This window comes from Streptomyces sp. Ru71 (assembly GCF_002920535.1).
Taxonomy (GTDB): domain Bacteria; phylum Actinomycetota; class Actinomycetes; order Streptomycetales; family Streptomycetaceae; genus Streptomyces.
Map to the genome: position 1 here is coordinate 1 of NZ_PQSS01000018.1, position 111507 is coordinate 111507.

A 111507-nucleotide genomic window follows, 5' to 3' on the forward strand; every position below is an offset into this window, starting at 1 on the left:
CCCGCACGCGACAGCCGAAGCGCCCGCCGGACCCACGTACGGGTCCGGCGGGCGCTTCGTCGTGTGCAGGCCGCCGTCGGTCCAGCGGTTGTTCGGGGAGTCCGCCCTCCGCGGGGCTGGGTCAGCGTCGCCGCATGTCCGCCACGCGGCTGCGTTCGGGCTGCGCGGGCTGGTCCGTCAGGACTCCGTTCGGGCGGATGCCGGGGAGCTGGCCGCGGCGGGGGTTCGGGAGGGGTACGTCCCGGCGCTGCTGACGCGCCGGGACGTGGTCACCCCCCTGGCTGCCCGTCGCCCCGGCCACGGCGATCTGCACCCCCTGGTCGGCGAGGGCCTGGAGTTCGGTGTGGGCGCGGTCGTCGTGGGCCGGGGGTTCGTCGGTGACCAGGCGGGTGATCACGTCCGTCGGGACCGTCTGGAACATCGTGTCGGTGCCGAGCTTGGTGTGGTCGGCGAGGACGACGACCTCGGCGGCGGCCTGGACGAGGGCCCGGTCGACGGACGCCGAGAGCATGTTGGACGTGGACAGCCCGCGTTCGGCGGTCAGGCCGCTGCCGGAGAGGAAGGCGCGGGAGACGCGCAGCCCCTGGAGGGACTGTTCGGCGCCGCTGCCGACCAGGGCGTAGTTGGAGCCCCTGAGCGTGCCGCCGGTCATGACGACCTCCACGCGGTTGGCGTGCGCCAGCGCCTGGGCGACCAGCAGGGAGTTGGTGACCACGGTCAGCCCGGGGATGCGGGCGAGGCGGCGGGCCAGTTCCTGGGTCGTGGTGCCGGCGCCGACCACGATGGCCTCGCCCTCTTCCACGAACGTGGCGGCGAGGTCGGCGATGGCCGTCTTCTCGGCGGTCGCGACATGGGACTTCTGCGGGAACCCGGACTCGCGGGTGAACCCGCCCGGCAGGACCGCACCGCCGTGGCGGCGGTCGAGGAGTCCTTCGGCCTCCAGTGCCCGCACGTCCCGCCGTACGGTCACTTCGGAGGTCTGGACTACGCGGGCGAGCTCACGGAGCGACACGGCCCCGTTGGCCCGCACCATTTCGAGGATCAGTTGGCGACGTTCTGCAGCGAACACGAAACTGACAGTAACGCGGCTGACCGTCTGGTTTCAGCAGTATGCGCCGAATAACGGAAGTTGTTCGCACGGGACGACGGGAAGTGGTATAGGGGCCCATTCCCCCCGCCTATGCCGCACGCATGCTCGACGACTCCCCGTGACCAGCGGGGAGTCGCCGGAATCCGTCAGCCCTCGCCCGAGGTCTTGCGCGTGTGCAGCTGCCGGGCGACCTCCGCGATCGAGCCCGACAGGGACGGGTACACGGTGAAGGCGTTCGCGATCTGTTCGACCGTCAGATTGTTGTCGACCGCGATCGAGATGGGGTGGATCAGTTCCGAGGCGCGCGGCGCCACGACCACACCGCCGACGACGATCCCCGTGCCGGGGCGGCAGAAGATCTTGACGAAGCCGTCGCGGATGCCCTGCATCTTCGCGCGCGGGTTGCGCAGCAGGGGGAGCTTGACGACGCGTGCGTCGATCTTGCCCGCGTCCACGTCCGCCTGGGTGTAGCCGACGGTCGCGATCTCCGGGTCGGTGAAGACGTTCGAGGAGACGGTCTTCAGGTTCAGCGGGGCCACCGCGTCGCCCAGGAAGTGGTACATGGCGATACGTCCCTGCATCGCCGCGACGGAGGCGAGGGCGAAGACGCCGGTGACGTCACCCGCGGCGTACACGCCGGGGGCGGTGGTGCGGGAGACCTTGTCGGTCCAGATGTGGCCGGAGTCGCGCAGCCTGACGCCGGCCTCCTCCAGGCCGAGGCCCGCGGAGTTCGGGATCGCGCCGACCGCCATCAGGCAGTGGGAGCCGGTGATCACCCGGCCGTCGGCGAGCGTGACCTCGACGCGGTCGCCGACCCGCTTGGCGGCCGCGGCGCGGGAGCGGGCCATGACGTTCATGCCGCGGCGGCGGAAGACGTCCTCCAGGACGGCGGCGGCGTCCGGGTCCTCGCCGGGCAGCACGCGGTCGCGGGAGGAGACCAGGGTGACGCGGGAGCCGAGCGCCTGGTACGCGCCGGCGAACTCGGCGCCGGTGACGCCGGAGCCGACCACGATGAGCTCCTCGGGCAGCTCGGTGAGGTCGTAGACCTGGGTCCAGTTCAGGATGCGCTCGCCGTCCGGCTGGGCGTCGGGCAGCTCCCGCGGGTGACCACCGGTGGCGATCAGTACGGCGTCGGCGGTGAGCGTCTCCTCGGTGCCGTCGGCGGCGGTGACGACGACCTTGCGGGAGCCGTCGAGGGCCTGCATGCCCTCCAGCCGGCCACGGCCGCGCATGACCCGGGCGCCGGCCCGCGTGACGGAGGCGGTGATGTCGTGCGACTGGGCGAGCGCCAGGCGCTTCACACGGCGGTTGACCTTGCCGAGGTCCACGCCGACCACCCGGGCCGCCTGCTCCAGCGGCGGGGTGTCGTCGGCGACGATGATGCCCAGCTCCTCGTAGGAGGAGTCGAAGGTGGTCATCACCTCGGCCGTGGCGATCAGGGTCTTCGACGGTACGCAGTCGGTGAGCACCGAGGCCCCACCGAGACCGTCGCAGTCGACGACAGTCACCTCCGCACCGAGCTGCGCGGCCACCAGGGCCGCTTCATATCCGCCGGGTCCGCCACCGATGATCACGATCCGAGTCACGTATTCCATTGTCCCGCACGCGCCAAGGTGCTACCGCCTCGGGGGCCGCCTGTTATCGGAGTGACGCATGAGTCGCTGCCGTACCCTTCGTCCATGTCGCTCTACGCCGCGTACGCCGGCCTTCTCGACGCGCGGCTGATGTCCCGCCGCGCCCCGCACTCGCCGCTGCGCGCCACGGGGTGGCTGAACGGCTGGCGGCTGACGTTCGGGGGCGAGCAGCTGGGCTGGGAGGGCGCGCTGGCGACGATCGTCGAGGATCCGCTGTCGCAGGTCTTCGTCGCGCTGTACGACATCGCGCCGATGGACGAGGCCGCGCTGGACCGGTGGGAGGGCGTCGGGCTGGACATCTACCGCCGTGTGCGGGTCCGGGTGCACACGCTGGACGGGGAGGAGCGGGCCTGGGCGTATGCGCTGAACGGGTACGAGGGTGGGTTGCCGTCGGCGCGTTATCTGGGGGACATCGCGGATGCGGCGGAGTCTGCGGGGGCTCCGCATGACTATGTGATGGAGTTGCGGAAGCGGCCCTGTTGAGGGGTGCGGGGTGCCTGCGGCGGCCTGTGCAGGTGCGTTGTGGCTGGTCGTCTTTGCCTGCGGCAGCCCGTGCAGGTGCGTTGTGGCTGCTCGTCTTTGCCTGCGGCAGCCCGTGCAGGTGCGTTGTGGCTGGTCGTCTTTGCCTGCGGCAGCCCGTGCAGGTGCGTTGTGGCTGGTCGCGCAGTTCCCCGCGCCCCTTATATGCCTGCGGCGGCCCGTTGCGGTTGCGTCGTGGCGTACGTAGCGCCTCCGGCCGGTTTGTGGGTCGGGGCCGGGGTGGGGGGTATCCGTCCTCGGTCCGGCCCACTGTCCCCGACACGGTGAGAGTCGGCGGTGCCGGCCGCTGCGGGCGGACACCCCCCACCCCGGCCCCTTCCCGCCGTCGGCGGCTGCGGGACGTCGCTGGTTGCCGCTCCCGAGGGCTGTGTCACACCCCCTCGTCGGAAACGACAACGCAACGATCCCCACGCCGTCGGCTCTGACATCTACGCGCGTAGGCGAAGCTCGGCTACCCTCGACCACGTGAACGCATCTCTTCTTCCGGACGACATCCAGGGCGACCCCTACGCCGCCGCCGACGCCGCCGCCGCGCGCCTGCGCGAACTGACCGGCGCCGAGACCCACGACGTCGCCCTCGTGATGGGCTCCGGCTGGGCTCCGGCGGTCGACGCTCTGGGCACCCCCGAGGCCGAGTTCCAGGTCACCGAGCTCCCCGGCTTCCCGCCCCCGGCGGTCGAGGGCCACGGCGGCAAGATCCGCTCGTACCGCATCGGCGCCAAGCGCGCCCTGGTCTTCCTCGGCCGGACGCACTACTACGAGGGCCGCGGCGTCGCCGCCGTCGCCCACGGGGTGCGCACCGCGGTGGCCGCCGGCGCCAAGACCGTCGTGCTCACCAACGGCTGCGGCGGTCTGCGCGAGGGCATGCGTCCCGGCCAGCCGGTGCTGATCAGCGACCACATCAACCTCACCGCCACCTCCCCCATCGTCGGCGCCAACTTCGTCGACCTGACCGACCTGTACTCGCCGCGTCTGCGCGCGCTGTGCAAGGAGGTCGACGCCACGCTGGAGGAGGGCGTCTACGCCCAGTTCCCCGGCCCGCACTACGAGACTCCGGCCGAGATCCGCATGGCCCGCGTCATCGGCGCGGACCTGGTCGGCATGTCGACCGTGCTGGAGGCCATCGCGGCCCGTGAGGCGGGCGCCGAGGTGCTCGGTATCTCCCTGGTCACCAACCTCGCCGCCGGTATGACGGGCGAGCCGCTGAACCACGAGGAGGTCCTGCAGGCCGGCCGTGACAGCGCCACCCGCATGGGCTCCCTGCTGGCGCAGGTGCTGGACCGCCTGTAAACCCCTTCAGCCACCGAGGACGAGAGGTTGACCACCACCGTGCACGACGAAGTCATCGCCCGGGCCCAGGCGTGGCTGGCCGAGGACCCCGACCCGGACACCCGTGAGGAACTCGCCCGGCTGATCGACGCCGAGGACGTCAAGGAGCTGGCCGCCCGCTTCTCCGGCACCCTGCAGTTCGGCACCGCCGGCCTGCGCGGCGAGCTGGGCGCCGGCCCGATGCGGATGAACCGGACGGTCGTCATCCGGGCCGCGGCGGGCCTCGCGTCGTATCTGAGGAAGAACGGCCAGGAGGGGGGCCTCGTCGTCATCGGCTACGACGCCCGCCACAAGTCGGCCGACTTCGCCCGCGACACGGCCGCCGTGATGGTGGGCGCCGGTCTGCGCGCGGCGGTGCTGCCGCGGCCGCTGCCCACCCCGGTCCTCGCCTTCGCCATACGGCACCTCGGCGCGGTCGCGGGTGTGGAGGTCACCGCCAGCCACAACCCGCCCCGGGACAACGGCTACAAGGTGTACCTCGGCGACGGCTCCCAGATCGTGCCGCCCGCGGACGCGGAGATCGCCGCGGAGATCGCCGCGATCGGCAGCCTGACGACGGTCGACCGTCCGACGGAGGGCTGGGAGGTGCTGGACGACGCGGTCCTGGAGGCCTACCTGGCCCGTACGGACGCCGTCCTGGACCCGAACTCGGCCCGCACCGCCCGTACCGTCTACACGGCGATGCACGGCGTCGGCCGCGACGTGCTGCTGGCCGCGTTCGCCCGGGCCGGCTTCCCCGAGCCGGCGCTGGTCGCCGAGCAGGCCGAGCCCGACCCCGAGTTCCCGACCGTGGCCTTCCCCAACCCGGAGGAGCCCGGCGCGATGGACCTGGCGTTCGCCAGGGCCCGCGAGGTGAACCCGGACCTGGTCATCGCCAACGACCCCGACGCCGACCGCTGCGCGGTGGCCGTACGGGACGGCGAGGACTGGCGGATGCTGCGCGGCGACGAGGTCGGCGCGCTGCTCGCCGCCCATCTGGTGCGCCGGGGCGCGCGCGGCACGTTCGCCGAGTCGATCGTCTCCTCGTCCTTGCTCGGCCGGATCGCCGAGAAGGCGGAGCTGCCGTACGAGGAGACCCTCACGGGCTTCAAGTGGATCGCCCGCGTGGACGGTCTGCGCTACGGCTACGAGGAGGCCCTCGGCTACTGCGTCGACCCCGAGGGCGTGCGCGACAAGGACGGCATCACGGCCGCGCTGCTGATCACCGAGCTGGCGTCGGAGCTGAAGGAGCAGGGCCGCACCCTGCTCGACCTGCTGGACGACCTGGCCCTGGAGCACGGCCTGCACGCCACGGACCAGCTGTCGGTGCGGGTGCAGGACCTCTCCCTGATCGCCGAGGCCATGCGCCGCCTGCGCGAGCAGCCGCCGACCGAGCTGGCGGGCCTGCCCGTGGTGAACGCGGAGGACCTCACCCAGGGCACGGAGAAGCTGCCGCCGACGGACGGCCTGCGCTACACCCTCCGGGGCGCGCGGGTGATCGTCCGCCCCAGCGGCACGGAACCCAAGCTGAAGTGCTACCTGGAGGTGGTCGTGCCGGTGTCGGCCCGTGACGACCTCCCGACGGCACGAGCGACGGCGGAGCGGCAGCTGGACGCCATCAAGCGGGACCTGTCGCAGGCCGCGGGCATCTGAGCCAGGAGATCCGCTACCGGGGCACCTCTTCGGGGGTGCCCCGGTTGCGCTTTCCGGCCGGTCACCCGGAGGAAGCGGCCCGGTCATCCGGAGGAAGCGGCCCGCTCCTCCTCCTCGACGAAACGGCCCTCGCCCACCATGAACCGCCAGACGAGGGCGTGGCCCAGGACGACCATGGCGATCAGCATCAGGGCCTCCGCCTGGATGGGGCGCAGCCCGACGTGGCCGGCGATTTCGGGGAACGCGCCGACGACCGCGATCAGGGCGTAGAGCAGAGCGGCACCGGCCTGGTGCGGGGCGACGAAGCCGTCACCGCGGGTGCGGGCCAGCAGCCGCAGGGTGCACGCGCAGCCGACCACGGCCAGGACGACGAAGGCAGACCGCCAGATCTGGGGCTGTTCGTCGCCGCCGACCTGGGCGAACAGGCCCATCAGGCCGGGCAGCAGGAAGGACAGGTAGACCCCGCCCACGACGCGGCGCTGGGCGGGATCGCACATCCAGTCGTCGTGCTTCTGGACGACGTTCCACCACAGGCCGACCAGGGTGAAGCAGGTCGTGGAGAAGAGGGCGTAGAAGGTGGCGATGTTCATGGACGCGAGCGTCGCAGCGCTCGCCGCTCCACCGTGCGCCCCACGCCCTGCACCCGCCGGAACGGACCAGCACGCGTCGTCCGGCTGGCTCGGCTGCCGGGTCGTCGCGTGCGCTTCACCCGACCGCCCGCGGCCGCACAGCCCGTCAGCCCAGTGCCGCCAGGACCGCCAGGAGTACCGCGCCCGCCAGGGCCGGGGCGATGATCTCGTAGGCCCAGCGGACCGTCACCTCACCCTGGGCCGATGCCGCCGCGTGGCGGTCGTCGCGCAGTCGGCGCAGGTCGTCCATGGCCTTGTCGGTCTGCGCGCGCGGGGGCTCGTCCGGCGTCGCGCCCCTGCCCGGCGTGCCGAGCAGGCTGCCCCTCTCCGCCTCCCCGGCCGCCGCGGCCCGGGCCCGCTGCCGTGCCGCCCGCTTGCGGGCCCGCAGTGAGACCGGCAGGGCCCACAGCTGGTACTTGGCGCCGGACGTCGTGAGCACCTCGTTGGAGTAGCCCGAGCGCAGGTCCGCCACCGCTCCCCACGGCAGGACGATCAGGCGCAGCGGGTTGCGCACCCGCAGCCGGTCGTCGTTCACGAAGATCGCCGGGCGCAGCGTGTACGCCACCACCAGCGGCACCACCAGCAGCAGACCGGCCAGCGCCAGCCACGGCGTGCGGCCGTGCCCGACGACGATCGCGTCGATGCCGAGCCAGCCGGCGAGGGCCAGCAGCAGCACGCCGGAGGCGATGCCGGCGGACGACCGGTGGATGCGGTCCTTCGCCTCGGGGACCTGCGGCTGCGGCGCGGGTGACTGGGGTTCCGGGGTGGTCATGGCCCCGATTGTGCCCGACGCCGGGGCGGACCCCGGCAGGCGGTGCCCGGGACCGTCGCGGCAGCCGGAAAGCGCCGTGGGCTATACATCCGCTACGCGCGTAGATATGCTCGTCTGGTGACCATGCCCACTACCGCACCCACAGCACACGCTCTCGCCGACGTCACCGCGTCCGACAGCACGCTGCGCCGCTTCCTGCACGGGCTGCCCGGCGTCGACGCGGTCGGCCTGGAGGCGCGCGCCGCGTCTCTCGGCACCCGTTCCATCAAGACCACCGCGAAGGCGTACGCCATCGACCTCGCCATCTCGATGGTCGACCTGACGACGCTGGAAGGCGCGGACACCCCGGGCAAGGTCCGGGCGCTCGGCGCCAAGGCGGTCCACCCCGACCCCACCGACCGGACGACTCCGGCCACCGCGGCCGTCTGCGTCTACCCCGACATGGTGGCCGCCGCCAAGGAGGCCGTCGCCGGTTCCGGCGTGAAGGTCGCCTCCGTGGCCACCGCCTTCCCGGCCGGCCGCGCCGCCCTGGAGGTGAAGCTCGCCGACGTGAAGGACGCCGTCGCCGCGGGCGCCGACGAGATCGACATGGTCATCGACCGTGGCGCGTTCCTCGCCGGCAAGTACCTCAAGGTGTACGACGAGATCGTCGCGGTGAAGGAGGCCTGCGGGACGAGCGCCCGGCTGAAGGTCATCTTCGAGACCGGGGAGCTGTCGACGTACGACAACATCCGCCGCGCCTCCTGGCTGGGCATGCTCGCCGGCGCCGACTTCATCAAGACCTCCACGGGCAAGGTCGCGGTGAACGCCACGCCCGCCAACACCCTGCTGATGCTGGAGGCCGTGCGCGACTTCCGGGCCCAGACCGGGGTACAGGTGGGAGTGAAGCCCGCCGGCGGCATCCGGACCAGCAAGGACGCGATCAAGTTCCTGGTCCTGGTCAACGAGACCGTCGGCGAGGACTGGCTGGACAACCACTGGTTCCGCTTCGGCGCCTCCTCGCTGCTGAACGACCTGCTGATGCAGCGTCAGAAGCTGGCCACCGGCCGCTACTCCGGCCCCGACTACGTGACGGTGGACTGATCGATCATGGTTTTTGAGTACGCACCGGCGCCCGAGTCCCGCTCGATCGTCGACATCGCCCCGTCCTACGGCCTGTTCATCGACGGCGAGTTCGTGGAGGCCGCCGACGGCAAGGTCTTCAAGACGGTCTCCCCGTCGACGGAAGAGGTCCTCTCCGAGGTCGCCCAGGCCGGCACCGAGGACGTCGACCGCGCCGTGAAGGCCGCCCGCAAGGCGTTCGAGAAGTGGTCGGCGCTGCCCGGCTCCGAGCGCGCCAAGTACCTGTTCCGCATCGCGCGGATCATCCAGGAGCGCAGCCGCGAGCTGGCCGTGCTGGAGACGCTGGACAACGGCAAGCCGATCAAGGAGACCCGCGACGCGGACCTCCCGCTGGTCGCGGCGCACTTCTTCTACTACGCGGGCTGGGCCGACAAGCTCGACCACGCGGGCTTCGGGCCGAACCCGCGCCCGCTGGGCGTCGCCGGCCAGGTCATCCCCTGGAACTTCCCGCTGCTGATGCTGGCGTGGAAGATCGCCCCGGCGCTGGCGACCGGCAACACGGTCGTCCTCAAGCCGGCCGAGACCACCCCGCTGTCGGCGCTGTTCTTCGCGGACATCTGCCGCCAGGCCGGCCTGCCCAAGGGAGTCGTCAACATCCTCCCGGGCTACGGCGACACCGGCGCCGCGCTCGTCGCGCACCCCGACGTGAACAAGGTCGCCTTCACCGGCTCCACGGCCGTCGGCAAGGAGATCGCGCGGACGGTCGCAGGCTCGCGCAAGAAGCTCACCCTCGAACTGGGCGGCAAGGGCGCCAACATCGTCTTCGACGACGCCCCCATCGACCAGGCCGTCGAGGGCATCGTCAACGGCATCTTCTTCAACCAGGGCCAGGTCTGCTGCGCGGGCTCCCGGCTGCTGGTCCAGGAGTCGGTCCAGGACGAGCTGCTGGACTCGCTCAAGCGCCGGCTCTCCACGCTGCGCCTCGGCGACCCGCTGGACAAGAACACCGACATCGGCGCGATCAACTCCGAGGAGCAGCTCTCCCGGATCACCACCCTCGTCGAGCAGGGCGAGGCGGAGGGCGCCGAGCGCTGGTCCCCGGCCTGCGAGATCCCCGAGAGCGGCTACTGGTTCGCGCCGACGCTGTTCACGAACGTCACCCAGGCGCACACCATCGCGCGCGACGAGATCTTCGGCCCGGTGCTGTCGGTCCTCACCTTCCGCACCCCGGACGAGGCCGTCGCCAAGGCGAACAACACCCCGTACGGGCTGTCCGCGGGCGTGTGGACGGAGAAGGGTTCGCGGATCCTCGCCGTCGCCAACAAGCTGCGCGCCGGTGTCGTCTGGTCCAACACGTTCAACAAGTTCGACCCGACCTCGCCGTTCGGCGGTTACAAGGAGTCGGGCTTCGGCCGCGAGGGCGGCCGCCACGGCCTGGAGGCGTACCTCGATGTCTGACGATCAGCGGCTTTCCGTCTTCAAGACCTACAAGCTGTACGTGGGCGGCAAGTTCCCGCGTTCCGAGAGCGGCCGGGTGTACGAGGTGACGGACTCGAAGGGCAAGTGGCTGGCCAACGCTCCCCAGTCCTCCCGCAAGGACGCCCGGGACGCGGTCGTGGCCGCGCGCAAGGCGTTCGGCGGCTGGTCCGGCGCGACCGCCTACAACCGCGGCCAGGTGCTGTACCGGGTGGCGGAGATGCTGGAGGGCCGCCGGGACCAGTTCGTGCGCGAGGTCGCGGACGCGGAGGGCCTGTCGAAGTCGAAGGCGGCCGCGGTCGTGGACGCCACGATCGACCGCTGGGTCTGGTACGCGGGCTGGACCGACAAGATCGCCCAGGTGATCGGCGGCGCCAACCCGGTCGCGGGCCCGTACTTCAACCTCTCCTCCCCCGAGCCGACCGGTGTGGTCGCCGTGGTGGCCCCGCAGGAGTCGTCGTTCCTCGGCCTGGTCTCGGTGCTCGCGCCCGTGCTCGCCACCGGCAACACGGCGGTCGTCGTCGCCTCCGAGAAGGCCCCGCTGCCCGCCCTGTCCCTGGCCGAGGTGCTGGCCACCTCCGACGTGCCCGGCGGTGTCGTCAACGTGCTGTCCGGCCGTACGGCGGAGATCGCCAAGCCGCTGGCCGCGCACCAGGACGTCAACGCGATCGACCTGGCCGGCGCGGACGAGGAGCTGGCCAAGGAGCTGGAGATCGCCGCGGCGGACAACCTCAAGCGCGTTCTTCGTCCACAGCCTGTGGATTACTTCGCGACCCCGGGCATCGACCGCATGACGGCGTTCCTGGAGACCAAGACGGTCTGGCACCCGACGGGTTCGCTGGGCGCCTCCGGCTCGTCCTACTGACCGCCACCCCCCACGCGAGAGCCGCGCCACCCCTCCGTCCGGGGGCGGCGCGGCTCTCGCACGTGTGCGCCGGGCGGGTCAGCCCAGCGGCCCGCCCTGCACCCCGCCGAGCAGGCCCGTCACCTGGCCCAGCACCGGGATGCTGCCGACCGACTGCGCCTGCGCGATCGGGGCGGTCAGCGCCTGGGTGGCCACCGGCTTGAAGTCGGCGACCTGGGTGCCGGCGCCGTTGTCCAGCGGGTCGACGCCGGTGCCGGCGAGCGGGTTGGGCTTGAGGCCGGCGACCGGTCCGGTGACATAGCCGACCGAGCCGGTCAGCGCCGTCAGACCGGCCTTCGGGTCGACCTTGCCGAGGGAGGAGGCGCGGTGCGGCACCTCCAGGAGCGGGGCGCCCGGGTCCGTCGCCGGGGTGAGGACGTCCGCTGAGGCCGTCGCCGCCCCGGCGGCCATCGCCGCGCCCACGGTCGCGAGGGCGACCAGGGCACGGCGGCCGGTCGAGGTGTGGGAGGAGTCGTGTCGCGCCATCGCCGGTGCCACCTTCTGCTGCGTGGATCTGCACTGTGCCCGCTACGAGACGTAACCGGGTCGACGCGAAGCGTAGTTGAGGTGTGATGCGCGCTCCAAAGCCGACCCGCGGGGTCGGCAGCGCGGCCACCATGCGTCAAACTGGTGTTCCGTGAGCCTTCATCCCCCCTCCCGCGCCCGTGTCGTGCTGCTGTGCGGCCCCTCGGGCTCGGGCAAGTCCCTCGTCGCCGCCCGTTCCGGGCTGCCGGTCCTGCGCCTGGACGACTTCTACAAGGAGGGCGACGACCCGACGCTGCCCCTGGTGGAGGGGAGCTCCGACATCGACTGGGACCATCCGCAGTCCTGGGACGCCGACGTCGCCCTCGCCGCGATCGCCGAACTGTGCGCCACCGGCTCGACCCGCATACCGGTGTACGACCTGTCGCTGAGCGCCCGCACCGGTGAGGAGACGCTGCACATCGGCCGGACGCCGCTGTTCATCGCGGAGGGCATCTTCGCCGCCGAGATCGTCGAGCGGTGCCGGGAGGCGGGGCTGCTGGCGGACGCGCTGTGCCTGAACCGGGGCGCGCTCACCACGTTCCGCCGGCGGTTCGTGCGGGATCTGAAGGAGGGCCGCAAGTCGGTGCCGTTCCTGCTGCGGCGCGGCTGGCGGCTGATGCGCGCCGAGCGGTCGATCGTCGCCCGTCAGACGGCGCTGGGCGCCCACCCGTGCGACCGTGACGAGGCCCTCGGCCGGCTCGCGGCAGCGGCGGCGGGACGGCAGGCGCGGGGCAGGTCGGCGGCGGCCTCGCCGTCGTCGTCGTAGCGGCGCACGGGAAAGCGGGACTGGACGGACCCCCCGGCCCTCCAGTCCCGCTCCTGTTTCCCCCGTGATCCCCCCGGGCCCTGCGACTCCCCACGTCCCCCGTGGAGTTCCCCCGGCCCCGGTCGGTCCCCCCGGACCGTGCCACCCCCGTGGCTCCCCCGTTGTTCCCCCGTGAACCTTCAGGCGACCAGTTCGCCGAAGGCGTCCTCCTGGTCACGGCCGAAGCTGAGGACCTCGTCCTCGCGCAGCCGGCGCAGCGAGCGCCAGATGCTGGACTTCACCGTGCCGACACTGATGTCGAGGATCTCCGCGATCTCCGGGTCCGTGCGGCCCTCGTAGTAGCGCAGGACCAGCATGGTGCGCTGGAGTTCCGGCAGCCGGGCGAGCGCCTGCCACAGGACGGCGCGCAGCTCGGTGCCGCGCATCGCGTCCGTGTCGCCGGGCGTCTCCGGCAGCTCCTCGGTCGGGTACTCGTTCAGCTTGCGGCGGCGCCACGCGCTGATGTGCAGGTTGGTCATGGTGCGGCGCAGGTAGCCGCCGACCGCGGCCTTGTCGGTGATCCGGTCCCACGCCCGGTAGGTCGAGAACAGCGCGCTCTGCAGCAGGTCCTCGGCCTCGAAGCGGTCACCGGTGAGGTGGTAGGCGGTGGCGTACAGGGAGGCGCGGCGCTCCTGGACGTAGGCGGTGAACTCCGCCTCCGTCAGGGACCTCCGCTCCCCCGGGTCCTCCCCGTACGCGCTTCCCCCGTGCGGTTCCCCCGTGAAACCGTCGACCACCGTCATGATCGCGGTGTGCTGTCGTCCGGTGCCGCGAGCGCACCCCCGCCCGCTCACAGCACCGGACTTCTCGGAACTCCGGTGCACGTCGTGCAGACGCGTGACCACTGCGCTGGTGCTGGTGCTGTGCAGCGTGTTCATCTCGCGCCCCCCGTCGTGGACTTTCCGGTGTTCGGTCTGACTCGGGCGGTGGTTGGCTGCCCGATGCCGAAAAGCTTGCCCCGGCACTTTCATCGCCGTGTCCGCCGACTGTCACAGACGTGTCACAGGGGTACGGCACGGTCATCGCCAAGATCGTGCACAGCTCCGGGTGTCACTCTCGCCGGTTCTGCACAACCCACAGGTGAACAAGGCGACCTCCATGGGCCAGAATGAGCCCGTGCCTTCCCTGTTGCTGATCGAGGACGACGACGCCATCCGCACGGCCCTGGAGCTCTCACTGACGCGCCAGGGACACCGCGTGGCGACCGCTGCCAGCGGTGAGGACGGTCTGAAGCTGCTGCGCGAGCAGCGGCCGGATCTGATCGTGCTGGACGTGATGCTGCCCGGCATCGACGGTTTCGAGGTGTGCCGGCGCATCCGGCGCACCGACCAGCTGCCGATCATCCTGCTGACCGCGCGCAGCGACGACATCGACGTCGTGGTCGGTCTGGAGTCCGGCGCGGACGACTACGTCGTCAAGCCGGTGCAGGGGCGGGTCCTGGACGCCCGGATCCGGGCCGTGCTGCGACGCGGCGAGCGGGAGTCGACGGACTCGGCGACCTTCGGCAGCCTGGTCATCGACCGCTCGGCGATGACCGTGACGAAGAACGGCGAGGATCTCCAGCTCACGCCGACCGAGCTGCGGCTGCTGCTGGAGCTGAGCCGGCGGCCGGGTCAGGCGCTGTCGCGGCAGCAGCTGCTGCGGCTGGTGTGGGAGCACGACTACCTCGGTGACTCCCGGCTGGTGGACGCGTGTGTCCAGCGGCTGCGCGCCAAGGTGGAGGACGTGCCCTCGTCCCCGACGCTGATCCGTACCGTGCGTGGTGTCGGCTACCGCCTGGATCCGCCGTCGTGAGCGACGCACGCGCGGCCGCCGGGCCGCAGACGGACGCGAAGGACGCACCTGTGCGCCGCGCGGGCGGAGAAGCGAACGGTAAGACTCGGTGAGAGATCAGCACGAAGAGTCCCGCGCCCCCGAGGCCGCGGATCGCAAGGGAGTTTTCTCGCGGCTGCGCTTCACCAGCCTGCGCCTGCGGCTGGTCGTGGTGTTCGGGCTGGTCGCGCTGACCGCCGCCGTGTCCGCGTCCGGGATCGCCTACTGGCTGAACCGGGAGGCGGTCCTCACCCGCGCCCAGGACGCGGTGCTGCGTGACTTCCAGCAGGAGATGCAGAACCGGGCGGGCGCGCTGCCGGCCCACCCCGGCCAGGACGAACTGCAGCACACCGCCGGGCAGATGGCCAACAGCAGCCAGCGCTTCAGCGTGCTGCTGGTGGCCACGGACGCCGGCGGCAAGACGGTGTACGGCAACTCCGGCGGCCTGAACGGCTTCTCGCTGGACGAGGTGCCCAAGTCGCTGCGGGCGGCGGTGGACCGCAAGCAGAAGCTGACGGCGGCCAACAAGTCGCCGTACCACCTGTACTGGCAGCGGGTCGTCGAGGACGGCAAGCCGTATCTGGTGGCCGGGACGAGGGTGATCGGCGGCGGGCCGACCGGGTACATGCTCAAGTCGCTGGAGCCGGAGGCGAAGGACCTCAACTCACTGGCCTGGTCGCTGGGGATCGCCACCGGTCTGGCGCTGATCGGCGCGGCGCTGCTCGCGCAGGCCGCCGCCACGACCGTGCTGAAGCCGGTGCACCGGCTCGGGGTGGCCGCGCGCCGGCTCGGCGAGGGGAAGCTGGACACCCGGCTGCGGGTGTCGGGCACGGACGAACTGGCCGACCTGTCCCGGACGTTCAACAACGCGGCTCAGGCGCTGGAGAAGCGGGTCGCGGACATGGCGGCCCGGGACGAGGCGTCGCGGCGGTTCGTCGCGGACATGAGCCATGAGCTGCGCACTCCGCTGACGGCCATCACCGCGGTGACCGAGGTGCTGGAGGAGGAGCTGGAGGCCGGCGGCATCGACCCGATGATCGACCCGGCGGTACGGCTGGTGGTCTCCGAGACGCGGCGGCTGAACGACCTCGTCGAGAACCTGATGGAGGTCACCCGCTTCGACGCCGGCACGGCGCGGCTGGTGCTGGACGACGTCGACGTCGCCGACCAGATCACCGCCTGCATCGACGCCCGCGCCTGGCTGGACGCCGTGGAGCTGGACGCCGAGCGCGGCATCCACGCCCGGCTCGACCCGCGCCGCCTGGACGTCATACTCGCCAACCTGATCGGCAACGCCCTCAAGCACGGCGGGTCGCCGGTGCGGGTGTCGGTGCGGGAGACGGACAGCGAGGTCGTCATCCAGGTGCGCGACCACGGGCCCGGCATCCCCGAGGAGGTCCTGCCGCACGTCTTCGACCGCTTCTACAAGGCCAGCGCCTCCCGGCCGCGCTCGGAGGGCAGCGGGCTCGGTCTGTCCATCGCGATGGAGAACGCCCATATCCACGGCGGCGAGATCTCCGCGGCCAACTCCGAGGAGGGCGGCGCGGTCTTCACGCTGCGGCTGCCGCGGGACGCGTCGGAGCTGGCCCGGCAGGAGGAGCAGGGCGCGCGGGACAAGCGCCTGGAGAAGGAGGGGGACGCCTGATGAGGACCGCTCGACGCCTGCTGGCGGTGCCCCTGCTCGCCGCGCTGGCGGCCGGCTGCGGGATCAGGGCGACCGAGGTGCCGACGGACTTCGGGGCGGCGCCCTCGCGGGTGCGCTGCTCGCTGTCCGAGCCGCAGCTGTCCACACAGGCCTCGCGCGGGGTGCCGGTGCAGGTGTTCCTGCTGTGCGGTTCGTCGCTGGTGGCCGTGGACCGGGTGGTGCGGGTGCCGGAGAGCGCGGCGGACGCCAAGCGGCGGGTCCTGGTGGCGCAGGGGCTGCTGGACCAGCTGGCCGAGACGCCGTCGGCGGCGGAGCGGGAGGCCGGCTACTCCACCGACGTGCGCGGCGGAATGACGGTGACCGGTCCCGGGCCGCGCGACCCGGAGGACACGCTGCGACTGAGCACGTCGCCGGGTGCCCTCACCTCCTACGCGCTGGCGCAGATCGTGTGCACCCTGTCCGACTCCGCGGCGGCCGAGGGCGACGGTTCGGTCATCCTGGGCGGCCCGGCGGGCGAACCGCTGCGCCGGTACGCGTGCACGGGAGCGGTCCGTTCGCGTCCCGGCTCCAAGGAACCGCCGTCGAGCGAGGTCACCGAGGGGTGAACGGCCTCGGCCGGGGCCGTGCCGGGCGGGTGTGTCCGACACCTCACCGGCCGGACGGCCAACGGTGCGGAACCGATCCTGCCGGGGGCCGCGTCTAGGGGGGCGTGCAGCGTCAAGGCTCCATCGGCGGCAGCGCCGTGTCTCGCGTCCGTGTGGCAGGAGGTGTCCTCCTCGTCGCCCACCTCGCGTTCGTCGCCTGGTTCACGCTGCGGCCGTTGGACCTCCCCTGGGTGATGCCGGCCAATCTGCATCCCTTCGCCGGCATCCGCTACGACCTCTCGCTGGGCCCCGCCGTGGCGGCGCGGCGGATCGGCACCGGGCTGGCGCTGCTGGCGCCGCTCGGCGTGCTGCTGCCGCTGGTGCACGGCCGGGCGGCGGTGTCCCCGCTGGGCTCGCTGCTGCGCACCACGGTCGCGGCGGCGCTGCTGTCCCTGGTCGTCGAGCTGCTGCAGACCGGGGTGCCGGGGCAGGTCACGGACGTGGACGCGCTGCTGCTGAACACCACCGGCGTGGCCCTCGCCCACCTGCTCTTCGTGCCCGCCGGGCGGGCCTGGCTGCGGCGCAGGGCGAGGCGCTCCTCCCCCGGGCCCCAGGAGGAGCCGGCTCAGGGTCGGACCCCGACGATTCCCAGGGTCGGGATCGCCCCGTGGAGCGACGTTGCGCCCCCTTCGTCCCCGTAGCGTGGATGTCAGATGAGGCAGCCGCTCGGGCGGCCTTACGACCACCGCTCGCGAAGGAGCCGACCATGACCGCCCTGACCCGCCCCACCCACGGCCGTATGATCGCCGGCGTGTGCGCCGGACTGGCACGGCGTTTCGGGACCTCCGCGACCACGATGCGGGTGATCTTCCTGCTGTCCTGCCTGCTGCCGGGCCCGCAGTTCCTGTTGTACATAGCGCTGTGGATCCTGCTGCCCTCCGAGGACAAGGCCCGCACCGCCTGGTGACACCCCGGACACGCCGACGGGGCGCACCCCAGCGCAGGGGTGCGCCCCGTCGGCATGCGGTGCGGGCGTCAGCCGAGCGGGATGCCGTTCAGCCCGCTGGAGCCCAGGCCCTGCACCGGCAGCCCGCCCAGCAGCCCGGTGACGGGCTTGGCGGGGCCGTCCGCGAGCACCTTGCCCACGGCCGGCTGCGCGGCGGCCAGGCCCGCACCGGCCGCGCCCTGGCCCTGGGTCAGCGCCTGGCCGGCACCCGGCAGGGCCGAGGCGACGTTCTCCGCCGGCAGCGTCTGGGTCAGACCGCCCAGCGCCTGGGAGGCGTCCGGGAGAGCGGGGGCGGCGTTCGCGGCACCGGCGCCCGCGGCGGCGAAGGCGGCACCGAGAGCGGCGACACCGAGGGTCTTGGCAGCAGACTGCTTCATGAAAATGCGTCCTCGAATGGATGACGGGGATTGAGCGGTCCACGACCGTAAACACGCGACGCCACCCGCCGCAAACAACGAAATGCGGACGGATTGTGAACGCCCGTCCGCATCTCACCGCCGGTAATGCCCCAGCTCAGCCGTCCGAGGACACAGAACCGCTGGTCGAGGCGGTCTGCTGAAACAGCCATTCGGATTTCAGCTCCGCATATCCGGGCTTGATCACGTCATTGATCATCGCCAGCCGTTCATCGAAAGGAATGAACGCTGATTTCATCGCATTGACGGAGAACCACTGGAGGTCGTCGAGCGTGTAACCGAATGCCTCGACCAGGTGCTCGAACTCCCGGCTCATGCTGGTGTGCGACATGAGCCGGTTGTCCGTGTTGACGGTCGCGCGGAAGTGCAGCCGCCGCAGCAGCCCGATGGGGTGCTCGGCGTACGACGAGGCCGCGCCGGTCTGGAGGTTGGAACTGGGGCACAGTTCCAGCGGGATGCGCTTGTCCCGCACATAGGAGGCGAGCCGCCCGAGCGTGACCGTGCCGTCCTGCGCCACCTGGATGTCGTCGATGATCCGCACCCCGTGCCCGAGCCGGTCGGCGCCGCACCACTGCAACGCCTGCCAGATGGACGGCAGTCCGAACGCCTCGCCGGCGTGGATGGTGAAGTGGTTGTTCTCCCGCTTCAGGTACTCGAAGGCGTCCAGGTGGCGGGTGGGCGGGTAACCGGCCTCGGCGCCCGCGATGTCGAAGCCGACGACACCCAGGTCGCGGTAGCGGTTGGCGAGTTCTGCGATCTCCAGGGCGCGCGCGGCGTGCCGCATCGCGGTGAGCAGGGCGCCGACCCGGATACGCCGGCCCCGCTCGTGGGCGAGCCGTTCGCCTTCCCGGAAGCCCTCGTTGACGGCCTCGACGACCTCCTCCAGCGTCAGTCCGCCCTCCAGGTGCTGCTCGGGGGCGTAGCGCACCTCGGCGTAGACGACGCCGTCCTCGGCGAGGTCCTCGGCGCACTCACGCGCGACCCGCACCAGGGCCTCGCGGGTCTGCATCACGCCGACGGTGTGCGAGAAGGTCTCCAGATAGCGTTCCAGCGAGCCGGAGTCGGCGGCCTCGCGGAACCACAGGCCGAGTTTGCCGGGGTCGGTCTCGGGGAGCTGTGAGTAGCCCGATGCGTGGGCGAGTTCGACGACGGTGGCCGGGCGCAGGCCGCCGTCGAGATGGTCGTGCAGCAGAACCTTGGGCGCCCGGCGGATCTGGTCCGGCGTCGGGGTCTTGCCCGCCTGGATGGTCTGGCTCGTCATTTCCGCACTCTAACTCCTACGCGCGTAGACGGCCATGGAACGGCGCGGTGTACACAGCCGCCGATATGTAACGGTGACCGCATGGAAGGGTGGCGTACACCGTCGCTTCTGAGACTGTTCTGCCATGGGACAGCAAGCGACGCCGGTTCGCGCGGCCCGGCTGGGGCGGGCACTTGGTCCGGTACCGACGGCGGTGAGCGGTGTGGTGCTGCTGCTGCCCGGCGGTGAGGAGGTCTCCTCCCGCAGACCCTCGCCGATGCTGGCGGCGGCCTCCGTACGGGCGTTGGGCCGGGCCCTGACGCGCACGGGCCGCACCGAGGGGCTCGCCGTGCACGTCGTGCACTACCGCTGCCGCGGCTGGAACGGCAGCGACGCCCAGCTGGCGCGGGACGCGTCCTGGGCCGCCGACGAGGCCGTACGGCTGTACGGGGACGTGCCCGTGTGCCTGGCCGGCGTCGGGATGGGCGGGCGGGCCGCGCTGCGGTCGGCCGGGCACGAGGCCGTCAACTCCGCGCTCGCGCTGGCGCCTTGGCTGCCCGAGGACGACGTGGCGGCGCCACCCGAACCGGTGAAGCAGCTCGCGGGGCGCCGGGTGCTGATCGTGCACGGCACCAACGACCAGCGCACCGACCCGGAGTTGTCCTTCCGGCTGGCGGCGCGGGCGAAGAAGTCCAACCGGGAGGTGTGCCGGTTCGAGGTGCACGGGGACAGGCACGCGCTGCGGGCCTACCGGGACGAGGTGCTGGCGCTGGCCTCGGACTTCGTGATGGGGGCCCTGTTCGGGTGGGCGTTCTCGCGGCCGCTTCGCGACGCGTTCGAGGCTCCGCCGCCCTTGGGGCTGCGGATGCCGTTGGCTTCCGGGTTCGGGGCGACGTTACGGCGGTAGCCGGGGGGGCTCGTCGTCCTCGGAGTGCGGGTCATTGGTGGTTCAGGGGAGAAGGCTGCCCCTTCTTGAGAGCAGGAACTTCTTGAAGGCGGCCACCGGGGGTGTGTCCGGGTGGCCGTTCAGCCAGGCGACGCCGATCTCCCGTACCGCCCTCGGAGCCGTGACCGTCAGTTCCGCGACCCCCGGGCGGGGCACGGCCGGCGGGGGCAGGAGGGCCACTCCCAGGCCCGCCGCGACCAGGCCCCTCAGCGTTTCCGCCTCCTCGCCCTCGAAGGCGATCCTGGGCTTGAAGCCGGCCTCGCGGCACAGGTCGTCGGTGATGCGGCGCAGGCCGTAGCCGGGCTCCAGGGTGACGAAGGCTTCGTCGGCGGCCTCGGCGAGGCGGATGCGGCGGCGGGCGGCCAGGCGGTGGTCGGCGGGGACGACCAGGCGCAGCTTCTGCTCGTCGAGGCGGCGGGCGACCAGGTCGGGGGCGTCGGGGACGGGTGAGGTCAGGCAGAGGTCGAGGTCCCCGGCGCGCAGGCGCTCCAGCATGGCCTCGCCGTAGTTCTGGACGAGGCTGAAGCGGACGCCGGGGTGGTCGGCGCGGAAGGCGTGGATGAGGCCGGGCACGGTCTCGGCGCCCATGGTGTGCAGGAACCCGAAGGCGACCTTGCCGGTGGCCGGGTCGGCGTCGGCGCGGACCTCGTCGGCGGCGCGGCGGATCTCGGCGAGGGCGCGTTCGGCGGAGGCGAGGAAGGTGCGGCCGGCGGGGGTGAGGGAGACCGTGCGGCCGTGGCGGGCGAACAGGTCGACGCCGAGGTCCGCCTCCAGCCGGGCCATGGCGCGGGAGAGGGTGGACTGCGGGACGTTCATCTCCTGGGCGGCGCGGGTGACGTGCTCGGTGCGGGCGACTCCGGTGAAGTACGCCAGGCGGGGCGCCAGCAACAGCGCCATGTCTTCTGTGTCACTGGACGGTGACAGTCGCGCTTGTGACCTCTGCTGATGCTGCATGGGAACGATTATGGCGTTTCCATGCATTGGACGGATGAGTGCGCGTCTCCCTACGGTCGTGGCATGACTCCCGCCAGTACCGGGGCGTCCACCACCGTGGGCGCCGCAGTTCGTGTCCCTGCCCCCTCCCCGGCTTCCGACTCCCGTATGACCCCGGGCGGCCCCGGCTACCGCCGGATGAGCCTCGCCCTCTTCCTCGCGGGTGTGGCGACCTTCGCGCTGCTGTACTCCACGCAGGCGCTGCTGCCGCTGATCTCCGACGACTTCGGGGTCGCGGCGAGCGAGGCGAGCTGGACGGTGGCGGCCGCGACGGGCGGACTGGCGCTGTTCGTGCTGCCGATGAGCGCCCTGTCGGAGCGCTACGGCCGCCGTACGGTGATGACGGCCTCGCTGGCGGTGGCGGTGACCCTGGGGCTGCTGGTGCCCTTCGCGCCGTCGATCGGGGTGCTGGTGGTGCTGCGTGCGCTGCAGGGCGCGGCGCTGGCCGGGCTGCCGGCCTCGGCGCAGGCGTACCTCGCGGAGGAGGTCACGCCGCGGGCGCTGGTCACGGCGATCGGGCTGTTCGTGGCGGGCAACAGCGTCGGCGGGATGAGCGGCCGGGTGATCACCGGCTGGGTCGCGCAGGCGTGGGGCTGGCGGGCCGCGGTGGGTGTGATCGGGGTGATCGCGGTGGTGTGCGCGGTGGCGTTCCGGCTGCTGCTGCCGGCGCCGAGGCACTTCACGCCCGGGTCGCTCAGGCCCCGGGTGCTGGCCGCCACGGTCCGCGACCACCTGGGCAACCCGCTGCTGCGGCGGCTGTACGCGATCGGCGCGCTGTTCATGACGGTCTTCGGCGGCGTGTACACGGTGATCGGCTACCGGCTGACCGGGGCGCCGTTCTCGCTGCCGCAGGGCATCGTCGGCTCGATCTTCCTGGTGTACCTGGTGGGCACGGTCTCGGCGTCGACGGCGGGCCGGCTGGTCGGGCGGCTGGGCCGGCGGGGCGCGCTGTACCTGGCGGGCGGCACGACGGCGGCGGGCCTGCTGCTGTCGCTGGCCGCGTCCCTGCCGCTGGTGCTGCTGGGCCTGGTCCTGATCACGGCGGGCTTCTTCGCGGGCCACGCGGTGGCGTCGTCGGCGGTCAGCAAGACGGCCACGCGGGGACGGGCGCAGGCCTCGGCGCTGTACCAGTCCGCCTACTACATCGGCTCCAGCGTGGGCAGCACGGTCGGCGCCATGGCGTTCCACTCCGGCGGCTGGGCCGGGACGGTGGGCGTGGGCCTGCTGGCGGTGCTCGGCGTCGTGACGATCACGCTGCTCGGGACCCGGGCCGCGCGGGTGGCGGCGCGGCGGGAGCCGGTGCCGGCGCACTGATCGCCCCACCCCGCCTGGCCTGCTTCTTTGCGGACTCCGGAGGCCGTTGTCAGTGGGCTGCGGTAGCTTCCGAAGTGTCCGGTCGCGACGATGCGGCGGGCAGGGACACGGCCACAGGGGTGGGTGGACGATGGGTGACGGCACGGCGACGGCGGATCTGGACGTCAGGCTGGAGAAGCACCGGGTCGAGCTGACGGGGTACTGCTACCGGATGCTCGGCTCGTCCTTCGAGGCGGAGGACGCGGTGCAGGACACGATGGTCCGCGCCTGGCGCAGCTACGACAAGTTCGAGGGGCGTTCCTCGCTGCGCTCGTGGCTGTACCGGATCGCGACGAACGTGTGCCTGGACATGCTGACCGCGGGCAACAAACGGGCGCGGCCGATGGATCTGACGGAGTCGACGCCGCTCGCGCGTGCGGCGCTCTCCCCGCGGCCCGAGAACACCTGGCTGGAGCCGATGCCGGACGCCCGGGTGCTGCCGACGGTCGAGGACCCGGCGGAGGCGGCGGTCGCCAAGGAGTCGGTGCGGCTGGCGTTCATGGCGGCCCTGCAGAAGCTGCCGCCGAAGCAGCGGGCCGTGCTGATCCTGCGCGAGGTGCTGGCCTGGAGGGCGAGCGAGGTCGCGGAGCTGCTGGAGACGTCGGTGGCGTCGGTGAACAGCGCGCTGCAGCGGGCCCGGGCGACGCTCGCGGAGCAGCCCGAGCCGGGTGCCGAGGCGGCGGTGTCCGACCCGCTGGACGAGGAGCAGCGCAAGCTCCTGGAGCGCTATGTGCAGGCCTTCGAGGGCTACGACATGGCCGCGCTGACGGCGTTGCTGCACGAGGACGCCATCATGACCATGCCGCCGTTCGACCTGTGGCTGACCGGCCCGGCGGACATCACCGGCTTCATGACCACGCTGGGCGCGTCCTGCGCGGGATCGCGGCTGGTGCCGGTCCAGGTCAACGGTCTGCCCGGGTTCGCGCACTACAAGCCGGACCCGGAGACGGGCGGGTTCAGCGCGTGGGCGGTGCAGGCGCTGGAGATCTCAGAGGGGCGGATCACCGGGTTCCACTGCTTCCTGGACGTGCAGCGCTGGTTCCCGCTGTTCGAGCTGCCCCTCCAGCTCGAAGCGGAGGCCGACCAGGTCCAGCAGGGCGGCTAGCGCCGGGTCGGGGTCGCGCAGCCGTATCCGCCCGCCGGCCCGGCGGGCGGTGAGCTGGAGCCGGGCGAGCAGGTCGACGGCGGCGAGGCCGGGCGGGCCCAGCCCGCCCACGTCGCAGACGACGACGCCGGTCCCGGTCCCCTCCAGCAGCGCCCGTACGTCGTCGCACAGCCCCGCCACCTCCTCCCGGGTGACGGGGCCGGCCAGCGCGAGTACGGGCGGTGTCATGGCGTCCACGTGCGGTAGACCGCGCGGACGCTGCGAACTCATCGCCGGGCAGGGCCCCCGGCACAGATCACATTGACCTGTACCGATCAAGGGCCGAGGGTTGGCCTGTGCAAGGGGTGCTGAGCGGGTTCGCGGTCATCGCGGTGGTCATCGGGGTCGGGTACGTGCTCGGGCGACTCGGCTCGCTCGGTGAACAGGGTCGTGACGTCCTGACGGCACTCGCGTTCCACGTGGCCACCCCGGCACTGCTGTTCACCACGCTGGCCCGGGCCGACCTGTCGGTGATCTTCTCCAGCCGGCTGCTGGTGACGGCGCTGAGCACGGCGGCCGTGATGGGCGTCTTCGTGGCGGTGGGCGTCCTGCGGCGGTGGGGCGTGGGCCGCGTCACGATCGGCGCCCTGTGCGCCGGGTACGTCAACTCCGGCAACCTCGGCATCCCGATCGCGGTGTACGTCCTCGGGGACGCGTCGCTGGTGGCCCCGGTGATGCTCTTCCAGCTGGTCCTGGTCACCCCGGCCGCCCTCGCGGTGCTGGACCTGTCGGGGCGGGGCGAGAAGGGCCCGCTGTGGCAGCGGCTGCTCACCCCGCTGCGCAACCCGGTCGCGGTGGGCTCGCTGGCCGGCGTCCTGGTCTCGGCGTCGGGCCTGACCGTGCCCGCGCCGGTCATGGACCCGATCAAGCTGATCGGCAACATGTCGGTGCCGGCGTCGCTGCTGGCCTTCGGCATCTCCCTGTACGGCAGCGCGGCGCCGGGGCGGGGGCGGGACCGGGTGCCGGTGCTGCTGTCGGTGTCCCTGAAGTCGGCGGGCCAGCCGCTGGTGGCGTGGGTGCTGGCGAGGGCCGTCTTCGGCCTGCACGGCGCGGCCCTGCTGGACGTGGTGGTGACCTCGGCCCTCCCGGCCGCCCAGAACCTCTTCACCTACGCGAGCCGCTACCGCGTGGCGGAGTCCCTGTCGCGCGAGTCGATCCTGCTGTCGACGGTGGCGTCGGTACCGGTGCTGGTGGGGGTGGCGGCGGTGCTGGGGTGAGGGTCAGTCGACGGGGAACTCGCCAGTGTCGATCGTCACGGTGAAAGGTGCGGGGAGCTTGATGGGATCCCCGAACTTCACCGCGCTGAGTACCCGGTAGACGTCACCCTTCGGCTCCCCGTACAGCGTCACGGTCGGGCCGCCGGGAGCCCAGCGGTCCACCAGGAGACAGAGCGGGATACCGGCCGTGGCATACGCGGCGGGCTTGCTGACGCGGTCGTGCCGGGCGTTGGACTTGGAGGTCACCTCGACGACGAGTTCGGCCAGGGCGGCGGGAATGTGGGTGTCGGTGTCGGCGCACTCCTGCACAGGCGCCACCAACAGGTCCGGGATGAGCATGCCCAGACGGGACGGCACGGCGATGGCCTGGGTTTGGAAGATCTCCCAGTCCTCGGGGATCACGGAGTAGAGCCGACGCTGAATGCGGGCCGCGATCACGTTGTGGCGGGAAGCGGGAGCAGGTGACACGGTGATGATCCCCTCGATGATCTCCACCTTGCTGCCCTCAGGCCATTCCATCTCCTCCCAGAACCGGACCAGTTCGTCCCAGCCCTGCTCGGGGTCGTGGCTGACGGTGAGTGCGCTCATGGCGGTCTCCTATCGGTGCGTCACCGATCCCAGCATGCCGAACGGGACCGGTGGCGGTCCACCGATCCCGTTCACCCGAAAGAAGAAACCCCCTGGTCAGGCGATACGTTCCAGCACCACCGGCGACGGCGTGAAGGCCGTGCCCGGGGCCGCGATGTCGTAGGAGCCCTGGACCGCCTGGAGGGCGTACTCGAAGCGCTCGGGGGTGTCCGTGTGGAGGGTCAGCAGGGGCTGGCCCTCGGTCACCGTGTCGCCCGGCTTGGCGTGCATCTCCACGCCCGCCCCGGCCTGCACCGGGTCCTCCTTGCGGGCGCGGCCCGCGCCCAGGCGCCAGGCGGCGACGCCGATGTCGTAGGCGTCGAGGCGGGTCAGGACGCCCGAGGACGGGGCCTTGATCACGTGCTGCTCGCGGGCCACCGGCAGCTCCGCGTCCGGGTCGCCGCCCTGGGCCGCGATCATGCGGCGCCAGACGTCCATCGCGGAGCCGTCGGCGAGGGCCTTGGCCGGGTCGGTGCCGTGGACGCCGGCCGCCTCCAGCATCTCGCGGGCCAGGGCGATCGTCAGCTCCACGACGTCCGCCGGGCCGCCGCCCGCCAGGACCTCCAGGGACTCGCGGACCTCCAGGGCGTTGCCCGCGGTCAGGCCGAGCGGGGTGGACATGTCGGTGAGGAGGGCGACCGTCTTCACCCCGTGGTCGGTGCCGAGGCCGACCATCGTGGTGGCCAGCTCGCGGGCGTCCTCGATCGTCTTCATGAAGGCGCCGGAGCCGACCTTGACGTCCAGGACCAGGCTGCCCGTGCCCTCGGCGATCTTCTTCGACATGATCGAGGAGGCGATCAGCGGGATCGCCTCGACCGTGCCGGTCACGTCCCGCAGCGCGTACAGCTTCTTGTCGGCGGGCGCCAGGCCGTCGCCGGCCGCGCAGATCACCGCGCCGACCTCGTCCAGGACGCGCAGCATCTCCTCGTTGGACAGCAGCGCCCGCCAGCCGGGGATCGACTCCAGCTTGTCCAGGGTGCCGCCGGTGTGGCCGAGGCCGCGGCCGGACAGCTGCGGCACGGCGGCGCCGCACGCGGCGACCAGCGGGGCGAGCGGGAGGGTGATCTTGTCGCCGACGCCGCCCGTGGAGTGCTTGTCGGCGGTCGGGCGGGTGAGGGAGGAGAAGTCCATGCGCTCGCCGGAGGCGATCATCGCGGCCGTCCAGCGGGCGATCTCCCGGCGGTCCATGCCGTTGAGCAGGATGGCCATCGCGAGCGCGGACATCTGCTCGTCGGCGACCTCGCCGCGCGTGTAGGCGTCGATGACCCAGTCGATCTGCTCGTCGCTGAGCTCACCGCGGTCGCGCTTGGTGCGGATGACGGAGATGGCGTCCATGGCCATGGCGTTCCTTCCGAGACGTTCAGGAAATACGCGGCCCCTCTGAGCCGACTCAGAGGGGCCGCGCGGGAGTTACCGGTTGAGATGGTCCGGGCCGAAGGCCTGGGGCAGCATCTGCGAGAGGGGGAGGATGCCCGCCGGGGTCTCCAGCAGCAGCTCCGGTCCGCCGAACTCGTACAGCAGCTGCCGGCAGCGGCCGCACGGCACGAGGATCTCGCCGCGGCCGTCGACACAGGTGAAGTGCGTCAGCCGGCCGCCGCCGGTGCGGGCCAGCTCGGAGACCAGCCCGCACTCGGCGCACAGCCCGATGCCGTAGGAGGCGTTCTCGACGTTGCAGCCGGAGACCGTACGGCCGTCGTCGACGAGGGCGGCCACCCCGACCGGGTAGCCGGAGTAGGGGGCGTACGCGCGGGTCATGGCCTCGCGGGCCACCGCCCGCAGCGCCTCCCAGTCGACGCCGGCGTCGGCTTCGGCGGGCGGGGTCACTTGCCCTGTCCCTTGCGGTAGGGCAGGCCGTCCGCCTTCGGCATGCGCAGGCTCTGCGCGGACAGCGCGAGGACGAGCAGGGTGACGATGTACGGGGTGGCCGTCACCAGCTGGCGCGGGACCTCGTCGGTGCTGCTGTACCAGATGAACATCAGCACCGAGATCGCCAGCGTGATGACACCGCCGACCAGCTTCTTGCGCCACAGCATGTACGCGGCGCCGAACACCAGCAGGATCGCCAGCAGCAGGATCAGCGCGTGCACGTTGGTGGTGCCGCCGCGCAGGTTGAGGCTGTCGGTGTAGCCGAACAGGCCGGCGCCGAGGGCGAGGCCGCCCGGCATCCAGTTGCCGAAGATCATCGCTGCGAGGCCGATGTAGCCGCGGCCGGCGGTCTGGCCGTCGAGGTAGACGTTGGAGGCGACGATCGACAGGAAGGCGCCGCCGAGACCGGCGAGGCCGCCGGAGACGATCACCGCGATGTACTTGTACTTGTAGACGTTGACGCCGAGGGACTCCGCCGCGACCGGGTTCTCACCGCAGGAGCGCAGCCGCAGGCCGAAGGCGGTGCGCCACAGCACCCACCAGGTCGCCGGCACCAGCGCGACCGCGATGACGGTCAGCGGCGAGAGGTTGGTGACCAGACCGCCGAGCAGACCGGCGATGTCGGAGATCAGGAACCAGTGCTTCTCGTTCAGCGTCTGCAGTCCGTCGGACAGGCCGGGGATGCTGAACGTGCCGAGCGAGTCGATCGGCGGGGACTGCTTGGACGAGCCCTGCGGGGCGTCCTCGAAGGTGAACTTCGACAGGTAGCGGGTGACACCGAGGGCGAGGATGTTCAGGGCCACACCGGAGACGATGTGGTTGACGTTGAAGGTGACGGTGGCGATGGCGTGCAGCAGCGCGCCGAGCGCGCCGCCGAGGATGCCGAAGACGACACCGGTCCACGGGCCCCACTGGTAGCCGGCCCAGGCACCGAACCAGGTGCCGAGGATCATCATGCCTTCGAGGCCGATGTTGACGACACCCGAGCGCTCGGCCCACAGACCGCCGAGACCGGCCAGGCCGATCGGGACGGCCAGGCGCAGCGCGGTGGACATCTGGCCGGTGGAGGTGATGCCGTCCGCGCCGGAGATGATGCGGACGATCGAGGTCAGGACCAGCACGCCCGCGATGATCAGCAGGAGCACCGGGAGCGAGAGACGGCGGCCCCTGCCGGGCTGCTTGGCCTGGGGCTTGGCGACGGTCGCGGTGGACATCAGGCCGCCACCTCCTTCGTGTTGTGGGCGGCCTGAGCGGCGAGCTCGGCTCCGACCCTCTTCTGCTGGCGGCGCAGGCCCCACTGGCGGACGGCTTCGTAGGAGATGACGACCGTGAAGACGATGACGCCCTGCATGATCGTGGCGATCTCCTTCTCGTACGCCGTCGGGACGGCGTAGTCGAGCGCCGGGGACGCCTTGTCGAGGAAGGCCCACAGGAGGGCGGCCAGCGCGATGCCGCCGGGGTTGTTGCGCCCGAGGAGGGCGATGGCGATGGCGTTGAAGCCGACACCGGCCGGGAAGGTCAGGCCGTAGGTGTGGGCGTCGCCGAGGAGCAGCGGCAGACCGGAGAGGCCGGCCACGGCGCCGGAGATGAGCATCGCGGTGAGCGTCATGCGCTTGGCGTTGACGCCGGAGGCCGCGGCGGCGGTCTCGGAGGCGCCGGTGGCGCGCAGGTCGAAGCCGAAGCGGGTGCGGTTGAGGACGATCCAGTAGGCGACGCCGAGCAGCACGGCGAGGAAGACCAGGCCGTAGATCTCGCCGACGTCGGGGCCCAGGTCGATGCCGGGCACCCAGCCGGACTCCTTCATGATGCCGGTGGTGTTGTTGTCGCCGACCAGCACGCCGAAGTTCTCGGTGAGGGTGAGGTAGCCGATCAGGGCGGTGGCGATGGAGTTCAGCATGATCGTGGCGACGACCTCGCTGACCCCTCGGGTCACCTTCAGCACGCCCGCGATGCCGGCCCACATGGCGCCGGTGAGGGCGCCGACGATGAGCAGCAGCGGGACCTGGAGGGCGGCGGGGAGCGCCACGTGCGCGCCGACCAGCGCGGTCATCAGGGCGCCGAGGCGGTACTGGCCGTCCACACCGATGTTGAACAGGTTCATCCGGAAGCCGAGGGCGACCGCCAGGGCGGCGATGTAGTACAGCGACGCCTGGTTGATGATCAGGACCTGGACGTCGGAGTAGCCGATCTGCTCCAGCATCAGCCGGTACGGCTCGATCGGGTTCCGGCCGGACGCGACCAGCACGATCGAGGTGAGCAGGATCGCCGAGACCAGCGCGATGACCGGTCCGGCCACCGCGACGAGCACGCGGTCCTTGTCGAACTTCTTCATCGGGCCTCGTCCTCCGGGGCGGCGCCGTCGCCGCCGTTCGCTTCGTGCTCCAGGTGGCCGGTCACGGCACCGGTCATGGCCGAGCCCAGCTCCTCCGGCGTGACGGTGGCCGGGTCGGCGTCGGCGACCAGCCTGCCGTCGTAGATGACGCGCAGGGTGTCCGACAGGCCGATCAGCTCGTCCAGGTCGGCGGAGATCAGCAGCACGGCCAGACCCTCGCGGCGGGCGTCGCGGATGCGGTCCCAGATCTGGGCCTGCGCGCCGACGTCCACACCGCGGGTGGGGTGGGCGGCGATCAGGAACTTCGGGCCGTGGCTCATCTCGCGGCCGACGATCAGCTTCTGCTGGTTGCCGCCGGACAGGGAGGCCGCGGTGACGTCGATGCCGGGGGTGCGGACGTCGTACTCCTCGACGATCCGGCGGGTGTCGTCCTGGGCGCCCTTGGGGTTCAGCCAGAAGCCCTTGGCGTTCGGCTTCTCGGTGACGTGGCCGAGGATGCGGTTCTCCCACAGCGGGGCCTCCAGCAGCAGGCCCTGGCGGTGGCGGTCCTCGGGGATGTAGCCGACGCCGGACTCGCGGCGCTTGCGGGTGGCCCAGCCGGTGATGTCCTCGCCGAGGAAGCGGATCGTGCCGGCGTCGGCGTTCTTGGTGCCGATGAGCGCGTCGATCAGCTCGGTCTGGCCGTTGCCCTCGACACCGGCGATGCCCATGACCTCGCCGGCGTGGATGGTGAAGGTGACGTCGTCGAGGACCTTCTTGGCGCCGGTGTCGGTGACGTCCGTGAGGGCGGCGCCGACGGACGCGGGCTCCGCCTCCGCGCCCAGGGAGGCCCCGGCGGCGTAGACGGTGAGGCCCTCCACCTGGAGGACGGGCTGGTCGGTGACCGTCGACTCGGCGGTCTCCGGGGTGGGCAGCTCGCTGCCGACCATCATCTCGGCGAGCTGGCGGGGGGTGGTCTGCGAGGGGACGGCCGTGCCGACCGTCGTACCGCGGCGGATGACGGTGATGTCGTCGGCGACGGACAGCACCTCGCCCAGCTTGTGGGAGATGAAGATGACGGACAGGCCCTCGGACTTCAGCTCGCGCAGGTTGTCGAAGAGCGCGTCGACCTCCTGCGGGACGAGCACGGCGGTCGGCTCGTCGAGGATGAGGGTCTTGGCGCCGCGGTAGAGGACCTTGAGGATCTCCACGCGCTGGCGGTCGGCGACGCCGAGGTCCTCGACCAGGGCGTCCGGGCGCACACCCAGCCCGTACCGGTCGGAGATCTCCTTGATCTTCTTGCGCGCGGTGGAGCCGATGCCGTACAGCTTCTCGCTGCCCAGCACGACGTTCTCCAGCACGGTGAGGTTGTCGGCCAGCATGAAGTGCTGGTGGACCATGCCGATGCCGCGGGCGATGGCGTCGGCGGGGCTGGAGAAGCTGACGTGCGCGCCGTCGACGGTGATGGTGCCCTCGTCCGGCTTCTGCATGCCGTAGAGGATCTTCATCAGGGTCGACTTGCCGGCGCCGTTCTCGCCGACGAGCGCGTGGACGGTGCCCTTGCGGACCGTCAGGTGGATGTCGTGGTTGGCCACGACACCGGGGAAGCGTTTCGTGATGCCCGCGAGCTCCACCGCGATCGTCGACTGAGCGGTGTGCGGAGGGCTGCTGGTCGCGTCGATGGCGCACTCTCCTCGGGAAAGGGGCCGCTCTACGCGCGTAGCGCCCCTGCTTTAAATAGTGCTCGGACCGGATCCGGCTTTTTCAAGTACCCGATCGGTTCCGAGCATTCTGCCGCGCGAGGGAGCGCGGACAGGCCATCCTGCCCGCGCCCCGTTGCGTGGCCGTAACGCTGCCATTGCGGCGTTGCCGTGGCCAAGACCTCTGACCGGAACGGTCAGGAGGTCTTCACCTGGATGGTGCCGTTCTTGATGCCTTCCTCGGCCTTCTTCACGGCGTCCTGGACGGCCTTGTCGTTCGCGAACGCCGGGTTGGAGTTCGACAGGCTCACGCCGCCGTTCTCCAGGCTGCCGCGGACCTCGCCCGACTGCGGCTTGCCGTCGTGGACGGACTTGGCGAGCTCGTAGACCGCGCCCTCGACGTTCTTCATGGCCGAGGTGAAGATCGACGCCTTGTACTTGGCCAGCGCGTCCTGCTTGTACTGGTCGGAGTCGACGCCGATCGCCCACACGTGGTGCGCGTTGGCGGCCTTGATCACACCCTGGCCGGACAGGCCGGCGGCGGCGTAGACGACGTCCGCGCCCGCGTCGATCTGGCCCTCGGCGGCGTTCTCACCCTTGTCGGGGCTGGAGAAGCCGCCCTCCTGCGCGGTCTCGGTCAGGTACTGCGACTTGACCGTGACGCCCTTCTTGGTGTCGGCGACGCCCTGCTTGAAGCCCGCCTCGAACTTGTGGATCAGCGGGACGTTCACACCGCCGATGAAGCCGACGACGTTGGACTTGGTGGCCTTGGCGGCGGCGACACCGGCGAGGTAGGACGCCTGCTCCTCGTGGAAGACGAGGTCGGCGACGTTGTTCGCCTTGATGGTGTTGTCGTCGACGATGCCGAAGGTCGTCTTCGGGTACTTGGCGGCGGCCTCCTTCACGGCCGGCGCGTAGGCGAAGCCGACGCCGATGACGGGGTTGTAGCCCTGCTTGGCGAGGGTCTCCAGGCGCTGCACCTTGTCCGCGTCGGACTCGCCGTCCTGCGGCTCCACGGCGGTGGACTTGTAGCCGAACTCCTTGCTGGCCTTGTCCATGCCGGCGGTGGCGGCGTCGTTGAAGGACTGGTCGCCCTTGCCGCCGACGTCGTACGCCAGCGCGAGACCGAGGTCCTTGCTGCCACCGGAGGAGGACGAACTGGACGAGCTGCCACAAGCGGTAGCGGTGACAGCGAGGGCTGCGGTAGCTACACCCGCAACCGCGAGACGGGACACCCGGCGCATGGAACGAGACTCCTTTGTGCAAGCGCCCATACCAGGCGCTGGTTCCGCCGCAGCGTAACGCGCGTAGACCAGACGGAAAACCCCTTCTGTCCGGTCCGTTATCGAGCTGTGGCCACAGTTGCGCCCCAGACTACGGACAGCGAAACGCCCCTCGCGGGAAGCGAGGGGCGCAGCTGCGGGAAGGAACCCTAAGGGCCTACCGGCCCGGTCCCCGCATGGCCTACTTGGTGTTGACGGTGACCTTGCCGCTGACGATGTCCTGCTTGGCCTGGTCGACGGCCGCGACGACATCCTTCATGGCCTGGTACTTCGGGTTGGAGTCGGCGAAGCCCACGCCGTTGTTGGCGAGGGAGCCGCGGACCGTGCCGCTGAGCGGCTTGCCCTCGTAGACGGACTTGGACAGGTCGTACACCGCGCCGCCGACGTTCTTCAGGGCCGAGCCGAGGATCCAGTCCTTGTACGCGGCGAGCGCGCTCTGCCGGTACTGGTCGGAGTCCACGCCGATCGCCCAGACCTTGTGCTGCGCGGCGGCCTTGATCACGCCCTGGCCGGACAGGCCGGCGGCGTGGTAGACGACGTCGGCCCCGGCGTCGATCTGGCCGTTGGCCGCGGCCTCGCCCTTGTCCGGGCTGGAGAAGCCGCCCTCCTGCGCCGTCTGGGTCAGGTACTGCGACTCGATCTTGATGTTCGGGTTGACGGACTTGGCGCCCTGCACGAACCCGGCCTCGAACTTGTGGATCAGCGGGATGTCGACGCCGCCGATGAAGCCGATGTGGTTCTTCTTGGTGGCCTTGGCCGCGGCGACGCCCGCGAGGTACGACGACTGCTCCTCGTGGAAGACGAGGTCGGCGACGTTCTTGGCCTGGACGGTGTCGTCGTCGATGATGCCGAAGGTGATCTTCGGGTACTTGGCGGAGACCTCCTTGACGGCCGGCGCGTAGACGAAGCCGACGCCGATGATCGGGTTGTAGCCCGCCTTGGCGAGCTGCTCCAGCCGCTGCACCTTGTCGGCGTTGGACTCGTTGTCGCTGGGCTCGACGTCCCGGCCGCCGATCTTGAACTCCTGCTGGGCCTTCTGGTAGCCGGCGTAGGCGGCGTCGTTGAACGACTGGTCGCCCTTGCCGCCGATGTCGTAGGCGAGGCCTATGCCCTTGCCGGAGTAGGCACCGGACGAGCTGCTGCCGCCACCGCTGGAGGAGCTGCTGGACGAGCCGCACCCGGCGGCCGCGAGAGCGATGACCGCGACGGTCACCGCGGCTTGGGAGAACCTGGTCCTCCGAGACTTCAGACGCACTGCGAGCACCCCTTCATCCCCATGGCACCGTCACCGGACCGCATCCCCAACATGCCGCCAGTGGTGGCGATTTCGGCGCACAGTAACGCGCGTAGAAGGGGAGGGGAACGGGGTTGCCCGCGGCGTTACCGTTTCGTGCCGCCGGTGGGTTACGAGTTGCGACCTCCGGTTACACCGGGGTGACACAAGGGGACGAAGAGGTACCAAACGGGCACCTCTTCGTCCCCTTGGGACTCGGGACGGGCCTATGGGGTGGTGACGGTCAGCGTGGCGTCGACGATGCGGTGGTCGGAGCAGGGGATGTACTGCCCGTTGCGGTCGACGCAGCGGTCCGTGGCGATCGGGTGCGCGTCCTCGTCGTAGGAGACCAGCCGGCCGGCCGCCGCCCAGATCAGGTCCACCTTGCCGGGCTGGCCGCACTTGCCGGCCAGCGCGCCCTCGGTGGTCTGCTCGCCCCAGCCCGGGCAGAGCGCGTCCTGGTCGTCGAGCTCGTGGAAGAGGCCGGTGTTGCCGCCGTTGTTCACGGTGGCCACGGACGGCGTGTACCAGCTGTTCAGCAGCGGGTCGTGGGGCTGGGTGTTGAAGTCGCCGGCGGTGATCACCGTGCCGCCCGCGTCCGTCCACTCCTCGGCCTTCTGGCGTACGGCGTCGAGCTGGGCCGGCTTGACAGCGCTGCTGAAGGTGATGTGCGTGGTGCAGAAGCGCAGGCCGCCGGGCTGGGAGCCGAGCGACACGCACAGCAGCTTGCGCTCCCGGTCCCCGTCGGAGGGCAGGGTGATCCGGTCCGTGGCGGTCGGGGCGAAGCGGCTGAAGAGAGCGACCCCGTAGGTGCCCTGCGCGGTGCCGTTGCTGTTCTTGCACACGAAGCCCGTCGTGTCGGGCATGGGCTCGAAGCGGGCGAAGTTGGTGGAGCTCTGCGGCCAGCCGGCGTCCTGCAGGCCCTTGAGGACGGCCTTGTACTGGTCGGGGCAGATCTCGTTGAGCGAGATGAAGTCCGGGTTCCGGTAGCTCACGGAGCCCAGGATCGCGTCGACGAGCCCGTTGCTGGTGGACCCGTAGTTGTTCTGGTCACCGGCGACGTTCCAGTGCCAGACCTTGTAGGTCGCCGTGCCGGCGGCGGTGGCGGACCCGGTCGGGGCCGTCCACACCGTGCACCCCAGCAAAGCGGCGAGCACTAGAACGATGGTTCGAATTCGGTGCGTGAATCGGTGCGTGAATCGGTGCATGGTTCCCCCCTGGTGATCGCCCCGGCCGGTGCGCAGGAGGCGATTCTGAGAGGGAACGATCTTGACGTCAAGCGACGCCTGTCGGCCGGCGCCGGCGGCGTCACGGGTGGCCTCACGCCTCCCGGCTGATCGCGTCCAGCAGCGCGGCGGCCGTGAACAGCTCCACGCCGACCGTGATCGCCGACTCGTCGGCGTCGAAGTCGCCCTGGTGGAGGTCGCGGACGGTGCGCTCACCGGGGGTGCGGACGCCGAGGCGGGCCATGGCGCCGGGGACGTGCTCCAGGTACCAGGAGAAGTCCTCGCCGCCCAGGGACTGCTCGGTGCCCTCGACCGACTCCGGGCCGCGGCGTGCGGTCATCGCCTCGCGCAGCAGTTCGGTGACCGAGGGGTCGTTGACCACGGGCGGGACGCCACGCACGTAGTTGATCTCGGACTTGGCGCCGTGCAGGTTGGCGACCTCGTCGATCGCGGCGACCACGATGTCGGGGGCCTGCCGCCAGGCCTCGATGTCCAGGCAGCGCACGGTTCCGGCCAGCTCGGCGTGTTGCGGGATGACGTTCGGCGCGTGTCCGGACTCGACCCGGCCCCAGGTCACGGCCAGGCCGCTGCGGGTGTCGACACGCCGGCCGACCAGCGCGGGGACGTCGGTGACGACCCGGGCGGCGGCCGTGACCAGGTCGGTGGTCAGATGCGGGCGGGCGGTGTGGCCGCCGGGGCCGTCGAGGGCGATCTCCAGCCGGTCGCAGGCGGAGGTGATCGCGCCGGCCCGCAGCCCGACCCGGCCTGCGTCGACCCTCGGGTCGCAGTGCACGGCGAGGATGCGGCCCACGCCGTCCAGGGCGCCGCACGCGATGACGTCGGCGGCGCCGCCGGGCAGCACCTCCTCGGCGGGCTGGAAGATCAGCCGCACCGGGCGGGGCAGCCGGCCCTGCCGGTGCAGCTCGGCGAGGACCAGGCCGGTGCCGAGGACGACGGTGGTGTGCACGTCGTGGCCGCAGGCGTGGGCGCGGTCGGGCACGGTCGAGCGGTAGGGGCAGTCGGCCTTGGTGTCCGGGATGGGCAGGGCGTCGATGTCGGCGCGCAGGGCGAGCATCGCCGGGCCGTCGTACGGGGTGCCGTCGGGTACGCCGATGTCGCAGATCAGGCCGGTTCCGGTGGGCAGCACGCGCGGGTGGAGGCCGGCCGTCTCCAGGCGGGCCTTGATCGCCGCGGTGGTGCGGAACTCCTGGTTGCCGAGTTCCGGGTGCATGTGCAGGTCGCGGCGGAAGGCGACGAGTTCGGCGCGCAGCTGCTCGGGGAGCGCGCCGGGGAGCAGGGCGTGCCCGGAAGGATCGGCCTCGGTCTGTGGCGACATCAGTTGCTTCACCCTCTGAAGGGTAGGGCGCCGGGGCGGTCAACTGACCCGCGATCAACAAAAGTTCAGCCCGTTAGGGGAAGAAACCGTGGCCGCTCGACGCATAGTGGTCGTCGGGGATGGGTACACTCGACCGGCTTTCGAGCGGGTCGATGGTGCGGCCGGGCGCCCGTCCCTGCTTTTTTCACCTCTTTCTCCACGGATACCACGCCCCGGCCCGACCACGCGGCCGATGTTCGCCTGTCGGGACGGCGCGGGTTCCGTGAATCGGCCCCCTCCATCGGAGCGGGCGCCCTAGGGTGCCGGTCGTGACCGACTCCCCCACCGCGTTCCTGACCGCCACCCGTGTCTCGTACGACGCCATCGCGGCCGACTACGCCGAACGGTATCCGGACGGCCTGGGCGACGGGCCGCTGGAGCGGGCCCTGCTCACGGCGTTCGCCGAGCTGGTCACGGCGAACGGGCCCGAGCCCGTCGCGGACCTCGGCAGCGGGCCGGGGCACGTCACGGCCCGGCTGCACGCGCTCGGGGTTCCCGTCTTCGGCGTGGACCTCTCACCGCGGATGGTGGCGCTCGCGCGGGAGGCGCATCCGGGGCTGCGGTTCCATGTGGGGTCGATGACGGCGCTGGACCTGCCTTCCGCGACGCTCGGCGGGGTGCTCGCGCTGTACTCGGTCATCCATGTGCCGGACGAGGAGCTTGTGGCGGTGTTCGCCGAGTTCCGGCGGGTGCTGGTGCCCGGGGGGCACGTCCTGCTGTCCTTCCAGGTGGGGCAGGGGGAGCGGGTGCGGCTGACGGAGCGGTTCGGGCACGAGATCGGGCTCGACTACTACTGGCGTACGCCGGAGAGGGTGGCGGCGGGGCTGGGGGAGGCGGGGCTCGACCCGGTGGCCAGGCTCGTCCGAGAGCCGTCGCCCGAGGAGACACGGCCCCGGTGTTTCATCCTGGCCCGCCGGCCGGCGGACTGACCCGAGCCAACAGCTCGGCGTTGCGGCTGACCGGGGGTGGGTGACGCAGCCCGGCGCGACGGGGTGCCGCTGCGCCCACCCGTGCCGCCCCAGCGGCACGACTGCCCGCAGCTATGCCGACCTAGGGGCGCGGGGAACTGCGCGACCAGCCACCCACGGCCCGCAGCCATGCCGACCAAGGGGCGCGGGGAACTGCGCGACCGGCCGGCCACTGCCCGCAGCCATGGCGACCAAGGGGCCGCGTCACGCCGCGCTCATAGCCGTGAGGCGGCGTACGCCCCTCGCCGTTCCCGTCACGTTCGACAAGAAACCCTGCGCCCGCGGGGACGCCGTCTGCGTGAGCCAGTCGGGGTCGATGTCGCAGACCGCCACCTGGACCTCCGTCCCCGCCAGGGCCAGCGGCAGGGTGTGCACCACCGTGGACGGAAAGCTGAGGATCGTCCGGCCGACAGGCCCCCGCCGGGCGATCAGCTCCAGCGGCAGCTCGGGGCGGACGATCTCCAGCCCCGTCTCGACGGCCAGCCGGTGCAGTTTCTCCGCGCTCTCGCGCCGGTGGGCGAAGTAGCGGGTGGCCCCGTGCGCCTTGGCCAGGCCGCGGACGGCGTCGAGGTAGCGCTCGCCGTCCACGACACCGGTCTCCACCAGCGACGTACCCACCATGTCCGCGCCCTTGGTGATGCGGGGCGGCCCGAAGCGGGCCCGGGTCCAGGCGAAGTCGTGGGGCGTGACCCGCACGCCCTCGGGGGCCTCGTCGATCGGCATGGAGGAGAAGATCTCCACCTCGCGCTCGCCGCCCGGCGTCAGCCGGCGGCGGGCGACCGACGACACCGGCGCGAACACCAGGTCGCGCGGACCGCGCCGGCCGCCCTTGCGGTGCCAGCGCACCAGCCGCTCGCCGCGCGCCAGCTGGGCGACGAACTCCATCGTGGCCGTGCCGTCGTCGACGACGACCAGGTCACGGGCGCGCGTGATGGTCAGCAAAAGCTGCACGTACCGGGAGAACGGGTCGCCCATGACGATCCGGTCCGCCCGCCGCAGCGGGCCGGCCAGTCCGCCGACCGTCTGGAAGGGGGCCGCGGGGCCACCGCGCGCCTCCTCCCAGCGGACGGTGTGCCCCTCGTCCCGGGCCAGGTCGGCCATGCGCCGCAGCTGGCCCCGGGTCATCGGGTCGGTCGGGGACAGGACGACGAGGGTGAACCCCGCGCCGGGCTCCTGAAGCGGCCGGATGCCGTGGGCGTACGCCCACTCCAGGACGTTGAGGAGCTGTACCGGGCTCTCCACGAACGCGAGGGTGGTGCCGGGCTCGCCGGCGCGCGGGTTCATCGACGTCAGTCCGTCCCGTCGGGCACTCAGCGGATCCGTCAGACCGCGACCGGCTCGCCCGCCGCCGCCGCGATCTCCGCCTCGGCGACGACGCCGGCGACCCGGCGCAGCTTCTTCATCGGGGCGAGCTCGGAGTCGTAGACCTTCTTCACGCCGTCACCGAGGGCGTCCTCGATGGTGCGGATGTCACGGACGAGCCGCTGCAGGCCCTGCGGCTCGACGGAGGCGGCCTGGTCGGAGCCCCACATGGCGCGGTCGAGGGTGATGTGCCGCTCGACGAAGCAGGCGCCGAGGGCGACGGCGGCAAGCGTGGTCTGCAGACCGGTCTCGTGGCCGGAGTAGCCGATCGGGACGTTCGGGTACTCCTTCTCCAGCGTGTTGATCACGCGGAGGTTCAGCTCCTCGGCCTTGGCGGGGTACGTCGACGTGGCGTGGCACATGACGATGTTGTCGCTGCCCAGGACCTCCACCGCGTGGCGGATCTGCTTGGGGGTGGACATGCCGGTGGACAGGATGACCGTCTTGCCCGTGGCGCGCAGGGCGCGCAGCAGCTCGTCGTCGGTGAGGGAGGCGGAGGCCACCTTGTGGGCGGGGACGTCGAACTTCTCCAGGAAGGCGACGGCCTCGGTGTCCCACGGGGAGGCGAACCAGTCGATGCCCCGGGTGCGGCAGTACTCGTCGATCCGGCGGTACTCGTCCTCGCCGAACTCCACGCGGTGGCGGTAGTCGATGTACGTCATCCGGCCCCACGGCGTGTCCCGCTCGATGTCCCACTGGTCGCGCGGGGTGCAGATCTCGGGGGTGCGCTTCTGGAACTTCACGGCGTCGCAGCCGGCCTCGACGGCCACGTCGATGAGCTTGAAGGCGTTCTCCAGCTCGCCGTTGTGGTTGATGCCGATCTCGCCGCAGATGTAGACGGGACGGCCGGGGCCGACCTCGCGGGAGCGGAACGTGCGCAGACGGGAGGTGGTGCTCATGACTGGGGGTGTCCTTACTTGGGGAGCTGGGGGAGGGAATCGAGAGAGGGGCCGAGGATCCAGCCGGCGATCTCCCGGATCGCGCCGTCGCCACCGGGGACGGTGGTGACCGCGCGTGCGGCGCCGCGTACGACGTCGTGGGCGTTCGCGACCGCCACGGGCCAGCCGACGAGGGCGAAGCAGGGCAGGTCGTTGACGTCGTTGCCGACGTAGAGCACGCGCTCCGGCGCGATGCCCGCTTCCTCGCACCACTGCTTGAGCGCGAGGTCCTTGCGGTCGACGCCGTGCAGCACCGGCAGCTTCAGCTTGCGGGCGCGGGCGGCGACGACCGGGTTCTGTTCCGTGGACAGGATCAGCATCTGCAGGCCGCTCCTGCGCAGGGCGGCGATGCCGAGTCCGTCCCCGCGGTGCACGGAGACGAACTCCCGTCCCTCGGAGTCGATCAGCACCCGGTCGTCGGTCTGGGTGCCGTCGAAGTCGAGGACGACCGCGTCGATGTCGTCGGCGGTCGGGAGGGCGCCGGGCCGGTCCGCGTCGAAGAGGGGTGCGAGGGCGCGGGCCCGGGCGAGGTCGTGCGGGTCGTCGATCTCCAGCACGCGCGCGGGGTCGGTGCGCACCAGGTCGGTGCGGCCGAAGAAGCGGTGCCGGTGGGTGCGGAAGCCGGCCGCGTCCATGGCGTAGGCGGCGCCGGTCTCCAGCAGGTCCTGGGGCCGGTCCTGGCGGCGGGGCCGGAAGGACTTGTCGTGGTTGACGCCGAAGCCGCCCTCCGGCTCGTCCTGCGCCTCGCGCCAGAGGAACCCGTGGAACGGTGCCACGGTGACGGCGGTGTCGGCACCCCGCTCCACGACGGCCGCGGCCACCCCGTCCACGTCCTCGCGGACCAGGAACGGGCTGGTGCACTGCACGAGGAGCACCACGTCCACCGCAGCGCCGTGCAGCGCCTCGTACGCGTCCAGGGCGTGCAGGACCGCGGCCTCCGAGGTGGCGGTGTCCCCGGCGATGGCGGCGGGCCGCAGCACGACCTCGGCGCCCGCCTCCCGGGCGGCGGCCGCGATGGCCTGGTCGTCGGTGGAGACGACGACGTCCGTCACCAGGCGCGCGGCGCGGCACTCGCGCACGGCGCGGGCGACCAGCGGCACGCCGCCGACCGGTGCGAGGTTCTTCGCGGGCACGCCCTTGGAGCCGCCGCGCGCGGGGATCACGGCGAGCACGCGGCGTCGCGCCGACGATTCGGACATGGGGTGTTCTCCTTGGAGCGACGAGGTCACAGCTCCCCCATCCGCCGGATGACGGGCGCCACGCGCTGCACGCCGTGCCGGTAGGCGCCGCGCGCGGCCCGGCGCACGATCTGCCGGACCGGTCCGGGTTCCTTGTCGGCGGCGGGGGCGCCCGGCAGCGGGCTGCCGTCGGGGGCGAGGTGGTGGCGGGCGAGGATGCCGGGCAGATAGCCGGGGGCGGTCTCGTTCGTGTAGTACGGCGTGAGCGGCGGCAGTCCGCCGGGCCGGCCGAGCAGCTTGGCGATCCGCTCGCGGGCCGCGTCGAACGCGGTCGCGTAGTCGCCGTCGGCGGCGACGCCCTGCCGGGCCAGCCACTCGGGGTCGGGCTCGGGCCGGTGGCCGGCGTCCAGCTGGTCCCAGGAGACAAGGCAGCCGGAGCCGGTGAAGTGGTGGTTGCCGAGCACCTCGCGCACCCCGAGGTCGGTGAGGACGGCGGTGGGGATGCGGCGGTGCAGGGACTCCAGGGCCGCCGTGGAGCTCACCGTCACCAGCAGGTCGGTGCGGTCCAGGACCTCGCCCATGTTGCCGTACACCAGGCGCAGGTTGGGCGGCAGCGGGCCGGCCTTCTGGGCCAGCTTCTGGTACGGCAGCTCCTCCAGGTGCGTGGTGTGCTCGCCGGGCTTGGAGCGCAGCTTGAGCAGCACCTCGCGCTCGGGGTGCAGGCGGGCGTGCCGGACCAGGCGGTCCAGGAGGTAGGCGCGGTCCTTGCGGGACTCCGGGACGGAGGGCTGGGCGGCGAAGACGACCGTGCAGGGGTCGTGTTCGCCGGTGTAGGGCTCCCCGCCGAGGAACGGCAGGGCGACCTCGGTGACCGCGCCGGCGTCGGCGCCCACTCCCTCGTACACCGCGCGGAAACGCTCGGCGTCCTGGCGGGAGTTGGCGAGCACGAGGTCGGCGCCGTGCCGCAGCAGCAGGCCGTCGGCGAGCTTCTCGTAGACGACGCCGACATAGCCGGTGACGACGACGGGCCGCTCGGCCCGGCCCTGCCACGCCCGCTTCAGCCCGTGCAGCATCGCCTGCACCCCGCCGCCGACCAGCGCGAGCACGAGCACGTCGTACGGTTCCTCGGGCAGGGCGCTCAGGAACTGAACGGCGGTCACCTCGCGCAGGGAGTCGGCGCGGACGCCGACCTCACGCAACTGGCGGGCGGTGGGGGTGGCGCGGCCCCGCAGCAGGTAGCCGTCGAGCCGGACCTCGGCACCCTCGGGGAGCAGGCGGCGCGCGGTGAGCGCGCCCCATTTCCACCGGGTGTCGGAATCCGCGAGAACGGCGACGCGCGGGGCGTTCGTTGCACTGGCTGGCACGCCGAAGACGCTAGGAAGGCATTCCGAGTTTCGGCCCAACCCGAACGCAACAGACGGTTAACAGCACTTCGCCGAACGGCGAATCGGGGCGCGAAACGCCCTGGGACGGGCTGGATTCACGACTCCGCCACGCGTCGTTCACCCCTCATCAAACAGATGGTAAAGACGCGGCCGGGGGCTGCGGCATACCGTCGCTGACGTGGTCAAGCTCTCCGTCATCCTGCCCTTCCACAACGTGCGGCAATACGCCCCGGCCGCCGTGCGGTCTCTGCACGCCAACGCCCGTGAGGACATCGAGTTCATCCTGATCGACGACTGTTCGACGGATGGCACGAAGGAAATCCTTCAGCGCGCGGAACGCGAACTGCCCGGCGCGGTGCTCATCCGCCGCACCGAGAAAGGGGTGTCCGCCGCACGCAACACCGGAATCGACGCGGCCCGGGGCGAGTATCTGACGTTCATGGACGGAGACGATTACGCGGCACCCGGCTATTTCGCGCAATTGCTCGAATCGATCGAGTCGTTGGGCTGCGATTTCGTCCGCACCGACCACGTGCGGTTCACCGGGAGCCAACGCACCCTGTACCGGGTGCCGTTCGGGCCGCGCGACACCGTCGTCGACCCGCGCGCGGTGATCCTCCCGACCGAGCGCTCCACCCCGGTCGACTACCCCTACTCCTGGGCCGGCGCCTACCACCGGCGGCTGGTCGACGAGGGGCTGCTGCACTTCCCGGAGGACCTGCGCACCGCCGAGGACCGGCCGTGGATCTGGCGGCTGCACCGCAAGGCGAAGTCCTTCGCGGTGCCGAGCGTGTTCGGCATCTTCTACCGGCGGGGAGTCACGTCCTCGCTGACCCAGATCGGCGACACGCGGCAGCTGGACTTCATCCGCTCCTTCGACCGGGTGCTCGCGGAGACAGCCGAGGACGTGGACGCGGACCGGTTCCTGCCGAAGGCCGTGCGCACCTACTGCGCCATCATCAGCCACCATCTGGCGACCATCGAGAAGTTCGAGCCGCCGGTGGCCCGCAGACTCCGTTCCCTGAGCGCCGCCGCCCTGCGCCGGATGCCGCAGGACCTGCTCAACGACACCCTGGACTCCATGGACCTCGACCGCGCCACCCAGCTGCGCCGGCTGCGCCGCCGGCCCTCCACGGCATCGGAGGCCGCGGCATGAGCGACCGCCGCACCACCCGGATCTTCTGCGCCTCCACCCTGTACGGCGCCGCCACCCTGGCCGCCGCGCTCGACGCCGACTGCTTCGGACCCGCCGACCGCCGGCTGCTGCTGGTCAGCAACAACAGCGCGACACCGGAGCTGAGCGAGCCCTTCGACGCCTCCCCCGCCTTCGCGCACCTGCGGGACCGGTTCGACGGGGTGCTGTCGTGGAACGAGGCCATCGCACCGTTCCATCCCGGGGGCTGGGGCCCGCGCCCGGACGACCAGATCCTCTGGGAACGCTATCTGCGGATGCTGTGGGACCTCGGCGACGACCGGATCGAGCTGGCCGTGGAGTCCATCCAGGTCAACCCGGCGCTGGCGATCTGCCAGGTCTTCGGCGGCGCTCCCGTCGACGTGTACGCGGACGGGCTGATGTCCTACGGCCCGACCCGCTTCAAGATCGACCCGCTGGTCGGGACCCGGGTGCGGCGGGTGCTGCACCTGGACCTGGTGCCCGGTCTGACGCCGCTGCTGCTCACCGAGTTCGGCGTGCCGCCCGAGATCGTGCCGACGGACGCCTTCCTGAAGGTGCTCGGCGAACTCTCGGACACCGGTGAGACGTTGCCGGTGGTCGAGGAGGCGGCGCTGCTGCTCGGCCAGTACCTGTCCGCGCTGGACATCCTCACCGGCGAGGAGGAGGAAGACCTCCATGTGCGGATGCTGCGCGGCGTGGTCCGGCTCGGGCACACGCGTGTGGTGTTCAAGCCGCACCCCTCGGCCCCGGCCCGCTGGTCGCGGGCGCTGGAGAAGGAGGCGGAGCGGCTCGGCGCCGAACTGACCGTGCTGGACACGCCGGTGCTGGCCGAGGTGGTGTACCAGCGGATGCGCCCGGCGCTGGTCGTCGGCTGCTTCTCCACGGCGCTGCTGACCGCGTCGGCGCTGTACGGGCTGCCGGTCGCGCGCACGGGCACCGGGCTGCTGCTGGAGCGGCTCACGCCGTACGAGAACAGCAACCGGGTGCCGGTCACCATCGTCGACGCGCTGCTGCCCGACCTCGCGGACGACGACGCCGTGCGGGAGCAGCACCGGGGCATGGACGTGGACGACCTGACCCAGCTGCTGCGGGCGGTCGGCTTCGCGATGCAGTCGAAGATCTACCCGGAGCTGCGCCCGGCCGCCGAGCGGTATCTGTCCCAGCGGCTGGACGCGCGCACCTGGCGGTACTTCAAGCGCCGCCGGCTGACCTCGCTGGGCCTGCCCGGCGGGGTGCCGGCGCAGCTGGCGTTCATCCCGCGCAACGCGACCGTGCGCCGCATGGCGCGGCGGGCGCGGTCCCTGCGGCGGCGGGTGGTCCGCCGGGGCGACGCCTGAATGAACTCTCGTGGACGGCCGGGCGAAAGGTCGCCGCGAGGGCTCATGGCGGCCGGTGCTCCCCGTTAGCGTCCGGTGAGTTGACGAGTTTCGATGAGAGGTCCCTGTGATCGACACGCCCGCGGAGACCCTGGGGAGTGCCGTGCCCGGCCCGGCGGTGCGCACCGCGCCGGTGCCGCCGCCCGCCACGCGCCGGCCGGTGCGGCTGCGCGCCCTGGACGGGCTGCGGCTGGTGGCCGCGCTGATGGTGGCGGCCTACCACTACGGCGGCCGGGGCGGCGAGGTCACCAAGGCCTGGGGCAGCTCACCGCGCTTCCAGTTCCCCACCCTGCACACCCTGTTCGCCTACGGCTGCCTGGGCGTGCAGATCTTCTTCGTGATCAGCGGCTTCGTGATCTGCATGAGCGGCTGGGGCCGTCCGCTGCGCTCGTTCTTCGCCTCCCGCGCCTCCCGGCTGCTGCCCGCCTACTGGGTGGCGATCGTGCTGGTGACGGCGGTGATGGCGCTGCCGATGCTGACGTACAAGACGGTGTCGCCGAGCGAGACGCTGGTCAACTTCACGATGCTGCAGATGCCGCTGGGCGCCCACCGGGTGCTCGGGGTGTGCTGGACGCTGTGGGCGGAGGTCCGCTTCTACGCCCTGTTCGCCCTGTGCATCGTGCTGCCGGGCGCCACCCGCCGCCGGGTGATCATGTTCTGCGGCTGCTGGACGCTGGCGGCGGCCATCGCGGGCGGGCTGAACGAGCCCGTGCTGGACGCCGTGGTGATGCCGGACTACGCGCCGTTCTTCATCGGCGGCATGGGCCTGTACCTGGTGCACCGCGACCGCGGCGACGCGTACGCCTGGGGCATCACGGCGGTGAACTGGCTGATCGGGCAGCAGGTGGCGGTGCGCAGCCTGTGGCATCCGGTGACGCCGGACATGTTCTCCTACCGCAGCGCCTACGGCGTCATCCTGGTCGTCACGCTCGGCTTCCTCGCCGTGGCGGCGATCGCGCTGGGCTGGCTGGACTGGGCGAACTGGCGCTGGCTGACCGTGGCGGGCGCGCTGACCTACCCGTTCTACCTGGTCCACGAGCACCTGGGCTGGCCGGTCATCCAGGCCCTGCACCGGGGCCTGGGCATCCCGTCCTACGGCACGTTCCTGCTCACCGTGGCGATCATGCTGACCCTGGCGTGGCTGATGAACAAGCTGGTCGAGGAGCGGTTCACCCCGAAGCTGAGGGCGCTGCTGAACCGTCCGGCGGGCTGACGCCTAAGCGCTGGCGAGCGACAGCTTGACCGCGAAGCCCAGGAACAGCGCCCCCGCCGCCGACGTGGCGCCGGCCGCCAGGCGCTTGCGGCGGCGGAAGGCGTCGGCCAGGCGGGTGCCGCTGAATATCAGCAGGGACAGGTAGAGGAAGCTGGCCGTCTGCAGCAGGGCACCCAGGACGAGGAAGGAGAGCGCCGGGTAGGCGTAGTCGGGGTCGACGAACTGCACGAAGAAGGAGATCAGGAACAGGATCGCCTTCGGGTTCAGCAGCGAGACCACCAGGGCACGCCGGTACGGACGCTCGTCGGCCGCCTCGGCGACGGCGGGATCGGCGAGGGCCTCCTTGTGCTCACCGCGCGCCTTCCACATGGCCCGCGCCGAGCGCAGCATGCCGTACGCCATCCACGCCAGGTATCCGGCGCCGGCGTACTTCACCACCACGAAGAGCAGCGGCGTCGTGGTCAGCACGGAGGCCGCGCCGAGCGCCGCCAGCGTCATCAGGATCGTGTCCCCGGTGAACACCCCGGCCGCCGCCTTGTACCCGGTGCGGATGCCCTTGCGGGCGGCGACGGACAGCACGTAGAGCGAGTTGGGGCCGGGCAGCAGCACGATCAGCACGAGGCCGGCCAGATAGGTGGGGAGATCGATGACGCCGAACATGGACAGGAGTGTCGCACGGGGGTACGACACTCCTCACCGTGGTTTCGCTCACCGCGTCGGCGGCGCCCCTCAGAACGCGTCGGACGGGACGTACGTCCCCCACACCTCGCGCAGCGCGTTGCACACCTCGCCGACGGTCGCGCGGGCGCGCAGGGCGTCCTTCATCGGGTACAGGACGTTGTCCTCGCCCTCCGCCGCCTTCTTCAGCGCCGCGAGGGCCGTGTCCACGGCCGCCTGGTCGCGCTCGGCGCGCAGCTTGGCCAGCCGCTCCGCCTGCTGTGCCTCGATGGCCGGGTCGACGCGCAGCGGCTCGTAGGGCTCCTCCTCGTCGAGCTGGAAGCGGTTGACGCCGACCACGACCCGCTCGCCGTTGTCGGTCTCCTGGGCGATGCGGTAGGCGTTGCGCTCGATCTCGTTCTTCTGGAAGCCGTGCTCGATCGCGTTGACCGCGCCGCCGAGGTCCTCGACCTTGCCCATCAGCTCCAGCGCGGCCGCCTCGACCTCGTCGGTCATCTTCTCGATGACGTAGGAGCCGGCGAAGGGGTCGACGGTGGCGGTCACGTCGGTCTCGTAGGCCAGCACCTGCTGGGTGCGGAGGGCGAGCCGCGCGCTCTTGTCGGTCGGGAGCGCGATCGCCTCGTCGAAGGAGTTGGTGTGCAGCGACTGGGTGCCGCCGAGGACCGCCGCGAGGCCCTGGACGGCGACGCGCACCAGGTTCACCTCCGGCTGCTGCGCGGTCAGCTGCACGCCGGCCGTCTGCGTGTGGAAGCGCAGCATCATGGACTTCGGGTTCTTCGCCCCGAACTCCTCCTTCATCACCCGCGCCCAGATCCGGCGCGCGGCGCGGAACTTGGCGACCTCCTCCAGGATCGTCGTGCGGGCGACGAAGAAGAAGGACAGGCGGGGCGCGAAGTCGTCGACGTCCATGCCGGCGGCGACGGCGGTGCGCACGTACTCGATGCCGTCGGCGAGCGTGAACGCGATCTCCTGCGCGGGCGACGCGCCGGCCTCGGCCATGTGGTAGCCGGAGATCGAGATGGTGTTCCACTTCGGGATCTCGGCCTTGCAGTACTTGAAGATGTCGGCGATCAGCCGCAGCGAGGGCTTCGGCGGGAAGATGTACGTCCCGCGCGCGATGTACTCCTTCAGCACGTCGTTCTGGATCGTGCCGGTCAGCTTGTCCGCGCTGACGCCCTGCTCCTCGGCGACCAGTTGGTACAGCAGGAGCAGGAGGGAGGCGGGGGCGTTGATCGTCATGGACGTGGAGACCTTGTCCAGCGGGATGCCGTCGAACAGCACCCGCATGTCGTCCACGGAGTCGATCGCCACGCCGACCTTGCCGACCTCGCCGTGCGAGATCGGGGCGTCGGAGTCGTGGCCCATCTGCGTGGGCAGGTCGAAGGCGACCGACAGGCCCATCGTGCCGTTGGCGATCAGCTGCTTGTAGCGGGCGTTGGACTCCACCGCCGTGCCGAAACCGGCGTACTGGCGCATGGTCCAGGGCCGGCCGGTGTACATCGACGGGTACACGCCGCGAGTGAAGGGGTACGCGCCCGGTTCGCCCAGCTTCTCCTCCGGGTCCCAGCCCGCCAGAGCCTCTGGCCCGTACACCGGTTCGATGGGCAGTCCGGACTCCGACTCGCGTGCCATGGTGTGCCTCCGCACTACATCTGTTACTCGCCAGTAGAAACCAACCCTCGCCACGGACTGTAGCGACGGCCGTGCGACCGGTGGAGTGCCCCACGCTGGGACCTTGCTCACAACGATGCCGCGCCGTTCGTGGCGCGTCACGCCTGGAAAGCATCTGAAGGACACCTACCCGAAGCGGTGAGACGACGGGGGTCCGCGATGCGTAGCAGGGGCATGGTCAGGGTGGTGGCCGCGGCGGCGGTCGTGGCGGCGTCGGTGGCGGCCGGCGGGTGCACGGTGCAGGGGGCGGGCCAGGACGGCGGACGGCGCTCGCCGGTCCACGTCGAGCTGCCGCACTCGGCCCCGCCCCCGAAGCCCTCCTCGCCGTCCTCCCCCGCCGACGACAAGCCGGAGCCGGCGCCCCTGGACATGCTCGTACCCGGCGACACCGGGCGCGACGTCCGCGAACTCCAGGCGCGGCTGCGGCAGGTGGCGTGGCTGTTCGACGGCCCGACCGGCAGTTACGACGACCTCACCGAGCAGGCCGTCAAGGGCTTCCAGGGCAAGCGCGGGCTGCCGCGCACCGGCCGGGTCGACACCGTCACCTGGCGGCGGCTGCTGGCCATGACGCACGCACCCGGCAAGTGGGAGCTGTACCTGATGGGTGGTCAGCCGGCCGCGGCGCCGGACCCGCGCTGCCTGACCGGGCGGGTGCTGTGCATCAGCAAGTCGAGCCGCACCCTGCGCTGGATGATCGACGGGCGGACGGTGTCGACCATGTCGGTGCGCTTCGGCTCCCAGTACACGCCGACCCGGGAGGGCGTCTTCCACGTGTACTGGAAGTCACGGCACCACGTGTCGACGCTGTACGACTCGCCGATGCCGTACGCGATGTTCTTCAGCGGCGGGCAGGCGGTGCACTACTCGTACGACTTCGCCGCCCGGGGCTACGCCGGTGGCTCGCACGGCTGTGTGAACGTCCGGGACGAGGCGGCGATATCGGCGCTCTTCGCGCAGGTCCGCGACGGCGACAAGGTCGTCGTGTACCGGTGACGCCGGGAGAGCGGGAGGAGGGAGACGGGGCGCGGGCGGGACCGGGGGAACGTGCCCCGCCCGCGCCAGGTGCACGAGCCATGGGTACGGGGGGAACCCCGGCTCAGTGCGACGGCCGATGACCAGTCGGCTCACTCATTACTGCGCCCGCGCGGCCGAAAACGTCACACCCTGCGGAGAAAAACTTCCAGAAGTTACGAAACCGCAGGTCAGAGGGTGTGCGGCGGGTCGGCGTGAGCACCCGGGCCGTGACCGCCGTGGCCGTGACCGGCGCCGGAACCGCCCTGGCCGCCGTGACCACTGCCGTGACCGGAGCCGCCCTGACCGCCGCCGTGGCCGGCACCCGAGGCGCTCTGACCGCCGCCGTGGCCGTGCCCGTGGTCGCCGGGTCTGCCGTGGCCGTCGTCGTCACCGCCCTGGCCGCCGTCCTTGCCGCCGCTCGCGCCGCCGCCCTGGTCACCGTCCTGGCCACCGCTCTGGCCCCCGGCGCCCTTGCCGCCCTGGTTCCCGGTGCCCTTGCCCGTGCCGCCCGCCGTGGCGCCGTTCCTGCCGGACGTGCCCTTGCCTGTGCCGGCGGTGCCGCGGGCGCCGCCGCCGCGGGCCTTGCCCGATCCGTCCTGTCCGTTGTCGTCACCGGACGCGGCGAGGACCGTCCTGCAGTACGTGCCCACGCGCGGGGCGCCGCCCGCCGCCGTTTCCAGGGCACGCCGGCGCTCGCCGTCCAGGTCATGGCCGCCGCGCAGGTCCTGGCAGGCCTCGGTGATCCGGCGCCGCCAGGCGTCCGAGCCCTGGGCGTCGGTGGCGTCGGTGCGGCCCGCGGCGGAACGGCCGGCGTCGCCGGCGGTGTCCCCGCCGGCGGTGGCACCCGGCGAGAGGGTCCCGTCCGGCGTGGACGGGACCGGCGGGCGCTCGGCGGTGGCGTCGGCCGACACCGTGACACGGGGGTCGGGCCCGGCGCCGAACGTGGGGAGCACCCCGGTGCCGGCCGCGACCGCGACCCCGCCGACCGTCCCGGCGGCCACGGCGGCGCACAGGGCCAGGCGCAGCGGGCGGCCCCAGCGGGAGTGGCGGGCGGCACGGTCGCCGCCGCCGATCCGCACGACACCGTTGTCCGGGACATGGCCGGCGCGCGCGGCGCGGAAGGCGGTCAGGGCTTCGGCTTCGCCGGGGAGTTCGGAGCCGGCGTCCTCCGGTACGGCGGACAGCGCACCCAGGGCACGGGAGAGCCGTTCGGCCTGCTCACGGGCGTCTGCGGCGACGGCGTCCAGCGGCTCGCCGCGCAGCAGTCGCTCCGCCGTATCGCGGTCCAGCCACCTGTACTGCTCGTCGGCCATCACATGTCCTTCTGCGTCCGCGCCCATCGTTGCGTCACACCGGCGGACGTCACCGCCCGGGTGCGCGGTTTCCTCTGGGGCGGCAGCGCGTCGAGCACGCCGGCCGATTCCGGATCGCCGTCGGGGCGCTCGCCGAGCAGCTCGGCGAGCTTCTTCAGACCGCGGTGCGCGGCCGTGCGCACCGCTCCGGGGCGCTTGCCCAGGGTCTGTGCCGCGGTCTTGGCGTCGAGGCCGACGACCACGCGCAGCACGACCGCCTCGGCCTGGTCCTGCGGCAGCCGGGCGATGAGGGAGAGGGCGCGGTCGGTGGCCAGCGCCTCGATGGCCTCGCCCGCGGTGTCGGACTCGGCGGGCCGGCCGGTCAGCTCGGTCTCGTCGCCGCCGACGGCGGGGCGGCGGCCGCGCATGCGTATGTGGTCCAGCGCCCGGTTGCGGGCGATCCGCGCGGCCCAGCCGCGGAAGCGGTCGGCGTCCCCCTCGAACCGCTCCAGGTCGCGGGCTATCTGCAGCCACGCCTCGGAGGCGACGTCCTCCGCTTCGACGTCGCCGACGAGTGTCCTGACGTATCCGAGCAGCCGCGGGTGCACGGTGCGGTACACGGCACGGAACGCGGTCTCGTCCCCGCCCTGCGCCGCAAGCACAGCGGCTGTCAGCTCCGCGTCGTCCCCCAGCACCCTGGTTCCTCGATCGATGGTCGCGGTTCAAGACCGCAGGTGGTCGCGGTGGTCCGGGCCCCCCGCGGTCCGGCGCGAAAGGCACGTTACGGCTTTAAACCACTGCTCGTCCACGTCGGCCCAGGATGCAACCGACTCGTGACGCGCACGGATGCCGACGGGGTGTGACAGAAAAGGCACGCTCGGCGCTGTAGGAAGTACGGGCCGCCGCGCGGCCCGTGCCGCGCGACGGCCGGGGCCTCTCCTGTGGGGGGTGGCGGCCCCGGCCGTTGCCATGGCGGCCCGGCGAGAGCCTCTTTTCGCCGCTTCTCGCTTCCGCTTCTTCCTTGTTTCTTACTTCTGCGTTTCTTACTTCTGCTTGCCCTTGCCGTCCGGCTGGCCGCTCGGTGCGGCCTCGGTCGGCTGCCCCGCCTCGGTAGGCCGGTCGGCCTGGGTCGGGCGTCCGGCCGTGGGGGTGGGCCGGGGGCTCGGGCGGGAGGCCGAAGCGAGCTGTTCGGCGCAGTACTCCTCGACCCGGTCCGGGCCGCCCGCGGCGGCGATCAGACGCTGCCAGGCGGTGGCGTCGAGTGCCTTGCCGTCGGCCCGGACCCGTTCCCAGGCACGGCAATGGGCCTCGGTGTCCTGGGCGGCGGCGGGCCGGTCCGGGCGTCCGGGGGGTCCCGCGCCGCGGTCGGCGTCGGCGGAGGCGTCCGGTGAACCGGAGCCGGAGGTCACGTCCGCCGGACTGCCGGAGGCGCCGGTGGCGGCGGGCCGGGAGGGGCGCCGGTCGCCGTCCGGGCCGTCGGGTCCGTGCGAGGAGGAGCCCGAGGTGCCGATCGCGGCGAAGGCGACACCGCCGAGGGTGAGGCTCGCCGCCAGCACGGTCAGGGCGGCCTTCACGGAGCGGGGGTGGCGACGGGTGCGGGGCCGCCAGTCGTCGCGGCGCCGGGTGCGCGCCCGGCGGGGGCCGGCCTCCCGGGCGGCGCGGAACGCGGCCACGGCCCGCTGCTCGGCGTCGGTGTCGATGTCGTCGGCGCGGACCGCCGCGGCGATCATGACCTCCAGCACGGCGAGGTCTCCGACCGGCGCGAGGACGGCGTCCCCGGGCGTCGCCGCGGTGCCGGCGGTGCGGTGCGGGGCGGACGGGGTGTCGCCAGGGAGCGTGTGCCGGCGAGTGTGCGGCCCGCCGCCCCTGTGCGTGTCACCCATGTTCGTGTCCGTCCCTGTTCGGCCGGCCCGGTGTGCCGGGCCCGTGCTGTGTCGTGTACGGCTGTCCGCCGTCGTCGTTCATCTCGATGTACGGCTTGCCACCGCCATCGTTCATCTCGATGTACGGTCTGCCACCGCCATCGTTCATCCCGATGTACGGCCTGCCGCCGCCACCGTTCATTTCGACTCACCCAGCGTCCGGGAAGCCTCATCTGTCACACCTTCACCCGGCGTGCCCGACACGCCGAGCTGCCGGGCGAGCCGCCGCAGCCCCCGGTGGGCGGCGGTGCGCACCGCGCCGGGGCGCTTGCCGAGCACCCGCGCGGTGGCGGGGCCGTCCAGGCCGACGACGACCCGCAGCAGCACCGCCTCGGCCTGGTCGCGGGGCAGTCCGCGGACCAGGGCCAGCGCCTGCGCCGTGGAGAGCGACTCCAGCGCCTGCTCGTGCGTGCTGTGCGGCCCGGGCAGTTCGAGGATCTCCGCCTCCAGTGCCGCCGGACGGGGCCGGGAGCGCCGGCGGCGCAGATGGTCCAGCGCCCGGTGCCGGGCGATGGTGGCCGTCCAGCCGCGAAAGCCCGCGCCGTCGCCCTTGAACCGCCCGAGGTCGCGGGCTATCTCCAGCCAGGCGTCGGACGCCACGTCCTCGGCTTCCTCGCCCACCAGGCCGCGCAGATAGCCGAGCAGACCGGGCTGCACGATCCGGTACGCCACCGCGAATGCGGCCTCGTCGCCGTCCTGGGCCCGTGCCACCGCAGCACCCAGCTCCCCGTCGTACGCCCGCGCGCGCCGGGGTTCAGCTCCCTGGCCCAAGTCCGCCCTCGTTCGTCGTCCACGCCTCCACGGTCATCAGCGTCGCGGCTCACAGAAGTGTCACAGCATGTCAGGCGGCCGCCCGCCGGGCCCTTCCGTGCAGCGTGAGGTAGAAGGTCTGCAGCGAGTCCTCGGGTCCGCCGCCCAGATAGCGGTTGAGGACCTTGCCGAGCGGGTTCCACACCCGGCCGTCGGGCATCCGCACCCCGACCGTCTGCCCGAAGTAGCCACGCTGGTCGGCGTCGAGGTCCACCCAGGCGGCACCCGCGCGGCGCACCATGACCTCACCGACGTAGGCGCCGAGCCCGAACAGCGTGCCGGCCACGCGTTCGCGTTCGGTGCCGCCCTTGCGCAGCCCGTCGACGATGAAGTCGACGACGCGCAGGCTGCGTACGGAGTAGTCGAGCGGCAGCCGGTGGCGTGCGGTGGCTCGGGCGACGAAGGCCGCCGCGTGCGGCCGCATCTCCCGGGCGTGCGGCACGCGTCGGTCCGCGGCATCCATGGGATCCCCCCTCGCTCGGTTCGGGGAGGAACACCCGCGGCTCCCCCCGAATACCAAGCGGATGGCGGGCCGTCACCATCACGGGCCCCAAGAGTGTCTATGGCCACAGTAAAAACCGCGCGCCGCCGTACAACCTTTGCGGCTCTCAAGCGTCTTGGCGTCGTGGTGGACGAGGAACGCGGGGCCGCGGGCTAGGCGGACGACGTCGCGTCCCGGCACAGCAGGCGCAGGGAGCCGTGGCCGGCGTAGGCGCGGTGGGCCTCGTCGACCGGGTCCCACAGCTTGCCGTCGGGGGTGCGCACCCAGTGGTCGCCGCCGCTCGCCCACCATTCGCCCTCGGTCTGACGGACGATCACCTCGCCAGCATAGGCGCCGAATCCGCGCAGCACGGTCGCCACGGCGGCTTCGGGGGCGCCCTCCCTTCGTATCTCCTCGATCATCCGGTCGACGCGCCACAGGCTCTGCGCCGAGTAGTCGAGGTGGAGGCGGGCGCCTTCGCGCATCGTCGCCACCAGGTCGGCCGCCCATCGTGCGGGCTTGGCGGCGGCCGACGGCCTGCCGTCCTGCCGGTTCGGCCGCTCGTGCCAGGTCGTGTGCTGGGGGGTCACAGTCGTCACGTAGGGAAGAGCGGACCCGGCCGGTCACGCGTCACGGGGTTCGGCGGGTGTTCGGCGAACCGGCGCGAGACCGCCCCAGCGCCCCCGCACGAGGGTCACAGGATTCGCCCACGCGGGCGGGTTTCACTTGTCCGTCTCGGGGTTCAGACCCGTCCGCGTGCCCGCCGGGACACCACCGCGCGCAGCACCCGGCGGCCCTCGGTGGAGACGTCCAGGGCGCGGCGCAGGCCGGACGTGCCGTGTTCGGCGAGCACTTCCAGGACGGTGACCTGGCGGCGCAGTTCGGCGGCGACCAGCGGGGACATCCCGTCGGTGCGGCCCTGGCGGCGCGCGTCGACACCGGAGGCGTCCTCGGCGGGGTCGAGCAGCCGGTGGATCTGCAGCGAGGCGACCGAGCAGGCGTCCGCCCACACCCGCACCTGCGGTGCGAACCGCTCGTCGGGGGCGGCGGCGAGCATCCGCTGGGCCAGCAGGGTCGCCTCGTCGCCGGGGTCGGCGGTGGCCGCGAGCCGGGCGCGTGCCGCGTCGAGCAGGTCGCCCCAGGCGCCGCCGGCGTCGTCGGCCAGGTTGCCCCACAGCGGGCGCAGCGTCTCGTCGTCGCCGCCCAGCAGGGGCAGGCACCGGTCCAAACAAGCCAGTCCGCTCGCGGCCAGTCCGCGTTCGTCGGCCTGAGAGATGAGGTCCACCAGGCTCATCCACGCCTCCCTCGACGGGGCGCCATCCCTTACGGAGCCCGCACTTCCCCTTACTGCGTGCGACGAGCGTCCAGTGTCACAGGCGCACCACGCCGAGTCGGCCGAGGAAGCGGAAGAGGAGGTTTTCGGCCAGCGGGTCGGGGTCGGCGAGGAGGACGTCCAGCAGCGTCGCGGAGGCGACCGTGCGGCCGGCCTCGGCTGCCCAGGCGGCCGCACGCCCGGCGGCTTCGGCGGGCGGCAGGAAGCAGTCGTCCAGGGCCAGCCCGTCCTCACCGAGATACCCGGCCATCGCCGTCCGCCCCAGGCAGGTCGTCCACGCCCCGCTGAGCGGACCGGCCGCCTCGACGACCACGCAGTCGCTGTCCATGACGTACCCGTACAGCGCGGGCGCCCCGGTCTCGCGGGCCAGGGCGGTCATGCCGCCGATGTCGGCCTCGCCGCTCGGGCACTCCCACAGCTGCCAGCCCGGCGCCGCGGTGCGCGGCCGCAGCGCGGGCAGCTCCGCCAGCGCCTGGAATCCGTCCAGCGGCCGCTGCCCGCGCCCGGCGACGAAGTACCCCCAGTAACCCATGCCCGCCCTCCGGTCCCCGCTCGGCCCGGCTAGCCGAGCTTCGTCGCCAGGGCCGTGAACTCCGCCCAGGACAGGGCCGGCCTGCCCGGGTTCCACAGCTTCTGCACCGTCGCCCGCAGCGGCATCCTGATCCCGGCCGCGACCTGGTCCTGCGTCTGCGCGTTCGGGAAGTCGCCCCAGACGGCGAAGGTGCCGCCGAGGATCTGCCCGTCGTAGCGGGCGGGCACCGGCTGGGTGCCGCGCAGCACCCGCGGGGTCCACTGCTCGTAGATGCGCTGCCCGGTCGGGTAGAAGAACTGGTTCGGCTGGCCGAGGACGTAGTAGAGGAAGTTGTCGTTGTAGTTGATCACCTTGCGGCCGGCGCTCAGATACTCCTCGGGCTGCCGCGCCCCGATCTCCTTGCCGGTCCAGTACGCCACCTGGAGGTCGCCGGCCGCCTTGACGGACGTGCCCTTGTAGAAGCCGTCGTTCCAGGCGCGGATCGTCCGGTCGTGGGCGCGGACGGTGTCGGCGCGGTCGTTGAGCCAGCCGGTGGCCAGGTCGGCGATGGTGCCGGAGGGGCCGTAGGCGTCGCGGGCGGCGGCCGCGAGCTGCGGGTAGGAGGCGGCGGGGTCCTTCGCCATGAGTGCCTGGTACTCGTCGCCGCCGAGGTTCCACTTGCCGCCGGGGAAGACTCCGGCGTACTCGTCGAGCAGGTCGTCGACGATCCGCGCGGCCTGGTCCTTGGAGATGTCGACGGCGCCGCGTGCCGTGTTGCCCCGCGCGCTGACCAGCTTCAGATCGGGGTGGGCGGCGATGACGGCACCCAGGTGACCGGGCGAGTCGATCTCCGGCACGATCGTGATGTGCCGGCTCTCCGCGAGCTGGACGATCTGCTTGACCTGCGCCTTGCTGAGGTGCTCCTTGGAGACGATCTCCGGGTGGCTGCCGGACTCGATCCGGAAGCCCTGGTCGTCGGAGAAGTGCAGCCCGAGCTCGTTGTACTTCAGATCGCCGAGCTCACGTATCCGGTCCTCGATCCAGCCGACGGTGTACGGCTTGCGGGCCATGTCCAGCATGAACCCGCGCACCGGCTTGGCCGGCTCGTCGCGCACCACGCCCTCCGGAGCGCCGCCCGCGCCGCGCACCTCCTGCTTCAGCGTCCGGGTGCCGTAGAACACACCCGCCTCACCGGGCCCGCTGATCACCACCCGCCCGCCGCGCACGGTCATCGTGTACGACTCCGGGTTGCCGCCCTCGCCTCCGCTGAGCGCCAGCCGTACGTCCCCGGCGCGCACGTCGTCGCGCTCGCCGCCGTAGGACAGCCCCAGCTCGCCGGCGATCAGCTTGCCCTCGTCGGCGAGCTCGGGGTCGCTGACCACGACGCGGGAGCCGCGCGCCGGGTGCCAGCCGGGTCCGCGCGCCGGGGTGTGCGCCCGCACCGCGGGGATGGTGCGCGGTGCGGTGGAGAGCGGATAGGTGCGGCTGGGGCTCGGTGGCGGGCTGGGCTTGCCAGCCGTCCGGGTGGGTGAGGCCACCGATCCGGCCTCCGAGGGCAGCGCCTGCGGCGTCGAGCCGCCGGACGATCCCCCGCCTCCCGTGGACGCCCATACGCCCAGGCCGGTGCCGAGCGCGACGGTCCCGGCGATCGCCGCCGCTACGACGAGCCGCCTGTGCCTGCTGTGCTTGCGCCTGTGCTGGCTCACCCAGCCAACGTACGACTCCGCGCGACGCTCGTCCTGTCCACCGCTCGTCCCGAAACTCTCCCGTGCGGGTGAAATCCGGGCATCCGTCGGACACACCCTGACCACTCTCGATAACGTGGTGTCACATCTCTCACATGATCCCCTGCCGACCCACACATCACCCACGCCGAGGACTCACGCTGCCCCCGCACCGTCTTCCCCGTCTCCCCGGCCGAGTGGCCATACCGGCGCTGCCCGAGCAGCCGCGCGCCCCGCGGTCGTCGGCCGGCCTGGAGGACTTCAACACCGCGCCCGCCGACCGGGCCGAGCGCACCCTCCTGACCTGCCTGCGCAGCCTGCGCTGGGCCCGCCGTCTCGCCGACCACCGGCCCTATCCCACGCTGGACGCCCTGCTGGCCGCGTCCGACGAGGCCGCCTACGACCTGGCCCCCGCCGATCTGGCCGAGGCCCTGGCGGCGGAGGCCCTGCCACCCCTGCCCGACGACACCTACGGAGCGGCCCACACCGCCCTGAGCGCGGCGAACGCCGCATATGAGGCCCGTTTCGGACACACGTTCGTCATCTGCCTGGCGGGCGTTCCGCCGACCGAGGCCCTGGATCACGTTCTCGAAGCCATCCGGTCACGATTGGCCAACGACCCGGAGGAGGAACGGGTGGTGGCAGCGGAGGAACTCCGGTGCCTGGCAAGGGAACGTTTGTGCGACACCCTCAGGGGCGCGGGGCTGTAGTCCGATTTGCGGCTTCCGCCGCGTGGGCGCGAGCAGCCACTGACCAGCCGCACCCGGCATTTGGCCAGAAACCCCCCACCACAGGGGCCCCACTAGCCCACCCGTACCTCTTTACGTGCCAGTTTGATCACACCGAGGGACCCGGGCGAGGCCCAGCGCCAGCGCGTCGCTACGATGCTGGGGGCCGGTGGACCGTACCCGGCCGGGCCCGACCGACACCGAAGCCGGCGCGGCCCCAACCCCCGCTCCCGGAGGAAACTTCCGTGCCGGCTGGAACGCTGTACCGCGGCCGGGAAGGAATGTGGTCCTGGGTGGCTCACCGAGTCACCGGCGTCCTCATTTTCTTCTTCCTGTTCGTTCATGTGCTGGACACCGCTCTCGTCCGTGTCTCCCCCGAGGACTACGACAAGGTCGTAGCCACCTACAAGACGCCGATCGTCGCGCTCCTGGAGTACGGCCTCGTCGCCGCCATCCTGTTCCACGCGCTCAACGGTCTCCGCGTCATCGCCGTCGACTTCTGGTCGAAGGGCCCGCGCTACCAGAAGCAGATGCTCTGGACCGTCGTGGGCGTCTGGGTCGTCCTGATGGCGGGGGCGATCTACCCCGTCCTCGGCCACGCCGCTCGTGTTCTGTTCGGGAGCTGACGCGCATGTCCACCACTGAAACCACCGCTGCCGGCATCGGCCCGGTCGAGGGCGGAGCCGTCTACTCCGTCGACAACCCGGCGCCCTTCATCGAGGCCCCGCGCAAGCGCACCAAGAAGACCCCGAAGTCGACCCGGGGCAACTTCGAGATGGCGGCCTGGCTCTTCATGCGCCTGTCCGGCGTCGTCCTCGTCGTCCTGGTCATCGGCCACCTGCTGATCCAGCTCGTGCTGGACGGCGGCGTGTCCAAGATCGGCTTCGCCTTCGTGGCCGGCCGCTGGGCGTCGCCGTTCTGGCAGGTCTGGGACCTGCTGATGCTGTGGCTGGCGATGCTGCACGGCGCCAACGGCCTGCGCACGGTCATCAACGACTACGCGGAGCGCGCGAACACCCGCCTGTGGCTCAAGGGCCTGCTCTACACCGCCACGGTGTTCACCATCCTGCTGGGCACGCTGGTGATCTTCACCTTCGACCCGAACATCCGCTAGGCACGGGGCTGCGAGAATCATGAAGATCCACAAGTACGACACCGTCATCGTCGGCGCCGGTGGCGCCGGTATGCGGGCCGCCATCGAGGCGACCAAGCGCAGCCGCACGGCCGTCCTGACGAAGCTCTACCCCACCCGCTCCCACACGGGCGCCGCGCAGGGCGGCATGGCCGCCGCGCTGGCGAACGTGGAGGAGGACAACTGGGAGTGGCACACCTTCGACACGGTCAAGGGCGGTGACTACCTGGTCGACCAGGACGCCGCCGAGATCCTGGCGAAGGAGGCCATCGACTCCGTCCTCGACCTGGAGAAGATGGGCCTGCCGTTCAACCGGACCCCGAACGGCACCATCGACCAGCGCCGCTTCGGCGGGCACTCCCGCAACCACGGCGAGGCGCCGGTCCGCCGCTCCTGCTACGCGGCCGACCGCACCGGCCACATGATCCTCCAGACGCTGTACCAGAACTGCGTCAAGGAGGGCGTGGAGTTCTTCAACGAGTTCTACGTCCTGGACCAGCTGATCACCGAGGTCGACGGCGTCAAGCGCTCGGCCGGTGTGGTCGCCTACGAGCTGGCCACCGGTGAGATCCACGTCTTCCAGGCGAAGTCGGTCATCTACGCCTCCGGCGGCTGCGGCAAGTTCTTCAAGGTGACGTCGAACGCCCACACGCTGACCGGTGACGGCCAGGCGGCGGTCTACCGCCGGGGCATCCCGCTGGAGGACATGGAGTTCTTCCAGTTCCACCCGACCGGCATCTGGCGCATGGGCATCCTGCTGACGGAAGGTGCCCGCGGTGAGGGCGGCATCCTCCGCAACAAGGACGGCGAGCGCTTCATGGAGAAGTACGCGCCGGTCATGAAGGACCTGGCGTCCCGTGACGTCGTGTCCCGCTCCATCTACACGGAGATCCGCGAGGGCCGCGGCTGCGGTCCTGAGGGTGACCACGTCTACCTGGACCTCACCCACCTTCCGCCGGAGCAGCTGGACGCCAAGCTGCCCGACATCACGGAGTTCGCGCGCACCTACCTCGGCATCGAGCCCTACACGGACCCGATCCCGATCCAGCCGACCGCGCACTACGCCATGGGCGGCATCCCGACGAACGTCGAGGGTGAGGTCCTGGCGGACAACACCACCGTCGTCCCCGGCCTGTACGCCGCCGGCGAGGTGGCCTGCGTGTCCGTCCACGGCGCCAACCGCCTGGGCACGAACTCGCTGCTGGACATCAACGTCTTCGGCAAGCGGGCCGGTATCGCCGCCGCGGAGTACGCCCAGAAGGCGGACTTCGTCGAGCTGCCGGACAACCCGGAGTCCCTCGTCGTGGAGCAGATCGAGCGTCTGCGCACCTCCACGGGCAACGAGCGGGTCGCGGACCTGCGGCGCGAGCTGCAGGAGACCATGGACGCCAACGTCATGGTGTTCCGCACCGAGCAGACGATCAAGACGGCCGTCGAGAAGATCGCCGAGCTGCGCGAGCGCTACAAGAACGTGGCGATCCAGGACAAGGGCAAGCGGTTCAACACGGACCTGCTGGAGGCCATCGAGCTGGGCAACCTGCTCGACCTCGCCGAGGTCATGGCGGTCTCCGCGCTGGCCCGCAAGGAGTCCCGCGGCGGTCACTACCGCGAGGACTACCCGAACCGCGACGACGTCAACTTCATGCGCCACACCATGGCGTACCGCGAGGTCGGCGCCGACGGGACCGAGTCCATCCGTCTCGACTACAAGCCGGTCGTCCAGACCCGCTACCAGCCGATGGAGCGTAAGTACTGATGGCTACCCCTGTTCTGGACAAGGTCGAGGCGGAGTCCGCGGCCTCCCCGTACATCACGGTCACCTTCCGGGTCCGCCGCTTCAACCCGGAGGTCTCGGCCGAGGCGACCTGGGAAGACTTCCAGCTGGAGATCGACCCCAAGGAGCGCGTCCTCGACGGCCTCCACAAGATCAAGTGGGACCTGGACGGCACGCTGACCTTCCGCCGCTCCTGCGCCCACGGCATCTGCGGCTCCGACGCGATGCGGATCAACGGCAAGAACCGCCTCGCGTGCAAGACGCTGATCAAGGACATCAACCCTGAGAAGCCGATCACGATCGAGCCCATCAAGGGCCTGACGGTCCTGAAGGACCTGGTCGTGGACATGGAGCCGTTCTTCCAGGCGTACCGCGACGTGATGCCCTTCCTCATCACGAAGGACACCAACGAGCCGACGCGCGAGCGTCTGCAGTCCGCCGAGGACCGCGAGCGCTTCGACGACACGACGAAGTGCATCCTCTGCGCCGCCTGCACGTCCTCGTGCCCGGTCTTCTGGAACGACGGCCAGTACTTCGGCCCAGCGGCCATCGTCAACGCGCACCGCTTCATCTTCGACTCGCGCGACGAGGCCGGCGAGCAGCGCCTGGAGATCCTGAACGACAAGGACGGCGTCTGGCGCTGCCGCACGACGTTCAACTGCACGGACGCCTGCCCCCGTGGCATCGAGGTCACGAAGGCGATCCAGGAGGTCAAGCGCGCCCTGATCACGCGCCGCTACTGACCTGCCCGCCGGTCGCCCCGGCTCGGCCCCGAGGGCCCCGTTTCCGACTCCGGAAGCGGGGCCCTCGGGCGTTTTTGTCGGGTTTCATCAGCGGCGGGCTCTAATGTGACGACATGTCAGACGAAGAGTCGTACGAGCTGCTCGGGTTCGACAATGTCGTGTTGCCTGTCGGGCGGCTCGGGGAAGCCGTGGAGTTCTACGAGCGGGCCGGGTTCGTCGTCGGGTTCCGGCTGGACGAGGCCGGGATCGCGCTGCTGAAGGTCGGCGGGGAGACGCCGGGGGTGCTGCTGCGGCACGAGGACGAGCTGGGGTACCGGCCGCCCGCCTGGCCCGCCTCGCGGGTGTGGGTGGAGGTGCCCGACGCGCGCGTCGCCGCGCTGCGGCTCGTCGGGGCCGGGATCACGCCGCTGGAGATGCCGTTCGCCGTCGCCACCGGGTGGACCGTCGAGATCGCCGATCCCTGGGGGAACGTCATCGGGTTCACGGACTACACCAAGCGGCCGGAGCTGGCGCGTCGGGGATAGCCCGAAAAGGTGAGTTGAACGCGTTCAAAAACAGGTCTACAGTTAACGCTGTCAGCGTTTTGAACGCGTTCAAGAAGGGGTGGGGCATGGACCGCACCGTCATCGCCTACGTCATCTACCTGGGCGTCAGCATCGGGCTGACCGTCTGGGTGGCCCGGACCCTCAGCCGCAACGGGCGGGTGTTCCTGGCCGACGTCCTGCACGGCAACGAGAAGCTCGCCGACGCCGTCAACCACCTGCTGGTGGTCGGCTTCTACCTCGTCAACCTCGGCTTCGTCGCCCTCTACCTCAGCAGCGACGACACCATCGAGAACACCCGCGGCGTCTTCGAGGCGCTGTCCACCAAGCTCGGCGTGGTGCTGCTGGTGCTCGGCGTGATGCACCTGGGCAACGTGTACGTGCTGAACCGGATCCGGCGGCGCGGGGTGATGGAGCGTGAGCAGGTGCCGCCGGTCGCGCCGCAGGGCTCGGTCGCACCGAGCACCGGCTGGTGAGCGTCGTGACCTCCGGTGCGCGGGCCGTGCGCGGGCTCACCGTCCTCTACGACGCCGAGTGCGGCCTGTGCACCTTCCTGCGGGACTGGCTCTCGCGGCAGCCGCAGCTGGTGCCGCTGGAGCTGGTCCCGGCCGGGTCGGACGAGGCCCGGCGGCGGTTTCCCGGGCTCGATCACCGGGCCACCCTGGACGAGGTCACCGTCGTAGGCGACGCCGGGCAGGTCTACCGGGACGCCGCCGCCTGGATCGTCGTCCTGTGGGCCCTGCGCGAGCACCGGCCGCTCGCCCACCGGCTCAGCACCCCGGCGGGTGCCAAGCTCGCCCGGGGAGCCGTGCTGGCCGCCGCCAAGTGGCGGGGCCGGCAGCAGGGGTGGGGCGGGCGGGTGTACCGCAGGGGCGACGGGTGGTCGTACGCGCCCGGGAGCGGCTGGACCTACAACCCACCCGGCTGTGACGACGGCGCATGTGCCACTGACTAGGCTCTGGTGTCGTGCCCGCCAAGAACGACAGCCCGCATGAGGGCCCCGCGACCCCGAAGTCCGAGAAGTCGGAGCAGACCCGTGCGCTGATCCTGGAGACGGCGATGCGGCTGTTCCAGGAGCGGGGCTACGACAAGACCACCATGCGGGCCATCGCCCAGGAGGCCGGTGTCTCCGTCGGCAACGCCTACTACTACTTCGCCGGCAAGGAGCACCTGATCCAGGGCTTCTACGACCGGATCGCCGCCGAGCACCAGGCGGCGGTCCGCGGCGTGCTGGAGCAGGAGACCGACTTCGAGGCCCGGCTCGCGGGCGTGCTGCGGACGTGGCTGGACGTGGCCGCGCCGTACCACGAGTTCGCGGTGCAGTTCTTCAAGAACGCCGCCGATCCGGACAGCCCGCTCAGCCCCTTCTCGCAGGAGTCGGAGCACGCGCGCGAGGAGGCGATCAGCGTCCACCGGGAGGTGCTGCGCGGGGCCGCGAAGACGAAGGTGCCGGAGGAACTGCGGGACGCGCTGCCGGAGTTGATGTGGCTCGCGCAGATGGGGCTGGTGCTGTACTGGATCTTCGACCGGACGCCGGGACGGGAGCGCAGCTACCGGCTCGCCGAGCGGGGTGCGCGGATCACCGCGCGGGGCGTTTCCCTGGCCCGCTTCCGGGTGCTGCGGCCGCTGGTGCGGGAGGTCCACGAGCTGTTCACGGAGTTCCTGCCGGGGATGACGCGGGTGCTGCCGGCGCCGGGGGGCTCGTCTTCGGGGCGGTGATCCACTTTCGGGTGAAGGGACCGTAAACGGGACACCCGGCGGTGGCGCTGCCTACGATGATGCTCTCGACACCAGCCCACAGGAGGCACGCGATGTCCGCAGCATCCGTCGAGCGGCCCCACGGCGACCGTCCGCTTATCGCGGAAGCGAACCGGATCATGGACCGCCTTCCGGGGTACCGCGTCGAGATCATCGGAGGGACGATCGTCGTGACCCCGCCCCCCGACGCCGCTCACGCACGCGCGCTGTCCCGGCTGAAGCGGCCGTTCGCCGCCGCCGGTCTCGATGGCGGGGAAACCGAGGTGCTTGAGGGAGTAGGGCTGTGGCTGCCCACCGGGGCCGAGGACTATGCGATTCCAGACCTGGTGGTCGTCGACGCGGACATCGACGACCACCTCGTCGAGAACAACTGCTACGACCCGGTCGCCTTCCGTCTGGTTCTGGAGGTTACCTCCAGCAACTATCAGAACGATCTTCGGACGAAAGTCGCCGCATACGCCCAGGCGAAGATCCCCGTCTACGTCATCGTCAACCGCCAGCACCAACGTGTCCACGTCCTCACCGACCCCACCGGGAGCGAGTACAAGAACCACCGCCCCCACGCCCCCGGCGAGATCGTCAACCTCCCCGACTCCGTCGGTGCCAAGGTCACCCTCGACGTCGACGAGATCCTCAAGGCCGGTCAGCCCAAGGCCGGCTGATCAGATCCACGTCAGCTGCCACAGGCGGAACACTCCGTTGCCGTCGGACAGGTACTGGCCTCCGCCGACGTCGACGCTCGTGACCACGTACTCCTTGCTCTGCCACAGCGGGATCACCGGGACGTCCTCGGCGATCCGGCCCTGGACGCCGCGGAAGTCCTGGGCGGAGCGCTTGCGGTCGGCGTACTGCTGCGAGGAGCGGATCAGGTCGTCGACCGCCTTGTCGCTGTAGCCGGTGTTCATCGTGGCGTCGGTGCCGACCAGCGGGCCCGAGAAGGTGTCCGGGTCTGGATAGTCGGCGACCCAGCCGACGGCGTACGCGTCGAGCTTGCCGGTCGCCCAGTGCTTCTGGAAGTCGGTCCACTCGTAACCCTTGACGTCGACCTTGAACAGGCCGCTCGCCTCCAGCTGCCGCTTGAGCTCCGCCGCCTCCTGCTCGGCGGCGCCGCTGCCGATGCCGAAGCCGTAGGTGAAGCGGACCGGCAGGTTCACACCGGCGTCGGTGAGCAGCTCCCGCGCCTTGGCGGTGTCCTGCTTGGGGTAGGTGTCGAAGAACGACGTGGTGTGGCCGAGGATGCCGGTCGGGATCAGCGAGTACAGCGGCTCGACCGTGCCCTCGTAGACGTCGCCGGCGAGCTGCTCGCGGTTGACCAGCCAGGCGATGGCCCGGCGTACGCGGGCGTCGTGCAGCGGGGACCCGTCATGGGTGTTGAAGTACAGGTTGCGGGTCTCGGAGCTGTCGGCCTCGAACACGCGCTGGCCGGGGTCGCTGGCGTTCAGGCCGGCGAGGACGGCGGGCGGCAGCTGCCGGGTGGCGACGTCGACTTGCTTGGCCTTCCAGGCGCCCTGCAGGGCCGTCGGGTCCTTGTAGTAGCGCAGCTCGATGGGTTTGCCGGTGCTCTTGACGGCGCCGTGGTAGCGGGAGTTGGGCTTCAGGACCGCCTTGCCGCCCTTGGTGTACGACGCCAGCGTGTACGGTCCGGTGCCGTCGGCGTCGGTGCCCTGGCGCAGGGCGTCGGCCGGGTAGCGCTCGGCGTCGACGATGGAGCCGGCGCCGGTGGCCACCTTGAACGGGAACGTGGCGTCCGGCGACGACAGGTGGAAGGTGACCCGCCTGCCCTGGGCGTCCACGGAGGCGAGCGTGGACAGCAGGGACGCCGGGCCGACATCGGAGTTGATCTTCCGGATGCGGTCGAAGGAGTACTTCACGTCCTGCGCGGTCACCGCGCGGCCGCTCGGGAACGTCAGGTCGTCCCGCAGTTCGCAGCGGTAGGTGCGCAGGCTGCCCGCGACGAAGGAACAGCTCTTCGCCGCGTCCGGAACGGGCTGGGTGCCGCCCGCCTCGAACGTGAGCAGCGACTGGAAGACGTTGCTGAACAGGGCCCAGGAACCGGCGTCGTACGCGCCGGCCGGGTCGAGCGACGTGATGGTGTCCGTCGTACCGACCACGATGGCCTTGTTCCTGCCTGCGTCCGACGGCAGCAGCTGCCAGCCGGCCACTCCCACGGTGGCCAGGACCAGTACGCCGACGGACATGCGCATGCGAAGCGATCGCATGGTGGTGTAGCCCTCCCCAGGCCCGTCACGGGCCCCCTGTGCAGTGCCACTCCCCCAAGTGGCGGCCACTCCCCTATTAGTGGCGCGCGGCTTAATCAATCACAGGAGTTTCACGCAGGGGAAGGGGATTTGGTTGATTCGTGAAGGTTCTCTCAGGCCTGACGGGAGGCCAGTTCGACGACCGTGATGTCCGAGGGGGCGCCCACCCGGGTCGGCGGCCCCCAGGCGCCCGCGCCGCGGCTGACGTACAGCTGGGTGTCGCCGTAGCGCTCCAGGCCCGCGACGGTCGGGTTGGCGGCGGCCGCGAGGAGGTTGCCGGGCCAGAGCTGGCCGCCGTGGGTGTGACCGGAGAGCTGGAGGTCGACGCCGTGCCGGACGGCCTCGTGGATCTGCACCGGCTGGTGGGCGAGCAGCACGCACGCGCGTGCCGGGTCGCGGCCGTCGAGGGCGCGGGCGAAGTCCGGGCCGTGGCCCTCGCTCTCGCCCTGCACGTCGTTGACGCCGGCGAGGTCGAACCACGGCATCTCGGTGCGGGCGTTCTCCAGCGGGCGCAGGCCGAGCCGCCGGACCTCCTCGACCCACTGCTCGGCGCCGGAGAAGTACTCGTGGTTGCCGGTGACGAAGTACGCGCCGTGCCGGGCCGTCAGCCCGGCGAGCGGTGCGGCGGCCGGGCCGAGGTCCTTCACGCTGCCGTCGACGAGGTCGCCGACGACCGCGATCAGGTCGGGCTGGGTGGCGTTGATCGTGTCGACGACCTTCTGCGCGAAGTCCCGGCCGAGGATCGGGCCGAGGTGGATGTCGCTGACCACGGCGATGCGGTAACCGTGCGCGGCGCGCGGCAGTTTGGCGAGCGGCACCGTGACGCGTTTCACACGCGGGCCGCGCAGCACGCCGTAGGTGCCGTAGCCGACGGTGGTGACGGCCGCGGCGGCCGCCGCGCCGGCCACGAACCGGGAGACGACCAGACGGCGGGAGGGTTCGACGGCGGGCGCGGGCGGGCGCGGCGGCTCCGCGGCCTTCGCGGGCCCGCCCGCGGGAACGGGTTCGTGCTGCGGTACGGCCGTCTCGGCGGGTCTGCGCCGCTGCCACAGTCGCAGGATCAGGGGCCGAAGCAGCTCGCCCGCCACGACGGCCAGCAGCAGGTAGATCGACAGCGCCAGCCACAAAAAGCCCGGCCAGGCCAGGACGCGCTGCAGCCAGAAGGGGGCGCCGGCACGTTCGGCGACGAGCGCGCCGACGGCCAGCGCCCAGCCGCCCGCGATCAGCGCCGCGCCCAGGCGGCGGGTGCGGCCGGGGCCCGCGGTCGTGTCGCGGAACAGGCGCCGCCACACGTACCAGTTGGCCGCCACGACGACGGCCAGGACCAGCAGTGCCACGAGCACGAAGACGATGACCACCGTGTGCTGTCCCCCGTCGACGGATGAATACGGCCGGTTGCTCTACGAGGTGCGGCCGGTTGCTCTACGACGTGCGGCCGGTCGCGCTATGACGTGCGGCGCAGTGCGCGCAGTCCACGCAACCCGATGACCCCGATGGCCGTCCCCAATACGAAGGAAACGACCGCGAGCAGCAGGTGCACCCAGAAGTACGCCGTCGGACGGCCGTCGTCGAAGGCGAGCCCGCTGCCGTCCTTGACGAGATTTTTGACGAAAGTGACCCAGATGACCCAGCTCCATACCCCGAAGGCGAGCAGGAACCAGGAGACCGGGCGGCTGAGCTTCATGGAATCAGTATCTCCGCCGGGTGTCCGGTTCCGTGCCCGGGGTGGGGGGCGGGGCGGGACTTCCGCGGGTACGGGAGGTACTTTCTGCGTCGTGCCCGCACCCCGTAGGACCGGCAGCCGATCGCTGCTGGTCACCTCCGCGACCCTGTTGTCCCTCGCGCTGACCGCGCCGGCGGCCCTCGCGGCCCCGACCCCCTCGACGAGTCCGTCGGCCACACCGCCGGCGTCCATGTCCACCGTGGGCGGGGCGCGGCTCGGCCGGCCGGGCACGCAGGTGAATCTGGCCGCCGGTGTGCCGGTGCTGCCCAAGGACGTCACCGCGCGGTCCTGGATCGTCGCCGACGCCGAGAGCGGCCAGGTGCTCGCCGCGCACAACGCGCACTGGCGGCTGGCGCCGGCGAGCACGATGAAGATGCTGTTCGCGGACACCGTGCTGCCGAAGTTCCCCGCGTCCACGCAGCACAAGGTGGTGCCGGCCGATCTGGCGGGGGTGGGCTCCGGCTCCAGCATGGTCGGGATAAAGGAGAACGAGACCTACACGGTCCGCGACCTGTGGCTCGGGGTGTTCCTGCGGTCCGGGAACGACGCGGTGCATGTGCTGTCGTCGATGAACGGCGGCGTCGAGGCCACCGTGCGCGAGATGAACGAGCACGCCGAGGAGCTCCAGGCGCTCGACACCCATGTCATCACGCCGGACGGCTACGACGCCGGGGGGCAGGTGTCGTCGGCGTACGACCTGACGCTGTTCGCCCGTTCCGGGCTGCAGAAGAAGGACTTCCGTGAGTACTGCTCGACGGTGAAGGCGAAGTTCCCGGGAGAGACGAAGAAGGACAAGTCGGGCAAACCTGTTCGTAATTCCTTCGAGATCCAGAACACCAACCGGCTGCTGAGCGGCACCGACGGCGACGTCCCGGTCTACCAGGGCATCGCGGGCGTGAAGAACGGCAACACCACCAACGCGGGTGCCACCTTCACGGGCGTCGCCGAGCGGAACGGGCATGTGCTGCTCGTCACGGTGATGCACCCGGAGAAGAGCGAGCACAACGAGGTCTACAAGGAGACCGCCCGGCTGTTCGACTGGGGCTTCCAGGCGGCCGGGAAGGTGCAGCCGGTGGGTGAGCTGGTGGCGCCGAAGAGCGTGACCGCCACCGCCCAGGCGGGCGGGACGGCCTCCCCCCAGGGCGACGCCGCACCCTCCGGCGGCGTCGCGGGCGGCACGGCGGCGGCGAGCGCCTCGGCCTCGGGCGGTTCCAGCGGCATGGGCATCGCACTCGGTATCGCGGGCGGCGTGCTGGTGCTGCTGGGCGGCGGCGCCTTCCTGGTCAACCGCCGCTGGCCGGTGGGCCGCCGCCGCTGACCCACGGCAGCGCCGCGTCGGCCCTCGTGGGTCAGGTCTCGGCCGGCGAGGCGGGGGGCGTGCCGACACCCTCCTCCTCCTTGCTCCCCGTCGCCGTCCACGCGGCGCAGTACAGCAGCAGTTTGCAGGTGAAGTTGATCCACAGCAGCAGCGCGACGGGGACGCCGAAGGCGCCGTACATGCTCTTCGCGGCGACGCCCTGGATGTAGCCGCTGAGCAGCAGCTTGAGCAGTTCGAAGCCGACCGCGCCGAGCAGGGCGGCGACGATCAGGCGGTGGCGGCGCGGCTCCACCCCGGGCAGCAGGGTCAGCACGTACAGCAGGAGCAGGAAGTCGGCGAGTACGGCGACGGCGAACGCGGCGACGCGCAGCAGGACGCTGCCCCAGCCGTGTTCGTCGAGTCCGGCCAGGCGCGAGATCCAGCCGACGGCGGCGGAGGCGACGGTGGACACGGCGAGCGTGACGAGCACCGCACCGCCGAAGCCCAGCAGGATGCCGCCGTCCTTCGCCTTGCCCAGCAGGGGGTTGTCCTGCGTGTCCGGCAGCTCCCACACCGCGCGCAGACAGTCCCGCATCTGGCCGACCCAGTTGATGCCGGTCAACATCAGCACCGTGCCGGCGATCATGCCGACGGTGCCGGCGTTGTCGATCAGGCCCTGGATGTCGAGCTGGTCCGAGATGCCGGGGACCTGGTCGGCGATCTTGTCCTCCAGCGTCTTCTGCTGGTCCTGGCTGAGCGTGGCGGCGGCGATCGCGGCCGCGACGGTCAGCAGCGGGAAGAGCGAGATGAAGCTGATGAACGTCATCGCGGCGGCCAGCCGCGTCCACTTCACCCGGTCCAGCCGTTCGTACGACCGCCATGCGTGCGTGATCATCAGCCGGGTCACGAGCGGTCCGATGACGGGGAGTCGGGTGAGCCAGTCCATGGTGGTGATCTCCCCTTGTCCCGGCCCCGCGATGCACGACCGCTGTCCCACTAATCACCCGTTCTGTGCAGAGTGGGGATGTTAGTAGACCAATGCCGTTTTTCGTGTCGATAGCGTCGTTTCATGGCAATCGACACGGTGCCCGTCACCGGGTGGGGCCGCACCGCCCCGACCGCCGCCCGGCTGTTCCGCCCCCGCGACTACGCGGAGGCCGTCGCCGCCGTCCGGGACTGCGGGGTGCGCGGAGGCATCCCGCGCGGGCTGGGCCGGGCGTACGGGGACGCGGCGCAGAACGCCGGCGGTCACGTCCTGGACATGACGGGCCTGGACCGCGTCCATGTCGTCGACGCCGACGACGGGACCGTGCTGTGCGACGCGGGCGTGTCCCTGCACCGGCTGATGGAGGTGCTGCTGCCGCTCGGCTGGTTCGTCCCGGTGGTGCCCGGCACCCGCCAGGTGACGGTCGGCGGGGCGATCGGCGCCGACGTCCACGGCAGCGACCATCCGGTCGCCGGCACCTTCTCGCGGCACGTGCTGTCCTTCGAACTCCTCACCGCCGACGGCTCCGTGCACACCGTCGCACGCGGCACCCCGCTGTTCGACGCGACCACCGGCGGCCTCGGCCTGACCGGGGTGATCCTCACGGCCACGCTCCGCCTCGACCCGGTCGAGACGTCCCTGATGACCGTCGGCACCCGGCGCGCGCGTGACCTCGACGAGCTGATGTCCCACCTCGCCGACGCCGCCCGCCGGCACCGCCACGCCACCGCCCGGATCGACCTGCTCGCCCGGGGCGCGGCCACCGGCCGGGGCGTCGTCACCCACGGCGACCCCGCGCCCCTGGACGCCCTGCGCGCCGGCACCCGCGCGTGGCGCGAGCCGCTGGCCTTCCGCCCCCGCCGGCTGCCCGCGCCGCCCGCGCTGCTCCCCACGGGCCTCCTCGGCCGGACCGCCGCCGGCCTGGCCGACGAGGTCCGCCACCGCCGGGCGGCACGCGCGCGTACCGGCGAACTGCGCCCGATCGCCGCCTTCTTCCACCCCCTCGACGGGATGCCGCACTGGAACCGCGTCTACGGCCGAGGGGGCCTCGTGCACTACCAGTGCCTCGTCGGGCACGGCGAGGAGGACACCCTGCGCCGCGTCGTGCGCCGCCTCGCCGACCACCGCTGCCCGTCCTTCCCGGCCGTCCTGAAGCGGTTCGGAGACGCCGGCCCCGGCTGGCTGTCCTTCCCCGCGCCCGGCTGGAGCCTCGCCCTGGACCTCCCGGCACGCCTGCCCGGCCTCGCCGCGCTCCTCGACGCGCTGGACGAGGAGGTCGCCGCGGCCGGCGGGCGCGTCTGCCTCGCCAAGGACTCCCGGCTGCGGTCCGACCTGCTCACCGCGATGTACCCCCGCCTGGCCGACTTCCGCCGGCTGCGGGCCGACCTCGATCCCCGGGGCGTGTTCGTGTCCGATCTGTCCCGCCGTCTCGCCCTCTAGGAGCCACCCATGCCCGCCAGGAGCCACCCGTGAAGGACGCCTTCGGTCTTCCCCAGTCCCTGCTCGTCCTCGGCGGTACGTCGCAGCTCGCGCTGGCCACCGCGCGGCGGCTGATCGCCCGGCGCACCCGCACCGTCTGGCTCGCCGGGCGGCCCTCCCCCGGTCTGGAGCGGGCCGCCGAGAGCCTGCGCGCGCTCGGCGCGGACGTGCGCACCGTCGCCTTCGACGCGCTCGACCCCGAGGCCCACGAGACCGCCCTCGGCAAGGTGTTCGCCGAGGGCGACATCGACCTGGTGCTGCTCGCCTTCGGGGTGCCCGGCGACCAGGCGCGCGACGAGCGCGAGCCGTCCGGCGCCGTGCGGGTGGCGCAGACCAACTACACCGGGGCCCTCTCGGCGGGGCTGGTCGCCGCCCGGGCGCTGCAGGGGCAGGGGCACGGCTCGCTCGTCGTGCTGTCCTCGGTCGCCGGCGAGCGCCCCCGCCGCTCCGACTTCATCTACGGCTCCAGCAAGGCCGGTCTGGACGCGTTCGCGCAGGGCCTGGGCGACGCGCTGCACGGCACCGGGGTGCACGTCATGGTCGTACGGCCGGGGGTGGTGCGGACGGCGGGCGAGGGGCGGGAGGAGACGCCGTTCACGACGACGCCCGAGGCGGTCGCCGCGGCCGTCGAACTCGGCCTGCGCCGCCGCTCGGAGACGGTGTGGGTGCCGGGGGCGCTGCGGGTGGTGATGGCGGCGCTGCGGCATCTGCCGCGAGGGGTGTTCCGGCGGATTCCGCTCTAGCGGATTCCGTTTTTTGGGGGGCGGGGGCCGGCTTCACCCGGGGGTGGGTGGTGTCAGCGGGCCGGGAGGCCCTGTTCGACGCTGCCTGCCTGGGGCGGCACGGTCGCGCCGCCGAAGGTGAACTCGCGCAGCTGGCGCCATACGCCGTCGGCGCCCTGCTCGTACAGCGCGAAGCCGGTGCAGGACCAGTCGGCCTCGTAGTCGGCGAGTTCGGCGTAGGCGCGGTCCATGGCGGCGTCGTCGATGCCGTGCGCCACCGTGACGTGCGGGTGGTACGGGAACTGCAGCTCCCGGGCCACCGGTCCGGCCGGGTCGCGGACCTGCTGCTGCAGCCGGGTGCAGTCCTGGGCGCCCTCGACGACCTTCACGAACACCACCGGGGACAGCGGCCGGAAGGTGCCGGTGCCCTCCAGTCGCATCGGGAAGGGGCGGCCGGCCGCGGCGACGCGGGTGAGGTGGGCGTCGACGGCCGGCAGGGCGCTCTCGTCGACCTCCGTCGGCGGCAGCAGCGTGACGTGCGTGGGGATGCCGTGGGCCGCGGCGTCACCGAAGCCCGTGCGCAGCTGTTGGAGCAGGCTGCCGTGAGGCTCCGGGACCGCGATCGACACGCCGATCGTTACGGTCCCCACGTCGTCTCCTGTCGTCTTGTTGTCCCGGTGGGTCCGGGGCAGGGGCGGCTGTCTCGGCAGCCTCGGCTATCGACTGTACGACCGCCGCCGCCGTGGCGGGCGGGTGCGGCCGTGTGCTCTACGGCTCACCGCGCAGGGTGAGCCGTCGTACCGTTTGCGCTCAGTGCCGGGCGGGCCGGGCCGGGCCGGTCGGTGCTCGGCGGGTCAGTGCTTGGCGGGCAGGAAGCCGACCTTGTCGTACGCCTGCGCCAGCGTCTCCGCGGCCACGGCGCGGGCCTTCTCCGCGCCCTTGGCGAGGATCGAGTCCAGCGTCTCCGGGTCGTCCAGGTAGCTCTGGGTGCGCTCGCGGAACGGCGTCACGAACTCGACCATGACCTCGGCGAGGTCCGTCTTGAGGGCGCCGTAGCCCTTGCCCTCGTACTTCTCCTCCAGCTCGGCGATGCCCGCCCCGGTGAGGGTCGAGTAGATGCTGAGGAGGTTGGACACGCCCGGCTTGTTCTCCGGGTCGAAGCGGATGACGGTGTCGGTGTCGGTGACCGCGCTCTTGACCTTCTTCGCCGTCGCCTTCGGCTCGTCGAGGAGGTTGATGAGGCCCTTCGGCGTGGACGCCGACTTGCTCATCTTGATCGACGGGTCCTGGAGGTCGTAGATCTTCGCCGTCTCCTTGAGGATGTACGGCTTCGGGATCGTGAAGGTGTCGCCGAAGCGGCCGTTGAAGCGCTCGGCGAGGTCGCGGGTCAGCTCGATGTGCTGGCGCTGGTCCTCGCCCACGGGCACCTCGTGCGCCTGGTAGAGGAGGATGTCGGCGACCTGGAGGACCGGGTACGTGAACAGGCCGACGGAGGCGCGGTCGGCGCCCTGCTTGGCGGACTTGTCCTTGAACTGGGTCATACGGGAGGCCTCGCCGAAGCCGGTGAGGCAGTTCATGACCCAGGCGAGCTGGGCGTGCTCGGGGACGTGGCTCTGCACGAAGAGGGTGCAGCGGTCCGGGTCCAGGCCGGCGGCCAGCAGCTGGGCGGCGGCGAGGCGGGTGTTGGCGCGCAGGTCCTTCGGGTCCTGCGGGACCGTGATCGCGTGCAGGTCCACGACCATGTAGAAGGCGTCGTGGGACTCCTGGAGGGCCACCCACTGGCGCACGGCGCCGAGGTAGTTGCCGAGGTGGAACGAGCCGGCGGTGGGCTGGATGCCGGACAGCACGCGGGGTCGATCAGAGGCCATGCCCACCATTCTCGCAGAGGGCGGGGGGCGATCCGGAACTGGTCGGGAACAGGAGGGCACCGAATCGTCTCCCACGGTGTAACAAGGGGTGAGAGCGCGGGAGGGGGAGCGTGGGGCATGGGTGGGACACGCGCGGCACTGTGGGCGGTGGCGGCGGCCGGGGCGCTGTGCCTCGGCCCGGCGGCGGGCGCCGCGGGCGCCGTGGGCGCCGTGGGCTCCGCCGACGTGCGGGAGCCGGGCGGGCAGGCCGCCTTACCGGACCTGGCGCTGGTGACAGCGGGGAGCACGGGGCACACGAGGGCGGTACGGGCCGGGGATCCGGGCTTCGCCGGGCTGCGGCAGCTGCTGCAACCGTCGTACACGGGCACGGAGCCGGTCCCCGACGCGTGGCCGGACGGCGGCCACCCCGCGGTGCGGGTCGTCGTGCTGTGGGGCCGGACCGGCGTCGGCGGCTGGCCGCAGACGGACCGGCCGCCGGGCGGTGACGTGGCGATCGAGCGCCAGGACGCGCTGTTCCTCGCCGCGGACGGAACGCCCTGGGTGCGCTCGGACCCGTCCCCCGAGGTGGAGGACGACGACATCCGCTGGCACCGGGCGTCCCGGCGGGCGTACGACGCCGTGGAGGCGTCCGGCCTGCTCGGCCCGCCCCCGGCGGCCGACGACGGCTCCGCGACGACCGGCGCCTGGTGGGCCCTGCCGGGCCTGGCGGTGGGCGTGGCTGTGGGCGCGGGCGGCACGGCCCTCATGCGCCGGGTGTCCGTCGCGCCCCCGCGCGAGGAAGGGCCGCGGCACCAGCTGATCGACCTGTGAGGCGGCGCCCCGCCCCCGGGGTGCCCCAGGCATCACGCCTGGCCCGGGGGGAACCCGGGCACCTGGGTGGCCGAGGCGTCGGCCGCCGCATCTGAGCGTTCCTCCGGTGATTCCCCCGGCGATCCCCGGTGATTCCCCGGCGATCCCCGGCGATTCCTCCAGTGACGGGAGGCGGGCATGACGACGGGCGCGGGCGGTTCCCACGAAGCGGTTGCCAAGGCCCTCGACGCCCTCGACACGGGCGCCTTTCTGGCGGACGAGCAGGGCGCGATCATCGCCGTCAACGCGCGCGGCGCACAGCTCCTCGCCCGGACCGCCGCGGGCCTGGTCGGTCAGGACGCCCATGACCTGCTGCACCGCAACAGCTGCGGCGAGCCCGTGCCGAGAGCGCAGTGCCGGATCCGGCAGAGCATCCTCGGCAGACACACCGACCAGGGCCACGACGAGTGGTTCGAGCGCGGCGACGGCACGCTGCTGCCGGTGGCGTGGATGGCCACACCCTGCGACATCGGTCTGCGCCCGCCGGTCACCCTCGTCCTCTTCCACTCCGTGGGGCACTCCGGCCGTCCGTCCCAGCGGCCCCCGGCCAGCGGCCGGCTCACCGAGCTGGAACGGCTCACGCTGCTCGCCGAGACGACCACCCTGCTGACCTCCACCCTGGACATCCAGGAGGCGCTGCGCCGCCTGATCCACCTGGTGGTGCCACGGCTGGCCGACTGGGCCGTCATCGACCTGATCGGCGTGCGGGACGAGGTGTCGCGGTTCGCCGTCGCCCATGCCGAGGGAGGCACCGTGGTCTTCCGGGAGGACCTGCAAGGGCCCATGCCGCCCGTACCGCAGGCGTCCCGGATGCCGCTGTCCCGCGCGCTGCGCGGCGTCGCGTCCTCCTTCGCCGGCCCCGAGACCTACCAGGGGCCGCCCGACTCCGGGATCGCGGTGGAGCAGCGGCGGCTGTTCGAGGCGACCGGCATGCACTCGGCGATCGTGGTCCCGCTGCGCAGCCTGCACGGGGTACTGGGTGCCCTCACCCTCGGCCGCGCCGACCAGCCCGAGCGGTTCGCGACGGCCGACACCACACTGCTGGAGGACATCGCCCGCCGCGCCAGCCTCGCCCTGGAGAACGCCCGCCTCTACCAGCGGCAGCGCAAGGTCGCCGAGACCATGCAGCGCCATCTCCTGCCGAAGCTCCCCCGCACGCCGGGCAAGACGATGACCGCCCGCTACCTGCCCGCGCCGGTCGGCTCCGAGGTCGGTGGCGACTGGTACGACGCGTTCACCTTGAAGGACGGTGCCATCGCTCTCGCGATCGGCGACGTGGTGGGGCACGACCTGGACGCGGCGGCGGGCATGTCGCAGCTGCGCAACATGCTGCGCGCGTACGCCCTGTCCCAGCGGCGGCCGCCGAGCAAGATCGTGGAGTGGCTGGACCAGGCGACCCGGGACATCGCGGAGGTGTCGATGGCCACGCTGGTCTTCGCCCGCATGATCCGCACCGACGCCGGCCTGTGCGAGCTGTCCTGGACCAACGCCGGTCACCCGCCGCCGCTGGTGATCAGCAGCGACGGCGTGGCCCGCTTTCTGACCGACGGCCACGGCGTGCTGCTGGGCGTCGCGCCCGAGCAGCCCCGCCCCGACGCGACGGTGGAGCTGCCGCCGGGAGCGACGCTCGTGCTGTACACCGACGGCCTGATCGAGTCGCCCGGCCACTCCCTGGACGAGGGCCTGGAGCGGCTGCGCCGGCATGCCGCGTCCCTCGCCCACCGGCCGCTGGAGTCCTTCACGGACGAGCTGCTGGCCCGGTCCCGCCCCCGGGACAACGACGACGACGTGGCCCTGCTCGCGGTACGCAACGCCCCCGAAACGAGCACATTCCTCGGCTGAGCCGCGCCGGGCCCGGACGGCGTGCGCCGCGGCCGGCCCCCGGGAGCGGGAGCCGGCCGCGGCGAACGGATCGGCCGGGATCAGCCGAGGTCGATCTCCGGGTACAGCGGGAAGCCCGCGACCAGGTCCGTGGCCCGGCGGGAGATCTCGTCGGAGATCTTCGCGTCGAGGACGTGGGCCGCCTTGGACGGGGCGCCGGACTTGGTCGTGCCGGGCTCGGTGGCCGTCAGGACGCGGTCGATCAGGCCCGCGACCTCGTCCATCTCGGCGGTGCCGAGGCCGCGCGTGGTCAGCGCGGGGGTGCCGATGCGGATGCCGGAGGTGTACCAGGCGCCGTTCGGGTCGGCCGGGATGGCGTTGCGGTTGGTGACGATGCCCGAGTCGAGCAGGGCCTGCTCGGCCTGGCGGCCGGTGAGGCCGTAGGAGGTGGCGACGTCGATCAGGTTGAGGTGGTTGTCGGTGCCGCCGGTGACCAGCGTGGCGCCGCGCCGCATCAGGCCCTCGGCGAGCGCGCGGGAGTTGTCGACGATGCGCTGGGCGTAGTCCTGGAAGGCCGGCTGCCGGGCCTCGGCGAGGGCCACCGCCTTGGCCGCCATGACGTGCGGGAGCGGGCCGCCGAGGACCATCGGGCAGCCGCGGTCGACCTGGTCCTTGAGGGAGTCGTCGCACAGCACCATGCCGCCGCGCGGGCCGCGCAGGGACTTGTGGGTGGTGGTCGTGACGATCTGGGCGTGCGGGACCGGGTCGAAGTCGCCGGTGAGGACCTTGCCGGCGACCAGGCCCGCGAAGTGGGCCATGTCGACCATCAGGGTCGCGCCGACCTCGTCGGCGATCTCGCGCATGATCCGGAAGTTCACCAGCCGGGGGTACGCCGAGTAGCCGGCGACGATGATCAGCGGCTTGAACTCGCGGGCCTGGGCGCGCAGGGCCTCGTAGTCGATCAGGCCGGTGGCCGGGTCGGTGCCGTAGGAGCGCTGGTCGAACATCTTGCCGGAGATGTTCGGGCGGAAGCCGTGGGTGAGGTGGCCGCCGGCGTCCAGGGACATGCCGAGCATGCGCTGGTTGCCGAAGGCCTGGCGCAGCTCGGCCCAGTCGGCGTCGGTGAGGTCGTTGACCTGGCGGACGCCGGTCTTCTCCAGGAAGGGCGCCTCTACGCGGTCGGCGAGGACGGCCCAGAAGGCGACCAGGTTGGCGTCGATGCCGGAGTGCGGCTGGACGTAGGCGTGCCGGGCGCCGAAGAGTTCGCGGGCGTGCTCGGCGGCGAGGGACTCGACGGTGTCGACGTTGCGGCAGCCGGCGTAGAAGCGGCGGCCGACGGTGCCCTCGGCGTACTTGTCGCTGAACCAGTTGCCCATGGCCAGCAGGGTGCCGGGGAGGCGTAGTTCTCGGAGGCGATCAGCTTGAGCATCTCGCGCTGGTCGGCGACCTCCTGGCGGATGGCGTCGGCGACCCGCGGCTCGACGGCGCGGATCACGTCGAGGGCGGCGCGGTAGGCGGTGGACTCGGTGGAGAGGGGACCGTTGTCGGCCATCGGGGACCTCCGGACGTGGTGGGTACGGCGTTCACGGTTCGGCCCAGGCGCACGGCACAGCTTTCGCGGGGGCCGCTCCCCGATGGTCCATCCCATCCAGGGGTCCTGCCGTCAGGACCCAGCGCGCCAGTCACGGCCCGCTGATCAGCCTACCCGGCGACGGCGCCCGGGCGGTCCCCGGTCCAGGATGCGGGCGGCGGGGGCGTGGTGGCCGACGGCTCGTTCTGCACCGCTCGTCGGCCTCGGCGGGCGGCCGCTGGCCTAGCATGCGTCGGATGACGAGCAGCCCGACCGTCCGTCGTACGGCCGTGGACGCGGCGCTGGCCGTCGGCGTGGCCGTGACCGCCTGTGTGGCGGGCCGCCAGTACCATCCGGCGGGCTGGGCGCCCTTCGACGCGCGGGCGTATCTCCTCGCCTGCCTCGCCGCGGCCCCGCTGAGCGCGCGGCGGCTGGCACCGGTGTGGACACTGCTGGCCAGCAACGCGGCCTACGCCGTCTACCTGGCCCTCGGCTACCAGCCCACCGTCGGCTGGTGGACCCCGGCCATCGCCCTGCTCAGCCTGGCCGCGCAGCGCCCCCTGCGGCAGGCCGTGCCGGGCACGCTGGTGACGGCGGCCGGCATCCTCTACAGCGGTCTCGCGGCGCACCTCGCGTTCTCCCTCGCCCTCGCGCAGGCCCTGCTGGTTCCGCCGGTGGCCCTCTATCTGGGGCACACCCAGCGCCGGCTGGCGCAGCGCGGCGAGGAACTGAAGCGGCTCGCCGCGAAACTGGCCCGGGAGCAGGAGGAGCGCGCCCGGCGTGCCGTGCTGGACGAGCGGCTGCACATCGCCCGGGAACTGCACGACGTCGTCGCCCACCACATGTCCGTCATCACCCTGCAGGCGGGACTGGCCGGATACGTCTTCGACAACGACCCGCCGACCGCCCGCCAGGCCCTGGCCACGATCGGCACGGCGGGCCGCGAGGCGCTCGACGACCTGCGCCGGATGCTGACGGTGCTGCGCGCCGAGCCCGATGAACCGGGGGCGGACGCGAAGGAGCCCGGCGCGACCGGGCCGGCCCCGGAGGACTACGGCGCACTCGGCCCGGCCCCGGAGGACCCCGGCCCACCTGGCCCGGCCCCGGAGGACCCCGGCGCGACCGGTGGCGGCGGTGGTTCCCTCGTCCCGGCCCAGGCCGGCTCCCTTCCCCGGCTGGAGCGGGTCGGTGAGCTCGCCCGGCGTATGTCCACCGCCGGCATGACCGTGGACGTGGTCACCGAGGGCACGCCCCGGCGGCTGCCGCCCGGGCTGGAACTGTGCGCCTACCGGGTGGTGCAGGAGGCCCTGACCAACGCGGCCAAGCACACCGTGGCCGCCCGGGTCGGCGTCCGGCTGGCGTATCTGCCCGAGCGGCTGGACATCGTCGTACGGGACGACGGCGGACGGGGAAAACCGGCCGATCCGGCCACGGGCTCCGGCCACGGCTTGATCGGCATGCAGGAACGCGTGCGGATCTGCGGCGGCAGGCTGTCCGCGGGAGCGCTGCCCGAGGGCGGGTTCGAGGTCCGGCTCACCCTGCCGACCGGCGCCGCGCTGTCGGCGGGGTAGCGCGGGCTCCGGGTCAGAGGATCACGTGGGGCAGGAAGCGGGCGTACTCGTCGGTGATCAGGCCGGCCGACTCGCGGATGCCGAGGCCGGCCGCCTCGCCCTCGACGACCCAGGTGCCGAGCACGACGTGGTTGCCGTCGAAGGCGGGCAGCGGGGCGAGCTGCTGGTAGCAGCAGGGCTCGTCGCGCGGGACGGGCGCGCTGCCCGGCTCGTGGACCGTGACGCCGTCGCCCTCGCGGCCCAGCAGCGGCTTGGCGACCCAGCCGGGTCCGGCGGCCAGCTCGCGCGGACCGTCCAGGTAGGCCGGGAGCAGGTTGGGGTGGCCGGGGTAGAGCTCCCACAGGATCGCCAGCAGCGCCTTGTTGCTCAGCAGCATCTTCCAGGCGGGCTCGATCCACAGGGTGGAGCCGGTGCCGCCGCCGTTGTCGAGGGTGTCCAGGACGTGGCCGGCGAAGCGGTCCGTGGTGAGCCACTCCCAGGGGTAGAGCTTGAAGCAGCTGCGGATGAAGCGGAGCTGGTTGTCGACGAAGCGGCCGGACAGCGGGTCGAAGCCGATCTCCTCCATGGAGATCCAGTCGGTGTCCAGGCCGGCCTGCTCGGCGGTCTCCTTAAGGTAGGCGACCGTCATCAGGTCCTCGCCGAGTTCGTCGGCGGAGGAGTGCGCGAAGTACAGGGGGCTGCCGGGCGGCAGCAGCCCGGCCTGCTTGCGCCAGGCCTCGACGAGGCGTTCGTGCAGGGAGTTCCACTGGTCGGCGCCGGGGAAGCGGTCCTGCATCCAGAACCACTGCGGGGACGCGGCCTCCACCAGGGAGGTCGGCGTGTCGGCGTTGTACTCCAGCAGCTTGGCGGGCCCCGTGCCGTCGTAGCGCAGGTCGAACCGGCCGTAGACGGAAGGGAGTTCGGCGCGGCGGTGCCAGGCCTCGGTGACCGCCTGCGCGAGGCGCGGCTCGGTGATGCCGAGGTCGGCGAGGCGGTCTTCGCGGACGATGTGGTCGGCGGCGGCCAGGCACATGCGGTGGAGTTCCTCGACGGTCTCCTCCAGCGCCTCGACCTCCTCCAGGGAGAAGACGTAGTAGGCGCTCTCGTCCCAGTAGGGGCGCAGGGAGTCGTCGGGGTAGCGGGTGAGCGGGTAAATCAGGCCCTGAGCCTCGACGGTCTGCTGCCAGCCGGGGCGGGGTGCGAGGGTACGGCGTTCCATGGCGTCGTCGTCCGCTCAGCCGCCGCCGCTGCCGTGGCCGCCGCCGAAGCCGCCGCGGTCGACGCCGCCGCCGTGGCTGCCGCCGCCGGAACCGCCGCCTCCCTTGCGGGGCTTGGTGAAGGAGCCGCCGTCGACCCAGCCGCCCTTCTTCTTGCCGCCGTAGTACCAGGAGCCGTTGACGGAGGTCTTGGCGGACTTGCAGTTCTTGTCCGAGACGACCTTGTAGCCCTTGGTGAGGTTGTAGCTGTCGCGGTCCACGCAGCGCTTGTCCGGGTCCGAGGAGCAGGCGGTCAGGGCGGCGGCGAGCAGTCCCATCCCGCCGAGGACCACCGTGCCGGAGCGCAGTTGTCGCCGTGCGTCGGCCATGTCGTTCCCCCGTTGGTGCGGTTGTTCCCCGTCGAAGGGGTGTCCGGTTTCCGGTTGTCAGCCTAGAGATCGGTGCGAGCGGCCGTACAGACGCCCCCGTCGCCCGCCCCTGACCTAGAGTCGCTTCGTGCTCTTTGGAATGGTGTGCGCCCTTGGTGCCGCGGTCTGCTTCGGTACGGCGACGGTGCTCCAGGCGATGGCGGCGCGCGCGGCCGCCGCCCACGGCCCGGGCGGCGACGCGGCGCTGCTGCTGCGGGCCCTGCGGCAGTGGCGGTATCTCGCCGGGCTCGCACTGGACGGGCTCGGCTTCCTGCTGCAGATCGCCGCGCTGCGCTCGATCCCGATCTACGCGGTCGGCGCGGCCCTCGCCGCGTCGCTGGCGGTGACGGCGGTGGCCGCGTCCCGGCTGCTGCGGACCCGGCTGAGCGGGGTGGAGTGGGCCGCGGTGGGCGTGGTGTGCGCCGGCCTGGCGATGCTGGGGCTGGCCTCGGGCACGGAGGGCGAGAGCAGCGGGCCCGCGGGGCTGGACTGGTGGATGCTCGCCACGGCCGGGGCGGTGCTGCTGCTGGGCGCGGTGGGCGGGAGGCTGCCCGAGCGGGCGCGGGCGCTGGTGCTGGGGCTCGGCGCGGGCTTCGGTTTCGGGGTGGTGGAGGTGGCGGTCCGGCTGATCGACTCCCTCGACCCCTACGACCTGCTGCGGGACCCGGCGGCGTACGCGCTGCTGCTCGGCGGTGGCGCCGCGTTCCTGCTGCTGACGTCCGCGTTGCAGCGGGGTTCGGTGACCACGAGCACCGCCGGCATGGTGATCGGGGAGACGGTCGGCCCGGCCCTGATCGGCGTCGTCTGGCTGGGCGACCGCACCCGGGAGGGGCTGGCCTGGCTGGCCGTGCTGGGCTTCGCGGTGGCGGTGGCCGGTGCGCTGGCCCTGGCCCGCTTCGGGGAGGCGCCTCAGGCCGTCCCGGAGGAGGCCTGACGGCGCACCGGGAGTGCCGGTGCGCCGTCGAGGGGTGAGACGGGGTCAGGGCAGGAGGGTCGTCGAGCGCAGGGCGTGGTGGTCGGAGCCCCAGGTGCCGGCGGAGACCGCGCAGGCGGTGTGTCCGGCGCCGAAGATGTAGTCGATCTTCGAGTTGCCCGTGGTGTTCTGGCCGTCCCGGGCGCTGCCGGCGTCCTGCAGCTGGGCGCACTCGCGGTAGTCGTCGTACACCGGGGTGAGGACCTGGCTGCCGTCCCAGCCGCGGGCCGGCGGGTTGACGTTCAGGTCGCCGCCGAACACCACGCGGTACCCGGCGGTGCGGGCCCGGGCCTCGTCGCCGGTCAGCTCGTCGCGCTGGTAGCCGTGGTAGGACCAGTCGGGGTCGTCCCAGCCGGTGCCGCCCGTGCTGAAGTGGGCGCCGCAGTACATCACGGCCTTGGAGGTGACGGCCGCGCACAGGGCGGCGCGCTGTTCGGCGCCGGCCGGGGACTTCAGGATGTGCGCGCGGTACCAGGTGTTCTCGTCCGGCACCGCGACGCTGACGCCGTAGGCGCCGCGGTCGCCGTAGCCGGTGGCGTCGGCGCATTCCTTCTGCGCGAGCACGGCGGCTCCGCCGGCGGTGGTGACGTTGTAGTAGATGGGCGCGAACCGGACGTCCCAGCCGGTGCCGGTGCGGTTCTCCAGGGCCGTCTCGATGGACGGGGCGAACTTCTCGCAGGACTCTTCGAGGAAGAGGGCGTCGGGCGTGTAGCCGGGGCCGGCGTCGTCGAGCTGGCCGATGACCTGGCCGGCCATGTGGTCGGGCGTGGAGAGGTAGTTGGCGCAGCCGTTGTTGGCGTCGCCGCACAGATTCCAGGTCATGACGTTCGCGGAGGCCGGCGAGGGCGCGGCGGGGGCCGGCGGGGTGCCCCACTGTGCCGTGTCGTCGCCGACGGCCCCGACGTGGTTGTTGTCATCGGTGACGGCGACCAGCCGGAACTTCTCCCAGGAGCCGACCGAGGCCGAGGCCGTCCGGGCGCGCAGCACCCCGTAGTCGGGGTCGGTGGGGGCGTAGCCGAGTTCGGCGGCGACGTACAACTTGGCGACCTCGGAGTACAGCTTGTAGTAGGCGCCGTACTGGTCGCTTCCGGCGTACGTCAGCTGCAGCTCCTCCCAGGAGCCGATGTGGTCGCCCTGGGCGCGGAGTTTGTCGGTGTTGTTGCGGTCGGTGCTGACGAACAGCCCGTTGCCCTCGTTGCGCAGGCTGATGTGCGCGCCCTTGTCGTCGGTGTGCAGCGTGAACCGCTCCCAGGAGCCGACGGTGGCCGAGCGGGCCCGCAGCTTGGCGTACTCGCCGCCGGTGCTGCTGAGCTGGGCGGAGACGAACTTGTCGTTGCCCACGCTCTTCAGGGCCCACTTCTGCCCCGCGGACTTGGCGAGCGCCGGCGGATCGGCGGCGGCACTCGCCGGCGCGGACCACTGCAGCTGGGTCCAGATGGTCAGGCTGAACAGCACTGCCAGCACTGCCCCGAGTCTTCGCATGAACGTCCCTCTTGAATGAAGTCGGCATACTCGCGCCGGTGTTCGACACGCGAGGCGGAGACAGTACCGGACGGAACGATCACGCACCGGGCGGCGGGGCATGGGCGCCGCACGTACTCCAGGACCTCGTGCAGCAGCGCGGCGGTCACCCCCTCCCCCGTCACCTTCTCTCGGCGGTCCAAGACGACGACATCCCACCCGTCGTCATGCATGACGAAGGACACGACCGGCCTGAACAGAATTGAGCCCGGTACCTCACGGCATGGCCCGGCACAGCGCTTCCAGGGTGCGGGGCCAGGCGTGGTCCGATGGGGTGCCGTAGCCGACGACCAGGGCGTCGACGGGGTCGGCCGTGGAGTTCGGGTGGCGGTAGAAGCTCAGGCCCGTGACGGCCAGGCCCTGCCAGGCCGCGGCCTGGACCACCGCCTGCTCGGTGCCCGGCGGCAGCCGCAGCACCGCGTGCAGGCCGGCCGCGATGCCCGTGACGTGGACGTGCGGTGCCCGGGCGGCCAGCGCGGCGACCAGGGCGTCACGGCGACGCCGGTAGCGCAGCCGGGCGGCGCGCACATGACGGTCGTAGGCGCCGCTGGTGAGGAACTCGGCCAGGGTCAGCTGGTCGAGGACGCCGACGGGGCGGGCGCCGCCGTACTCCAGGGCCTCCGGGAGCAGTGACTCGGGCAGCACCACCCAGCCCAGGCGCAGTCCGGGCGCGAGGGACTTGCTGGCGGTGCCCAGGTAGACGACGTGGTCGGGGTCGAGGTCCTGGAGCGCGCCGACGGGCTGGCGGTCGTAGCGGAACTCGCCGTCGTAGTCGTCCTCCAGGATCAGCCCGCCGGTGCGCCGCGCCCACTCCACGGCGGCGGCCCGGCGCTCGGGCGGCAGCGCGCCGCCGAGCGGGAACTGGTGGGTGGGGTTCAGCAGCACCGCGCCGGCCCGGCCGAGCGCGTCGATGCGGGGGCCGGCGTCGTCGTGCGGCAGCGGGCTGGTGGCCAGGCCGGTGCGGTGCACCAGGTCCCAGTGGACGTCGAGGCCGTACGACTCGACGGCGAGGGTGCGTCGGCCTCGGCCGTGGAGGACCTCGGCGAGCAGTTTCAGGCCGTGCGCGAAGCCGTTGCAGACGACGATGCGGTCGGGGTCGGTGCGCACCCCGCGGGCGCGGGCCAGATAGCCGGCGAGCGCGGTGCGCAGTTCGATGCGGCCGCGCGGGTCGCCGTAGCCGAGGACGTCGTCCGGGGCGGCGGCCAGGGCGCGGCGGGCCGCCTTGAGCCACTCGGCGCGCGGGAAGGTGGTGAGGTCGGGGACGCCCGGCATGAGGCTGTGGACCGGGCGGCCGGGCTCGCGCGGCGGCGGCGCCGGGCGCTGCGGCGGCCGTGCCACCGCGCCGTCGGCGACCCGGGTGCCGGAGCCCTGCCGGGCGGTGAGCCAGCCCTCGGCGACCAGGTCGGCGTAGGCGTCGGCGACGGTGTTGCGGGCGATCCCGAGGTCGGCGGCCAGCGAGCGGGAGGACGGCAGCCGGGTGCCGGGGGCGAGGCGTCCGCCGCGCACCGCCTCGCGCAGCGCGTCCGTCAGCCCGCGGCGCACGCCCGGACCGGACGGTTCCAGGTGCAGGTCGATGCCGAAAGTGGCCCAGGGTTTCGCCATGGGAATGGACCATACCCCTGGGCTGCTTCGCCCCTAGAGTCAAGGGCATGACCTCAGAGAACGTCGCTTACGCCCCCGAGACCCCGGCCCGCCTGGACTGGTCGCAGCACGCGCCCGAGGTGTACAAGGCGATGGTCCGCCTCGACGTGGCCGCCCGGAAGGGCCTCGACCCGAAGCTGGCCGAGCTGGTGAAGATCCGCGTCTCGCAGCTCAACCACTGCGCCTTCTGCCTCGACATGCACACCAAGGACGCCCTCGCCGCCGGGGAGAGCGTGGAGCGGATCATCCAGCTCAGCGCCTGGGAGGAGTCCCGGCACTTCTACACCGAGAAGGAGCTGGCGGCGCTGGAGCTGACCGATGCGGTGACCGTCCTGACCGACGGTTTCGTGCCGGACGAGGTGTACGAGCGGGCCGCCAAGGAGTTCGAGGAGGCGGAGCTGGCGCAGCTGATCGCCTCGATCACGGTGATCAACGCGTGGAACCGGTTCGGCGTGACCTGCCGGATGACCCCGGGCCACTACACCCCGGGACAGTACAAGTGACGGCGCGCACCACCCTGCTGGACGCGGGGGTGCGCGAGGCGATGCAGCGGCTGAGCGCCGCCGCCAAGCAGGGGCTCGGCGACCCCGCGCTCGCCGAGCTGGTCATGATCCGCGCCTCGCAGATCAACCAGTGCGCGTTCTGCCTCGACATGCATCTGACGATCGCCCGCAAGAACGGCGAGTCGGACGAGCGCATCCAGCTGCTGAACGCCTGGCGGGAGGCCGGCGACCGCTACAGCGCCCGCGAGCGGGCGGCGCTGGAGCTGACGGAGGCGGTCACCGTCCTCACCGACGGTTTCGTGCCGGACGCCGTGTACGAGGGTGCCGCCGCGCACTTCGACGAGCGTGAACTGGCCCATCTCATCGGCCTGATCACGGTCATCAACAGCTGGAACCGGCTGATGGTCAGCCGCCGTGTCCCGCCGGGAGGCCCCGCATGGTGACCAAGGCCGAGACGTTCCGCGCCCTGCACCTGCGCCGCTCCCCCGGCGACCCGCTGGTGCTGCCGGGCCCGTGGGACGCGGCCAGTGCCCGCGTCTTCGCCGACGCCGGCTTTCCCGCGCTCGCCACCCCGAGCGCCGGGGTGGCCGCCTCCCTCGGGTACGCCGACGGACAGACCCCGGCCGACGAGATGTTCGCGGCCGTCGCCCGGATCGCGCGGGCCGTGGACGTACCGGTGTCGGCGGACGTCGAGGGCGGTTACGGGCTCGCCCCGAAGGAGCTGGTGGAACGGCTGCTGGAGGCGGGCGCCGTGGGCTGCAACCTGGAGGACTCCACGGACGGCCGGCTCAAGGACCCGCACGAGCACGCCGAGTTCCTCGCCGAGGTGCGGGCCGCCGCCGGGGACCGGCTCTTCCTCAACGCCCGCATCGACACCTTCGTGCGCGGCGACGGCGACCCCGAACGGGCCATCGAGCGGGCCGCGGCGTACGTGGCGGCCGGTGCCGACTGCGTGTACCCGATCCTCGCCCCCGTCGGCGTGCTGCCGCTGCTGCGGGCCGGGATCGAGGGGCCGCTCAACATGCTCGCCAAGGCCGGCGAAGGCCCCACGCCCGCCGAGCTGGGCGAGCGCGGGGCCACCCGGATCACCTTCGGGCCGGGGCTGCAGCGCCGGGCCACAAAGGCCCTTGAGGAGATCGCCAAGGCGATCTGACGGTCAGGACAGCCACGCCTTCCAGGTGGACTCGTGGCTGTCCACCCACTTCTTCGCCGCCTGCTCCGGGGTGAGCTTCTGCTCGGCGATCATCAGGGAGACCTCGTTCTGGTCCTCCGTCGTCCAGCGGAACTTCTTCAGGAAGGCCGCCGCCTTGCCGCCGCGCTGCGCGAAACCGGTGTTGAGGTACTTCTGCAGCGGGGTGTGCGGGTAGGCGCAGGCGACCTTCGCCGCGTCCGCGTCGCAGCCGTCCTTGTACGGCGGCAGCTTCACCTCGGTCATCGGCACCTTCTCGAACAGCCACTGGGGTGCGTACCAGTAGGTCAGGAAGGGCTTCTTCTCCTTGGCGAACTGCTTGATCTGGGTGATCTGCGCCGCCTCGGAGCCGGCGAACACGACCTGGTAGTCCAGCTTCAGGTTGTTCACCAGCGCCTTGTCGTTGGTGACGTAGGACGGGGAGCCGTCCATCAGCTGGCCCTTGCCGCCGCTCTCGGCGGTGCGGAACAGCGAGGCGTACTTGTTCAGGTTGCGCCAGTCGGTGATGTCCGGGTGCTGCTTGGCGAGGTACGTCGGCACGAACCAGCCGATGTGGCCGGTGACGCCGAGTCCGCCGCCCGCGGTGATGGTGTGCTTGTCGTCGACGTACCGCTTCTCCTGGTCGGGGTGGCCCCAGTCCTCCAGGATCGCGTCGACCCGGCCCTGGCTGAGCGCGTCCCAGGCGGGCACCTCGTCGACCTGGACGGTGTCGACGCGGTAGCCGAGCTTGTGCTCCAGCAGGTACTGGGCGACGGCCACGTTGGACTGCGCGCCCACCCAGGACTGCACGGACAGGGTGACGGTCTTCGCGCCCCGGGCGTTCGCGAACGGCGACGCCTGCTTGGTCATGTCGGCGGCGCCGCAGCCCGTGAGGAGCAGCAGCGAGCCGGCCGCCGCTACGGCGGCTGCGTTGCGGATACGCATGTCAGGCTCCCTTCCCCGCGCGGCGGGCGGTCGGCTGGGTCACCCGGTCGAGCATCAGGCCCAGGCAGACGATCGCCAGGCCGGCGACCAGGCCGGTGGCGAGGTCGCCCTGGGCGAGCCCGAAGACGACGCTGTAGCCGAGGGCGCCGCTGCCGACCAGGCCGCCGATGATGACGACGGCGAGGACGAGCACCACGCCCTGGTTGAGCGCGAGCAGCAACGCGGGCCGGGCGAGCGGCAGCTGCACCTGGCGCAGCTGCTGGCCCGGGGTCGCGCCGAGCGAGCGGGCCGACTCCAGCGCGGCCGGGTCGACCTGGCGCAGGCCCTGCGTGGTGATGCGGACGACGGCCGGCAGCGCGTAGACGACGGCGGCGGCGACGGCCGGGGCGCGGCCGACGCCGAACAGGGCGACGACCGGGATCAGGTACACGAACTGCGGCATCGTCTGGAAGACGTCCAGCACCGGGCGCAGCAGCTTCTCGAAGCGGTCGCTGCGGGCGGCGGCGATGCCGGTGGCGAAGCCGACGACGAGAGTGACCGCTACGGCCGCCAGCACCTGCGACAGCGTGTCCATCGACGGCTTCCACACGCCGAGCACGCCGATCGCGGCCATGGCGAGGGTCGCGGTGAGCGCGGTGCGCCAGGTGCCGATCAGCCAGGCCAGCGCGGCGACGATCAGCAGCACCGACCACCACGGCAGCCACAGCAGCGTGGCGCGGACCGGGTCGAGCACCCAGGTGGTGAAGTGCCCGGCCCACTCGGCGGTGCCGCCGACCACGGGCACGCCGGAGTACAGGTGGGAGGTCATCCAGTCGACGACCCGGTTGACCGGCTCGGCGATGGACACCGTCCAGCCCGACGGCCACTCCAGGCCGCCGGCCGCGCGGCCCGCGAGGGCGACGGCGACCACGGCGGCGAGCGCGCCCACGGCGAGGGAGCGCCGCAGCTTCGGCACGCCCGCGCCGGCCGCGCCGGTCACCCGGTCCAGGACGACGGCGAGCAGCACGATCGGGATGCCGGCCGCGAGCGCGGCGCCCACGTCGACGGAGGCGAGCGCCTGGTAGACGCGGTCGCCGAGGCCGCCGGCGCCGATCACGGAGGCGATGACGGCCATGGACAGCGCCATCATGATCGTCTGGTTGAGGCCGAGCAGGAGTTCCTTGCGGGCCAGCGGGATGCGCGCGGTCAGCAGCCGCTGCCGGGCACTCGCGCCGAGCGAGTCGACCGCCTCCAGCACCTCCTTGTCCGCGCCGCGCAGACCGAGCGCGGTCAGCCGGGCCATGGGCGGGGCGGCGTAGACGACGGTGGCGAGGACGGCCGCGGGGACGCCGATGCCGAAGACCAGCACGACGGGGAGCAGGTAGGCGAACGCGGGCAGCACCTGCATGGTGTCCAGCACCGGGCGCAGCGCCCGGTCCAGGCGGTCCGACAGCCCGGCGGCCAGGCCGAGCGCCGCTCCGACCAGTACGGACGCGACGACGGCCACGACCATCAGGGCGAGCGTCTGCATGGTCGGCACCCACATGCCGAGCAGGCCGCAGGCGAGGAACGCGGCGGCGGTGCCCAGGGCGAGCCGGACTCCGGCGGCCCGCCAGGCGACGAGTGCGCCGAGCGCGGTGACGCCGGCCCAGCCGAGGGCGAGGAGCAGCAGGTAGACGGCGCGTACGGAGACGACGACGGCGTTGCTGATGTGGCCGAAGAAGTACAGGAACAGGGGGTGGCTGTCGCGGTGGTCGATGATCCAGTCGCTGGTGCTGGTGAGCGGCTGGGTGAGGTCGACGGTGAGCGCGCTCGGCCAGGTGGTGCCGGGCCAGTGGCTCGCCGCCAGGGGTACGAGGACGGCGGCGAGGGCGGCCAGGACGGCCAGCTTGCGGGTGGCCGGGTGCTTGAGCAGGGCCGGGGTGGTCTTGGAGGGCGTCGCGGTGAGCGTGGCCATCAGGCGCCCTCCGCCTCGGCGGCCGGGGGCGGGGACGCTTGCCGGCGCTCGCCGGGTGCCGCAGCGCCCACCCTTCCCCAAGCACCTCCGACAGGCTCCGGTGCAGGGGGGACCGCCACCGCCCCAGCGGCACGACTGCCCGCTGCTGGGGAGGGATCGGCGGCGGTGTCCGCTGCTGCCGCGGCATCGGTGGCGGGCGGTGCCGTCGCAGCGGCGCTGCTGCCCGCTGCTACGGGGGAATCGGTGCCTGCGACCACGTTGAGGAGGGTGTCCGCGTCCACGACGCCCACGCAGCGGCCCTCGTCCACCACCCGGGCCGGTTCGCCTGCGCGGGCCACCGCCTCGATCGCCTCCGAGACCGTGGCGTCCGGGCGGACGGCCGGGCCGGTGCCGGCCTCCTCGGCGGACGCCGGGCGCATGGCCCTGCGGACCGTCACGACCTGCTCGCGCGGGACGTCGCGGACGAACTCGCGGACGTAGTCGTCGGCCGGGGCGGAGACGATCTCCTCGGGCGTGCCGAGCTGGACGACCCGGCCGTCGCGCATCAGGGCGATGCGGTCGCCGAGCTTGAGGGCCTCGCTGAGGTCGTGCGTGATGAAGACCATCGTGCGGCCCTCCTCGCGGTGCAGCCGCACGACCTCCTCCTGCATGTCGCGCCGGATCAGCGGGTCGAGCGCGCTGAACGGCTCGTCGAAGAGCAGGACTTCGGGGTCGACCGCCAGGGCCCGGGCGAGGCCCACGCGCTGGCGCTGGCCGCCGGACAGCTGGCCGGGGCGGCGGTGCTCCATGCCCTCCAGGCCGACCTTGGCGACGACCTCGGCGGCCCGCTCGCGCCGCTCGGACCTGCCGAGGCCCTGGATCTCCAGGCCGTAGGCCACGTTGTCGAGGACGGTGCGGTGCGGGAGCAGGCCGAAGTGCTGGAAGACCATCGCGGCGCGGTGCCGGCGCAGTTCGCGCAGCCGGGAGCGGTCCATGGCGCGCACGTCCTCGCCGTCGATGGCGATGGTCCCGGCGGTGGGCTCGATGAGCCGCGTCAGGCACCGCACCAGGGTGGACTTGCCGGAGCCGGACAGGCCCATGACGACGAAGACCTCGCCCTTGCGGACGTCGAAGGACACGTCCCGCACGGCGGCGGTGCAGCCGGTGCGGGCGCGCAGCTCGGCGGCGTCCAGCGCGGCCAGCTCCGGGTCGGCCGGGACGCGGTCGGCCTTGGGGCCGAAGACCTTCCACAGGCCGTCGACGGAGAAGACCGGCGCGTCGGTGGTGGGCGGCTTACGGGTGGGGACGGTGAGAGTCATCGGGCGTCACCTCCGATCAGGTCGACGGCCTTCTCCCCGACCATGAGCACCCCGATCATCGGGTTGACGGCGGTCATGGTCGGGAAGACGGACGCGTCGGCGATGCGAATGCCGTCCAGGCCGCGGATGCGCAGCTCCGGGTCCACGACGGCGAGTTCGTCGTCGGCGGCGCCCATCTTGCAGGTGCCGGCCGGGTGGTAGACGGTGTGCGCGACCTTGCGGGCGTACTCGCTCAGCTCGGCGTCGCCCAGCACCTCCGGGCCGGGGCACACCTCGCGCTTGAGCCAGCCCGCCAGCGGCTCGGTCTGCGCGATCCTACGGGCGATGCGGATGCCGTCGACGAGCGTGCGGGCGTCGTAGTCGTCCTCGTCGGTGAAGTAGCGGAAGTCCAGGGCGGGCTTGACCGACGGGTCCGCGCTGGTCAGGTACAGGCGGCCGCGGGACTTCGGCTTGGGGATGTTGGGGGTCATCGACACCCCGAACTCCGGCCGCCGGTAGCCCAGTCGCTCCGGGTTGTCCGTGAACGGGATCTGGTAGAAGTGGAACATCAGGTCCGGGCCCGCGTGGTCCGGGTCGCGGCGCACGAACAGACCGGCGTCGGAGTCCATCGCCGAGTTCTCCGGGATGGGCCCGTGGGTCTCCCACACGATCACCGACTCGGGGTGGTCGAGCAGGTTCTCACCGACACCCGGCAGGTCCTGGACGACGGGGATGCCGAGCGCCTCAAGGTCCTTGCGGGGGCCGATGCCGGAGTGCAGCAGCAGCCGGGGCGAGTCGACGGCGCCCGCGCACAGCACGACCTCGCCCCGGGCCCGTATCAGCAGCTCCTCGCCGTCCTTGGTGCGCACGTGCACGCCCTCGGCCCGGCCGTCGGTGATCTCCAGCTTGTACGCCCAGGTCTCCAGCAGGATCGTCAGGTTGGGCCGGTCGTCCATCACCGGGTGCAGATAGGCCACGGAGGCGCTGGAGCGCTTGTTGTTCTCCGGGTGGTAGGCGAGGTCGAAGAAGCCGACGCCCTCGGTGAACGGCTTGCGGTTGAAGCCCTCGACGCGGGGCACCCCGAGCGCGGACTGCGCCGCGTCGACGAAGTCGCGGGCGATGGCGTTGCGGTCCTTCTCGTCGACCGAGACGATGTTGTTCAGCAGCCGGGCGTAGTACGCCTCCATCGGCACCGCGCCCCAGCCCTTGGCGCCGGCCGCCTCCCACTCGTCCCAGTCGGACGGCAGCGGCTTGAAGGAGATGAGCGTGTTGTGCGAGGAGCAGCCGCCGAGCACGCGGGCGCGGCTGTGCCGGATGTGGGAGTTGCCGCGGGGCTGCTCCACCGTCGGGTAGTCGTAGTCGAGTTCGCCGCCGAGCAGGCCCATCCAGCGGCGCAGGGTGAGGACGTCGTCGCGGCCGACGTCGCTGGGGCCGCCCTCGATGACGGCGACGGTGGTGTCGGGGTTCTCGGTGAGCCGGGAGGCGATGACGGAGCCGGCGGTGCCGCCTCCGACGACGACATAGTCGTAGACGTGCTCGTGGGGGGTGTTCTCGGGCATGGGGGTGCTACTCCAGGGAGCTTTCGGGAAGGACGCGGGGCTCAGCCGGCGAACCAGCGGACGGGCTTGGGCGCCAGGTTCTGGTAGACGTGCTTGGCCTCTCGGTACTCGGCGAGTCCGGCCGGGCCGAGTTCGCGGCCGACGCCGCTCTTGCCGAAGCCGCCCCACTCCGCCTGCGGCAGGTAGGGGTGGAAGTCGTTGATCCAGACGGTGCCGTGCCGCAGCCGGGCCGCGACCCTGCGGGCCCGGGACGCGTCAGCGCTCCACACGGCGCCCGCGAGGCCGTACTCGGTGTCGTTGGCCAGCGCGATGGCCTCCTCCTCGGTGCGGAAGGTCTCCACGGTGAGGACCGGGCCGAAGACCTCCTCGCGGACGACGCGCATCTCGCGGTGGCAGGCGTCCAGGACGGTCGGCTCGTAGAAGTAGCCGGACTCCGGCCGTACGTCACTGGGTTCGGGCCGCTTGCCGCCGCAGCGCAGCACGGCGCCTTCCTGCAGCGCGGAGGCGACGTACGCCTCCACCTTGGCGCGGTGCTGCTCGGAGACGAGCGGGCCGCACTCGACGCCGTCGGCGGTGCCCCGGCCCAGGCGGATCTTCTGGGCGCGGCGGGTGAGTTCGGCGACGAAGCGTTCCCGGACGGACTCCTCGACGATGAGCCGGGCGCCGGCCGAGCAGACCTGGCCGCTGTGGATGAAGGCGGCGTTCAGGGCCTGGTCGACGGCCGTGTCGAAGCCGTCGTCGGTGGCGCAGGCGTCGGCGAAGACGACGTTGGGGTTCTTGCCGCCGAGTTCGAGGGCGACCTTCTTCACGCCGGGCGCGGCGGCCTGGGCGACCTTGGTGCCGCTGGCCAGGCCGCCGGTGAAGGAGACCAGGTCGACGTCGGGGTGCTCGGCGAGGCGGGCGCCGACGGTGTGGCCGGGGCCGGTGACGAGGTTGGCGACACCGGCGGGCAGTCCGGCCTCGGCGAGCAGGTCCAGCAGCGCGACGGTCGTCATCGGGGTGATCTCGCTGGGCTTGATCACGAAGGTGTTGCCGGCCGCGAGGGCGGGCGCGATCTTCCAACTGGCCTGGAGCAGTGGATAGTTCCACGGGGTGATCAGGGCGCACACCCCGACCGGCTCGTGTACGACGACGCTGTGGACGTCGGGCGTGCCGGCGTCGACGACCCGGCCGGGCGCCTCGGCGGCGACCAGGTCGGCGAAGTAGCGGAAGGCGTCGGCGACGCAGTCGACGTCGACCCGGCCCTCCTCGACGGTCTTGCCCGCGTCGCGGCTCTCCAGCAGGCCGAGTTCGTCGCGGTCGCGCACGAGCAGGTCGGCGACGCGGCGCAGCAGGGCGGCGCGTTCGGCGACGGGGGTGCGCGGCCAGGCGCCCTGCCCGCCGGCGAAGGCGTCGCGGGCGGCGGCGACGGCCAGGTCGGCGTCCTTCTCGTCGCCCTCGGCGACCACGGCGAACGGCCGTCCGTCCGCGGGGTCGAGGATCTCGCGCGTGGCTCCGGAGACGGCCGGCCGCCATTCCCCTCCCACGTGATGGGTCCGCCCCGCGTACTGGTGTTTGTGGTCCGCCATGATCGGTACTTGCCTTCCGTTCCTGTTCGGTGCCCGTGGGTCACGTGCGTGTCCCCCACGGGGACCGTGAGCGCATGCCCGTACCCCTGATCGGCATGCGGAATCCGTGACCGAAAGTGTGCTGCCTCACGGAAAACACGCGCATAAACGGACAAAAGGCATACAGGTGATCTCGGCCGTACCGAGGACATCCGGCTTTTCTTTGACTACAGTCAAAGACATGGAATCGGTATCCGCACAGCACGTCGCGGCCCTGCGCCGGTTCAACCGGTCCTACACCCGGCGGATCGGGGCCCTCGACGACCACTACCTCGGCCAGGACCGCCCGCTCGGCCAGGCGCGGCTGCTGTTCGAGATCGCCGAGGCCGGACCCGGCGTTCCGCTGCGCGACCTGCGGGCGCGGCTCGGTCTGGACGCCGGTTATCTGAGCCGGATGGTCAAGGCGCTCCAGGACCAGGGCCTGGTCCGGCTGCGCACCCACCCGGACGACAGCCGGGTGCGCACGGCGGAGCTCACCCGGGCCGGGCGGGTGGAGATCGAGGAGCAGAACCGCCGCGCCGACGCCCTCGCCGAAGGGCTGCTGGACGGGCTGACGCCCCAGCAGCGCGAGCGGCTCACCGATGCCCTCGGTACCGCGCAGCGCCTGCTGCGGCTGGCCGCACTCACCGTCGAGCGCGTCGACGGCGCCTCCCCGGACGCCCGGGCATGCCTGGCCGCCTACGCCGCCGACCTCGACGCCCGCTTCCCGGAGGGCTTCGACGCCGGCGACCTGGTCACGCCCGAGGAGGTGTCCGGGGACGCGGGCGCGTTCTTCGTGGCGTACGAGGAGGGGCGGCCCGTGGGCTGCGGGGCGCTGCGCCGCCTGGAGCCGGGCGTGGCGGAGATCAAGCATGTATGGGTGCATCCGGACGCGCGCCGCCTGGGCCTCGCCCGCCGGCTGCTGCACGCCCTGGAGGCCGAGGCGTCGCGGCGCGGCCACGACGTCGTACGCCTCGACACGCACACCGCGCTCACCGAGGCACAGGCGATGTACCGGGCGAGCGGCTACCGGGAGATCCCGGCGTATTCGGAGCATGTGTACGCCGGTCACTGGTTCGAGAAGCGGCTGGCTCCCCGCTGACGCCGGGCCGACACGACGAGGCCCGCCCCGCGTCATGCGGGACAGGCCTCGTTCTCGGAGCGCCGGGCAGGCCTTGCACCTGCATCTCCCCGCAGGAAGCGGGGCGTCTTTCCTTGGACCACCAACGCACAGCCTGGCGCCGGGTTTTCCGGCGGCCGGTGTGTGATCGACTATAGCGCACCGGCCGCCGAAGATCGACTCGGGCTGGGACCCGGACTCAGATGAGGCCGAGACCGCGGACCGCCTCGCGCTCCTCCTCCAGCTCCTTGACGGAGGCGTCGATGCGGGCGCGGGAGAACTCGTTGATGTCCAGGCCCTGGACGATCTCGTACTTGCCGTCCTTGCAGGTGACCGGGAAGGAGGAGATCAGGCCCTCCGGGACGCCGTAGGAGCCGTCCGACGGGATGCCCATGGAGGTCCAGTCGCCCTCGGCGGTGCCGTTGACCCAGGTGTACACGTGGTCGATGGCGGCGTTGGCGGCGGAGGCGGCGGAGGACGCGCCACGGGCCTCGATGATCGCGGCGCCGCGCTTGGCGACGGTCGGGATGAAGTCCTCGGCCAGCCACTTCTCGTCGTTCACGACCTCGGCGGCGTTCTTGCCGGCGACCGTGGCGTGGAAGATGTCCGGGTACTGGGTGGCGGAGTGGTTGCCCCAGATGGTCAGACGCTTGATGTCGGCGACCGTGGAGCCCGTCTTCTTCGCGAGCTGGGTCAGCGCGCGGTTGTGGTCCAGGCGGGTCATCGCGGTGAAGCGCTCGGCCGGTACGTCCGGGGCGGCGGCCTGCGCGATGAGCGCGTTGGTGTTGGCCGGGTTGCCGACGACGAGCACCTTGATGTCGTCAGCGGCGTGGGCGTTGATGGCCTGGCCCTGCGGCTTGAAGATGCCGCCGTTGGCCTCCAGCAGGTCACCGCGCTCCATGCCCTTGGTACGGGGGCGGGCGCCGACCAGGAGGGCGACGTTGGCGCCGTCGAAGGCGACGTTCGGGTCGTCGGTGATGTCGATGCCCTGCAGCAGCGGGAACGCGCAGTCGTCCAGCTCCATGGCGGTGCCCTCGGCGGCCTTCAGCGCCGGGGTGATCTCCAGCAGACGCAGCTTGACCGGCACGTCCGCGCCGAGCAGCTGGCCGGAGGCGATGCGGAAGAGCAGGGCGTAACCGATCTGGCCGGCCGCGCCGGTGACGGTGACGTTCACGGGAGTGCGGGTCATGGCGTTCTCCGTATGACAGCTGGCGGTGGGGCGTCCCTGCCCCGGGCGGATGATCGATCTCTTGGCATCAAGAGAGATCCAGCGTCAGGCTATCGCGCATCCGGCAAGCCGTTCGGCCGGGGCGCGTGTGGCCCACCCCACAGAGTGGCACATCCGGTGAGCAATCCCCACGAAGGACGACGACCACGGGCCCGGAGGCCCGGGGAGACGGGGACAACGGCCAGGGATCGGGAGGGCCGGGAGGCCGGGGACGACGACGGCCGCCGGTCCGGGAGAGGTGGGACCTGGCGGCCGTCGGGTGGGGGTACCGTTGCCGGACTCCCGTGGGGGGATACCGGTCGCCTGCCCGGTCTGGCGCGGGCCATGCGTGTCCGCGGCGAAATCCCCGGTTTCTTTACTTCGCGCACCCCTTCTGCCCGGACGCCAGCGTCGCGCAGGCCGAGGCCTCGCCCGCGTCCTTGACGGCGACCATCGGGGTGTACGCGATGGTGTCGCCGATGGCCGTGATGGACCCCTCCTGCCGCGCCCCGCCGGCGCTGACCTGGACGGTGTCGCCCTGCGCGGCCCGGGTGATCCGGCCCCAGGCGGCGCCGCAGGTCCTGCTGTAGCGGACCTCGACGACGGTGGCGCCGACGGTCGCGGTCTTGGCGGTGGTGACCAGGTTGCCGCTGCACCCCATCGCCTCGGCGTCCTTGCCCGTGCAGCTCGCACCGCTGCACTTCACGCCGGGCGGCAGGTTCACGGGGGCGGTGGCGGTGGGTGAGGGCGAGGTGCCGCGGCCCTCGTTCTTGCCGTCGCCGCCGCGGTCGGTGAAGAAGAACACCGCCGCGATGACGACGAGCACACCGACGAGCCCCGCGAGGAACATCGTCAGCCGCTGCTTGCCGCCACCCTGGCCGCCGCCCCGGGAACCCGCCGGGGCCGCGGGTGTCACCGGGCCCGGAGGCGTCACCGGGGGCGTCACCGGCGTACCGGAACCGGTGCGGGCCCCGCCCACGGGGGACGGCCCCCGGTAGCCGGCCAGGCCCCACGAGTTGCGGCCCTCGCCGTCACGCGGCTCCGCGTCACCGCCGCGGGCGTCCTCGATGTCACGGGCCACCGGCTGCGGCGGCACCGCCGGGGACGCGTCGGCCGCCGGCCGGGGCGGCACCGTCGGGGAGACGCCCGCGGGACCGGCGACCGGCGTGGCCGTGGCGCTGCCGCCCTTGCGGGCCGCCCGGCCGCCCGGCTCACCGGCCTCCGGCGCCCCGAGGTCGCCGAGCGCGGCACGGGCCTGGGATATCCGGATGGCCTCCATGGTCCTGTCGTGGCGCATCTCCGCACGGCTCCAGGCGCGTTCGGCGAGCTCCCACATGGTCGTCAGATGGACGGGATGCGTCCCGGTGACCTCGGCCAGCGCGATGATCGCCCCCTTGGGCGCGAGGAGCCGCCCGCCCAGGTAACGCTCCCAGGACGTCTTGCTGTAGCCCGTGCGGTCGGCCAGCGCGGCGATGCTCAGGCCGCTGCGGTCCACGAGCCGCCGCAGCTGCCCGGTGAACTCCTTGATCTGTGGATCGAGTTCGTCGGGCAAGGCCCTCCAACGAGGCATTGCTTCCCCTTCCCCCCATGACGTGCTTGCTGTTCCCCCGCGCGCCTGTGCCGTGGTCACCGGTCTGGCTACCCACAGGGATGCGCCCACCAAGGATCTCAGTTCCCCGGACTGGGGCGCACGGGAGCATTCGGGCCGGGGCCATGCACCGTCGCACGCCCGGCCGTGCACCGTCCAGTGGGACGTCCCGAAGCGTCCCGATCGGACACGTTAGCCCCTTTCCACGGGCCCTTCAGGGCGCATCCCGGAACCTGTCGACACATCGACACAAACGGAAACACAGGCGTGACCTCGCCCGCACCAGGGCTGCCTGGCCGCCCCGTCCGTCCCGCCTCACGCGGAGAGGACGACACCGGCCAGGACGGTGAGCAGCAGGGCGCACAGCAGCAGCACGGCGACGAGCAGCAGCCGCCCGGCGGGCCGGGCCGGGGGCGGCTCCTCAAGCCGCTCCCACCAGGGGATGGTCGGGTCGTCGTCGTAGGGATCGCCGTCCTCGGCGGCCGCCGGCTCGGGGCGCGGCCAGGCCTCGACGGCCACCTCGTGGCGTACGGCGACCCGCTCCGCGTCCTGCTCGGACAGCCCGGCGACCCGGCACAGCGCGGTCACGGCCTGCCGGGGCGGCGGCTGTACGGCGTTGAGGTAACGCTGCCAGGAGGACTTGCTGTAGGCGGTGCGGGCTCCCAGGGCGGCCAGGCTGAGCCCGGTCGCGTCCTTGAGTTCCCTGAGCTGCGCCACGAAGTTCCGTACCTCCGGCGGCAGCCCGTCCGGCAGCGGCCGCCAGCCGCCCATCGCCCACCTCCGCGCGCAAACCCTGGTCCCTACCCGGTCGGTTCGGGTGACGACACCTGACGCCGAATCGGTTCCGCGGATGTGGCAGGTCCAGGACACCGTAGCGGAACGGTCACCTCCGTGGCACAGCGCGCTGACAGCCGTTGAACACCCCGCCCACAGTGCGAAAACGTTGCTCCCGGCGGCGGCCCGTCCTTGCTCGGGGGAGGGGATGGGCCCCGCCACCCCACCGGGACCGCTCAGCCGCCCGGTCTCACCAGACCCGTCTCGTAGGCGAGAACCACCGCCTGGGCCCGGCTGTCGAGGTCGAGTTTGGACATCGTGCGGTTGAGGTGCGTCTTGACCGTGGCCTCGCTGATGTAGAGGCGGTCGGCGATCTCCAGGTTGGACAGGCCGCGCGCGGTCAGCGTGAGGACCTCCAGTTCGCGCGAGGTCAGCGCGGCCAGGTCCGGCGGGGAGCCGTCCCGCTCGGCGGTGCCGCGCCGGCTGGCGAAGGCCTCGACCAGGCGCCGGGTGACGCTCGGCGCGAAGAGCGCGTCCCCGCCCTCCACCGCCCGCACCGCCGCCAGCAGCCGCTCCGGCCCGGAGTCCTTCAGCAGGAAGCCGGACGCACCGGCCCGCAGCGCGCCGTAGACGTACTCGTCCAGGTCGAAGGTGGTCAGGATCAGGACGCGCGGCACCGGGTCAGCGGCCTCGGCGAGGATGCGCTCGGTGGCCTCGATGCCGTTCATGCCGGGCATGCGGATGTCCATCAGGACCACGTCGGGCCGGGTCTCGGCGGCCAGCCGCACCGCCTCCTGGCCGTCCCCGGCCTCCCCGGCCACCTCGAAGCCGGGCGCGGCGTTCAGCAGCCCCACCAGGCCGGCCCGGATCAGGAACTGGTCGTCGACGACGAGCACCCTGGTCATCGTCATCCCGTCCGCCCCCCGCCGTGCCTCAGTCCTCCCGGCGCCCCGCGGCCGCCGTGGCGGGCAGGGTCAGCCTGACCTGGAAACCGCCCTCGGCGCGCGGGCCGACGCTGATCGTCCCGCCGTAGAGCTTGGCCCGTTCGCGCATGCCGATCAAGCCGTGTCCGGCCCCGGCCGGCACTTCGTCCGGAATCACCCCCCGGCCGTCGTCGGTGACGGTGACCGTCAGCTCGTGCGGCCCGTACCGCAGCTCCACGCGCGCGTGGGCGTGCCGGGCGTGTTTGAGGACGTTGGTGAGGGCCTCCTGCACCACGCGGTACGCGCACAGCTCCACCCCGGGCGGCAGCGGGCGTGCGGCGCCCTCGACTGCCAGCTCCACCCGGACGCCCCCGGCACGGACCCGCTCGACCAGCTCACCGACCCGCTCCAGCGTCGGTATGGCGGCCCGCTCGGGAGCGTCGGGGTCCTCCTCCCGCAGCAGCTGGAGCATGCGGCGCAGCTCCTGCAGCGCCTCCGCGCTGGTGCCGGCGATGGTGCCGAGCGCGGAACGGGCGGTCGCGGGGTCGGTGTCGAAGACGAACCGGGCGAGCCCCGACTGCACGGAGATCACCGACATGTGGTGCGCGACCACGTCGTGCAACTCCCTGGCGATACGCCCCCGTTCCTCGGCCACCGCCCGCCGCGCCCGCTCGGCCTGCTCCCCGCGCAGCCGCCGGGTCAGCTCGGCGGAGCGCCGGGCCAGCGTGCCGAACCACACCAGCACCGAGGAGTACAGCAGCGCCTGCCCCACCACCGAGCCCATGTCGGAGCCGTCGGTGACCACACCGGCGTACACCCACAGCGCCGCCAGGCAGCACGCGCAGCCGGCGGCGACGCGGGCCGGGCGCAGGGACGCCACCGTGTACAGGGCGAGCATGGGGCCGAAGGTGCACACGACCGGCCAGTAGCCGAGGGCGACGTAGGCGAGGCCGGCCAGCAGCACGGCCGTGAACACCGCCAGCGGCCAGCGGCCGCGCACGGCGACCGGCAGCTGTGCGAGCGCGACCAGGAGGAAGGCGCGGGCGTCGAGTTCCGGCCACCCCTGCGCCGCCGACTCCCGCCCCAGCAGCACGGCCACCACCAGCATGCCGAGCGCGATCAGCGGGTCCACGACATACGACCGGGGCGTGCTCAGGCGCATCGCCGCAGCGTAACGCCGTATCCGGGGGCGGGGAGTCAACCACCGGGCGTACCGCCGCAGTTGTACCCGCGACGGTACGCCTGCCCAGGTGGTCACCTGCTCACTTGCTCAACTGCTCACGGTGAAGTGCAGGGTGTCCTTCAGGAACGGCAGCTCCAGCCACGGCTTGGGCTGGGCCATCAGCGCCAGCAGCACGATGACCAGGCCCAGTACGCCGTAGGTGGCGATGTCCGTGAACCGGGAGCGGACCGCCAGCATGCCGACCCTGGGCAGCACCCAGCGCAGCACGGCACCGCCCAGCAGGGCGACGCCGACCAGCAGCGTGCCGACCCGGAACAGGTCCAGCGCGGTCAGCAGCAGGCCCAGCGCGACCAGGCCGAGCACCGTCAGCATCGGCCACTGCCTGGCCGGTGCCGGGGCGTCCCCGCCGGCCGCCCGGCCGCCGCCCTCGGGCCGCGCCGTGTCCCGCGTGAACAGCGGAAACCTCCGGGTGGTGCGCTGCGGCCGCCCGTCGGCACCGGGCGCGCTCACCGCGTCCCGCACCGCGAGGCCGTCGGCGTCGTCGTCCGCGGCGGTCCCGGCCGGCGCGGCCTCCGGTGCCGGCGGGGTCCCGGCCGGCATCGCGTCCCGTTCCCGGAGTTCCGCCGGGTCCTCAGCCGACACTGCGCTCCGCCGCCTCGACCACGTTGACGAGCAGCTGCGCGCGGGTCATCGGGCCGACGCCCCCCGGGTTCGGGGAGATCCAGCCGGCCACCTCGGCGACACCCGGGTGGACGTCGCCGACGATCTTGCCCTCGGCGCTGCGGGAGACACCGACGTCGAGGACGGCCGCGCCCGGCTTGATGTCCTCGGGCCGGATCAGGTGGGCGGAGCCCGCCGCGGCGACGACGATGTCGGCCCGCTTGAGGTGGGCGGACAGGTCACGGGTGCCGGTGTGGCACTGGGTCACCGTGGCGTTCTCGCTGCGCCGGGTCAGCAGCAGCGGCATCGGGCGGCCGATGGTGACGCCGCGGCCGACGACCACGACCTCGGCGCCCTTGAGCTCGACGCCGTAGCGGCGCAGCAGGGTGAGGATGCCGTTGGGCGTGCAGGGCAGCGGGGCGGGCTCGTTCAGCACGAGGCGGCCGAGGTTCATCGGGTGCAGACCGTCGGCGTCCTTGGCCGGGTCCATCAGTTCCAGGATGCGGTTCTCGTCGATGCCCTTGGGCAGCGGGAGCTGCACGATGTAACCGGTGCAGGACGGGTCGTCGTTGAGCTCGCGCACGACCGCCTCGATCTCCTCCTGCGTGGCGGTGGCGGGCAGTTCGCGCTGGATGGAGGCGATGCCGACCTCGGCGCAGTCGCGGTGCTTGCCGGCGACGTACTTGCGGCTGCCGGGGTCGTCCCCGACGAGGATCGTGCCGAGACCGGGCGTGACGCCCTTCTCCTTGAGCGCCGCCACGCGGGCGGTCAGATCGGACTTGATCGCGGCTGCGGTGGCCTTGCCATCGAGAATCTGGGCGGTCATGACCCCATCCTCCCGGATGACCGCCCCCCGGTTCCAATCCGGGTGCCGGCGCCCCCGTACCTCGGCCGTCGCGGCCTGGTCGACGATGTTGCACTTGCACAACACCTGTGCATTCCCGCTGGACAAGTAACGGGGATCTAAAGAATGCTGAGAGCACAGTGCCGCGGGCAGTACCGGGGGGACGAACCGCATCTGTAGAAACTTCCTCCGAGCGTTGCCGCGCGTCCCCGCACTCGGGCAATCGGAGGAAGGACCGCCCAATGAGTTTCGGTGAGCCGAACAACCCCTACGGGCCACCGCCCCAGCAGCCGCCGGCCGCTCCCGGCTACGGCTACCCGCAGCAGGCTCCGCCGCAGCCCGGCGTGCCGCCGCAGGGCTACGGCTACCCGCAGCAGCCGGCGTACCCCGGCTACGCGGGCGCCAACGCGATGGTCCCGCAGTCGATGCCCGGCCTGCTCGTGACGGCCCGCGTCTTCCTGTTCATCATCTCCGCGGTGCAGATCCTCGCCGCCCTCGGCTGGTTCTACTTCGCCGCCTTCGCCAGCGATGTGTCGGACGGCGCGGACGAGTTCGGCTTCAGCACGATCGGCGACGGCAGTGACGCGGCCGCGGGCATCTTCGCCGTCATCGGCCTGATCGCGGCGGCACTGGCAACGCTGTCGATCACGCTCGGCGTCAAGTTCGGCAGGGGCGCCCAGGGCGTGCGGATCACCACCGTGATCTACGGTGCGCTCGGCACCATCGTCGGCCTGATCATGCTCTTCGTCGGTCTCGACACCGGCATGGCCTCCGCCGTGGTCTTCCCGCTGCTGTGGGTGGTCTTCGGCGCCATCATCACCGCCGCCCCCGTCGTGCCCAGCGGTACCGCCTGGTTCAACCGTCCGCGTTACTGACGCGAAGCGGACCGTACGGTTCGCGCCAAACACATCCGAGGGCCGTGTCTCACCCGAACGAGGGGGACACGGCCCTGGTGCGTTCGCCCTACTCTGGCTGCGCGAGCTGTCAGGCACGGGGAGACGCACCTTGTACAGCATCATCGTGGTACCTCCGCCGACCACGGAGGACGAGCGAGGCACCGCCGCGCAGATCCGTCTCGCCCCCGGCGAGCGGCTGGGCTTCGGCAGGTCCGCACATGCGAACGGCCTGCACATTCCGCACGAGGGGGTCTCCCGCCGGGCCGGTGAGATCGCCGCGCAGGGCGCCTTCTGGATACTGAGCAACCTCAGCCGGGACCAGACGTACGTCGTGGAGAACCCGGAGGGCGCCGGTGAGCACGTGAAGGTCGGGCCGGGGCGGCTGGACGCGCCGATCCCCTTCGAGTTCGCGCGGATCGTGCTGCCCGCGGCCGGCGACCTGCTGCCCGTCGAGGTGTGGGCGCCGCGTCACGACTATGTGCACCCGGACACCGCCGGCGACGGCGGCACCACCGCGCCCGCCTTCTCCCTGGACCGCACCAAGCGCTACTTCGCGGTGCTGGCCGCGCTGTGCGAGCCGAGGCTGCGCTGCGCCCCGCACGCCCCGCTGCCCACCGTCGACCAGGTCGTGGAGCGGCTGCGCCCCGGCTGGCCGGCCGTCTCGCGCACCACGGTGCAGTGGAACATCGACTACCTCGCGGTGAAGCTGCGGCTCAAACCCGGCCCGGACACCGCCGACCCCGGGCCCCGGCTGAACGGCAAGAAGGAGTCGCTGGTGTCCCTGGCGCTCCGCTTCGACCTGGTCCGGGAGGACGACCTCGTCGTGCTGGGCGCGAGCGCGGCCACCGGACCGCCACGGTGAACGGCCCCGGCGAGCCGTTCGCCGTGCGGGTGCCCCCGGGGTACCGGGTCGGGCCGTGGGAGGTCCGCGCACCGCTGGCCACGGGCGCCTTCGGCAGCGTGTACGAGGCCCGGCGCACCGGCGGGGCGAGCGAGGCGGGACTGCCGCGCACCGCGGCCCTGAAGTTCCTGCCGACCGGCACGAACACCCCGCGCCGCCTGTCGCACCTGCGGGAACTCGTCGACCGTGAGGTGGAGTTGTACCGCCGGCTGCGCCATCCGCGGCTGATCCGCATGTACCAGACGCTGACCGTCGACGACCCCGCCCTGCCCGGCCTGGACGGCGCGACCGTGCTGGTGCTGGAGAAGGCCGAGGGCTCGCTGTCCGCGCTGCTCACCGCCTCCCCGCGCCCGGCCGCGGGGCCCGCGCTGCTCGCCCAGATCTGCGAGGGCCTGCACCAACTGCACACGGCGGGCTGGGTGCACGGCGATCTGAAACCGGCCAACGTGCTGCTCATGCACGACGGCACGGTCCGCCTCGCCGACTTCAACATGGCCGCCGAACTGGAGGGCACCCACGCCTACACACCGGCCTTCTCCACCCCCGACTACACCCCGCCCGAACTGCTGTGGACGGAGATCGGCGAACGCGGCCGCCGTATCCGCCCGTCCGCCGACATCTGGGCCTTCGGCGTCCTCGCCCACCTCGTCCTCACCGACTCCTTCCCGCTGCCCGGCGGCACCCCGACGGCCCGCCGCGACGCCGCCGTCGCCTACGCCCGCTCCACCGACGCCCTGCGCCTGTCCCCCGAACTGCCCGACGTGTGGCGGGACATCGTGCGGGACTGCCTCGCCCGCACCCATGCCGAGCGCGTCGGCGGCGCGGAGCTGCTGCGGCGGGTGGCCACGGCGGCCGGCACGGCGGGACGCCCCGGCCGCCTCCCCCGGCTGCGCACGCCGCACCGCCGCTCCCGCCGTACGACGGTCACCGCGGCCGTCGCCGCCACGCTGACCGTCGCCGTGCTCGGGTACGCGGTCAGCGACCGGACCTCCGGCTCCCCGGACGGCAAGAGCCCGGTCACGCCCGCCTCCTACGGCGCCGCCGAACTCCGCACCGACAAGGGCGTCCCCGTCACCTACCGCCGGCTCATCGTCGACTCCGCTCACGACTGCGTCCAGCCGGAGGTCACCCCCGCGCTGATCGCCGCGATGCTGAAGGCGGAGAGCGACTTCGACCCGGATCTGGCCGACCCGCACGCCGGCCGCGAGGGCGAGTACGGCATCGCCCGCTGGACGCCGAGCCTGCTGCGCTGGTGGATCCGCGCCGACGGCGTGCCGGCCTCGGCGACCCCCAGGCCGCCCTTCTCCCCCGCCGAGTCGATCCCCGCCATGGGCCGCTACCTCTGCTACATGGAACCCCTGCTGAACGCCACCGGACTGAAGGGCGACCGGCGCGTACTGCTCGCCGCCGCCTACCGCACGTCGTACAAGAAGGTGAACGGAGCGGGCGGCGTTCCCCCGAACACCCGTGCCTACGCCGACCGTGTCGCGCACTACCTCAAGGTGTACACGCCGCCGGGCAGGACGTGACCCTGAGACTTCCCAGGTACCGGCACGCGGGCGCCGCTGCGACGGTGGGACCACTCCGCCACCGGCGGAGCGACCACGACCGTTCGTTTCTCAGGGGGAACGCACGTGAACATCGTCAAGCCCGCCGCGCTGCTGATCGCGGCCACCGCCCTCGTCGCCGGCTCCACGGCCGCGGCCACCGCCGCCGACCCGGCCGGCACCCGGGTGACCTCCCTCCAGCAGACGGCCGACCAGGTGCTCGCCGGGCACCCCAAGCCGCTGAAGGTCACCGCCGACCAGGTCCGCTACGACGGCCTCACCCTCACCGCCGCGCCGCGGGGCAGGGCCGCCGCCAAGGACCTGGCCTGCGGCTACGGCCACCTGTGCATGGTGGTCAAGGGCACCAAGTTCGACTTCTACAAGTGCCAGACCTGGAACGTCACCAACTGGACGGGTGACGGCCCGTTCACCAACAACCAGACCCCGGGCACGGTCGCCAAGTTCTTCAACCAGGACGGCAGCGTCCGCTGGACCTCGACGGCCTACGAGGCGGGCACCGCCACCTGGGACCCGATCTGGTCGCTGCGCCCCTGCTGACCCACGCCGCCGGTCACGCGGCCTCCGGTCCCCTCGGGGGAGGGCCGGAGGCCGCCCGGCGTCGTGTCAGGGCGCGTTCCAGCCGGGGACGGCGGGCAGGACCTGCTCCGCGACCCGCAACAGGGCGGCGTCGTCGGGCAGTCCGCCGTCCTGACGCCAGAGCGCGACCTCGTAGGAGCCGCCGCTGTCCTTGGCGTCCGGGGCTATGACCAGGGTGCGGGCGATGCCTCCGGGGGCGGTGGTGGCGTCGCCGCCGCCCAGATTGAAGCCGATCTTGATGGTCTGGTCGGAGTACAGCACGGCCCGGTGCCCGAGGATGGTCTTCCGCTCCGCCCGCGGGCCCTCCAGCCCGGCGAACTGATCGACCGTCATGTGGTCGTAGGAGGCCGAGAGCTTCACCGAGTACGTGGTCAGGTCGACGGTGGCCTCCGGGGTGGCGATCTCGGTGCCGCCGGCCGACTTCACCGAGCTGTCGCTGCCGTAGGCGGTCTGCGCGTGCTCGGCCGGTGTGCCGAGCAGCGCGGGCAGGTCCGCGCGGTTGAGGGCCTCGCACAGCTGGTCCCCGGTGACGTGCCGGGCCCGGGCGGGCTTCGTCAGGGCCTTCTTGTCGGACTCGGAGCAGCTCGCCGGCTTGTCGGCGGCCTGGCCGCTGCCGGAGCTCTGCCCCATGTACCAAAGGCCCCCCGCCAGGCCCCCGCACAGCACCAGCGCCAGCAGCACCTGTGCTCCCCAGTTCAGCCCCGGTTCCTCTTCCGGCTGGGCTGCTTCCGGTCTTTCGGACACGGCGAGTCGGTCGCTCATGTTCCCCCCTGTGGTCGGCACGCCCCGACGGGCGCCGGGGGAGCCTAACCGGAACGGCCCCGGCGATGACGCCGGGGCCGAGGGAGCGGGGTCCTCGCGCGGAGCCCGGTTGCCCGGGCTCCGCGCGCCGGGCTCAGTGGAAGAAGTGGCGCGTGCCCGTGAAGTACATCGTCACGCCGGCCTTCTTCGCGGCCTCCACGACCTGCTCGTCGCGGATGGAGCCGCCGGGCTGGACGATGGCCTTCACCCCGGCGTCGATCAGGATCTGAGGGCCGTCCGGGAACGGGAAGAACGCGTCCGAGGCCGCGAACGAGCCCCGGGCCCGCTCCTCGCCGGCCCGCTCGACGGCGAGCTTGCAGGAGTCGACGCGGTTGACCTGGCCCATGCCGACGCCGACGGAGGCGCCGTCCTTGGCGAGCAGGATCGCGTTGGACTTCACCGCGCGGCACGCCTTCCAGGCGAAGGCGAGCTGCTGCAGCTCGTCCTCGGTGAGCGCCTCACCGCTGGCCAGCGTCCAGTTGGCCGGGTCGTCGCCCTCGGCCTGGAGCCGGTCGGCGACCTGGAGCAGCGCGCCGCCGTCGATCGGCTTGACCTCGACCGGGTGCGCGGGGCCCTCGGGGCAGCGCAGCACGCGGATGTTCTTCTTCTTGGTGAGGGCCTCCAGCGCGCCCTCCTCGTAGTCCGGGGCCACGATGACCTCGGTGAAGATCTCGGCGACCTGCTCGGCCATCTCCTTGCTGACCGGGCGGTTCACGGCGATGACACCGCCGTACGCGGAGACCGGGTCGCAGGCGTGCGCCTTGCGGTGCGCCTCGGCGACGTCCGCGCCGATCGCGATGCCGCAGGGGTTGGCGTGCTTGATGATCGCGACGGCCGGCTCGTCGTGGTCGTACGCGGCACGGCGGGCGGCGTCCGTGTCCGTGTAGTTGTTGTACGACATCTCCTTGCCGTGCAGCTGCTCGGCCGCCGCGAGACCGCCCTCGCCGGAGACGTACAGGGCGGCGGGCTGGTGCGGGTTCTCGCCGTAGCGCAGGGTGTGGGCGCGCTCCAGCGACGAGGCGACGAAGTCGGGGAACCGGGAGTCGTCCGCGGGCGCGTAGGAGGAGGCGAACCAGGAGGAGACGGCGATGTCGTACTCCGCCGTGTGCCGGAAGGCCTCCGCGGCCAGGCGCTTGCGGGCGGCGAGGTCGAAGCCGCCGTCCTTGACGGCCGCGAGGACGTCGGCGTAGCGCTCGGGGCTGGTGACCACGGCCACGGACGGGTGGTTCTTGGCGGCGGCGCGGACCATGGAGGGGCCGCCGATGTCGATCTGCTCGACGCACTCGTCGTCCGAGGCACCGGAGGCGACGGTCTCGCGGAACGGGTAGAGGTTGACCACGACGAGGTCGAACGGCTCCACGCCCAGCTCGGCGAGCTGCTCGCGGTGGCTGTCCAGGCGCAGGTCGGCGAGGATGCCGGCGTGCACGCGCGGGTGCAGGGTCTTGACCCGGCCGTCGAGGCACTCGGGGAAGCCGGTCAGCTCCTCGACCTTGGTGACGGGGACGCCGGCGGCGGCGATCCGGCCGGCCGTGGAGCCGGTGGAGACCAGCTCGACCCCGGCCTCGTGCAGCCCGCGGGCCAGCTCCTCCAGGCCGGTCTTGTCGTAGACGCTGACGAGCGCCCGGCGAAGGGGCCGCTTGTTGCTCTCGGCGGTCACTGGATAACTACCTTTCGTCCCTCAATGCGATAGCCGTTGCGGGCGAGCCGCCCCACGACCTCGACGAGCAGCCTTCGCTCGACTTCCTTGATGCGCTCGTGCAGCGCGCTCTCGTCGTCCTCGTCCCGGATCTCCACCACGCCCTGCGCGATGATCGGCCCGGTGTCGACGCCGTCGTCGACGAAGTGGACGGTGCAGCCGGTGACCCTGGCGCCGTACGCGAGCGCGTCGCGGACGCCGTGGGCGCCGGGAAAACTGGGGAGAAGGGCGGGGTGGGTGTTGACGAACCGTCCGCCGAAACGGGCCAGGAACTCCTTGCCCACGATCTTCATGAAGCCGGCGGAGACGACGAGGTCGGGCTCGTGGGCGGCCACCGCCTCGGCGAGCGCGGCGTCCCACTCGTCCCGGGAGGCGTGGTCCTTGACCTTGACGACGAACGTCGGCAGTCCGGCCCGCTCGGCCCGGGCGAGCCCCTCGATGCCGTCGCGGTCGGCGCCCACCGCCACGATCTCGGCACCGTACGCCTCGGGCCCTACGGCGGCGATCTCGTCCAGCAGCGCCTGGAGGTTGGTGCCGGAGCCGGAGACCAGCACGACGAGGCGCTTGGCCACGGAGTTGGCGGCCACGGTGGGGCCCTTTCTCGGGGGGTGCAGTCCTTGACCGGCCGGCTTGTACCTTCGTACGAATGCTTCTCGGCCCCGGATACGGGGAAGTCTACGAAGCGGCCGACCGTCAGCAACGATACCGGCACACGGGAAGGCCCCCACGGGACGGGGGCGTGGCCGGAAGGTAGCGTCTGGGAGGAAGCTACTCGGGAACGCGGTGGACGCGCGGTGCGTTTCCGGGGTGGAAGCCCATGTGGGAGCCCTTGAGGAGTAGGCGCGGGGGCGCATGTGGGACGACCGTCGTCACAGCCGTAGTCACCTAGGGGAAGACGCTCTCTTGATGCCGGACCGCAGTCTGCGACTCCTCACGTTCCCATCGCACCCGGCCCGGGCGGGCCAGACAGGGGAGCGTGGCACCGTGCTGCTGCGGGAGCGGCCCACCTCGCCGCCCGAGGCGCCCGGTTCGGACGGGCAGGGTCGCGACGGAGAGGGCCGCCAGGACGACAACCCCTTCGCCCCGCCGCCGGAGGGCACCCCGGACCGCCCGTGGCAGCCGCGGCACCCCGCGGGCGGGGACGGCCAGGGCAGGGACGGCCGGGGTGGTGACGGACAGGGCGGCGGTTCGCCCTGGGGCCGGTGGAGCGACCGGCAGCCGGACCGCTCCGCGGGCGGCTTCGGCGAGCGGCCGGGCGGCGGCCCCGAGCAACCGGCCGGCGGCGGGAGCGGCCCCGCGATGCGCTGGGACCCCTCCGACCCGGTGCAGCGACGCGCCCGCTACTCGCTGCTGTGCGGAATGTGGGCCTTCTTCTTCGCGCTGTTCGGCTGGCCCTACGTGGCCCTGCTGCTGGGCGCGCTGGCCCTGTACTGGGGCATCAGCGGGCTGCGCGGCAGAAACCGGTCCGGCTCCTCCGACAGCACGGGCCGCCCGCAGACCACGGCCGCGGTCAGCGGCCTCGTCACGGCGTCCCTCGCCCTCGCCCTGGTCGCGGCGGGCTTCGTGTCGCAGCTGGTCTACCGCGACTACTACACGTGCACGAACGACGCCCTGACCAACGAGGCGAAGCAGTCCTGCAAGCAACTCCTGCCGTCGGAACTGCGGGGTTTCCTGGGCGAGGGCTGACAGGCGCCTACCGGTTGCCTCCGGGGGTGGGGGGCGGGTCGGTGTTCTTGGCGGGTCGGGTGGGGGGTTGTGGGTCCGGGGTTTGTCGGTTGGGGGTTTGTGGCCCG

107 protein-coding genes, 1 pseudogene and 1 riboswitch are annotated in these 111507 nt (G+C 72.2%); of the genes and pseudogenes, 47 read left to right on the top strand and 61 right to left on the bottom strand.

Annotated elements, in window-relative coordinates; all coding sequences use genetic code 11:
- Positions 1–121 precede the first annotated feature (121 nt).
- Both C3489_RS13705 and C3489_RS13710 read right to left on the bottom strand, forming a co-directional pair.
- Positions 122–1069, bottom strand: coding sequence for a DeoR/GlpR family DNA-binding transcription regulator (locus tag C3489_RS13705; RefSeq protein WP_103782066.1), 948 nt, complete (start codon positions 1067–1069; stop codon positions 122–124).
- A gap of 167 nt (positions 1070–1236) precedes the next feature.
- Positions 1237–2685 carry an NAD(P)H-quinone dehydrogenase gene (locus C3489_RS13710; protein ID WP_103782067.1) on the bottom strand — a complete coding sequence of 483 codons (1449 nt, stop codon included), beginning with the start codon at positions 2683–2685 and terminating at the stop codon, positions 1237–1239.
- 84 nt (positions 2686–2769) lie between these two features.
- Here C3489_RS13710 and C3489_RS13715 point away from each other — a divergent pair, with 84 nt between their 5' ends.
- From C3489_RS13715 to C3489_RS13725, 3 genes are all read left to right on the top strand, one after another.
- The gene (locus C3489_RS13715; RefSeq protein ID WP_103782068.1) at positions 2770–3207 is read left to right on the top strand and encodes a gamma-glutamylcyclotransferase; all 438 of its coding nucleotides are present in this window, start codon (positions 2770–2772) and stop codon (positions 3205–3207) included.
- Positions 3208–3729: 522 nt separating this feature from the next.
- Positions 3730–4554, top strand: coding sequence for a purine-nucleoside phosphorylase (locus C3489_RS13720; RefSeq protein WP_103782069.1), 825 nt, complete (start codon positions 3730–3732; stop codon positions 4552–4554).
- A 39-nt stretch (positions 4555–4593) separates the two neighbouring features.
- Positions 4594–6225, top strand: coding sequence for a phospho-sugar mutase (locus C3489_RS13725; RefSeq protein WP_103782158.1), 1632 nt, complete (start codon positions 4594–4596; stop codon positions 6223–6225).
- Between the two features lie 83 nt (positions 6226–6308).
- On the opposite strand, the gene C3489_RS13730 is transcribed toward C3489_RS13725, so the two are convergent.
- Complete coding sequence (locus C3489_RS13730; protein WP_103782070.1) at positions 6309–6815, bottom strand: hypothetical protein; 507 nt, start codon at positions 6813–6815, stop codon at positions 6309–6311.
- Positions 6816–6960: 145 nt separating this feature from the next.
- Complete coding sequence (locus C3489_RS13735) at positions 6961–7626, bottom strand: PH domain-containing protein (protein WP_103782071.1); 666 nt, start codon at positions 7624–7626, stop codon at positions 6961–6963.
- 123 nt (positions 7627–7749) lie between these two features.
- Between C3489_RS13735 and deoC the strand changes: the two genes are divergently transcribed.
- The 3 genes from deoC to C3489_RS13750 are packed head-to-tail and all read left to right on the top strand — an operon-like array spanning position 7750 to position 11029.
- Positions 7750–8709 (top strand): deoxyribose-phosphate aldolase, encoded by a 960-nt coding sequence (gene deoC, locus C3489_RS13740; protein ID WP_103782159.1) that lies wholly within the window; start codon positions 7750–7752, stop codon positions 8707–8709.
- A 6-nt stretch (positions 8710–8715) separates the two neighbouring features.
- Positions 8716–10146 carry an aldehyde dehydrogenase family protein gene (locus C3489_RS13745; protein WP_103782072.1) on the top strand — a complete coding sequence of 477 codons (1431 nt, stop codon included), beginning with the start codon at positions 8716–8718 and terminating at the stop codon, positions 10144–10146.
- Positions 10139–11029 carry an aldehyde dehydrogenase gene (locus tag C3489_RS13750; protein ID WP_103782073.1) on the top strand — a complete coding sequence of 297 codons (891 nt, stop codon included), beginning with the start codon at positions 10139–10141 and terminating at the stop codon, positions 11027–11029. Before C3489_RS13745 ends, C3489_RS13750 begins: the two co-directional genes overlap by 8 nt.
- Positions 11030–11107: 78 nt before the next feature.
- Here the strand turns inward: C3489_RS13750 and C3489_RS13755 are convergent, their stop codons facing one another.
- A complete protein-coding gene (locus C3489_RS13755; RefSeq protein WP_103782074.1) occupies positions 11108–11554 on the bottom strand; it encodes a hypothetical protein in 447 nt (148 codons plus the stop codon).
- 151 nt (positions 11555–11705) lie between these two features.
- Here C3489_RS13755 and C3489_RS13760 point away from each other — a divergent pair, with 151 nt between their 5' ends.
- Positions 11706–12359, top strand: coding sequence for a uridine kinase (locus C3489_RS13760; RefSeq protein WP_258054688.1), 654 nt, complete (start codon positions 11706–11708; stop codon positions 12357–12359).
- Between the two features lie 179 nt (positions 12360–12538).
- Here C3489_RS13760 and C3489_RS13765 read toward each other — a convergent pair whose 3' ends face one another.
- Positions 12539–13276 carry a SigE family RNA polymerase sigma factor gene (locus C3489_RS13765; protein WP_103782076.1) on the bottom strand — a complete coding sequence of 246 codons (738 nt, stop codon included), beginning with the start codon at positions 13274–13276 and terminating at the stop codon, positions 12539–12541.
- Positions 13277–13514: 238 nt separating this feature from the next.
- Here C3489_RS13765 and afsQ1 point away from each other — a divergent pair, with 238 nt between their 5' ends.
- From afsQ1 to C3489_RS13795, 5 genes are all read left to right on the top strand, one after another.
- Complete coding sequence (afsQ1, locus tag C3489_RS13770; RefSeq protein ID WP_181139662.1) at positions 13515–14192, top strand: two-component system response regulator AfsQ1; 678 nt, start codon at positions 13515–13517, stop codon at positions 14190–14192.
- Positions 14193–14280: 88 nt separating this feature from the next.
- Positions 14281–15855: a HAMP domain-containing sensor histidine kinase gene (locus C3489_RS13780; protein WP_103782077.1), complete on the top strand. Its 1575-nt coding sequence runs from the start codon at positions 14281–14283 to the stop codon at positions 15853–15855.
- Positions 15855–16460 carry a hypothetical protein gene (locus tag C3489_RS13785; RefSeq protein WP_103782078.1) on the top strand — a complete coding sequence of 202 codons (606 nt, stop codon included), beginning with the start codon at positions 15855–15857 and terminating at the stop codon, positions 16458–16460. Before C3489_RS13780 ends, C3489_RS13785 begins: the two co-directional genes overlap by 1 nt.
- A gap of 104 nt (positions 16461–16564) precedes the next feature.
- A complete protein-coding gene (locus C3489_RS13790; RefSeq protein ID WP_103782079.1) occupies positions 16565–17140 on the top strand; it encodes a VanZ family protein in 576 nt (191 codons plus the stop codon).
- Between the two features lie 65 nt (positions 17141–17205).
- Positions 17206–17406 carry a PspC domain-containing protein gene (locus C3489_RS13795; protein ID WP_103782080.1) on the top strand — a complete coding sequence of 67 codons (201 nt, stop codon included), beginning with the start codon at positions 17206–17208 and terminating at the stop codon, positions 17404–17406.
- 68 nt (positions 17407–17474) lie between these two features.
- Here C3489_RS13795 and C3489_RS13800 read toward each other — a convergent pair whose 3' ends face one another.
- Positions 17475–17822: an ATP-binding protein gene (locus C3489_RS13800; protein ID WP_103782081.1), complete on the bottom strand. Its 348-nt coding sequence runs from the start codon at positions 17820–17822 to the stop codon at positions 17475–17477.
- 136 nt (positions 17823–17958) lie between these two features.
- On the bottom strand, positions 17959–19122 hold the full coding sequence (locus C3489_RS13805) for an adenosine deaminase (protein WP_103782082.1): 1164 nt from the start codon (positions 19120–19122) through the stop codon (positions 17959–17961).
- Positions 19123–19246: 124 nt separating this feature from the next.
- Between C3489_RS13805 and C3489_RS13810 the strand changes: the two genes are divergently transcribed.
- Positions 19247–20008 (top strand): alpha/beta hydrolase, encoded by a 762-nt coding sequence (locus tag C3489_RS13810; RefSeq protein ID WP_103782083.1) that lies wholly within the window; start codon positions 19247–19249, stop codon positions 20006–20008.
- A gap of 42 nt (positions 20009–20050) precedes the next feature.
- Here C3489_RS13810 and C3489_RS13815 read toward each other — a convergent pair whose 3' ends face one another.
- Positions 20051–21001 (bottom strand): LysR family transcriptional regulator, encoded by a 951-nt coding sequence (locus C3489_RS13815; protein WP_103782084.1) that lies wholly within the window; start codon positions 20999–21001, stop codon positions 20051–20053.
- Positions 21002–21064: 63 nt separating this feature from the next.
- Between C3489_RS13815 and C3489_RS13820 the strand changes: the two genes are divergently transcribed.
- Together C3489_RS13820 and C3489_RS13825 are read left to right on the top strand one after the other, a co-directional pair.
- Positions 21065–22354: an MFS transporter gene (locus tag C3489_RS13820; RefSeq protein ID WP_181139663.1), complete on the top strand. Its 1290-nt coding sequence runs from the start codon at positions 21065–21067 to the stop codon at positions 22352–22354.
- A 130-nt stretch (positions 22355–22484) separates the two neighbouring features.
- Positions 22485–23498, top strand: a complete 1014-nt coding sequence (locus C3489_RS13825; protein WP_103782086.1) for a sigma-70 family RNA polymerase sigma factor — start codon at positions 22485–22487, stop codon at positions 23496–23498.
- Here the strand turns inward: C3489_RS13825 and C3489_RS13830 are convergent.
- Positions 23382–23768, bottom strand: a complete 387-nt coding sequence (locus C3489_RS13830; RefSeq protein WP_146075318.1) for an STAS domain-containing protein — start codon at positions 23766–23768, stop codon at positions 23382–23384. The two genes, C3489_RS13825 and C3489_RS13830, sit on opposite strands and share 117 nt — an antisense overlap.
- Positions 23769–23833: 65 nt before the next feature.
- Between C3489_RS13830 and C3489_RS13835 the strand changes: the two genes are divergently transcribed.
- The gene (locus C3489_RS13835) at positions 23834–24754 is read left to right on the top strand and encodes an AEC family transporter (RefSeq protein WP_103782087.1); all 921 of its coding nucleotides are present in this window, start codon (positions 23834–23836) and stop codon (positions 24752–24754) included.
- Between the two features lie 3 nt (positions 24755–24757).
- On the opposite strand, the gene C3489_RS13840 is transcribed toward C3489_RS13835, so the two are convergent.
- The 10 genes from C3489_RS13840 to C3489_RS13885 all read right to left on the bottom strand — a co-directional run bounded on the left by C3489_RS13840 (position 24758) and on the right by C3489_RS13885 (position 36376).
- A complete protein-coding gene (locus tag C3489_RS13840; protein WP_103782088.1) occupies positions 24758–25342 on the bottom strand; it encodes a Uma2 family endonuclease in 585 nt (194 codons plus the stop codon).
- 96 nt (positions 25343–25438) lie between these two features.
- A complete protein-coding gene (locus C3489_RS13845) occupies positions 25439–26716 on the bottom strand; it encodes a thymidine phosphorylase (RefSeq protein ID WP_181139664.1) in 1278 nt (425 codons plus the stop codon).
- Between the two features lie 75 nt (positions 26717–26791).
- Complete coding sequence (locus tag C3489_RS13850) at positions 26792–27205, bottom strand: cytidine deaminase (RefSeq protein ID WP_103782090.1); 414 nt, start codon at positions 27203–27205, stop codon at positions 26792–26794.
- Entirely contained in the window at positions 27202–28461 is a 1260-nt protein-coding gene (locus C3489_RS13855; protein WP_103782091.1) for an ABC transporter permease, read from the bottom strand. Before C3489_RS13855 ends, C3489_RS13850 begins: the two co-directional genes overlap by 4 nt.
- Complete coding sequence (locus tag C3489_RS13860) at positions 28461–29579, bottom strand: ABC transporter permease (protein WP_103782092.1); 1119 nt, start codon at positions 29577–29579, stop codon at positions 28461–28463. Before C3489_RS13860 ends, C3489_RS13855 begins: the two co-directional genes overlap by 1 nt.
- A complete protein-coding gene (locus C3489_RS13865; protein ID WP_258054694.1) occupies positions 29576–31198 on the bottom strand; it encodes an ABC transporter ATP-binding protein in 1623 nt (540 codons plus the stop codon). Before C3489_RS13865 ends, C3489_RS13860 begins: the two co-directional genes overlap by 4 nt.
- Positions 31199–31455: 257 nt before the next feature.
- Entirely contained in the window at positions 31456–32502 is a 1047-nt protein-coding gene (locus C3489_RS13870; protein WP_103782094.1) for a BMP family protein, read from the bottom strand.
- Positions 32503–32722: 220 nt separating this feature from the next.
- A complete protein-coding gene (locus C3489_RS13875; protein ID WP_103782095.1) occupies positions 32723–33754 on the bottom strand; it encodes a BMP family protein in 1032 nt (343 codons plus the stop codon).
- Positions 33755–34041: 287 nt separating this feature from the next.
- Positions 34042–34971 (bottom strand): endonuclease/exonuclease/phosphatase family protein, encoded by a 930-nt coding sequence (locus tag C3489_RS13880; protein WP_181139665.1) that lies wholly within the window; start codon positions 34969–34971, stop codon positions 34042–34044.
- A gap of 163 nt (positions 34972–35134) precedes the next feature.
- Positions 35135–36376, bottom strand: a complete 1242-nt coding sequence (locus C3489_RS13885) for a M20 family metallopeptidase (RefSeq protein ID WP_103782097.1) — start codon at positions 36374–36376, stop codon at positions 35135–35137.
- 308 nt (positions 36377–36684) lie between these two features.
- Here C3489_RS13885 and C3489_RS13890 point away from each other — a divergent pair, with 308 nt between their 5' ends.
- A complete protein-coding gene (locus tag C3489_RS13890; RefSeq protein WP_103782161.1) occupies positions 36685–37344 on the top strand; it encodes a class I SAM-dependent methyltransferase in 660 nt (219 codons plus the stop codon).
- Positions 37345–37587: 243 nt separating this feature from the next.
- Here the strand turns inward: C3489_RS13890 and C3489_RS13895 are convergent, their stop codons facing one another.
- The 4 genes from C3489_RS13895 to C3489_RS13910 are packed head-to-tail and all read right to left on the bottom strand — an operon-like array spanning position 37588 to position 42225.
- Positions 37588–38667, bottom strand: a complete 1080-nt coding sequence (locus C3489_RS13895; protein WP_103782098.1) for a hypothetical protein — start codon at positions 38665–38667, stop codon at positions 37588–37590.
- A 38-nt stretch (positions 38668–38705) separates the two neighbouring features.
- A complete protein-coding gene (locus C3489_RS13900) occupies positions 38706–39644 on the bottom strand; it encodes an N-acetylneuraminate synthase family protein (RefSeq protein WP_103782099.1) in 939 nt (312 codons plus the stop codon).
- 14 nt (positions 39645–39658) lie between these two features.
- The gene (locus C3489_RS13905; protein ID WP_103782100.1) at positions 39659–40882 is read right to left on the bottom strand and encodes an N-acylneuraminate cytidylyltransferase; all 1224 of its coding nucleotides are present in this window, start codon (positions 40880–40882) and stop codon (positions 39659–39661) included.
- A gap of 26 nt (positions 40883–40908) precedes the next feature.
- Positions 40909–42225: a DUF6716 putative glycosyltransferase gene (locus C3489_RS13910; protein WP_103782101.1), complete on the bottom strand. Its 1317-nt coding sequence runs from the start codon at positions 42223–42225 to the stop codon at positions 40909–40911.
- A gap of 199 nt (positions 42226–42424) precedes the next feature.
- Between C3489_RS13910 and C3489_RS13915 the strand changes: the two genes are divergently transcribed.
- The 3 genes from C3489_RS13915 (at position 42425) to C3489_RS13925 (ending at position 46009) form a co-directional block, all read left to right on the top strand.
- Complete coding sequence (locus tag C3489_RS13915) at positions 42425–43402, top strand: glycosyltransferase family 2 protein (protein ID WP_103782102.1); 978 nt, start codon at positions 42425–42427, stop codon at positions 43400–43402.
- Positions 43399–44757 (top strand): polysialyltransferase family glycosyltransferase, encoded by a 1359-nt coding sequence (locus C3489_RS13920; RefSeq protein ID WP_103782103.1) that lies wholly within the window; start codon positions 43399–43401, stop codon positions 44755–44757. Before C3489_RS13915 ends, C3489_RS13920 begins: the two co-directional genes overlap by 4 nt.
- Before the next feature lie 106 nt (positions 44758–44863).
- Positions 44864–46009, top strand: a complete 1146-nt coding sequence (locus tag C3489_RS13925) for an acyltransferase (protein WP_103782104.1) — start codon at positions 44864–44866, stop codon at positions 46007–46009.
- 3 nt (positions 46010–46012) lie between these two features.
- On the opposite strand, the gene leuE is transcribed toward C3489_RS13925, so the two are convergent.
- Both leuE and C3489_RS13935 read right to left on the bottom strand, forming a co-directional pair.
- Positions 46013–46669, bottom strand: a complete 657-nt coding sequence (gene leuE, locus C3489_RS13930; RefSeq protein ID WP_103782105.1) for a leucine efflux protein LeuE — start codon at positions 46667–46669, stop codon at positions 46013–46015.
- Between the two features lie 69 nt (positions 46670–46738).
- Positions 46739–48319 carry a methylmalonyl-CoA mutase gene (locus tag C3489_RS13935; RefSeq protein WP_103782106.1) on the bottom strand — a complete coding sequence of 527 codons (1581 nt, stop codon included), beginning with the start codon at positions 48317–48319 and terminating at the stop codon, positions 46739–46741.
- A gap of 198 nt (positions 48320–48517) precedes the next feature.
- Between C3489_RS13935 and C3489_RS13940 the strand changes: the two genes are divergently transcribed.
- Complete coding sequence (locus tag C3489_RS13940; RefSeq protein ID WP_103782107.1) at positions 48518–49351, top strand: L,D-transpeptidase family protein; 834 nt, start codon at positions 48518–48520, stop codon at positions 49349–49351.
- 209 nt (positions 49352–49560) lie between these two features.
- On the opposite strand, the gene C3489_RS13945 is transcribed toward C3489_RS13940, so the two are convergent.
- The 9 genes from C3489_RS13945 to C3489_RS13990 form a co-directional block, all read right to left on the bottom strand.
- Entirely contained in the window at positions 49561–50685 is a 1125-nt protein-coding gene (locus C3489_RS13945; protein ID WP_103782108.1) for a hypothetical protein, read from the bottom strand.
- Positions 50685–51359 (bottom strand): RNA polymerase sigma factor, encoded by a 675-nt coding sequence (locus tag C3489_RS13950; protein WP_103782109.1) that lies wholly within the window; start codon positions 51357–51359, stop codon positions 50685–50687. Before C3489_RS13950 ends, C3489_RS13945 begins: the two co-directional genes overlap by 1 nt.
- 348 nt (positions 51360–51707) lie before the next feature.
- Positions 51708–52547: a hypothetical protein gene (locus C3489_RS13955; protein ID WP_103782110.1), complete on the bottom strand. Its 840-nt coding sequence runs from the start codon at positions 52545–52547 to the stop codon at positions 51708–51710.
- 177 nt (positions 52548–52724) lie between these two features.
- On the bottom strand, positions 52725–53357 hold the full coding sequence (locus C3489_RS13965) for an RNA polymerase sigma factor (protein ID WP_103782112.1): 633 nt from the start codon (positions 53355–53357) through the stop codon (positions 52725–52727).
- A gap of 70 nt (positions 53358–53427) precedes the next feature.
- Positions 53428–53859 carry a hypothetical protein gene (locus tag C3489_RS13970; protein WP_258054689.1) on the bottom strand — a complete coding sequence of 144 codons (432 nt, stop codon included), beginning with the start codon at positions 53857–53859 and terminating at the stop codon, positions 53428–53430.
- Positions 53860–54050: 191 nt separating this feature from the next.
- Positions 54051–54467: a hypothetical protein gene (locus C3489_RS13975; RefSeq protein WP_103782113.1), complete on the bottom strand. Its 417-nt coding sequence runs from the start codon at positions 54465–54467 to the stop codon at positions 54051–54053.
- A gap of 152 nt (positions 54468–54619) precedes the next feature.
- Positions 54620–55171, bottom strand: a complete 552-nt coding sequence (locus tag C3489_RS13980) for a hypothetical protein (RefSeq protein WP_103782114.1) — start codon at positions 55169–55171, stop codon at positions 54620–54622.
- Between the two features lie 76 nt (positions 55172–55247).
- Positions 55248–55742: a hypothetical protein gene (locus C3489_RS13985; protein WP_103782115.1), complete on the bottom strand. Its 495-nt coding sequence runs from the start codon at positions 55740–55742 to the stop codon at positions 55248–55250.
- Between the two features lie 29 nt (positions 55743–55771).
- Positions 55772–57427, bottom strand: a complete 1656-nt coding sequence (locus C3489_RS13990) for a glycoside hydrolase family 20 protein (RefSeq protein ID WP_103782116.1) — start codon at positions 57425–57427, stop codon at positions 55772–55774.
- Between the two features lie 134 nt (positions 57428–57561).
- On the opposite strand from C3489_RS13990, the gene C3489_RS13995 reads away from it, so the two are divergent.
- From C3489_RS13995 to C3489_RS14040, 10 genes are all read left to right on the top strand, one after another.
- Entirely contained in the window at positions 57562–58155 is a 594-nt protein-coding gene (locus tag C3489_RS13995) for a 2-oxo-4-hydroxy-4-carboxy-5-ureidoimidazoline decarboxylase (protein ID WP_103782117.1), read from the top strand.
- A gap of 263 nt (positions 58156–58418) precedes the next feature.
- Positions 58419–58799: a succinate dehydrogenase, cytochrome b556 subunit gene (gene sdhC / locus C3489_RS14000; RefSeq protein WP_043406142.1), complete on the top strand. Its 381-nt coding sequence runs from the start codon at positions 58419–58421 to the stop codon at positions 58797–58799.
- 5 nt (positions 58800–58804) lie between these two features.
- Entirely contained in the window at positions 58805–59287 is a 483-nt protein-coding gene (locus C3489_RS14005; protein WP_103782118.1) for a succinate dehydrogenase hydrophobic membrane anchor subunit, read from the top strand.
- Positions 59288–59306: 19 nt separating this feature from the next.
- Positions 59307–61061 (top strand): succinate dehydrogenase flavoprotein subunit, encoded by a 1755-nt coding sequence (gene sdhA / locus C3489_RS14010; protein ID WP_103782119.1) that lies wholly within the window; start codon positions 59307–59309, stop codon positions 61059–61061.
- Positions 61061–61822, top strand: a complete 762-nt coding sequence (locus C3489_RS14015; RefSeq protein WP_103782120.1) for a succinate dehydrogenase iron-sulfur subunit — start codon at positions 61061–61063, stop codon at positions 61820–61822. The genes sdhA and C3489_RS14015 overlap by 1 nt, the downstream gene beginning before the upstream one ends.
- A 113-nt stretch (positions 61823–61935) precedes the next feature.
- On the top strand, positions 61936–62346 hold the full coding sequence (locus C3489_RS14020; RefSeq protein ID WP_103782121.1) for a VOC family protein: 411 nt from the start codon (positions 61936–61938) through the stop codon (positions 62344–62346).
- Positions 62347–62432: 86 nt separating this feature from the next.
- Complete coding sequence (locus C3489_RS14025) at positions 62433–62840, top strand: hypothetical protein (protein WP_103782122.1); 408 nt, start codon at positions 62433–62435, stop codon at positions 62838–62840.
- Positions 62837–63319 carry a thiol-disulfide oxidoreductase DCC family protein gene (locus tag C3489_RS14030; RefSeq protein WP_258054690.1) on the top strand — a complete coding sequence of 161 codons (483 nt, stop codon included), beginning with the start codon at positions 62837–62839 and terminating at the stop codon, positions 63317–63319. The genes C3489_RS14025 and C3489_RS14030 overlap by 4 nt, the downstream gene beginning before the upstream one ends.
- Before the next feature lie 11 nt (positions 63320–63330).
- Positions 63331–64083 (top strand): TetR family transcriptional regulator, encoded by a 753-nt coding sequence (locus C3489_RS14035; RefSeq protein ID WP_103782124.1) that lies wholly within the window; start codon positions 63331–63333, stop codon positions 64081–64083.
- A 92-nt stretch (positions 64084–64175) separates the two neighbouring features.
- Positions 64176–64784, top strand: a complete 609-nt coding sequence (locus C3489_RS14040; protein WP_103782125.1) for a Uma2 family endonuclease — start codon at positions 64176–64178, stop codon at positions 64782–64784.
- Here C3489_RS14040 and C3489_RS14045 read toward each other — a convergent pair whose 3' ends face one another.
- From C3489_RS14045 to C3489_RS39360, 3 genes are all read right to left on the bottom strand, one after another.
- Positions 64785–66341, bottom strand: a complete 1557-nt coding sequence (locus tag C3489_RS14045; RefSeq protein WP_103782126.1) for an ABC transporter substrate-binding protein — start codon at positions 66339–66341, stop codon at positions 64785–64787.
- Positions 66342–66493: 152 nt separating this feature from the next.
- On the bottom strand, positions 66494–67738 hold the full coding sequence (locus C3489_RS14050; protein WP_103782127.1) for a metallophosphoesterase: 1245 nt from the start codon (positions 67736–67738) through the stop codon (positions 66494–66496).
- A gap of 86 nt (positions 67739–67824) precedes the next feature.
- The gene (locus C3489_RS39360) at positions 67825–68064 is read right to left on the bottom strand and encodes an SCO4848 family membrane protein (RefSeq protein ID WP_107499743.1); all 240 of its coding nucleotides are present in this window, start codon (positions 68062–68064) and stop codon (positions 67825–67827) included.
- A gap of 91 nt (positions 68065–68155) precedes the next feature.
- Here C3489_RS39360 and C3489_RS14055 point away from each other — a divergent pair, with 91 nt between their 5' ends.
- Positions 68156–69421: a D-alanyl-D-alanine carboxypeptidase family protein gene (locus C3489_RS14055; protein ID WP_374936741.1), complete on the top strand. Its 1266-nt coding sequence runs from the start codon at positions 68156–68158 to the stop codon at positions 69419–69421.
- A gap of 31 nt (positions 69422–69452) precedes the next feature.
- On the opposite strand, the gene C3489_RS14060 is transcribed toward C3489_RS14055, so the two are convergent.
- Entirely contained in the window at positions 69453–70346 is an 894-nt protein-coding gene (locus C3489_RS14060; protein WP_103782129.1) for a YihY/virulence factor BrkB family protein, read from the bottom strand.
- A gap of 123 nt (positions 70347–70469) precedes the next feature.
- Here C3489_RS14060 and C3489_RS14065 point away from each other — a divergent pair, with 123 nt between their 5' ends.
- Together C3489_RS14065 and C3489_RS14070 are read left to right on the top strand one after the other, a co-directional pair.
- Entirely contained in the window at positions 70470–71825 is a 1356-nt protein-coding gene (locus C3489_RS14065) for an FAD-binding protein (protein WP_103782130.1), read from the top strand.
- Between the two features lie 29 nt (positions 71826–71854).
- Complete coding sequence (locus tag C3489_RS14070) at positions 71855–72607, top strand: decaprenylphospho-beta-D-erythro-pentofuranosid-2-ulose 2-reductase (protein WP_103782131.1); 753 nt, start codon at positions 71855–71857, stop codon at positions 72605–72607.
- Between the two features lie 53 nt (positions 72608–72660).
- Here C3489_RS14070 and C3489_RS14075 read toward each other — a convergent pair whose 3' ends face one another.
- Both C3489_RS14075 and trpS read right to left on the bottom strand, forming a co-directional pair.
- Positions 72661–73236, bottom strand: a complete 576-nt coding sequence (locus tag C3489_RS14075; RefSeq protein ID WP_103782132.1) for a 2'-5' RNA ligase family protein — start codon at positions 73234–73236, stop codon at positions 72661–72663.
- A gap of 204 nt (positions 73237–73440) precedes the next feature.
- Positions 73441–74454 carry a tryptophan--tRNA ligase gene (gene trpS / locus C3489_RS14080; protein ID WP_103782163.1) on the bottom strand — a complete coding sequence of 338 codons (1014 nt, stop codon included), beginning with the start codon at positions 74452–74454 and terminating at the stop codon, positions 73441–73443.
- A 117-nt stretch (positions 74455–74571) separates the two neighbouring features.
- Here trpS and C3489_RS14085 point away from each other — a divergent pair, with 117 nt between their 5' ends.
- Positions 74572–75264 (top strand): hypothetical protein, encoded by a 693-nt coding sequence (locus C3489_RS14085; RefSeq protein ID WP_258054691.1) that lies wholly within the window; start codon positions 74572–74574, stop codon positions 75262–75264.
- A 177-nt stretch (positions 75265–75441) separates the two neighbouring features.
- Positions 75442–77145, top strand: a complete 1704-nt coding sequence (locus tag C3489_RS14090) for a SpoIIE family protein phosphatase (protein ID WP_103782133.1) — start codon at positions 75442–75444, stop codon at positions 77143–77145.
- A gap of 80 nt (positions 77146–77225) precedes the next feature.
- Here C3489_RS14090 and C3489_RS14095 read toward each other — a convergent pair.
- Positions 77226–78676 (bottom strand): annotated as a pseudogene (locus C3489_RS14095) (glycine hydroxymethyltransferase).
- A 34-nt stretch (positions 78677–78710) separates the two neighbouring features.
- Positions 78711–78820: riboswitch (ZMP/ZTP riboswitch) on the bottom strand.
- 131 nt (positions 78821–78951) lie between these two features.
- Here C3489_RS14095 and C3489_RS14100 point away from each other — a divergent pair.
- The gene (locus C3489_RS14100) at positions 78952–80265 is read left to right on the top strand and encodes a sensor histidine kinase (protein ID WP_181139666.1); all 1314 of its coding nucleotides are present in this window, start codon (positions 78952–78954) and stop codon (positions 80263–80265) included.
- A 13-nt stretch (positions 80266–80278) separates the two neighbouring features.
- On the opposite strand, the gene C3489_RS14105 is transcribed toward C3489_RS14100, so the two are convergent.
- Both C3489_RS14105 and C3489_RS14110 read right to left on the bottom strand, forming a co-directional pair.
- Complete coding sequence (locus C3489_RS14105) at positions 80279–81463, bottom strand: glutathionylspermidine synthase family protein (RefSeq protein ID WP_103782135.1); 1185 nt, start codon at positions 81461–81463, stop codon at positions 80279–80281.
- 15 nt (positions 81464–81478) lie between these two features.
- On the bottom strand, positions 81479–81829 hold the full coding sequence (locus C3489_RS14110) for a hypothetical protein (protein ID WP_103782136.1): 351 nt from the start codon (positions 81827–81829) through the stop codon (positions 81479–81481).
- A 139-nt stretch (positions 81830–81968) separates the two neighbouring features.
- On the opposite strand from C3489_RS14110, the gene C3489_RS14115 reads away from it, so the two are divergent.
- Positions 81969–82802: a DMT family transporter gene (locus C3489_RS14115; RefSeq protein ID WP_103782137.1), complete on the top strand. Its 834-nt coding sequence runs from the start codon at positions 81969–81971 to the stop codon at positions 82800–82802.
- A 45-nt stretch (positions 82803–82847) separates the two neighbouring features.
- Here the strand turns inward: C3489_RS14115 and C3489_RS14120 are convergent, their stop codons facing one another.
- Together C3489_RS14120 and C3489_RS14125 are read right to left on the bottom strand one after the other, a co-directional pair.
- A complete protein-coding gene (locus tag C3489_RS14120; protein ID WP_258054692.1) occupies positions 82848–84305 on the bottom strand; it encodes an endonuclease/exonuclease/phosphatase family protein in 1458 nt (485 codons plus the stop codon).
- Between the two features lie 273 nt (positions 84306–84578).
- Positions 84579–85964 (bottom strand): PLP-dependent aminotransferase family protein, encoded by a 1386-nt coding sequence (locus C3489_RS14125; RefSeq protein WP_103782139.1) that lies wholly within the window; start codon positions 85962–85964, stop codon positions 84579–84581.
- A 47-nt stretch (positions 85965–86011) separates the two neighbouring features.
- On the opposite strand from C3489_RS14125, the gene C3489_RS14130 reads away from it, so the two are divergent.
- The 3 genes from C3489_RS14130 to C3489_RS14140 are packed head-to-tail and all read left to right on the top strand — an operon-like array spanning position 86012 to position 87659.
- Positions 86012–86506, top strand: coding sequence for a carboxymuconolactone decarboxylase family protein (locus C3489_RS14130; protein ID WP_103782140.1), 495 nt, complete (start codon positions 86012–86014; stop codon positions 86504–86506).
- Positions 86503–86949 (top strand): carboxymuconolactone decarboxylase family protein, encoded by a 447-nt coding sequence (locus tag C3489_RS14135; protein ID WP_103782141.1) that lies wholly within the window; start codon positions 86503–86505, stop codon positions 86947–86949. Before C3489_RS14130 ends, C3489_RS14135 begins: the two co-directional genes overlap by 4 nt.
- Entirely contained in the window at positions 86943–87659 is a 717-nt protein-coding gene (locus tag C3489_RS14140; protein WP_374936742.1) for an isocitrate lyase/phosphoenolpyruvate mutase family protein, read from the top strand. The genes C3489_RS14135 and C3489_RS14140 overlap by 7 nt, the downstream gene beginning before the upstream one ends.
- Before the next feature lie 3 nt (positions 87660–87662).
- On the opposite strand, the gene C3489_RS14145 is transcribed toward C3489_RS14140, so the two are convergent.
- From C3489_RS14145 to C3489_RS14165, 5 genes are read right to left on the bottom strand one after another with little or no spacing between them, the layout of a single operon-like run.
- Positions 87663–88619, bottom strand: coding sequence for an ABC transporter substrate-binding protein (locus tag C3489_RS14145; protein ID WP_103782142.1), 957 nt, complete (start codon positions 88617–88619; stop codon positions 87663–87665).
- Position 88620: 1 nt separating this feature from the next.
- Positions 88621–90555 (bottom strand): proline/glycine betaine ABC transporter permease, encoded by a 1935-nt coding sequence (locus tag C3489_RS14150; RefSeq protein WP_103782143.1) that lies wholly within the window; start codon positions 90553–90555, stop codon positions 88621–88623.
- A complete protein-coding gene (locus C3489_RS14155) occupies positions 90555–91853 on the bottom strand; it encodes a glycine betaine/L-proline ABC transporter ATP-binding protein (RefSeq protein WP_103782144.1) in 1299 nt (432 codons plus the stop codon). The genes C3489_RS14150 and C3489_RS14155 overlap by 1 nt, the downstream gene beginning before the upstream one ends.
- On the bottom strand, positions 91850–93391 hold the full coding sequence (locus C3489_RS14160) for a GMC family oxidoreductase (protein WP_103782145.1): 1542 nt from the start codon (positions 93389–93391) through the stop codon (positions 91850–91852). The genes C3489_RS14155 and C3489_RS14160 overlap by 4 nt, the downstream gene beginning before the upstream one ends.
- A 41-nt stretch (positions 93392–93432) precedes the next feature.
- Positions 93433–94959, bottom strand: a complete 1527-nt coding sequence (locus C3489_RS14165) for an aldehyde dehydrogenase family protein (protein ID WP_103782146.1) — start codon at positions 94957–94959, stop codon at positions 93433–93435.
- 220 nt (positions 94960–95179) lie between these two features.
- Between C3489_RS14165 and C3489_RS14170 the strand changes: the two genes are divergently transcribed.
- The gene (locus C3489_RS14170; protein ID WP_103782147.1) at positions 95180–96079 is read left to right on the top strand and encodes a helix-turn-helix domain-containing GNAT family N-acetyltransferase; all 900 of its coding nucleotides are present in this window, start codon (positions 95180–95182) and stop codon (positions 96077–96079) included.
- A gap of 217 nt (positions 96080–96296) precedes the next feature.
- Here the strand turns inward: C3489_RS14170 and C3489_RS14175 are convergent, their stop codons facing one another.
- From C3489_RS14175 to C3489_RS14205, 7 genes are all read right to left on the bottom strand, one after another.
- The gene (locus C3489_RS14175; protein WP_103782148.1) at positions 96297–97286 is read right to left on the bottom strand and encodes a malate dehydrogenase; all 990 of its coding nucleotides are present in this window, start codon (positions 97284–97286) and stop codon (positions 96297–96299) included.
- A 394-nt stretch (positions 97287–97680) separates the two neighbouring features.
- Positions 97681–98856: an XRE family transcriptional regulator gene (locus C3489_RS14180; protein WP_258054693.1), complete on the bottom strand. Its 1176-nt coding sequence runs from the start codon at positions 98854–98856 to the stop codon at positions 97681–97683.
- Positions 98857–99207: 351 nt separating this feature from the next.
- Positions 99208–99663 (bottom strand): helix-turn-helix transcriptional regulator, encoded by a 456-nt coding sequence (locus C3489_RS14185; RefSeq protein WP_103782150.1) that lies wholly within the window; start codon positions 99661–99663, stop codon positions 99208–99210.
- Between the two features lie 239 nt (positions 99664–99902).
- A complete protein-coding gene (locus C3489_RS14190) occupies positions 99903–100571 on the bottom strand; it encodes a response regulator transcription factor (RefSeq protein ID WP_103782166.1) in 669 nt (222 codons plus the stop codon).
- A gap of 28 nt (positions 100572–100599) precedes the next feature.
- On the bottom strand, positions 100600–101751 hold the full coding sequence (locus C3489_RS14195) for a sensor histidine kinase (RefSeq protein WP_181139667.1): 1152 nt from the start codon (positions 101749–101751) through the stop codon (positions 100600–100602).
- 108 nt (positions 101752–101859) lie between these two features.
- The gene (locus C3489_RS14200; protein ID WP_103782168.1) at positions 101860–102372 is read right to left on the bottom strand and encodes a DUF3017 domain-containing protein; all 513 of its coding nucleotides are present in this window, start codon (positions 102370–102372) and stop codon (positions 101860–101862) included.
- Positions 102373–102403: 31 nt separating this feature from the next.
- Positions 102404–103258, bottom strand: coding sequence for a bifunctional methylenetetrahydrofolate dehydrogenase/methenyltetrahydrofolate cyclohydrolase (locus tag C3489_RS14205; protein ID WP_103782151.1), 855 nt, complete (start codon positions 103256–103258; stop codon positions 102404–102406).
- A 260-nt stretch (positions 103259–103518) separates the two neighbouring features.
- On the opposite strand from C3489_RS14205, the gene C3489_RS38675 reads away from it, so the two are divergent.
- From C3489_RS38675 to C3489_RS14225, 4 genes are all read left to right on the top strand, one after another.
- Positions 103519–104151: a hypothetical protein gene (locus tag C3489_RS38675; RefSeq protein ID WP_181139668.1), complete on the top strand. Its 633-nt coding sequence runs from the start codon at positions 103519–103521 to the stop codon at positions 104149–104151.
- Positions 104152–104281: 130 nt separating this feature from the next.
- Positions 104282–105034 carry an FHA domain-containing protein gene (locus C3489_RS14215; protein WP_181139669.1) on the top strand — a complete coding sequence of 251 codons (753 nt, stop codon included), beginning with the start codon at positions 104282–104284 and terminating at the stop codon, positions 105032–105034.
- Positions 105031–106602: a protein kinase gene (locus tag C3489_RS14220; protein WP_103782153.1), complete on the top strand. Its 1572-nt coding sequence runs from the start codon at positions 105031–105033 to the stop codon at positions 106600–106602. The genes C3489_RS14215 and C3489_RS14220 overlap by 4 nt, the downstream gene beginning before the upstream one ends.
- A gap of 105 nt (positions 106603–106707) precedes the next feature.
- A complete protein-coding gene (locus C3489_RS14225; RefSeq protein ID WP_103782154.1) occupies positions 106708–107178 on the top strand; it encodes a hypothetical protein in 471 nt (156 codons plus the stop codon).
- A gap of 66 nt (positions 107179–107244) precedes the next feature.
- Here C3489_RS14225 and C3489_RS14230 read toward each other — a convergent pair whose 3' ends face one another.
- The 3 genes from C3489_RS14230 to purN form a co-directional block, all read right to left on the bottom strand.
- Positions 107245–107979: a DUF6215 domain-containing protein gene (locus tag C3489_RS14230; RefSeq protein WP_219821955.1), complete on the bottom strand. Its 735-nt coding sequence runs from the start codon at positions 107977–107979 to the stop codon at positions 107245–107247.
- Between the two features lie 133 nt (positions 107980–108112).
- The gene (purH, locus tag C3489_RS14235) at positions 108113–109675 is read right to left on the bottom strand and encodes a bifunctional phosphoribosylaminoimidazolecarboxamide formyltransferase/IMP cyclohydrolase (protein WP_103782155.1); all 1563 of its coding nucleotides are present in this window, start codon (positions 109673–109675) and stop codon (positions 108113–108115) included.
- A complete protein-coding gene (purN, locus tag C3489_RS14240; protein ID WP_103782156.1) occupies positions 109672–110301 on the bottom strand; it encodes a phosphoribosylglycinamide formyltransferase in 630 nt (209 codons plus the stop codon). The genes purH and purN overlap by 4 nt, the downstream gene beginning before the upstream one ends.
- Before the next feature lie 319 nt (positions 110302–110620).
- Between purN and C3489_RS14245 the strand changes: the two genes are divergently transcribed.
- Positions 110621–111400: a hypothetical protein gene (locus tag C3489_RS14245; RefSeq protein ID WP_103782157.1), complete on the top strand. Its 780-nt coding sequence runs from the start codon at positions 110621–110623 to the stop codon at positions 111398–111400.
- The last annotated feature ends 107 nt before the right edge of the window (positions 111401–111507 follow it).

What these genes read in the sequence shown, in the direction of transcription:
- C3489_RS13945 (WP_103782108.1), bottom strand. Translation starts at nt 50,685, where the DNA reads ATGGCCGACGAGCAGTACAGGTGGCTGGACCGCGATACGGCGGAGCGA.
- C3489_RS13755 (WP_103782074.1), bottom strand. Translation starts at nt 11,554, where the DNA reads ATGGCGCGACACGACTCCTCCCACACCTCGACCGGCCGCCGTGCCCTG.
- C3489_RS14200 (WP_103782168.1), bottom strand. Translation starts at nt 102,372, where the DNA reads ATGCCGGCCGGGACCCCGCCGGCACCGGAGGCCGCGCCGGCCGGGACC.
- C3489_RS13860 (WP_103782092.1), bottom strand. Translation starts at nt 29,579, where the DNA reads ATGAAGAAGTTCGACAAGGACCGCGTGCTCGTCGCGGTGGCCGGACCG.
- C3489_RS14045 (WP_103782126.1), bottom strand. Translation starts at nt 66,341, where the DNA reads ATGCGATCGCTTCGCATGCGCATGTCCGTCGGCGTACTGGTCCTGGCC.
- C3489_RS13750 (WP_103782073.1), top strand. Translation starts at nt 10,139, where the DNA reads ATGTCTGACGATCAGCGGCTTTCCGTCTTCAAGACCTACAAGCTGTAC.
- C3489_RS14185 (WP_103782150.1), bottom strand. Translation starts at nt 99,663, where the DNA reads ATGGGCGGCTGGCGGCCGCTGCCGGACGGGCTGCCGCCGGAGGTACGG.
- C3489_RS13805 (WP_103782082.1), bottom strand. Translation starts at nt 19,122, where the DNA reads ATGACGAGCCAGACCATCCAGGCGGGCAAGACCCCGACGCCGGACCAG.
- C3489_RS13980 (WP_103782114.1), bottom strand. Translation starts at nt 55,171, where the DNA reads ATGAGCCTGGTGGACCTCATCTCTCAGGCCGACGAACGCGGACTGGCC.
- C3489_RS13785 (WP_103782078.1), top strand. Translation starts at nt 15,855, where the DNA reads ATGAGGACCGCTCGACGCCTGCTGGCGGTGCCCCTGCTCGCCGCGCTG.
- C3489_RS14155 (WP_103782144.1), bottom strand. Translation starts at nt 91,853, where the DNA reads ATGACTCTCACCGTCCCCACCCGTAAGCCGCCCACCACCGACGCGCCG.
- C3489_RS14150 (WP_103782143.1), bottom strand. Translation starts at nt 90,555, where the DNA reads ATGGCCACGCTCACCGCGACGCCCTCCAAGACCACCCCGGCCCTGCTC.
- C3489_RS13765 (WP_103782076.1), bottom strand. Translation starts at nt 13,276, where the DNA reads ATGAACACGCTGCACAGCACCAGCACCAGCGCAGTGGTCACGCGTCTG.
- C3489_RS13820 (WP_181139663.1), top strand. Translation starts at nt 21,065, where the DNA reads ATGACTCCCGCCAGTACCGGGGCGTCCACCACCGTGGGCGCCGCAGTT.
- C3489_RS14175 (WP_103782148.1), bottom strand. Translation starts at nt 97,286, where the DNA reads ATGACCCGCACTCCCGTGAACGTCACCGTCACCGGCGCGGCCGGCCAG.
- C3489_RS13870 (WP_103782094.1), bottom strand. Translation starts at nt 32,502, where the DNA reads ATGCGCCGGGTGTCCCGTCTCGCGGTTGCGGGTGTAGCTACCGCAGCC.
- C3489_RS14060 (WP_103782129.1), bottom strand. Translation starts at nt 70,346, where the DNA reads ATGGACTGGCTCACCCGACTCCCCGTCATCGGACCGCTCGTGACCCGG.
- C3489_RS13715 (WP_103782068.1), top strand. Translation starts at nt 2,770, where the DNA reads ATGTCGCTCTACGCCGCGTACGCCGGCCTTCTCGACGCGCGGCTGATG.
- C3489_RS39360 (WP_107499743.1), bottom strand. Translation starts at nt 68,064, where the DNA reads ATGAAGCTCAGCCGCCCGGTCTCCTGGTTCCTGCTCGCCTTCGGGGTA.
- C3489_RS13745 (WP_103782072.1), top strand. Translation starts at nt 8,716, where the DNA reads ATGGTTTTTGAGTACGCACCGGCGCCCGAGTCCCGCTCGATCGTCGAC.
- C3489_RS14205 (WP_103782151.1), bottom strand. Translation starts at nt 103,258, where the DNA reads ATGACCGCCCAGATTCTCGATGGCAAGGCCACCGCAGCCGCGATCAAG.
- C3489_RS13900 (WP_103782099.1), bottom strand. Translation starts at nt 39,644, where the DNA reads ATGAGCACCACCTCCCGTCTGCGCACGTTCCGCTCCCGCGAGGTCGGC.
- C3489_RS14140 (WP_374936742.1), top strand. Translation starts at nt 86,943, where the DNA reads ATGGTGACCAAGGCCGAGACGTTCCGCGCCCTGCACCTGCGCCGCTCC.
- C3489_RS13810 (WP_103782083.1), top strand. Translation starts at nt 19,247, where the DNA reads ATGGGACAGCAAGCGACGCCGGTTCGCGCGGCCCGGCTGGGGCGGGCA.
- C3489_RS14125 (WP_103782139.1), bottom strand. Translation starts at nt 85,964, where the DNA reads ATGGCGAAACCCTGGGCCACTTTCGGCATCGACCTGCACCTGGAACCG.
- C3489_RS13840 (WP_103782088.1), bottom strand. Translation starts at nt 25,342, where the DNA reads ATGAGCGCACTCACCGTCAGCCACGACCCCGAGCAGGGCTGGGACGAA.
- C3489_RS14130 (WP_103782140.1), top strand. Translation starts at nt 86,012, where the DNA reads ATGACCTCAGAGAACGTCGCTTACGCCCCCGAGACCCCGGCCCGCCTG.
- C3489_RS14160 (WP_103782145.1), bottom strand. Translation starts at nt 93,391, where the DNA reads ATGCCCGAGAACACCCCCCACGAGCACGTCTACGACTATGTCGTCGTC.
- C3489_RS13895 (WP_103782098.1), bottom strand. Translation starts at nt 38,667, where the DNA reads ATGAACCCGCGCGCCGGCGAGCCCGGCACCACCCTCGCGTTCGTGGAG.
- C3489_RS14110 (WP_103782136.1), bottom strand. Translation starts at nt 81,829, where the DNA reads ATGGCCGACGCACGGCGACAACTGCGCTCCGGCACGGTGGTCCTCGGC.
- C3489_RS14105 (WP_103782135.1), bottom strand. Translation starts at nt 81,463, where the DNA reads ATGGAACGCCGTACCCTCGCACCCCGCCCCGGCTGGCAGCAGACCGTC.
- C3489_RS13955 (WP_103782110.1), bottom strand. Translation starts at nt 52,547, where the DNA reads ATGGGTGACACGCACAGGGGCGGCGGGCCGCACACTCGCCGGCACACG.
- C3489_RS14230 (WP_219821955.1), bottom strand. Translation starts at nt 107,979, where the DNA reads ATGAGCGACCGACTCGCCGTGTCCGAAAGACCGGAAGCAGCCCAGCCG.
- C3489_RS13940 (WP_103782107.1), top strand. Translation starts at nt 48,518, where the DNA reads ATGCGTAGCAGGGGCATGGTCAGGGTGGTGGCCGCGGCGGCGGTCGTG.
- C3489_RS14115 (WP_103782137.1), top strand. Translation starts at nt 81,969, where the DNA reads ATGGTGTGCGCCCTTGGTGCCGCGGTCTGCTTCGGTACGGCGACGGTG.
- C3489_RS13710 (WP_103782067.1), bottom strand. Translation starts at nt 2,685, where the DNA reads ATGGAATACGTGACTCGGATCGTGATCATCGGTGGCGGACCCGGCGGA.
- C3489_RS13935 (WP_103782106.1), bottom strand. Translation starts at nt 48,319, where the DNA reads ATGGCACGCGAGTCGGAGTCCGGACTGCCCATCGAACCGGTGTACGGG.
- C3489_RS14090 (WP_103782133.1), top strand. Translation starts at nt 75,442, where the DNA reads ATGACGACGGGCGCGGGCGGTTCCCACGAAGCGGTTGCCAAGGCCCTC.
- deoC (WP_103782159.1), top strand. Translation starts at nt 7,750, where the DNA reads ATGCCCACTACCGCACCCACAGCACACGCTCTCGCCGACGTCACCGCG.
- C3489_RS14085 (WP_258054691.1), top strand. Translation starts at nt 74,572, where the DNA reads ATGGGTGGGACACGCGCGGCACTGTGGGCGGTGGCGGCGGCCGGGGCG.
- C3489_RS13825 (WP_103782086.1), top strand. Translation starts at nt 22,485, where the DNA reads ATGGGTGACGGCACGGCGACGGCGGATCTGGACGTCAGGCTGGAGAAG.
- C3489_RS14245 (WP_103782157.1), top strand. Translation starts at nt 110,621, where the DNA reads ATGCCGGACCGCAGTCTGCGACTCCTCACGTTCCCATCGCACCCGGCC.
- C3489_RS13845 (WP_181139664.1), bottom strand. Translation starts at nt 26,716, where the DNA reads ATGGACGCCATCTCCGTCATCCGCACCAAGCGCGACCGCGGTGAGCTC.
- sdhA (WP_103782119.1), top strand. Translation starts at nt 59,307, where the DNA reads ATGAAGATCCACAAGTACGACACCGTCATCGTCGGCGCCGGTGGCGCC.
- C3489_RS13830 (WP_146075318.1), bottom strand. Translation starts at nt 23,768, where the DNA reads ATGAGTTCGCAGCGTCCGCGCGGTCTACCGCACGTGGACGCCATGACA.
- C3489_RS14165 (WP_103782146.1), bottom strand. Translation starts at nt 94,959, where the DNA reads ATGGCGGACCACAAACACCAGTACGCGGGGCGGACCCATCACGTGGGA.
- C3489_RS13795 (WP_103782080.1), top strand. Translation starts at nt 17,206, where the DNA reads ATGACCGCCCTGACCCGCCCCACCCACGGCCGTATGATCGCCGGCGTG.
- C3489_RS14020 (WP_103782121.1), top strand. Translation starts at nt 61,936, where the DNA reads ATGTCAGACGAAGAGTCGTACGAGCTGCTCGGGTTCGACAATGTCGTG.
- C3489_RS13730 (WP_103782070.1), bottom strand. Translation starts at nt 6,815, where the DNA reads ATGAACATCGCCACCTTCTACGCCCTCTTCTCCACGACCTGCTTCACC.
- C3489_RS13885 (WP_103782097.1), bottom strand. Translation starts at nt 36,376, where the DNA reads ATGTCGCCACAGACCGAGGCCGATCCTTCCGGGCACGCCCTGCTCCCC.
- C3489_RS13905 (WP_103782100.1), bottom strand. Translation starts at nt 40,882, where the DNA reads ATGTCCGAATCGTCGGCGCGACGCCGCGTGCTCGCCGTGATCCCCGCG.
- C3489_RS13735 (WP_103782071.1), bottom strand. Translation starts at nt 7,626, where the DNA reads ATGACCACCCCGGAACCCCAGTCACCCGCGCCGCAGCCGCAGGTCCCC.
- leuE (WP_103782105.1), bottom strand. Translation starts at nt 46,669, where the DNA reads ATGTTCGGCGTCATCGATCTCCCCACCTATCTGGCCGGCCTCGTGCTG.
- C3489_RS13995 (WP_103782117.1), top strand. Translation starts at nt 57,562, where the DNA reads ATGATCCCCTGCCGACCCACACATCACCCACGCCGAGGACTCACGCTG.
- C3489_RS14170 (WP_103782147.1), top strand. Translation starts at nt 95,180, where the DNA reads ATGGAATCGGTATCCGCACAGCACGTCGCGGCCCTGCGCCGGTTCAAC.
- C3489_RS14145 (WP_103782142.1), bottom strand. Translation starts at nt 88,619, where the DNA reads ATGCGTATCCGCAACGCAGCCGCCGTAGCGGCGGCCGGCTCGCTGCTG.
- C3489_RS13920 (WP_103782103.1), top strand. Translation starts at nt 43,399, where the DNA reads ATGAGCGACCGCCGCACCACCCGGATCTTCTGCGCCTCCACCCTGTAC.
- C3489_RS38675 (WP_181139668.1), top strand. Translation starts at nt 103,519, where the DNA reads ATGAGTTTCGGTGAGCCGAACAACCCCTACGGGCCACCGCCCCAGCAG.
- C3489_RS14015 (WP_103782120.1), top strand. Translation starts at nt 61,061, where the DNA reads ATGGCTACCCCTGTTCTGGACAAGGTCGAGGCGGAGTCCGCGGCCTCC.
- C3489_RS14190 (WP_103782166.1), bottom strand. Translation starts at nt 100,571, where the DNA reads ATGACCAGGGTGCTCGTCGTCGACGACCAGTTCCTGATCCGGGCCGGC.
- C3489_RS14005 (WP_103782118.1), top strand. Translation starts at nt 58,805, where the DNA reads ATGTCCACCACTGAAACCACCGCTGCCGGCATCGGCCCGGTCGAGGGC.
- C3489_RS14065 (WP_103782130.1), top strand. Translation starts at nt 70,470, where the DNA reads ATGGCAATCGACACGGTGCCCGTCACCGGGTGGGGCCGCACCGCCCCG.
- C3489_RS13855 (WP_103782091.1), bottom strand. Translation starts at nt 28,461, where the DNA reads ATGTCCACCGCGACCGTCGCCAAGCCCCAGGCCAAGCAGCCCGGCAGG.
- C3489_RS14040 (WP_103782125.1), top strand. Translation starts at nt 64,176, where the DNA reads ATGTCCGCAGCATCCGTCGAGCGGCCCCACGGCGACCGTCCGCTTATC.
- C3489_RS13815 (WP_103782084.1), bottom strand. Translation starts at nt 21,001, where the DNA reads ATGCAGCATCAGCAGAGGTCACAAGCGCGACTGTCACCGTCCAGTGAC.
- C3489_RS13985 (WP_103782115.1), bottom strand. Translation starts at nt 55,742, where the DNA reads ATGGGTTACTGGGGGTACTTCGTCGCCGGGCGCGGGCAGCGGCCGCTG.
- C3489_RS14100 (WP_181139666.1), top strand. Translation starts at nt 78,952, where the DNA reads ATGACGAGCAGCCCGACCGTCCGTCGTACGGCCGTGGACGCGGCGCTG.
- trpS (WP_103782163.1), bottom strand. Translation starts at nt 74,454, where the DNA reads ATGGCCTCTGATCGACCCCGCGTGCTGTCCGGCATCCAGCCCACCGCC.
- C3489_RS13800 (WP_103782081.1), bottom strand. Translation starts at nt 17,822, where the DNA reads ATGAAGCAGTCTGCTGCCAAGACCCTCGGTGTCGCCGCTCTCGGTGCC.
- C3489_RS14195 (WP_181139667.1), bottom strand. Translation starts at nt 101,751, where the DNA reads ATGCGCCTGAGCACGCCCCGGTCGTATGTCGTGGACCCGCTGATCGCG.
- C3489_RS14025 (WP_103782122.1), top strand. Translation starts at nt 62,433, where the DNA reads ATGGACCGCACCGTCATCGCCTACGTCATCTACCTGGGCGTCAGCATC.
- C3489_RS13970 (WP_258054689.1), bottom strand. Translation starts at nt 53,859, where the DNA reads ATGGATGCCGCGGACCGACGCGTGCCGCACGCCCGGGAGATGCGGCCG.